Source organism: Fodinibius sp. SL11, from assembly GCF_052060035.1.
GTDB lineage: Bacteria > Bacteroidota > Rhodothermia > Balneolales > Balneolaceae > Fodinibius.
Genome location: NZ_JBPOEA010000012.1, coordinates 1 through 83,315 on the forward strand (window position 1 = coordinate 1; position 83,315 = coordinate 83,315).

Annotated in this window: 77 protein-coding genes, 1 tRNA gene and 1 other RNA gene; 33 read left to right on the forward strand and 46 right to left on the reverse strand. The window is 42.8% G+C overall.

Annotation, left to right across the window (positions count from 1 at the left end; genetic code table 11):
- On the forward strand, nt 1-359 hold a 359-nt coding region (gene cutA, locus ACQ76V_RS12245; RefSeq protein ID WP_441000791.1), incomplete at its 5' end, for a divalent-cation tolerance protein CutA.
- Nucleotides 360-372: 13 nt separating this feature from the next.
- On the opposite strand, the gene ACQ76V_RS12250 is transcribed toward cutA, so the two are convergent.
- Nucleotides 373-1,029, reverse strand: coding sequence for a phosphoadenylyl-sulfate reductase (locus tag ACQ76V_RS12250; RefSeq protein ID WP_441000792.1), 657 nt, complete (start codon nt 1,027-1,029; stop codon nt 373-375).
- A gap of 46 nt (nt 1,030-1,075) precedes the next feature.
- Between ACQ76V_RS12250 and ACQ76V_RS12255 the strand changes: the two genes are divergently transcribed.
- Nucleotides 1,076-1,831: an enoyl-CoA hydratase/isomerase family protein gene (locus ACQ76V_RS12255; RefSeq protein ID WP_441000793.1), complete on the forward strand. Its 756-nt coding sequence runs from the start codon at nt 1,076-1,078 to the stop codon at nt 1,829-1,831.
- A 13-nt stretch (nt 1,832-1,844) separates the two neighbouring features.
- Here ACQ76V_RS12255 and ACQ76V_RS12260 read toward each other — a convergent pair whose 3' ends face one another.
- Both ACQ76V_RS12260 and ACQ76V_RS12265 read right to left on the reverse strand, forming a co-directional pair.
- On the reverse strand, nt 1,845-3,104 hold the full coding sequence (locus tag ACQ76V_RS12260) for a S1C family serine protease (protein WP_441000794.1): 1,260 nt from the start codon (nt 3,102-3,104) through the stop codon (nt 1,845-1,847).
- 20 nt (nt 3,105-3,124) lie between these two features.
- The gene (locus ACQ76V_RS12265; RefSeq protein WP_441000795.1) at nt 3,125-4,108 is read right to left on the reverse strand and encodes a DHH family phosphoesterase; all 984 of its coding nucleotides are present in this window, start codon (nt 4,106-4,108) and stop codon (nt 3,125-3,127) included.
- 147 nt (nt 4,109-4,255) lie between these two features.
- Between ACQ76V_RS12265 and ACQ76V_RS12270 the strand changes: the two genes are divergently transcribed.
- Both ACQ76V_RS12270 and ACQ76V_RS12275 read left to right on the forward strand, forming a co-directional pair.
- Nucleotides 4,256-4,882, forward strand: coding sequence for a thiamine diphosphokinase (locus ACQ76V_RS12270; protein ID WP_441000796.1), 627 nt, complete (start codon nt 4,256-4,258; stop codon nt 4,880-4,882).
- Nucleotides 4,883-4,937: 55 nt separating this feature from the next.
- A complete protein-coding gene (locus ACQ76V_RS12275) occupies nt 4,938-6,386 on the forward strand; it encodes a sodium:solute symporter family protein (protein ID WP_441000797.1) in 1,449 nt (482 codons plus the stop codon).
- Nucleotides 6,387-6,425: 39 nt separating this feature from the next.
- Here the strand turns inward: ACQ76V_RS12275 and ACQ76V_RS12280 are convergent, their stop codons facing one another.
- From ACQ76V_RS12280 to ACQ76V_RS12295, 4 genes are read right to left on the reverse strand one after another with little or no spacing between them, the layout of a single operon-like run.
- Nucleotides 6,426-6,707, reverse strand: coding sequence for a hypothetical protein (locus ACQ76V_RS12280; protein ID WP_095605304.1), 282 nt, complete (start codon nt 6,705-6,707; stop codon nt 6,426-6,428).
- A gap of 19 nt (nt 6,708-6,726) precedes the next feature.
- Nucleotides 6,727-7,155 carry a tRNA (adenosine(37)-N6)-threonylcarbamoyltransferase complex ATPase subunit type 1 TsaE gene (tsaE, locus tag ACQ76V_RS12285; protein ID WP_441000798.1) on the reverse strand — a complete coding sequence of 143 codons (429 nt, stop codon included), beginning with the start codon at nt 7,153-7,155 and terminating at the stop codon, nt 6,727-6,729.
- Nucleotides 7,156-7,213: 58 nt separating this feature from the next.
- Nucleotides 7,214-8,767 carry a response regulator gene (locus ACQ76V_RS12290; protein WP_441000799.1) on the reverse strand — a complete coding sequence of 518 codons (1,554 nt, stop codon included), beginning with the start codon at nt 8,765-8,767 and terminating at the stop codon, nt 7,214-7,216.
- Between the two features lie 15 nt (nt 8,768-8,782).
- Entirely contained in the window at nt 8,783-9,337 is a 555-nt protein-coding gene (locus ACQ76V_RS12295; RefSeq protein WP_441000800.1) for a ComEA family DNA-binding protein, read from the reverse strand.
- 112 nt (nt 9,338-9,449) lie between these two features.
- Here ACQ76V_RS12295 and ACQ76V_RS12300 point away from each other — a divergent pair, with 112 nt between their 5' ends.
- On the forward strand, nt 9,450-10,247 hold the full coding sequence (locus ACQ76V_RS12300; RefSeq protein ID WP_441000801.1) for an alpha/beta fold hydrolase: 798 nt from the start codon (nt 9,450-9,452) through the stop codon (nt 10,245-10,247).
- 62 nt (nt 10,248-10,309) lie between these two features.
- On the opposite strand, the gene trhO is transcribed toward ACQ76V_RS12300, so the two are convergent.
- Complete coding sequence (gene trhO / locus ACQ76V_RS12305; protein ID WP_441000802.1) at nt 10,310-11,272, reverse strand: oxygen-dependent tRNA uridine(34) hydroxylase TrhO; 963 nt, start codon at nt 11,270-11,272, stop codon at nt 10,310-10,312.
- A gap of 103 nt (nt 11,273-11,375) precedes the next feature.
- On the opposite strand from trhO, the gene ACQ76V_RS12310 reads away from it, so the two are divergent.
- The gene (locus tag ACQ76V_RS12310; RefSeq protein ID WP_441000803.1) at nt 11,376-13,109 is read left to right on the forward strand and encodes a T9SS type A sorting domain-containing protein; all 1,734 of its coding nucleotides are present in this window, start codon (nt 11,376-11,378) and stop codon (nt 13,107-13,109) included.
- A gap of 55 nt (nt 13,110-13,164) precedes the next feature.
- On the opposite strand, the gene fahA is transcribed toward ACQ76V_RS12310, so the two are convergent.
- The 7 genes from fahA to ACQ76V_RS12345 form a co-directional block, all read right to left on the reverse strand.
- Entirely contained in the window at nt 13,165-14,460 is a 1,296-nt protein-coding gene (gene fahA / locus ACQ76V_RS12315) for a fumarylacetoacetase (RefSeq protein WP_441000804.1), read from the reverse strand.
- Nucleotides 14,461-14,536: 76 nt separating this feature from the next.
- Nucleotides 14,537-15,517 (reverse strand): hypothetical protein, encoded by a 981-nt coding sequence (locus ACQ76V_RS12320; RefSeq protein ID WP_441000805.1) that lies wholly within the window; start codon nt 15,515-15,517, stop codon nt 14,537-14,539.
- Between the two features lie 60 nt (nt 15,518-15,577).
- Complete coding sequence (gene hemW / locus ACQ76V_RS12325) at nt 15,578-16,702, reverse strand: radical SAM family heme chaperone HemW (protein ID WP_441000806.1); 1,125 nt, start codon at nt 16,700-16,702, stop codon at nt 15,578-15,580.
- A 59-nt stretch (nt 16,703-16,761) separates the two neighbouring features.
- Nucleotides 16,762-17,310: a gamma carbonic anhydrase family protein gene (locus ACQ76V_RS12330; protein WP_441000807.1), complete on the reverse strand. Its 549-nt coding sequence runs from the start codon at nt 17,308-17,310 to the stop codon at nt 16,762-16,764.
- Nucleotides 17,311-17,328: 18 nt separating this feature from the next.
- Nucleotides 17,329-17,913: a DsbA family protein gene (locus ACQ76V_RS12335; protein WP_441000808.1), complete on the reverse strand. Its 585-nt coding sequence runs from the start codon at nt 17,911-17,913 to the stop codon at nt 17,329-17,331.
- A gap of 75 nt (nt 17,914-17,988) precedes the next feature.
- Nucleotides 17,989-19,647: a M20/M25/M40 family metallo-hydrolase gene (locus ACQ76V_RS12340; RefSeq protein ID WP_441000809.1), complete on the reverse strand. Its 1,659-nt coding sequence runs from the start codon at nt 19,645-19,647 to the stop codon at nt 17,989-17,991.
- Between the two features lie 81 nt (nt 19,648-19,728).
- A complete protein-coding gene (locus tag ACQ76V_RS12345) occupies nt 19,729-21,405 on the reverse strand; it encodes a DUF2339 domain-containing protein (protein ID WP_441000810.1) in 1,677 nt (558 codons plus the stop codon).
- Nucleotides 21,406-21,500: 95 nt separating this feature from the next.
- On the opposite strand from ACQ76V_RS12345, the gene ACQ76V_RS12350 reads away from it, so the two are divergent.
- From ACQ76V_RS12350 to ACQ76V_RS12360, 3 genes are read left to right on the forward strand one after another with little or no spacing between them, the layout of a single operon-like run.
- Nucleotides 21,501-22,310, forward strand: a complete 810-nt coding sequence (locus ACQ76V_RS12350; protein ID WP_441000811.1) for an SDR family oxidoreductase — start codon at nt 21,501-21,503, stop codon at nt 22,308-22,310.
- A 15-nt stretch (nt 22,311-22,325) separates the two neighbouring features.
- Nucleotides 22,326-23,693, forward strand: a complete 1,368-nt coding sequence (locus ACQ76V_RS12355) for an aldehyde dehydrogenase (RefSeq protein ID WP_441000812.1) — start codon at nt 22,326-22,328, stop codon at nt 23,691-23,693.
- Nucleotides 23,684-24,685, forward strand: coding sequence for a YhdH/YhfP family quinone oxidoreductase (locus ACQ76V_RS12360; RefSeq protein ID WP_441000866.1), 1,002 nt, complete (start codon nt 23,684-23,686; stop codon nt 24,683-24,685). The genes ACQ76V_RS12355 and ACQ76V_RS12360 overlap by 10 nt, the downstream gene beginning before the upstream one ends.
- On the opposite strand, the gene ACQ76V_RS12365 is transcribed toward ACQ76V_RS12360, so the two are convergent.
- The 3 genes from ACQ76V_RS12365 to recJ all read right to left on the reverse strand — a co-directional run bounded on the left by ACQ76V_RS12365 (nt 24,682) and on the right by recJ (nt 27,186).
- Nucleotides 24,682-25,104, reverse strand: a complete 423-nt coding sequence (locus ACQ76V_RS12365; RefSeq protein WP_441000813.1) for a response regulator — start codon at nt 25,102-25,104, stop codon at nt 24,682-24,684. The two genes, ACQ76V_RS12360 and ACQ76V_RS12365, sit on opposite strands and share 4 nt — an antisense overlap.
- 224 nt (nt 25,105-25,328) lie before the next feature.
- Nucleotides 25,329-25,401 (reverse strand) — tRNA-Phe (locus tag ACQ76V_RS12370).
- A gap of 75 nt (nt 25,402-25,476) precedes the next feature.
- Nucleotides 25,477-27,186 (reverse strand): single-stranded-DNA-specific exonuclease RecJ, encoded by a 1,710-nt coding sequence (gene recJ, locus ACQ76V_RS12375; protein WP_441000814.1) that lies wholly within the window; start codon nt 27,184-27,186, stop codon nt 25,477-25,479.
- A 391-nt stretch (nt 27,187-27,577) separates the two neighbouring features.
- Between recJ and ACQ76V_RS12380 the strand changes: the two genes are divergently transcribed.
- From ACQ76V_RS12380 to ACQ76V_RS12395, 4 genes are all read left to right on the forward strand, one after another.
- Nucleotides 27,578-28,750, forward strand: a complete 1,173-nt coding sequence (locus ACQ76V_RS12380; protein ID WP_441000815.1) for a Glu/Leu/Phe/Val dehydrogenase dimerization domain-containing protein — start codon at nt 27,578-27,580, stop codon at nt 28,748-28,750.
- A gap of 94 nt (nt 28,751-28,844) precedes the next feature.
- Nucleotides 28,845-29,747, forward strand: coding sequence for an Hsp33 family molecular chaperone HslO (gene hslO / locus ACQ76V_RS12385; RefSeq protein ID WP_441000816.1), 903 nt, complete (start codon nt 28,845-28,847; stop codon nt 29,745-29,747).
- 87 nt (nt 29,748-29,834) lie between these two features.
- A complete protein-coding gene (locus tag ACQ76V_RS12390) occupies nt 29,835-31,100 on the forward strand; it encodes an NAD(P)/FAD-dependent oxidoreductase (protein ID WP_441000817.1) in 1,266 nt (421 codons plus the stop codon).
- Between the two features lie 50 nt (nt 31,101-31,150).
- Nucleotides 31,151-32,293 carry a DmpA family aminopeptidase gene (locus ACQ76V_RS12395; RefSeq protein WP_441000818.1) on the forward strand — a complete coding sequence of 381 codons (1,143 nt, stop codon included), beginning with the start codon at nt 31,151-31,153 and terminating at the stop codon, nt 32,291-32,293.
- Between the two features lie 63 nt (nt 32,294-32,356).
- Here ACQ76V_RS12395 and ACQ76V_RS12400 read toward each other — a convergent pair whose 3' ends face one another.
- From ACQ76V_RS12400 to ACQ76V_RS12435, 8 genes are all read right to left on the reverse strand, one after another.
- On the reverse strand, nt 32,357-32,815 hold the full coding sequence (locus ACQ76V_RS12400) for a HesB/IscA family protein (protein WP_441000819.1): 459 nt from the start codon (nt 32,813-32,815) through the stop codon (nt 32,357-32,359).
- Nucleotides 32,816-32,832: 17 nt separating this feature from the next.
- Nucleotides 32,833-33,516: an AlbA family DNA-binding domain-containing protein gene (locus ACQ76V_RS12405; protein ID WP_441000820.1), complete on the reverse strand. Its 684-nt coding sequence runs from the start codon at nt 33,514-33,516 to the stop codon at nt 32,833-32,835.
- Between the two features lie 86 nt (nt 33,517-33,602).
- Nucleotides 33,603-34,613: an NAD(P)H-dependent glycerol-3-phosphate dehydrogenase gene (locus tag ACQ76V_RS12410; RefSeq protein WP_441000821.1), complete on the reverse strand. Its 1,011-nt coding sequence runs from the start codon at nt 34,611-34,613 to the stop codon at nt 33,603-33,605.
- Nucleotides 34,614-34,618: 5 nt separating this feature from the next.
- Nucleotides 34,619-35,323: a glycerol-3-phosphate 1-O-acyltransferase PlsY gene (gene plsY / locus ACQ76V_RS12415; RefSeq protein WP_441000822.1), complete on the reverse strand. Its 705-nt coding sequence runs from the start codon at nt 35,321-35,323 to the stop codon at nt 34,619-34,621.
- A gap of 92 nt (nt 35,324-35,415) precedes the next feature.
- On the reverse strand, nt 35,416-36,294 hold the full coding sequence (lipA, locus tag ACQ76V_RS12420; RefSeq protein WP_441000823.1) for a lipoyl synthase: 879 nt from the start codon (nt 36,292-36,294) through the stop codon (nt 35,416-35,418).
- 18 nt (nt 36,295-36,312) lie between these two features.
- Nucleotides 36,313-37,077 carry a lipoyl(octanoyl) transferase LipB gene (gene lipB / locus ACQ76V_RS12425; RefSeq protein ID WP_441000824.1) on the reverse strand — a complete coding sequence of 255 codons (765 nt, stop codon included), beginning with the start codon at nt 37,075-37,077 and terminating at the stop codon, nt 36,313-36,315.
- 69 nt (nt 37,078-37,146) lie between these two features.
- A complete protein-coding gene (locus tag ACQ76V_RS12430) occupies nt 37,147-38,145 on the reverse strand; it encodes a sigma-54 interaction domain-containing protein (protein ID WP_441000825.1) in 999 nt (332 codons plus the stop codon).
- A 528-nt stretch (nt 38,146-38,673) separates the two neighbouring features.
- Nucleotides 38,674-39,309, reverse strand: coding sequence for a response regulator (locus tag ACQ76V_RS12435; protein ID WP_441000826.1), 636 nt, complete (start codon nt 39,307-39,309; stop codon nt 38,674-38,676).
- A gap of 332 nt (nt 39,310-39,641) precedes the next feature.
- Here ACQ76V_RS12435 and ACQ76V_RS12440 point away from each other — a divergent pair, with 332 nt between their 5' ends.
- The gene (locus ACQ76V_RS12440; protein ID WP_441000827.1) at nt 39,642-42,896 is read left to right on the forward strand and encodes a CheR family methyltransferase; all 3,255 of its coding nucleotides are present in this window, start codon (nt 39,642-39,644) and stop codon (nt 42,894-42,896) included.
- A 99-nt stretch (nt 42,897-42,995) separates the two neighbouring features.
- Here the strand turns inward: ACQ76V_RS12440 and lpdA are convergent, their stop codons facing one another.
- Together lpdA and ACQ76V_RS12450 are read right to left on the reverse strand one after the other, a co-directional pair.
- Nucleotides 42,996-44,402, reverse strand: coding sequence for a dihydrolipoyl dehydrogenase (gene lpdA, locus ACQ76V_RS12445; RefSeq protein WP_441000828.1), 1,407 nt, complete (start codon nt 44,400-44,402; stop codon nt 42,996-42,998).
- A 197-nt stretch (nt 44,403-44,599) separates the two neighbouring features.
- Nucleotides 44,600-45,079 (reverse strand): cupin domain-containing protein, encoded by a 480-nt coding sequence (locus ACQ76V_RS12450; protein ID WP_441000829.1) that lies wholly within the window; start codon nt 45,077-45,079, stop codon nt 44,600-44,602.
- A gap of 150 nt (nt 45,080-45,229) precedes the next feature.
- On the opposite strand from ACQ76V_RS12450, the gene ACQ76V_RS12455 reads away from it, so the two are divergent.
- Nucleotides 45,230-45,943, forward strand: coding sequence for a hypothetical protein (locus ACQ76V_RS12455; protein ID WP_441000830.1), 714 nt, complete (start codon nt 45,230-45,232; stop codon nt 45,941-45,943).
- 73 nt (nt 45,944-46,016) lie between these two features.
- Nucleotides 46,017-46,796 carry a zinc-dependent metalloprotease family protein gene (locus ACQ76V_RS12460; RefSeq protein WP_441000831.1) on the forward strand — a complete coding sequence of 260 codons (780 nt, stop codon included), beginning with the start codon at nt 46,017-46,019 and terminating at the stop codon, nt 46,794-46,796.
- Nucleotides 46,797-46,960: 164 nt separating this feature from the next.
- Here ACQ76V_RS12460 and ACQ76V_RS12465 read toward each other — a convergent pair whose 3' ends face one another.
- The 10 genes from ACQ76V_RS12465 to ACQ76V_RS12510 all read right to left on the reverse strand — a co-directional run bounded on the left by ACQ76V_RS12465 (nt 46,961) and on the right by ACQ76V_RS12510 (nt 57,702).
- Nucleotides 46,961-47,191 carry a putative signal transducing protein gene (locus tag ACQ76V_RS12465; protein WP_441000832.1) on the reverse strand — a complete coding sequence of 77 codons (231 nt, stop codon included), beginning with the start codon at nt 47,189-47,191 and terminating at the stop codon, nt 46,961-46,963.
- Between the two features lie 69 nt (nt 47,192-47,260).
- Entirely contained in the window at nt 47,261-47,764 is a 504-nt protein-coding gene (locus ACQ76V_RS12470) for a toxin-antitoxin system YwqK family antitoxin (protein WP_441000833.1), read from the reverse strand.
- Nucleotides 47,765-47,914: 150 nt separating this feature from the next.
- On the reverse strand, nt 47,915-49,531 hold the full coding sequence (locus tag ACQ76V_RS12475) for a peptide chain release factor 3 (RefSeq protein WP_441000834.1): 1,617 nt from the start codon (nt 49,529-49,531) through the stop codon (nt 47,915-47,917).
- A 176-nt stretch (nt 49,532-49,707) separates the two neighbouring features.
- A complete protein-coding gene (locus ACQ76V_RS12480) occupies nt 49,708-50,574 on the reverse strand; it encodes a DUF72 domain-containing protein (protein ID WP_441000835.1) in 867 nt (288 codons plus the stop codon).
- 74 nt (nt 50,575-50,648) lie between these two features.
- Entirely contained in the window at nt 50,649-51,311 is a 663-nt protein-coding gene (locus tag ACQ76V_RS12485; protein ID WP_441000836.1) for a sterol desaturase family protein, read from the reverse strand.
- Nucleotides 51,312-51,370: 59 nt separating this feature from the next.
- Nucleotides 51,371-53,824 carry an ABC transporter permease gene (locus tag ACQ76V_RS12490; RefSeq protein WP_441000837.1) on the reverse strand — a complete coding sequence of 818 codons (2,454 nt, stop codon included), beginning with the start codon at nt 53,822-53,824 and terminating at the stop codon, nt 51,371-51,373.
- A 123-nt stretch (nt 53,825-53,947) separates the two neighbouring features.
- A complete protein-coding gene (locus tag ACQ76V_RS12495) occupies nt 53,948-54,988 on the reverse strand; it encodes a serine hydrolase domain-containing protein (protein WP_441000838.1) in 1,041 nt (346 codons plus the stop codon).
- A gap of 110 nt (nt 54,989-55,098) precedes the next feature.
- Nucleotides 55,099-55,788, reverse strand: a complete 690-nt coding sequence (locus ACQ76V_RS12500; RefSeq protein WP_441000839.1) for an ABC transporter ATP-binding protein — start codon at nt 55,786-55,788, stop codon at nt 55,099-55,101.
- 49 nt (nt 55,789-55,837) lie between these two features.
- On the reverse strand, nt 55,838-57,127 hold the full coding sequence (locus tag ACQ76V_RS12505) for an efflux RND transporter periplasmic adaptor subunit (RefSeq protein WP_441000840.1): 1,290 nt from the start codon (nt 57,125-57,127) through the stop codon (nt 55,838-55,840).
- Between the two features lie 158 nt (nt 57,128-57,285).
- On the reverse strand, nt 57,286-57,702 hold the full coding sequence (locus tag ACQ76V_RS12510; RefSeq protein WP_441000841.1) for a hypothetical protein: 417 nt from the start codon (nt 57,700-57,702) through the stop codon (nt 57,286-57,288).
- A 183-nt stretch (nt 57,703-57,885) separates the two neighbouring features.
- Between ACQ76V_RS12510 and ACQ76V_RS12515 the strand changes: the two genes are divergently transcribed.
- Nucleotides 57,886-60,171, forward strand: coding sequence for a glycosyltransferase (locus tag ACQ76V_RS12515; protein WP_441000842.1), 2,286 nt, complete (start codon nt 57,886-57,888; stop codon nt 60,169-60,171).
- Nucleotides 60,172-60,343: 172 nt separating this feature from the next.
- Here ACQ76V_RS12515 and ACQ76V_RS12520 read toward each other — a convergent pair whose 3' ends face one another.
- Nucleotides 60,344-61,201 (reverse strand): SirB1 family protein, encoded by an 858-nt coding sequence (locus tag ACQ76V_RS12520; RefSeq protein ID WP_441000843.1) that lies wholly within the window; start codon nt 61,199-61,201, stop codon nt 60,344-60,346.
- Between the two features lie 201 nt (nt 61,202-61,402).
- On the opposite strand from ACQ76V_RS12520, the gene ACQ76V_RS12525 reads away from it, so the two are divergent.
- The 5 genes from ACQ76V_RS12525 (at nt 61,403) to ACQ76V_RS12545 (ending at nt 65,735) form a co-directional block, all read left to right on the forward strand.
- Nucleotides 61,403-62,626, forward strand: a complete 1,224-nt coding sequence (locus tag ACQ76V_RS12525; RefSeq protein WP_441000844.1) for an arginine deiminase — start codon at nt 61,403-61,405, stop codon at nt 62,624-62,626.
- Nucleotides 62,627-62,642: 16 nt separating this feature from the next.
- Nucleotides 62,643-63,872: a site-2 protease family protein gene (locus ACQ76V_RS12530; protein WP_441000845.1), complete on the forward strand. Its 1,230-nt coding sequence runs from the start codon at nt 62,643-62,645 to the stop codon at nt 63,870-63,872.
- Between the two features lie 50 nt (nt 63,873-63,922).
- Nucleotides 63,923-64,342 carry a hypothetical protein gene (locus tag ACQ76V_RS12535; RefSeq protein WP_441000846.1) on the forward strand — a complete coding sequence of 140 codons (420 nt, stop codon included), beginning with the start codon at nt 63,923-63,925 and terminating at the stop codon, nt 64,340-64,342.
- Nucleotides 64,343-64,476: 134 nt separating this feature from the next.
- Nucleotides 64,477-64,947 (forward strand): SsrA-binding protein SmpB, encoded by a 471-nt coding sequence (gene smpB / locus ACQ76V_RS12540; RefSeq protein ID WP_441000847.1) that lies wholly within the window; start codon nt 64,477-64,479, stop codon nt 64,945-64,947.
- Between the two features lie 11 nt (nt 64,948-64,958).
- Entirely contained in the window at nt 64,959-65,735 is a 777-nt protein-coding gene (locus ACQ76V_RS12545) for a zinc-dependent peptidase (RefSeq protein WP_441000848.1), read from the forward strand.
- Nucleotides 65,736-65,811: 76 nt separating this feature from the next.
- Here ACQ76V_RS12545 and ACQ76V_RS12550 read toward each other — a convergent pair whose 3' ends face one another.
- From ACQ76V_RS12550 to ACQ76V_RS12565, 4 genes are all read right to left on the reverse strand, one after another.
- The gene (locus tag ACQ76V_RS12550; protein ID WP_441000849.1) at nt 65,812-66,297 is read right to left on the reverse strand and encodes a c-type cytochrome; all 486 of its coding nucleotides are present in this window, start codon (nt 66,295-66,297) and stop codon (nt 65,812-65,814) included.
- Nucleotides 66,298-66,533: 236 nt separating this feature from the next.
- An RNA gene (gene rnpB, locus ACQ76V_RS12555) (RNase P RNA component class A) lies at nt 66,534-66,904 on the reverse strand.
- 101 nt (nt 66,905-67,005) lie between these two features.
- Nucleotides 67,006-67,740: a zinc ribbon domain-containing protein gene (locus ACQ76V_RS12560; RefSeq protein ID WP_441000850.1), complete on the reverse strand. Its 735-nt coding sequence runs from the start codon at nt 67,738-67,740 to the stop codon at nt 67,006-67,008.
- Nucleotides 67,741-67,757: 17 nt separating this feature from the next.
- Nucleotides 67,758-68,813, reverse strand: a complete 1,056-nt coding sequence (locus tag ACQ76V_RS12565; protein ID WP_441000851.1) for a Nif3-like dinuclear metal center hexameric protein — start codon at nt 68,811-68,813, stop codon at nt 67,758-67,760.
- A gap of 251 nt (nt 68,814-69,064) precedes the next feature.
- On the opposite strand from ACQ76V_RS12565, the gene ACQ76V_RS12570 reads away from it, so the two are divergent.
- From ACQ76V_RS12570 to ACQ76V_RS12605, 8 genes are all read left to right on the forward strand, one after another.
- Nucleotides 69,065-69,769, forward strand: coding sequence for a YggS family pyridoxal phosphate-dependent enzyme (locus ACQ76V_RS12570; protein ID WP_441000852.1), 705 nt, complete (start codon nt 69,065-69,067; stop codon nt 69,767-69,769).
- A gap of 79 nt (nt 69,770-69,848) precedes the next feature.
- Complete coding sequence (locus ACQ76V_RS12575) at nt 69,849-70,166, forward strand: hypothetical protein (protein ID WP_441000853.1); 318 nt, start codon at nt 69,849-69,851, stop codon at nt 70,164-70,166.
- Nucleotides 70,163-70,456 (forward strand): hypothetical protein, encoded by a 294-nt coding sequence (locus ACQ76V_RS12580; RefSeq protein WP_441000854.1) that lies wholly within the window; start codon nt 70,163-70,165, stop codon nt 70,454-70,456. The genes ACQ76V_RS12575 and ACQ76V_RS12580 overlap by 4 nt, the downstream gene beginning before the upstream one ends.
- Nucleotides 70,457-70,458: 2 nt before the next feature.
- The gene (locus ACQ76V_RS12585) at nt 70,459-70,830 is read left to right on the forward strand and encodes a hypothetical protein (protein ID WP_441000855.1); all 372 of its coding nucleotides are present in this window, start codon (nt 70,459-70,461) and stop codon (nt 70,828-70,830) included.
- Between the two features lie 46 nt (nt 70,831-70,876).
- Nucleotides 70,877-71,506: a DivIVA domain-containing protein gene (locus ACQ76V_RS12590; protein ID WP_441000856.1), complete on the forward strand. Its 630-nt coding sequence runs from the start codon at nt 70,877-70,879 to the stop codon at nt 71,504-71,506.
- Nucleotides 71,507-71,632: 126 nt separating this feature from the next.
- Nucleotides 71,633-72,469: a purine-nucleoside phosphorylase gene (locus ACQ76V_RS12595; RefSeq protein ID WP_441000857.1), complete on the forward strand. Its 837-nt coding sequence runs from the start codon at nt 71,633-71,635 to the stop codon at nt 72,467-72,469.
- Between the two features lie 15 nt (nt 72,470-72,484).
- A complete protein-coding gene (locus tag ACQ76V_RS12600) occupies nt 72,485-72,889 on the forward strand; it encodes an energy transducer TonB family protein (RefSeq protein ID WP_441000858.1) in 405 nt (134 codons plus the stop codon).
- Nucleotides 72,890-73,032: 143 nt separating this feature from the next.
- The gene (locus tag ACQ76V_RS12605; RefSeq protein WP_441000859.1) at nt 73,033-73,815 is read left to right on the forward strand and encodes a hypothetical protein; all 783 of its coding nucleotides are present in this window, start codon (nt 73,033-73,035) and stop codon (nt 73,813-73,815) included.
- A 77-nt stretch (nt 73,816-73,892) separates the two neighbouring features.
- Here ACQ76V_RS12605 and ACQ76V_RS12610 read toward each other — a convergent pair whose 3' ends face one another.
- Nucleotides 73,893-74,933, reverse strand: coding sequence for an isoaspartyl peptidase/L-asparaginase family protein (locus tag ACQ76V_RS12610; RefSeq protein ID WP_441000860.1), 1,041 nt, complete (start codon nt 74,931-74,933; stop codon nt 73,893-73,895).
- Nucleotides 74,934-75,064: 131 nt separating this feature from the next.
- Between ACQ76V_RS12610 and ACQ76V_RS12615 the strand changes: the two genes are divergently transcribed.
- The 3 genes from ACQ76V_RS12615 to dxs all read left to right on the forward strand — a co-directional run bounded on the left by ACQ76V_RS12615 (nt 75,065) and on the right by dxs (nt 79,735).
- A complete protein-coding gene (locus tag ACQ76V_RS12615; RefSeq protein WP_441000861.1) occupies nt 75,065-77,473 on the forward strand; it encodes a DNA internalization-related competence protein ComEC/Rec2 in 2,409 nt (802 codons plus the stop codon).
- A 117-nt stretch (nt 77,474-77,590) separates the two neighbouring features.
- Complete coding sequence (gene xseB, locus ACQ76V_RS12620; RefSeq protein WP_441000862.1) at nt 77,591-77,806, forward strand: exodeoxyribonuclease VII small subunit; 216 nt, start codon at nt 77,591-77,593, stop codon at nt 77,804-77,806.
- Between the two features lie 6 nt (nt 77,807-77,812).
- Nucleotides 77,813-79,735, forward strand: coding sequence for a 1-deoxy-D-xylulose-5-phosphate synthase (gene dxs, locus ACQ76V_RS12625; RefSeq protein WP_441000863.1), 1,923 nt, complete (start codon nt 77,813-77,815; stop codon nt 79,733-79,735).
- Nucleotides 79,736-79,770: 35 nt separating this feature from the next.
- Here dxs and aat read toward each other — a convergent pair whose 3' ends face one another.
- Together aat and ACQ76V_RS12635 are read right to left on the reverse strand one after the other, a co-directional pair.
- The gene (aat, locus tag ACQ76V_RS12630; protein WP_441000864.1) at nt 79,771-80,379 is read right to left on the reverse strand and encodes a leucyl/phenylalanyl-tRNA--protein transferase; all 609 of its coding nucleotides are present in this window, start codon (nt 80,377-80,379) and stop codon (nt 79,771-79,773) included.
- Nucleotides 80,380-80,642: 263 nt separating this feature from the next.
- On the reverse strand, nt 80,643-83,108 hold the full coding sequence (locus tag ACQ76V_RS12635) for a zinc-dependent metalloprotease (protein ID WP_441000865.1): 2,466 nt from the start codon (nt 83,106-83,108) through the stop codon (nt 80,643-80,645).
- Nucleotides 83,109-83,315: the final 207 nt, after the last annotated feature.

Genomic DNA, 83,315 nt, shown 5'->3' on the forward strand with positions numbered 1-83,315 from the left:
TGTTTTACAACCTGCGCTTGGTTTATATCACCACAAAAGACAAACAAGAAGCCAAAACAATTGGCAAAAAGCTGGTCAAAGAAAATCTGGCGGCTTGCGTCAATATTGTTGACGGAATGGAAACCATCTACCGTTGGGAGGGCGAAATTGTTGAGGATACCGAAGCGATCCTTATTGCAAAAACTCCTTACCACAATATGAAAGATCTTACCAATAGGGTAAAGGAGCTCCATAGCTACGACTGTCCCTACGTTATTTCACTGCAGCTAACCGAACAGGAAGGTAACAAAGAGTATCAAAAATGGCTGCTTAAGAATTCCCAGAAACAGGAGATTGACTATGAAGTGGAGGATGTTTAGTTCGTCAATTCTATTAATGATGCAGCCCACATTCGATTTTTGAGAACTCATCCCAGCGGCCTTCACGTCCTTGGCCTTTGGCAGTGCAGTGCGTACATCCCACCGAATCAAATCCTTTTTCTTTCAGAGGGTGCTGCGGCAGGCCATGGCCTTCGATATATTCCTCCACCAGTGATGAATTCCAATCGATAAGCGGATAAAACTTGATAAGCTCGTTATCATCATCCACGATAGATAGGCTTTTGCGATGGCGACTTTGAAAACCGATAAGTCCAGACATCCACACCTTGTATTTGCCTTTAATGCGATCCAGCGGTTCAACTTTGTTAATATCGCAACACTTGTCGGGATCATCTTCCCAGAGTTTCTCCTTTACTGTCTTAGCATGTTCCGAAGGATCGGGACGCAGATCTATTACGTTTAAATCCAACAAGCGTGTTAATCGCTCCTTGTAAGCAATAGTCTCCTCAAAATGGTAACCGGTATCAATAAAATAAATTGGACAACCCGGTTTTATTCTGCTGACCAAGTGCAGCAGCACAGCCGAAGTGGTACCGAATGACGATGTCACCAGTACATCTCGGAAAGAGTTAAACACCTGAGCCACTCGTGCATCAACAATTTTTGTCGAAAGTGAGCGATTTATCTTTTCTTTATTAACAAGATACATATAGATTTCCCTTTAATATCCAATTCAAACAAGCCATAATCTAATAGTGAGTACTGTAAAAATCGAACAGAAAAATCATATTTGCCAAGCTATTATTGATCACCCAAAATCACACAATGCTATAAACTTTGCGGTGATGGATAAGCTTGAGGCCCTACTTGATGAGCTCGAGCAGGATTCTGACATCCGCTGTTTTATTTTATCAGGATCTGGCCAAAAAACCTTTATTTCCGGTGGCGACCTGCGGGAGTTCCACACCATCAAAACAGCAGAAGAAGCAAAGCCGATGGCCAAACGCATGCTTTCGATCCTGACCCGCATTGAAAAACTGCCCTGCTGGACCATCGCTGCTATCAATGGTGCAGCCTATGGCGGCGGATGCGAGATGATGCTTGCTTTTGATTTTCGTATGGCGGCGCCCCGTGCCACATTCGGTTTTACACAAGGCAAATTTTACCTACCCCCCGGCTGGGGCGGCCTTACCCGTTTAGTAGAAAAAGTGGGCCGTTCTACTGCACTCCTTTGGCTGGGCGAAGCAAAAGTAGTAGACGCCGAAACCGCCCTACACCATGACCTGATTGATCACATAACAAAAACTAATGATTGGCAAAAAGAGGTTTGGAAACGGGCTCAAAACCTAACCAGAAATGACCGTCCGTTTATCAAAAATTTAAAACAAGGTGCGCTGCGCATCACCAAAGCACGCTGGGAAGCTATCAACGCCGAACTTGATTCATTCGCTCAATTCTGGGAAAGTGATCTGCATGAAGAACGTGTCCAAAAGTTCTTGGATCGGAAATAACATCAAATAAATGCTACTCTTTAACCTTTTTCCGCAAATACATCTTGGTTTCGTAGCGATCGCCCTTTCGAAATAATTCTACACGCATGGAATCCCCTTCCTGATATTCCCGAAAAAGGGCCTGCGCGTGCATCTTACTTTGAATACGCTCTTCCCCGATTTTTAAAATAATATCTCCCGGGATAATTCCCGCTTCAAAAGCCGGACCGTCTTTATTTACACTATTCACCAACAGCCCACGTGTGGCCGGTAAATTATACTTCAATACTAATTGGCGGGTCATTTCAACAGTATTAAAGCCGGGATCGTATGGTAACGTAACTTCTCCCTCTGTAGACAATTGCTTAAGAATTTTTTGTACGCGATTGCTGGGAATCGCAAAACCAAGTCCTACATTGCCGCCGCTGGTGCCTCCTGTAAATATGAAGGTATTAACGCCAATTACTTTACCTTCACTGTCAACCAGCGGACCTCCTGAGTTTCCGCGATTAATTGCAGCATCAGTTTGAATCATATCCATATAAACGCGGGGTTCCTGGGGATTGGGACGAAAATCGCGATTCACCGCACTTACCACTCCTACAGTTACTGATGGTTTGGCCGACTCAAACAATCCAAAAGGATTCCCTACCGCCAGCGACCACTCACCGACTAATACACTGTCAGAGTCCCCAAATTTTACAGAAGGGAAATTTCGCTGGGCATCAATTTTCAACAACGCTAAATCTGCAAGTTCATCTTCTCCCAATACCTTCGCCTCGTATTGCGAGCCATCCGGCATCGATACCACTACCCGCTTGGCGTGACGATTGGCAACATGCTGGTTGGTAACTACCAATCCATCCGAGTTAATAATAAATCCGGACCCCATGCTGCTAACCTCACGCTCGATGGGCACCGGAACAAATCGATTATAATATTCACTAAACTGTAAACGACGACCACCCTGCACCATTTCTGTCACCGTAATACTCACTACGGCCGGACTCACTTTTTCTACCGCTCGAGTAATTGCCGTCCGCCTACTGGTCGTAATCTGTGTATTGGGATCCTGGGTTTCTATTCTCGCTTGCTGCTGTTGACTCTTATCCGGAATTGTGACATCGGGATCAGAAGCAGACATAGAATCACCAATAATCGTAGAAATGCTTGCTCCCAATGCTTCGGTTACTTGAGCATTGCTACTCGATCGGGAATGATTTTTCTTTTCCAGACATCCTGCTACTAACACAGACAGAATTACCGCTATACTTAAAACGGACTGCTTGACCATTAAGAATGAACCTAAGTTTATTACGACTTATCTACGCTAACAAGCTGTTCGGCTCCAATCTCTACCAAATCTTCAATCGCTTTTTCGAGCGGTCCCGGATGCCATGCACCCGATGCCTTTTTATGGCCTCCGCCTCCAACTTTTCGTGCCCATTTATTAACGTCAACATCATTACTTTTTGAGCGAAGACTCATCTTAACACCATCGCCCAATGCTTTAAACAAGATCGCGGCTTTTATGCCGGCAACGCTAAGCGGATAGCCTACAAACCCTTCGCAATCATCATTGGTAGTATTGGTTTCTTCCAGCATTTCTTTGGTAACGTACATAATGGCTATCTGATTGTCCTCAAATAGCTCGATCGTACTCATTGCCTTGCTAAGCAAATGCAGCTGGTTTAAACTCTTGTTGGAAAATACCTTTTCGGCTACCTGATTGGGACGAAACTCCCCAAGCCGCAATAGTTCCGAGGCAACGTTCATGGTTTCCGGAGTAACGCTGTCGTATTGCAGCGATCCAGTATCCGTCAAAATGCCCGTATAAAGGGCTTTGGCCACTTTCTCATCCACCTGTGAGATATCATTTTGCAGAAAGAGATGAAAAATAAGCTCACAGGTTGAGGACGCTTCTTCAACCGAAATACTTAAGTCAAAACCATCATGCGGATCGGGATGGTGATCCACCATAAACGAAGGCTTCGGATAGTCTTGAATATAATCAGAATAGCTGCCGAAACGCTTTGGAGAATTGCCATCCAATACCAAGAACGCATCACATTTGTTCAGGGATTTCTCATCCGGTTTTTGGATAGGATAAAAATCAGCCAGCCATTGTAGATTTAAGGGTACCTCATCATCATTAAACCCAATAGCATTTATACCATTTCTTTCCAACCAGAGACAGGAAGCTACTTGGGCACCAATGCAATCACCGTCGGGACGGATATGCGAAAAAACACCCACGGTGTCAAATTCTTGCAGTTTTTGGATGAGTTCTTCAAACATAATGGCTGTTTATAGCGCGAAAAATAAGCTTAATAAAATGGTAGATAGCTTTGAAGAAAGCAATATTTTTTTATCGGTAAAATCTTCGTTCTTTTTACCGTATCATAACGTATAAATCAGCGTTAAAACCATACAAGGCCGTTTTCAATGAAATCAATTCTGATTCTCTGCAATGGCGATCCGCCATCGCAGCAATTATTTGACAAATATCGAGCGAAAACAGATTGCTTTATTGCCGCTGATGGCGGGGCGAATATTGCCATAGATATGGGTACGATACCCGACGTAATAATTGGTGACCTCGACAGCTACAACGGATCTAAAAAGGAGTCGTCAGAAATTATTTTTCGTCCCAGTCAAGAACTCAATGATCTGGAGAAAGCCCTTCAATATGCTAAAAAAAAGAAGGGCACCCATATTTATATTTTAGGGGCCACCGGTTACCGGCTTGATCAAACCCTCAAAAACTTGTCCGTCCTCAAGCAGTTCTCTACACAATTTCAGCAACTTCGCATGGCCGACAATTTTGGTGAGACGAGATTGCTCCCACGCTCCTTCTCGGAAGATTTCAGGATCGGTACACAGTTGTCCCTTTTCCCTCTTTCGGGCAAGGTTACCGGCATAACCACCCAAGGATTAAAATATCCGCTCGAAAATGAATTCCTCGAAAATGGCGTACGAGACGGATCCTCTAATGAAGTCGTTGGAAATCCTGTTCAAATTAATCATAAAAAAGGCGATCTCTTGATGTTTGTGAAGCATAATAACGATTGACCCCCGATTCATATTCAAATATCTTTCATCTATTTTAAAAACCAACTATTGAACGTTGACTGAATTACAATTTACACTGCTCGATTGGAGCCTAATTCTATCTTACTTTGCACTACTGGTTTATCTTACCTGGCAACGCGACTGGGAAGAAACCGATGAGGAGTCTTTTTTGCTTTCGGGACGAAAGATGAGCCTGGCTGCTTTTGTGGCTACCCTCGTCTCTACTTGGTATGGCGGAATTCTTGGTATTGGAGAATACAGTTACCAAAATGGAATTTCTACCTGGCTTATTCTGGGATTCCCCTTTTATGTTTTTTCAGCACTCTTTGCTTGGCTGCTTGCCGGAAAAATCCGTATGAATGAAGCCCTATCACTACCCGAAGCCGTTGGTAACTTTTATGGGGATACCGCCGGTCGCTTCTCTGCCATTCCTATTTTTATTCTCGTAAGTCCGGCCCCCTATATTCTCATGCTGGGGTTAATTTTTCAGTACCTGACGGGGGGCGCCGGTCACTTTCTCTGGTATGCCAGTGCCGTAGCCCTGTTCTCTGTTGCTTACGTTATGTTCGGCGGATTTAATGCCGTTGTCCACACCGATATGCTGCAAATCGTTCTCATGTTCGGCGGCTTTATTTTTCTAATTATTTTTGCAGGAATAGAATTCGGTGGTTTTGGGAAGCTCTGGACCTTCATTCCCTCAGATTTTAGAGATATTACGGGCGGTGAAGACATCCAATATCTGCTTGTTTGGTTTTTTATTGCGCTGTGGACTTTCGTTGATCCCAGCTTTCATCAACGCGCCGCAGCGGCAAAATCGCCTAACACAGCCAAAAAAGGAATATTTATTTCCATCTTGTTATGGTCTCTATTTGACTTCCTGACGATTTTCAGCGGCTTGTATGGCTTTGCCATTCTCGGCGACTCCTTAACTGAACCCATTATGGTTTATCCCTACCTGGCCAACGAAATTTTACCAATTGGGTTAAAAGGGCTGTTCTTTGTAGCACTACTGGCCACCATTATGTCTACCCTCGACAGCTACCTGTTTTTATCCGGACAAACGCTCGGCCGCGACCTGTTGGTAAAGATCTTCCCCAATACAAAAAATAATACCTTAACCCGCATAAGCACGCTGGCGGCCGCACTGCTGGGGATTTTGCTAATTATCATCTATCCCAGTGTTATTGACTTATGGTATGTTATTGGCTCCGTGATGATTCCCGGGCTCTTAATTCCCGTAATGGGAGTCTATCTGCAATTTTTTACACTCAGAAAAAAATGGGTGCTTCCCACTATGGTTGGCAGTATTGCCATATCACTACTTTGGCTTATCCTTGGTACCATTACCAGTGAAGGGATGTACGATTACACCTATTTAGGATTAGAACCATTTTATCCGGGACTGGCAGCAAGTATTGTTCTTTGGATATTCGGCAAGAAAAAAGCCGGAGGTATTCTTGAAGAAACGGATTTTGCTAAAGACGAGATGCTTGAAGAAAGCTAAATGGATCTGGGTTCACATCTGCAGAGCTCATCCCAACTGTTAGGTACTTTTTAAGATATGTCCCAAATTTAATTTGTGGATAGGAATTAAGTACTTCATGGCCATGGCATCCTTTTCGATGTTAAGCTCACCAGTGCGACGGAAGTCAACAATACAGTAATCATCAAACGAGCGTACCACTTCACCAATACCGTAATACTCGGGACACGGTCCGTAGTACACCAAATCTCCAAGCTGGATATTATTATCCGCTCGTCGATTATACGGATATATAACCGGCAGTCGATCTAAGCGATATGGAAGTCGTTTCTTGGTTGCCATGGTCGCACAATATACGGGATTACGAGTCTCTTTTTCTAATGACAAATTTTCGGGTATTCTTGTCAGGAGCTTCTATAAAAATCCAGATAGCCTCCGGTGGAATAAGTGACTCTATTCGCTCTGCCCATTCGATAACCGTAACTCCATCACCATAAAAATATTCTTCAGCTCCTATCTCGAGGGCCTCACGTGGTGATTCCATTCGATAACAATCAAAATGAAAAAGTGACTTATCACCATCATACTCATTAATAAGCGTAAAGGTAGGCGAACTAACTTCATTGCTTTCAATACCCAATCCTTCTGCCATCCCTTTAACGAAATGCGTTTTCCCCGCCCCAAGAGCGCCCTGCAAACAAACAATAGATCCGGCTTCCAAAGAGGAAACAAATTCTTTTCCCTTGGCAATGGTTTCGTCTGGAGAGGTCGTTGTAAATTGCTGTTCCATAAGAATAATTATTAATCAAAAGAGGTAAGAAGATACCAGCTCTTAGAGGAGAAATCTATCATAACATAGACTTGGGGCGCAATGTAGAAATCGGCAAAATCATCTCTTCCATACTGGCCCCGCCATGCAAAAAGGTGTCCCGGTAGCGATTCTGATAACGATGGTAGTTCGTGGGATATACAAAGTAGTAATCCTCTTTGGCAATGATATAATTGTTGGAATGTCCTGGTGTGGGCAATTTATATTCGGCGGGATCTTCAATAATCAGTGCTGCATCATCATTCGCCGATAAATTCCGGCCGTATTTATATCGCAGACTGGTGGACGTTTCTCGATCGCCGTACACTTTCGTATCACGCAGAGCCCGCACCGCACCGTGATCACTCGTAACTACAACTACCACTTCCTCATCGGCCAAAATTTTAAAAATTTCATACAAGGTAGAGTGCTGAAACCAAGTTTTGGTCAGAGACCTAAAAGCCGGCACATCGGGTGCTATCTCTTTTAGCACATCAGAATCAGATCGGGAGTGCACCAATGTATCCACAAAGTTATATACGAACGTACTTAGCGACACTTGCAGGTAATTGTGAATATTATCAGCAATCTCTCTCCCTTCATCCGTTCGCAACACCTTCTCATATTTTATCTTTTTATTAATGCCCTTTCGGCTTAACTGTTTTACCAACAACTCTTCTTCAAACTGATTCAACGAGCTTTCATCTTCGCCCTGGCTCCATAAATCAGGATAGATATCTTCTATTTCGAGCGGAAATAATCCGGAAAATATAGCATTCCGAGAGTAGGGAGTTGCCGTTGGCAAAATAGAGTAATAGAAATCAGTATCAATGGCATAATCTTCATTCAAAAGGCTCTGAAACACCAACCACTGATCGTACCGCATGCAATCGATGACCAAAAAAAGGGTACTCTGGCCATTTTTTACGTGTGGTAAAACATATTCGCGAACAACATCTGTAGAAAGAGCCGGACGTTGGGGCGTGGATTGACTGAGCCACGACCTGTAATTGCGAGCAATAAATCGGCCAAACATTTTATTGGCCTCCTGATATTGATCGGCCAACACCTGACGCAATGATTCATCGCCGGACTCTAAATCGATATCCCATTGCGTAAGTTGTTTATAAATTTCAATCCATTCCTCCCATCCGGTTTGTTCATGAATGCGACCGGATATTTCATTAAAATTACGAAGATACGATTGGGCAAATTTCTCATTGCGGATGCGATGCCGTTCCAGAATCCGCTTGACCGTCAACACAATCTGGTTGGGATTGACCGGCTTAATCAGATAATCCGAAATTTTACCGCCGATCGCATCTTCCATGATCGACTCCTCCTCACTCTTCGTAATCATCACCACCGGCAAGCCCGCCTGTATGGTTTTGATTCGATTTAGCGTAGCCAAGCCATCCATGCCCGGCATCTGCTCATCCAAAAAAACAATATCAAACGGTTGTTCGCGGATCAGCGTAATCGCATCTTCACCGTTGGTTACAGGAGTGACTTCAAAATCTTTATTCTCTAAAAAAATGATGTGCGGTTTCAGCTGATCGATCTCATCATCCGCCCATAAAATACGTGTAGCCATCAAGATTCAATTGCATTATTCTGAATCCTTAAGTTTGATAAATGGCATCAATTTGTCCAATCGTTTTTGAGCAATTCCCTTAATATTTTTTAACTCCTCAAACGACCTAAATTCCCCGTTTTCATTACGGTAATTGACGATCCGTTTCGCATAGGTTGGACCAATTCCCGGTAAAGTTTTTAGTACTTCCCTGTTGGCATTATTAACGTTTATCCGCTCTTTATCTATGTTTTGTTCGGTATTGTCAGCTTTATCCTTATAAGTATCGGCTTGTTGATTTGAAGTAGAATCTTCCGATACTGTATCGGTCTTCGCCTTGGCAATTTGTTTTTTTCGGGTTGGAAAATATTGCTCCATCAACTTTTCTTCCTCAGCCTTGATTATAGCTGTGCGTTCGGCAAACTGCTGCTCAAGTTCATGATAGTCTCCATCACCAAATGGAACCGACGGTGACAATGCCAAATTCATCCCACCCAGCAATACAAGAATAATCAGTAACCCCGATATTGCTTTACGTTCACCGGGTGCAATCTTTAATTTCTCCAACCAGAAAAATAGCTGTCTCTTCATAATCTCTCACTCAATTATTAGTTACGTACAAGTAAGACCTTTCGGCATGACAATCCTTACAAAAATTACTCTTGTGTGAAGCCCAAAATAATTCGATGTTTGGCTTCTATATATGGAATCAGCAAAGATATATCACTACGACAACCTCTCTATCTCGTACAATCGGGTAGGAATTCAGGATAATCACCCTTTGATTATCTTACACGGCTGGGGCAGCAGTAAACAGGTGATGATACCACTAGCTAAACAGCTTTCGGATATCCGCGATTGCTACGTCTTAGATCTGCCCGGGTTCGGCAATTCGTCGGTACCCAACAGGCCGTGGAATGTCGATGACTATTCTGATCTGATCCAACAATTCATAGAAGACCAGAATTTTGATTCTGTTGATCTGCTTGTCCACTCTTTTGGTGGACGCATAGCCCTCAAACTTTGTTCACGTCCCGATGCCAAGCAATGTATTGACAAAGTACTTATCACTGGTGGTTCAGGCATGAAGCCCAAACGTGGTTGGAAGTATTATTTAAAAAAATACATCGCTAAGCTCCTTAAGGCTCCTTTCTTAATATTACCGTCTTCCCTTCGTGAAAAAACACTCAGTTGGTTACGAGATACCTCCTTGTGGAAAGCACTGGGCTCCAGCGACTACAGTAAGCTCGAGGGGGTAATGCGAGAGACATTTGTGAAAACAGTTACCGAATATCTGGAACCTTGTCTGCCTAAAATCCCACATGAAGTGCTTTTATTGTGGGGAGAAAATGATGAGGCCGCGCCGTTATATCAGGCCAAGCGCATGGAAGAGGGCATAGAACATGCGGCGCTGGTGGTTATCGATCACGCAGGACATTATGCCTTTCTGGATCGTCCCTCTCATTTTGCATCCATTGCCAAGGCGTTTTTTAGGGGATGATATAAAATACCTACCCCCACAATGTTCCGAGCCTATCAGGGGTAAGTAATGCTGGAAAAAATTTACTTCTCCTCTTCTAACTGCCGCTCCTTGAAATCTTCGTCAAAGTAGTTGTACCATTTGCGAAAGGGACGAAAGGCATTTTCGGGATCGAAGGGTCGCTTATATTCGCTTTGGCGGCACTCCTCACTGCAACAGCCTTCCATCATGCGGGCTCCTTCTTCGGAGCATACAAATAACTTGTTGCATTCCATATTCGCACAATTGATATAGGTGTCGGCCGGCTTACCCGTAATTTCGCAGCGTGCAATCGGCTCCAGATTATCTTCATTCACCGGCACCACCAGACGATCATCAAACACAAAGCATTTGCCCTTGTAATGTTCGCCACCCTCTTCTTTGGCGTAGCGTAAAATTCCACCGTGCAGCTGATTTACGTCATCCCAACCTTTCTCTTTCATCAATACCGAAAACTTCTCACAGCGGATGCCGCCCGTGCAATACATCAGCACTTTTTTATCCTTGCTAATTTCTTCTTCTACCTGATCAAGCCATTCTGGAAAATCATAAAAGTTTTCTACACCAGGTGTTATGGCTCCCTCAAAATGACCGATTTTTGATTCATAATCATTGCGCACGTCGATTAGCACGTAATCATCTTCATTTTCGAGCACTTCTTTCCACTCATGTGGTTCCAGGTAATTTCCGCCGTCCTCAGGATCAACTTCATCTTTATGAATAGAAACCAGTTCGTCCCGAGTCTTACATTTCAGCTTTGGGAACGGCACATATTCGCTGGTATCCGTTTTGAAGTCAATGCCGTCGAACCCGGGGATGCTCGTCAAACCTTCTTTATATTTTGATACCTGTTCGGGCGTACCTCCAACAGTTCCATTGATGCCTTCTTCGTTAATATAGATTCGTCCTTTAATTCCGAGATCCTTACAAAACTGCTTATGCTCTTCACAGAATGTTTCGGGATCTTCGATGGAGGTGAACTTGTAATAGAGTATTACTTCGTACATAATGGATTTATTTGCCCTTCGTTTCTCATAATTTGCAGATGCCAAAAATAAGAGTATTTTTCCAAGAAATGAACCTCATTTGCTCTAAATTATTTTGCCGTTGATGAAGTACTTTTTTCAGCTCACAATTCTGAGCTTATTACTTATAATATTTTGCACAACCACCGTTCAATCACAGGATCGCCCCGGTGATAGTAAAATAGATCTACATCAAAAAATCGAACGTGCTTATCTGCAGGGAGATTTATCGCTCGATCAGAAAGTGCTTTATAAATTCTTCCCTACCGAGGCCAGGGGTAAACTGCCTGATGCAGAGGGCGTAAATTATGATATCCCTCTCAAATGTGGAACTCCGGCCACCTCCGACTTTCATCGTCATAAATCTGAACTATCTGTCTCCACCGTAAACCGTATTCAATCTGCACTTTCACCCCCCGGCATGCAGGCTTCGGAGACCTACCAATCCCCCTCGGGAAATTTCAGCATCCACTACGAGAGGTCCGGTTCTCATGCCGTACCTCCCGAAGATGCTAACAGTAACGGCATTCCTGATTATGTCGAAGAAGTTGCCGCCGCAGCCGACTCCACATATCGTCACCAAGTGCAGCGCCTCGGATACACTGATCCTATAGAACAGGGACAGACCTATGATATTCATATTTTAAATCTTGAAAATATTTATGGTCGCACCGTTGCTCCAGGAGATGGGACAACCTATATCGATGTAGAAAATGATTTTTCGGAAGGCTTTCCCTCTAATGATGATCCGGAAGGCGACCAAATTGGGGCCATAAAAGTGACCATAGCTCACGAATTTAAGCACGCGATCCAATACAAAGCCAATGAATGGGGAGGAGAAACAGGGCTTTGGCTGGAAATGGATGGTACCTTGATGGAAGAGATTACCTATGACAATGTTAATGACTACTACAATTACATAGTCTGGGAAAGCTCCATATTTAATAATCCGAGCGGTGGATTTTATCCCGGATCATACGAGCATATTACTTGGGCTCTTTTCTTTGAAGAGAAATTCGGTTCGCAGTTTTGGGTAGATGTGTGGGGAACCATTAAAAACAACCCCAATATTTCTATGGTGGATGCTATTACGCAACAGTTGGGTAGTCCAAACGCTTTCAACCAAAACTACATCAAATCACAGCTTTGGCACTATGCATCCGGGAATAATGGCAGTCAAGGATTTGGTTTTGAGGAAAGCGCATTTTATCCCACGCCGAGTATCAGCGACAACTTTTCGGGAGATATCTCTCAACCTGCTGATACCCTTAATAAACTTTCCGCAAAATACTTTGAAATTTCTCCTTCACCATTCCCCGGAAGCATAGCGTTCAATCTATCAGAACGCCTCGATCCAAAAGTTGGCATGGGTGTTCTGGCTTATTTTAAGGATGGTGGTGTAGAATCCCTTATTATATATAACGGCCAGCAAGAATCTATCTATTCTGAAACGGACTGGCAATGGGAGGAGATCGACAAACTGGGAATTGTGGCAGCTAATGGATCATATCAAAAATGGACAAAATATGCTTTGGCAATACAATCTACTGATCCACAAATGGTTAGGATAGAACAAAACTACCCCAATCCCTTTAATGAGCAAACTACCATCCGCTACAGCATTCCCGAGCAAAAAGAGGTGCAACTTGAGGTTTTTGATGTTCTCGGGCGTAAAATTGCTACTCTTATTGACAAATCACAACCAAAGGGGATTTACACCCCTAAATTTGACGGGAGTAACCTCGCATCAGGTATCTATTTTTACCGTCTCATTTTAGATGGCAACGTAACCACAAAAAAAATGACGCTGGTTAAATAAAAGAAGTGAAAAGTGAAACGGCAGACCTCTTCAACCTGCCGTCGCAAAATGTTATCTAAACGTCTAATTCTTTCGCAGGCAATATTTTACCGGTCACCCTGCCAAAACCAATCCGATAATCGTCGGTATCGGCATAGCCGGTCATTGTCACCTCATCGCCATCCTCAAGAAAAGTGCGAGTTTCGCCATTGGGAAACTCAATGGCATCCGTCCCCTTCCAACTTAATTCCAGCATGCTACCGTACGACGATTTTTCTTCGCCACTGATCGTTCCTGAAGCATACAAATCGCCGGGACGGACATTACATCCCGTAATCGTTTGATGCGCCAGCTGCTGAGCGATATTCCAATACAGGTTTTTGGCATTCGATGAAGATATTTTATGCGGCTGGTCCATTTTTTCGCCCTTTAAAAATACCTCCAGATTGATATTAAAGGTCCATTTCCCTTCAGACTGTAGATATGGAAGTGGCTCGGGATCTTGCTCGGGACCTTCCCTGCGAAACGGCTCAAGCGCGTCCAGCGTCACAATCCACGGCGAAACGGATGTTGCCCAGTTCTTTGCCAAAAAAGGACCCAACGGCTGATATTCCCATTTCTGTATATCTCGGGCACTCCAATCGTTTACCAACATCAATCCAAAAATATGATCTTCAGCATCTGATACTGAAATAGGACTGCCCAGCTCATTTCCAGGGCCGGTTAGGAATCCCATCTCCAGTTCGAAATCACAAAGCTTACATGCGCTAAAAATGGGCGTATCATCGCTGTCGGGTGGCAATATTTGTCCCTTGGGACGATGCAAATCCGTACCGCTTACCACCACCGAACTTGCGCGTCCGTGATAACCCACTGGCAGGTGTTTCCAGTTGGGTTTCAGCGCATTTTCGGGATCTCGAAACATGCTTCCCACGTTAATCGCGTGCTGCTCGGAGGAATAAAAATCGGTGTAATCCCCAATGTCTACCGGAAGCAGCATTTCGACCTCATCCATGGGAGTAAGTACTTGTTCCTGAAGCGGTTTATTATCGCGCAACGCTGGTTCATCGGCACTTAACAACGTACTGATATATGAACGTGCTTCGGCCCATGCCTTTCGACCAAGCTCCATAAAACTATTCAGCGTCCGCTCCCGAAATACCGGCTTGCCGTCAAGCTCCGGTCCGTCAAAAACACCGGCAGCGTCAAGTTCCGCCAGGTTTACCACATAATCCCCGATAGCGGTGCAGATAAATACTTCGCCATCGTCTTTAGATCGAGCTACGCCATAGGGCAAATTTTGAATGGGAAAGTGTGATTCTGAGTCTACCTCGATAAATGATTCTAAGTTAGGATCGTTTGTTGGATGCATTTCTTGATAATTTTGTGTTATAAATTTTGAATGATCAATTACTTCCCGATTAAATCATGATCCCTGATTGGGAAACTTATAAAAGTCCGAGCTTCTGCAGGTCTTCGCGTGGTTCATCGAAACTACAACTACCAAAAGAAATGAGGGCTACTTGGCGCAACTCTTTGATCTCCTTAGTTGATACCTCATAATCCTTCCAGCGAAAACCGGAACTTGTGAATGAAAACTGCTCCCTGTCTTCTTCATTGATTACCTCCTGCATTTGCTCATCCGTAAAATCATGAGCATAGCCCAGCATAGCACCACCGAAGACATTTAAAAATCCGTGCATTTTCGTTTTAAGCGTGTGGTTATAATGACGAATGGGGTGATGCAAACCAGCTGTACATTTTAGCGCTAAATTTTGCTCGCGGACGTTATTCAACGTAAATGCAACCTGCTCTATGGAAGGAAACATCGATGCTTCTACCCCACCGCATCGCAGCTTGTATCCAGCCTTGATACCATCATCAGATACAGAACCTTCATTATATTGATTTATAGATTCCAAAATTAATGAAATCTCTTTTTTCCAGTTTTTATCAAAAATTCCTTCAAAGAAAATATCATGCGGGAATTCAGCCACATTCTTAAAATGACGAGCCGTTTCCTCGAAAATATCAGCAAGAAGTTTATTATCACTTGCAAATACTGCTTCACGCGGGAGCTTAATTTCCAAAACATCCGTTTTAACGCGGTCACCGTGTTCACTGTGGAACTGATCCAAAGCCCCGATAATATCCTGCAAATGCTCCCGGTAGTCGGCAATCGTTTCTGTTCTTTTTCCCAATATCGAAAAAGCGAATGGATCTCCCTTCCTAAAAAGTGTTTCTCCATAGGGTGCTAAGTCTCGCAAACGTCCGGCCGGAATAATATATCGAGACAACATCCAGGCATCTTCTTCTTCCCTATAATTACTATACTTTTGGAGGGACGTATCAAGCGAGAGATCAGCTGGAGGAAACAATCCCGCATAATCAATAATCTCCCGCATAAATGCTTTAAAACTTGCTTTCATCGGTCTATTGTTCAGTTGGTAAATATTTTATTTCACATATCATAGACATAGATAAGCAATCTAATGCAAGGTTACTAAATCCAAAATAATTGCATCCGCAATTTTTATCCCCTTGTCAGTTAGCTTAACCCCTTCATCCGCAACCACTTTTTCCTCATCAACCATACGCTCGATATACTCAAGCTGACGGTCGTTAAACGTATAATTATATCTTTGCTTTAAATTCTCAAACCCAATTCCCTTTCGCGTTCGCAGCCCCATCATTAATCGTTCCTCCGCCAACTGGGTTAAGGAAAGCTCTTCTTTTTCGAGATGATCTTCATCCCGCAAATATTTCCGCAGGTCCTGCTCATTTTCCCACCGTTCAGCCTTATCATCCCACCAAAACGAATGCGCTCCGGGACCCAATCCCAAGTAATTTTCGTGCTCCCAGTAGTTGCTATTGTGGATCGCCTCTTTGCCAGGAATACTGTAATTACTTACCTCATAACGCTCTATACCCTGCCTACTAAACAGTTGGTTAATTATGTCAAAGTGTTCAGCCACCATGTCACCCTCAGGTGGAGCAATGCGTCCGAGCTCAACTTGCTTACCCAGACGAGTCCTCGGTTCAACGGTAAGCGAATAGGCCGATATATGAGGAGGATTAAACTCAAGAAGATTTTTAACATCTCGCTGCAACTGCTCTGTTGTTTGGCCGGGATTGCCATAAATAAGATCAACGGTAAACGACTTAAAATCGGATGCACTTAAAAGCTCCAAACACTGCATAGCTTCCTCGCTTGAATGGGCTCGATGCATAAACTCCAGCAACTCTGGCTCAAAACTTTGAACCCCCATGCTGGCCCTGCTTATACCCAGCGATTTCAGATCTGACAAAAATTGGGCTGAGACATCATCGGGATTCATCTCAAGTGTAATTTCCCTGGGATCGATGTCAAATACTTCATAAAGAGCCTGCATAATCTGCTCTAATTGTGCCGGCACCAACAGCGATGGCGTCCCACCCCCAAAATAGATTGTCTCTACCGTTTCTTCAGAAAATCTTGTATCGCCATAACTTTTTATATCCTCAATCAATCTTTTTACAAAATGCTCCCGCTCTGATGTGCGGGTAACAAAGTAAAAATTGCAGTACGAACATGCCTGCTTACAAAAGGGTATATGAAGGTAAATTCCGGACAAAATAATTAGGAATTATGTATTAGGATTATGAGTTCTATCCCTAATTATACTTTCGCATATCAAGTTTTAGCGTCGTAAAATGGATTGGTCTCATACGTGTCTTTCTGCATATAAGCCCGCGCATATTTTATATAATTGTCTGCATGTTCTTTGATGGAATGGATTTCCTCCTCGGTCAATTTGCGCTTCTTCTCAACAGGCGTTCCCATATACATATAACCTGATTCCAGTCGCTTGCCCGGCGGTACTAAACTTCCCGCAGCAACGATCACATCAGATTCAATGACAGCTTCATCCAGCACGGTTGCATGAATACCAATGAGTGCTCGATCGTGAATGGTGCAACCATGAATCATCGCATTGTGACCAATAGTTACCTCATCTCCAATTTCGGTGGGTCCCGTTCGATTCATTACATGGATGCAAACATTATCCTGCACATTCGAACGCTCACCAATCTTAATCCAGTTTACATCACCACGGATCGTCACATTAAACCAAATGCTGCTTTCATCCCCGACGGTTACATCACCAATAATATCAGCGCTGGGTGCTACAAAGGCAGAGTCGGGATAATTCGGCTTCTTATCGAGAAATTCGTAGATCATAACATTAGGCTTTACCTTTTACTCACCAATATACTGTTGCAGCAACTGATCAAACTGCTGGAAATTACGGGGTAACGGATCCACCTTGACACCATCAATAAAGAAGGTGGGTGTAGCATTCACTCCCGCATTGCGCCCTTCTTTTCGTTGCTCCATTACAACTTTCTGAGTTTCAGCAGAATTGAGATCGCTCTTAAACTGATCAACATCTAACTCCAGATCCCGTGCATAATTTACAAATATGGACGTAGGACTACCCGAATTGGACCACCGCTTCTGATTTTCAAACAGCAAGCTGTGCATCTCGTAAAACTTATCCTGATTTTTTGCTGCCTGGGCCGCACGCGCCGCCAATGCTGCGTATTGGTGCGAATTCAACGGGAAGAACTTCATTTTGAATTCAATCTGGTCTCCATATTTATCCTTCAGTTTTTCTACGATGGGATGGAAATAGGCACAAGCCGGACATTGATAATCGCTGTATTCTACAATCGTTAACGGCTCGTTATCGGTATTTGAAGACTGTGCTGCGGTTTGAGTAAAAGCCCCCATCCCAAAAATTAAACCAATAAAAAGAACACCGGTAATAATTACTTTTTTCATTTGTCTGGTTTTATACATTCGAAATTAGTTTCTGGTAAAAAAATATTAGTGTAAAAGTAACGCCAAGCTTAGACTTTAATTGGATGATGCCTTCTCAATCATATCCAAGCGGGTTTGTTTAAACTCATTGCCCTTTCGCCATGTCTGCATTTCTTCAGCGTTGGCAATGCGGTAAGCCGCATCAAAAAACAGTCGCACATCTGCTTTCATTCCTGAAAGGTCCCAATGCGTATTAATTTCATCATTCACGTTGTGATAGTTGGCATCCTGCAGGCTGTCTACCATTGATGAATAGCCTTCCGGCTTGTCAATAAATTCATTTCCACGGTTTGGAAAGATAGCCGGAATCCCCTTTTTAGCCAACGAAAAGTGATCCGAACGATAGAAATATCCGCGATCGGGATGCGGGTCAGGTTTCACAACTCTTCCCCGTTCTTGGGCTACCGTTTCAATCACATCGCTAACACTGTTTCGATCATAACCGATAAGCACTAAATCTTTCGTTTTTCCATATACATTCATCCCATCCAGGTTTAAATTTGCCGTAACCTTTCCGGGATGCACGGTAGGATTTTCGGCCCAGTACTGTGATCCAAGCAGTCCTACCTCTTCAGCTCCCACAAACAGGAACAGCATGCTCCGTTTAAGCTGCGGCTGCATTTTTTTGTACGCTCTGGCCATATTAAGTACGGCACTTACGCCGGCTGCATTGTCAAGAGCACCATTATTGATAGAGTCTCCCTCTACCGGATTTGTTACTCCAAGGTGATCATGATGAGCAGTAAAAACCACATATTCATCTTTCAGGCGATTGTTACTGCCTTCAATTACACCCAACACATTCTTGGCTTCCTGATCGCGATATTGCGCTTTTAAATCCAAACTCAGCGATAACCCCTTTAATGGTACCGGCTCAAAGTCCCGATCTTCAGCTGCCTCAAGCTGGTCTTCAAGATTCAGTCCGGCACTTTCAAATAGGTTACGGCTTGCTTCTTTTGTCAGCCATCCATTGAATTTCGTAGGGGAATTTTTCATCGCCTCATTATCACGAAGATAAAATCGCTCACGACTCCAGCTGTTCGCCACAACATCCCAACCGTATCCGGCTGAGGGCGTCGTATGCACAATCAACACGCCCGCAGCGCCCATTTCTCGAGCTTTCTCATATTTATAATCATATCTCCCGTAGTACAGACGGGTTTCACCGCCGAACTGCTCCGGATTATTGCTGGGGTCATTATTTTTTACTACCAAGACCTTCCCTTCTACGTCCGTCTCTTTGAAATCATCCCAGGTTTCCTCCGGTGCCTGAATCCCATATCCCACATAAATCAATTCAGCTTCATTAATCGATACTTCTTCTTTCAGATTTGAAGGCCAGGCCACGAAATCAGAATAATAATCAAACTGATGGACGGTATTCCCATTTTTTTGGATCTGCACGCGGGTATCCTGACCTGTCTTCTGCCCAACCAGTGGGACATTTTGAATAAACCTTCCCCCTTCAGCTCCTCCCTGCAAACCGTACTCTTTAAGCTGACTAACCAAATAGTCAACTGTTTTCAACTCCCCTATAGTACCGGTTGCTCTACCTTCAAACTCATTCGAGGATAGCTTCGTTATCGGCACCATCAAGCTTTTTTCTGTAATGGTCTCAGCCACCTGATCAACAGGAGAATTCATACATCCTACAAAAGCTGCTAATAGCAACGCTGTTATTAGTAATTTCTTCATTTTTAGCTATTTGTGTTGGTTATAACTATAAAATTCGTTGCTTGGAAAGTAATACTTTTTTTTATGATTGCTAAGCTGTAATCAACTGCTTTTCTCCAATAACTTTGACTGAATAAGATATCCTATGATCAGCAGTAGTGAACCAAATCCCATAAACAGAAGGATTCTCCAAATGGCCTGCAGCTGAGCTAAGTCAACTAAAAATAACTTAATTATTACCAAAAATATTGTGGCAAGACCAACCAACCTTGCCCGTTTTCCAAACCACATTAGTCCCAATACTATTAACCCAATAGCATAGACTCCCCAAACAAGGCTTATCCATGCCTGACTATTTTCCAATGGTATTAACTTCTGATATAACCAGTATAATAACATCAGGTGCGACAATCCCTGGTAAATATTCTTACTATCCTTTCTTTTTAAATATTGGGGGATCCATAACCCACCTGCTAAAATCAATACCAACTCAGGTAATATTGAAAATTCTATGATAAAAGAAGTAGCCTCCACATGCTCCAATTTATTGATAAGCCACCAAACAGTTATCCCAAATAATACATGAGATCCCACGCTTATCTTTTTGTCGTCCGTATGATGTGCTAAATAGCGAAGTGCCATTAATTCAATAACAAACACTGTAAAGAGCACCTCTCCTTCAAGAATTAGAAATAATCCTGCCGTCACGAGCACCAATCCCAAAGAAGCGTGTGTGGAAGCTAACCCCGTTAATTTTCGGTGCTTCAAAAAAGAATAAAATCCGCCTGCTGCTAAGGCCAAAACCAACGATGCCATCCCGGCCTGATCCATCGTCCATTCCCAGACACTTACGCTGAATAACACACCAATAACAGGCACTCCTAATACAAAAATGTGAATCGAACTACTGATGGTTTGTTCAGTATTTTCGGCTCCCGATTTGCTCCTGTCAAACACCTCCTTAAACACCGGAACCAACCAGCTTACCATTAACCAGATCATAATACCGCCAAACATCACCCAAGACTCAAAAGAGGTAAAGTCATTTCCACGTGCAATATTTGTAATTATTGCAGCAGCAAGCACCAACATTCCACCGACGCACACACTCCATAACAGCGATAACCATTCTTTCTTGATATAAAGTATAGATGTGGGGCCGAGAATAAGCACAAAATATAAGATGAGACCGACAATCTCCCCTTCACCCGAATAGAGCATAAAGGGGGTACCCAGTGCACCGAGTGTACCAATAACCGCCAATACTGCCTCTTCTTGTTGCAATGATAACCAAAACGATAATAAAGTTACGAAGATCATAAATCCCCACACAACCGTAGTGGGCACAAAAGAAAAAAGCTGAAAGGTGGCAAAACCTGTAATATAAAAGGCAGCGTTACCTCCGCCCATGACTATTTGCCTGAACGGACTTAAGGATTCATCCATCTTAAGACCGAACCCTAATAGCAAGAGCCCGGCGATAACTCCCACCGCACTGCGAACCTGTGGGATCAACCATCCTTGATCAATAGAATATTTAAACAGAAAAATAATTCCTATCAACAGTAGGGCAATACCAATATTATTTAACCATTGTTCCCCTAACTGTAATGTTTCCCAACTGCGATCAACATCTTGGCTTTTGTCTGGTACAACCTTTTCTCTTGTTGATGATACTTTCGCTTGAGCGGAGCGTGTTAACTCATCTTCAAGTTCATTAACCCTTCTTTCCAACCGTTCAATACGATTTTGCAACTTATCATAACTTTGGTCAGACATAAATGATAAAATTCAGTAGGTTAATACTTTAACAGATATACAAATATATCTCTGTTTGATAAAAACTATACATCAACCGATCATACAATTTGTCTATGAGTACTTTTAAAAACAAACACATTCTAATAACGGGAGGCGCCGGCGGCATTGGGCTGCTGATGGGTAAAGAAGCCCTTAAACAGGGTGCCGAGAAGCTGATTATTTGGGACATTAATGAAAATAAGATTGCTAAAGCTTTAAACTCACTTACGCATTATGGCGATCGGGTATTTTCATATAAGGTTGACATTTCCGATCCCAATCAAATCTATGAAACGGCTCAACAAGTACACTCCGAACACCAAAATATTGATATCCTAATTAATAACGCCGGCACAGTTGTAGGTGGAGATTTTAGCACTCACAGTCGCAGTGATATAGAACGACTGATCCAAATTAACCTTCTGGGCACCATGCATACTACCCGTGCTTTTTTAGACTCCATCATAGAGCAAGAAAATGGGCATATAGTTAATATTGCCTCTGCGGCCGGACGCATGGCGAATCCAAAAATGTCGGTATATGCCGGCAGTAAATGGGGCGTTATTGGCTGGTCGGAGTCATTACGATTAGAACTAAACTCTTTTTCAAACATCAAGGTCACTACGGTAGAACCAAGCTATATAAACACCGGGCTTTTTGAGGGTGTAAGCCCACCTACCCTTACCCCATTATTGGATGCCGAGGAAATATCCCAAAAGATTATTAAAGCCGTACAAAAAAATAAGATCCACCTACGAGAACCCTTTATGGTTAAGATTCTCCCTTTTTTAAAGGGTATACTCCCCACCAGGCTTTTTGACTTTGTAGCCGGCCGACTATTTCAGGTCTATCATTCGATGGATACCTTTACCGGAAGAACTTAAAATAAACTATTCTCAATGGAAGAACTTGTTCAACGACAGCATCGATTTTTCAATTCAGCAAAAACCGCGGACATCCCTTTTCGAAAACAACAGCTTACAAAGCTTAAGGGGATCTTAAAGAGTCACGAGGAAGAAGTTTTTGAGGCCCTGTACCAAGATTTTCAAAAACCGGTTTTTGAAACCTACACGACTGAACTCTTCATCTTATATCAAGAAATTGATCACTTGATAGCACATGTTGGTCGCTGGGCAAAGACCAAAAAAGTTAAAAACTCGCTCATTAATTTCCCCTCTAAAAACTATGTGAAACCTCAGCCCTATGGGGTTACACTCGTAATTTCTCCCTGGAACTACCCCCTCCAGTTAGCCCTCAATCCCGCCTTAGGTGCCATAGCAGCCGGAAATACGGTCATTATCAAGCCTTCTGAACATTCTCCCAATACCTCAAAGCTGCTTGTAGAATTAATCAATGATAACTTTGATCATGGCTTTTTTCATGTGGTAGAGGGAGATGCCCAAACAACACAAACACTGCTTTCTGAACCATTGGACTATATTTTCTTTACCGGCAGTACACATGTGGGCAAAATTATCATGAAATCTGCGGCTGAACAGTTGACGCCTCTCACTCTTGAACTGGGTGGCAAATCACCAGCCATTGTTGATCATTCCGCTGATTTGCCACTGGCAGCAAAACGAATAGCTTGGGGTAAATTTATCAATGCCGGACAAACGTGCGTAAGTCCTGACTTTGTATATGCCCACCGTTCTTTACACGAAAAGCTGTGCCAACTTATTAAGAATGAGATTCAAGCTTTTTATGGAGCCGATCCAAGCCAAAGTAGCGACTTTGCCCGAATTATCAACGATAAACATTTTAAGCGTCTTACCGATCTCATCGAACCTGACAAGGTTTTTTACGGTGGAGATACCGATGCCGATTCCCGATACATCGAACCCACCATTATGACCGATATTTCCTGGGATGATGCAGTAATGCAGGAAGAAATATTTGGCCCCATCCTACCCGTTTTATCCTTTAATAGCACCAACGAAGTTATTTCAGTACTTCAAACTAAACCAAAACCACTGGCCATTTATCTTTTCTCAACGAATCAACAAAATCAAGATATGGTGATGGAAAACCTACAATTTGGAGGGGGCTGTATCAACGATACAGTGGCCCATCTCGGGAATACCAATCTCCCGTTTGGCGGCATTGGCAATAGCGGTTTTGGCATGTATCATGGAAAAACAAGTTTTGATACCTTTTCCCATTCAAAGAGTATCATGAAGAAAAGTAACTGGCTGGATATTCCACTGCGTTATCCACCCTATGATGGAAAACTAAAGTGGTTAAAAAAGCTTACTAAATTTTTATGAACACTTTTAAAGCACTGGTCGTTGACGAACAACCTGATGGGTCTTTTGAGCGATCAATTAAACAGTGGCCTCTTGAAAAACTACCCGGCCACGAGGTATTAATTGAAGTCCGTTATTCTTCATTAAATTACAAAGATGCCCTTTCAGCAACCGGCACCAAGGGTGTTACTAAAACTTATCCTCACATCCCCGGTATCGATGCGGCCGGTGTAGTAGTCGAAAGCAACAATCCTCAATTTTCGTCCGGTGACAAAGTGATTGTAACAAGTTATGACCTGGGCCAAAATACCTTTGGGGGATTCGGCCAATATATTCGGGTCCCCGCAAACTGGATCGTGCCGTTGCCAGAAAAGTTATCACTGCGCGAAAGCATGATTATCGGTACGGCCGGATTTACAGCCGCTATTGGGATCCATCATCTTCAGCATAATTATATTAATCCCGAAAACGGTACCATTTTAATAACCGGAGCTACGGGAGGCGTAGGTATCATGGCCATTGCTATCTTATCGAAATTGGGATATAGCGTAACAGCCGCTACGGGAAAATTGGATCAAAAAGATTTTTTAACTAAAACCGGTGCTACTACGGTAATCCATCGAGATGAAGTAAAAGATGAATCGTCGCGGCCTCTTTTGTCCAGCAAATGGGCCGGGGCTATTGACACGGTTGGAGGTATCATGTTAGATACTACACTACGTCAAACCCAACATAATGGGACAGTAGCCTGTTGCGGTAATGTATTGGGGCATGAACTTCATACAAATGTTTATCCATTTATTTTACGCGGCGTTCATTTGGCAGGCATAGACAGTGGAAATTGCAACATGGCATTGCGGAAAAAACTATGGGAAAAATTGGCTGACGAATGGAAACCCAACAACATGGATCGGTTAGCCAGAGAAGTTTCTTTAGAAGAATTGGGTAATCAAATCAACCGGATTCTAAATGGTCAACAAGTTGGCAGAGTGCTTGTTAACCTAATTGATTAAGCAGATTTCAATACCTGATTATCATTTTCAGATTCTCCGTTATGCTCATTCATAGCATTGTAGAGCGGTTCCTTTAAGTCGCTTCCCGTAACAGGCTTTGTGAGGAAATCAGTAAAACCAGTTTTTTTAGCTCGTTCTACCGAATATCGATCACCGCTTCCAGATAGATAAATAACCGGAACATTCGACTTTTCACGAATGGTTTCCATCGTTTCGATACCGTCCATATCTCCCTTTAGAGAAATATCCATCACAATAATATCGGGACTAAGCTTTTCTTCCTTTTCAATGGCATCAATCCCTTTTGTGACCTTCCCAATCACTTCAAAACCCAACTGATTAATAAGTCGCTCTTCAACCATGGAGAGGAGCATATCATCTTCAACGATAAGTACCCTGCCCTTTTTACTCTTTTTCATAACAATCACACAGCCTACAGAACTTACAAAGCTCTAACGAACATTAATTTTCTTTAATTAAAAATAATTAATTTTTTTTAATCTTCCAAGGGGTATGGCCCCCTAATTGCTAGTAGGGCTTCCCGGAGCAGTAGTTCAGTTTATTAAAAAAGTAGTTTTATAATCAGATGGGATAAACAAAAAGCCCTGTATCCTCGAATAAATTCGGAATACAGGGCTTTGCGTGGGACCGGGCGGAATCGAACCGCCGACACCGCGATTTTCAGTCGCGTGCTCTACCTACTGAGCTACAGTCCCAACTCGAATAAGAGTTGCCAAATATAAAATCTTTTGAACTTTATACAAAGAGGATATCGGGATTTTCTGTTGCTTTTATTCAACCTCAACATCTCGTAAACGGATCTGCAAGGTGCGTCGGCCATTCCATTCATTTTCTTCGAGTGAGTACGCAATATTTAGTTGATTATCGTCGCCGTTTCGGATTACGGGAAGATACTCGTGCATATTGAAACCGATGACATCAAATGCTCCAGAACCATTTTGCTTGACCTTCATCTTAAGATGCCCTTTGCCCACAATCGTTGGTACGCCCACCACTTCTACATCTCGGCTGACAAAAATAGGCCGCAGATTGCCGGGACCGAATGGTTCGAATTGGCTCAACAGTTTCCAAAAGCGCATGTCCACATCACTGAGATCGAGCTCACAATCAATTTTCAACTCAGACTTAAAATCTTCATCAGACAGCCGTTCTGCGGCAATATCATTAATACGCTGCCGAAACTCGGCAAGATTTTCTTTGGCAATCGTCAATCCCGCAGCATATTCGTGCCCGCCAAACTGTTCGAGTAAATCCTCGCATTCCTTAAAGGCATCATAAATATTAAAGCCGTCAATACTTCGCGCCGAACCCTTAATTTTTCCATCTACCGTACTCAACATTACTGCGGGACGACCATAGGTATCTACCAATCGAGAAGCCACAATTCCGATTACGCCCAAATGCCAATCGGGATGATGCAGCACCATCGATGAAATTTTGTCCAGGTTATAGTTTTTATCAACCATAGCCTTGGCTTCCTCCATCGTCTCTGAGTCTTTATTGCGCCGTGCCACGTTAATGCTTTCCAGTTCGTGGGCTCTGGATTTTGCCTCCGCCGGCGTATCAGAAATAAGAAGTTGTACAGCCTTTGATGCATCTCCCATACGTCCGGCTGCATTAATACGCGGACCGATAGAGAACACGATGTTCGATGTTGATATTGATCCAACCCTCAAATTAATTAGGTCTAACAACGCCTTAACGCCTATCCGAGGTTCAGAATTAATACGCTTAAGTCCTTCGCGCATCAAGATTCTATTCTCATCCTCGATAGGAACAATATCCGAGGCAATGGAAATGGCCACCAAGTCTAATAGTTTAAAAGCTATGCGATCAGCCAACCCAAGTTTTTTTATCGTCCCCTGGATCAGCTTAAAACCAACGCCCGCTCCCGAAAGTCCTTTGAAGGGATAGCTACAGTCACTGCGCTTGGGATCGAGCACTGCCACTGCATCGGGAATAGTATCGCCCACATTGTGATGATCACAAATAATTACATCAATACCTTGCTCCTTGGCCTGCTCTGTCTCCTCAACTGCTGTAATCCCACAGTCCACCGATACGATCAGGTCGGCATTGGTATCAATAGCATATTGTATTCCTTCCTGATTAATTCCGTATCCCTCCTTAAACCGATGGGGAATATAAAAGTCTACATCAACCCCAAACTCTTTGAGAAAAATATATAAAATAGATGTAGAGGTTGTGCCGTCCACATCATAATCCCCGTAAATAAGGATGCGCTCTCCATTACGGATGGCTTCTGCCAATCGGGACGTTGCCCTGTCCATATCCTTCATTAAAAAAGGATCATGCAGCTGACTCAGGTCGGAACGGAAAAACGCTTCTGCTTTATCATAAGTATCAACACCCCGCAGTACAAGAAGGCGGGCTATTTTGGGGGGAACTCCCAGCTGATCCTGCAAATCGGATATAGCTTCTTCGTTCCCTGGCGTAGTAAAAACCCAGCGAAAAGACATAATTATCTGTTTTTTTCTTTTTTGTCATAAACGGCATACCGGCGGTCAAACCTGATAGCCATGCTACCCTGCCATAAAAGGAAGGGGCTTTGAAGTATTATTAATTAAAATACAATATCCGGAGTAAAATTCATCATAAAACTAAGCACATTACAACTTAATTTTAAGTGCCGGACATCTTAATTGAGTTCAAAATACTACCAAATTTGCGCCAATTTTTGTACATTCCCATACTTTGCTTAAACCGACTATTCAGATATTAATCTTTACCTAAAATCCACTGTGGCGATACGAAAAAACTTCTTAACAGACGAGCACTTTGTGCTATTGGAGTTTTAAAAAAACAACTGATTTTTTGAATGATAGTTTTAATGATTTAACCCACATACTCATGGAATCAACTACTTTAGAAAAAGATACAGCTACCGACCTAAGTGAGGATTTTCCACTGTTCGATAAGCTGCAAAACTATAAGCATGAACAGATTGTAGTCTGCTCGGAACCAACGATGGGACTTAAAGCCATCATTGCCGTTCACGACACGACTTTGGGTCCGGCGTTAGGCGGTGTACGAATGTGGCCCTATAATAATGAGCAGGAAGCTATTCGTGATGTCCTCCGTCTTTCTCGTGGGATGACCTATAAAGCAGCTATTTCCGGTCTTAATCTCGGTGGTGGTAAAGCTGTCATCATTGGCGACCCCCGCAAAGAAAAAAGCGAAGCTCTCTTTCGTGCTTTTGGTCGGTATGTTGACAGTCTCGGTGGGCGTTATATTACTGCTGAAGACGTGGGAACGGACGTTCAAGCAATGGAATGGATTCGTATGGAGACCAAATATGTAACCGGTTTACCAAAAGCCATTGGTGGTAGCGGCGACCCCTCTCCCGTGACGGCATACGGCGTGTACCAGGGCATGAAAGCATGTGCCAAAAAAGCGTACGGATCTGACTCGCTTGAAGGAAAACGCATTTCCATCCAGGGGGCTGGACACGTCAGCTCATACCTTGCCGAATTTCTGGAAAAAGAAGGGGCTGAATTATTTATCTGTGATATTTATGAGGATAAAGTAAATGCTCTTGCCGAAAAGGTGGGTGCCGAAGTAGTCGATCCCGACGAGATTTACGGACTGGATGTCGATATTTTTAGTCCTTGTGCCCTCGGCGGTATTATCAACGATGACACCATGGACCAGTTCAACTGCGATATTATTGCCGGTGCGGCAAATAACGTACTTGATGAGGAAGAAAAACACGGTCAAATGCTATTAGATAGCGGCATTATTTATGCACCGGATTATGTTATTAATGCCGGAGGCCTGATCAATGTTGCCAGTGAGCTGGAAGGCTATAATGAGGAACGAGCACACGGCCAAGCAGAAAAAATTTATGATACCATACTTGATATCCTGAATTATTCTGAAGAAAATGATACCCCAACCTTTACCGCCTCTAATATTCTTGCAGAACAGCGCATGAGCAACGTCGGTAAAATTCATAATATTTATACGTCTCAAAGTAACTTTACCGGCCATATCGGTGATCTTTACAAACATGCAAATCTGTAGAAGCAGTCCTTAAAACATTATATTTAAGGCGACCTAAATTTTTGGGTCGCCTTTTTTGTTGTTCCCTTGATAAAACAGATAAAATTAGACGGTTATGATTTCAAAAGAAGATTTTATACAGAAAGATCGCCTCATTAAAGGCATAGCAAAAGATAAAAACCTCAAAATTTCGGTTGTTAAAACAACCGATGTGGTTAAAGCCGCCCGTAAAAAACATGGCTTATCTTTGTTAAATACCATTTTACTCGGGCGCGCCCTTACGGGCACTATGCTAATGGCATCAGAGCTGAAAGGCGAAGAGCGTATTAAGTTACGTATTGAGGGGCAGGGCCCAGTTAAACTACTTGTTGCCGAAGCAAACCGCGTGGGCGAAGTTCGGGGTTATGTTCAAAATCCCCAAGCAGAAATTAATTACAACAATGATACCAACATTGGAGATGGATTAGGGGTAGGCGTTTTAACTGTTAGCAAAACTCTGTATAACGAAGCCGAACCCCGTAACAGTAGCATTGAGCTCATCAACGGGAATATCACAGATGACCTGGCTTACTACATGGTACAATCTGAACAAATACCCTCAGCCATTTTACTTGATGTAGGCATTGACGAAAATGGCAATGTCACAGAAGCGGGAGGTCTGATGATACAACGCTTGCCGGATGCCCCTGAGGGAGCTATTGATCAGCTACAGCAAAAAATGCTGCAATTCGATTCAATCAGCCAAATGCTTTCCAATGATCTCTATATTGATGATATCATGGAAAAAGCAATGGATCCCATCAACGTAAAAGAACTTGATCGCCAGCCGGTCGACTTTTTCTGTCGCTGTACCCGCAAACGCTTTAAAGATGCCCTGGCAATGCTCGGCTACGACGACCTGAAGGAGATTAGTGATGAGGGGCAAGAGCTTGTTTGTCATTTTTGCAATGAACACTATCATATTAGCAAAGAAGAGATTGAAGAATTACTGATGGAGACAAAAGCAAAAATGAATTAACAATGAGTTAAAAGCTGCGGGTTCTAAAGTTTCAGTTTTTTGCTCCCCAAGCTGTAAACTTCAACTTTTAATATTCAATCAGCACTTATGGGGCACAAACATGTTGTAATAGTCGGGGGTGGATTTGGGGGCATTTCTGCCGCAAAGCGGCTAAGAAAAGCTGACGTCGATATTACGATTATCGACAAGAATAACCACCACCTTTTCCAACCGCTACTTTACCAGGTTGCCACGGCCGCTCTTTCACCCGGTGATATTGCCGTTCCTATTCGAGCTATAATGGGACAACGCAAGGGATTAAAAGTGCTACTTGGCGAAGTTGTTAACATCAATAAGCAAGAGAACTACGTTGAACTTAAAAGTGGTAAAAAAATCAGTTTCGATTACTTAATACTAGCGCCAGGGGCTCAGTATAACTATTTCGGAAACGAAGATTGGAAACAGCATGCTCCCGGACTTAAATCGGTAGGCGATGCCCTGCAAGTTCGGGAACGCATCCTACTCTCCCTTGAAAAGGCCGAACAGCTGGAGGATCCCAAACTGCGGGAACCCTACCTCACTTTTGTGGTTATCGGTGGTGGTCCAACCGGCGTTGAGATGGCCGGGGCTATCGCTGAAATCGTTAAACGTAATATGATGCGTGACTATAACACCTTTAGCAAAAATGAAACGCGCATATTTCTGGTTGAGGCTACTTCTAAAATTCTTAATGGATATCCTGACTCTCTTTCCGAAAAAGCTCGTAAAACACTTGAAGAGATGGGGGTACGGGTATTATTAAACACCCCTGTTACTGATATCAATCATCAAAAAGTTTCGTTTTCGAAAGGCACCATTGAAACGCCAAATATCATCTGGGCAGCGGGTATTGCGGCATCACCGCTGCTGAAATCCCTCGAAACCAAACAGGATCGTACTGGAAAGGTATTCGTTAATGATGACCTCTCGATTCCTAACCATGAAAATATTTTCGTGATTGGGGATGCAGCACATAAAGTGGATAAGAATGGCAATCCGTTGCCGGCCTTAGCTCCTGTTGCTATCCAACAAGGGAAATTTCTGGGCAACTTGATACAGGATGAAGGTAACGGAAAAGAACGTGATAGCTTCACTTTTGTCGATAAAGGTACGATGGCTACTATAGGACGTGCCAAAGCAGTTGCTGATATTCGTGGTTTTAAATTCAGCGGTTTTTTCGCATGGATTATTTGGTCGGTAGTTCACATCTTCTTTTTAATTGGATTCCGGAACCGTTTCCGGGTTTTTATTGAGTGGATGTGGCATTACTTTACATTCAAGCGTGGTGTGCGACTTATTACCGATCGATTCAGCACAGAAGAGGATAAAACATAATCCACATCCATAAACTAAACTGAACTTGCTCTTTTTTTTAACACCCTGATATGTCAATCCGCAAACTTTTTCTCTACCTATTCATTATCACTTTTATTCCAGTTACCATACTGGCTCAGGACAAAAATATCCGCAATTATGGTATTGAAATCGGTGTATTGGATCCCGGTGAATATAATGCCATTACGGATGTAGCAGGTATTCAGGTGGGCCACCAAACAATAATCGAAAGTGATAATATTCGAACTGGAGTAACCGCTATTCTTCCTCACAGTGGCAACATCTTCCAGCAAAAAGTGCCCGCTGCCGTTTATGTTGGAAACGGCTTTGGCAAGCTGGCCGGCTCCACCCAGATTGAGGAGCTTGGAAACTTGGAAACACCTATCATCCTCACCAATACTCTTAGCGTGCCAACTGCCGCCGACGCACTTATTGATTATACCTTCGGCTTTTCAAAAAACGACAAAGTCCGTTCCGTAAACCCTGTCGTGGGTGAAACAAACGACGGATACCTGAACGATATCCGCGGTCGTCATGTAGATAAAAATCATATCCTAAAAGCAATAGATAGTGTACAAGCAGGTTCTGTTCCACAAGGAAATGTTGGAGCCGGAACCGGAACCATTGCTTTTGGATTTAAAGGTGGAATTGGCACTTCCTCCAGAAAACTGCCAGCAAATTTGGGCGGCTATACGCTGGGCGTTTTAGTGCAAAGTAATTTTGGGGGCGTATTGCAAATTGCCGGCGTTCCAGTGGGTAAAGAGCTCGACAAGTACTATTTAAGTGATGAACTAAATGAATCGGCGGATGGCTCTTGCATGATTGTGGTAGCGACCGACGCTCCGCTTAATTCTCGCAACCTTAAACGCTTGGCCAAACGAGCAATGCTGGGACTGGCAAAAACCGGCGGCATCGCTTCTAACGGAAGTGGCGATTATGTGATTGCCTTCTCTACAGCCAAATCTGTACGTATCCCCTATCGTTCTGATCACCCCCTTCAAAAACAAAATGTATTGCGAAATAATGTTATGTCTCCACTATTTATGGCCGTTAACGAAGCTACTGAGGAGGCAATTATCAACTCTCTTTTTCATGCCGAAACGATGACGGGAAGGAATGGGAATACGGTTGAAGCGCTAGCCATCGATTCAGTACTTCAGATTATGGAAAAATATGGGAGACTGAACAAATGAAAGGAATAGCCCTATTTAAGGCATTACCAACCTTTGGAAGTTTCGATGATGCCAAATACGAAACTATGTAGCAAATGAACTTCCGCAGCCGCAAGTCTCACTGGCATTAGGATTATCAAAGGTAAAGCCACGAGCATCAAGCCCATCCGGATAATCTACAGAAATACCTTTCAGATACATCATGTGCTTGGGATCAACTATGATCTTAATTCCCTGGCTGATAATAATCTCATCTTCTTCAGATTCAAAATCAAAGCCAAGCTTATAGCTTAATCCCGAACAACCGCCGCCCTCAACAGCAACACGCAAACAGAGGTCGTCATCAAGGTCTTCATCCTTTCGGATATGGCGAACCTGGTCGGCAGCCCGTTCAGTAAGTTGCACAGCCGGGCCGCTGAATTCCACATCAGCAGACTCCTGCATCTCTTCCAATGGAGACGTACCATTCTGTTCGGTACTCTCATCTTCATCAACAAGATCAGCGATGACACTATCCAGATTGTCTTCGGGTTCAGCAGGCATTACAGTAGTTCTTAAAATTAACGTTCATTTTCTTGTGTATACGTAAAATAATCAGTGTTATCCTTCCGGGTTAAATTCAGGATATCGGCCGCAACCAAATTTACCAAGATTGCAGACGCCTTTTTACGAGGTATATCTACAATCTGTGCAAATTTTTTAACGGTTATTTCACCATATTCATTCAAATAGCGAAATAATTTTTGTTCATCCGGTCCATATTCAAACGTAACTCCTTCATCCGAATTACGTTTCTTAATAATTTCAATAAGTTCTTTGCTCGCTACCTTGTTTTGATCTTTCTCGCGCATAAAAACGACCTGTTCATTGTCGTCTTTTACAAACACCGGCTTATTGATCACTTCGGGCACTTTTATCACCAGAAGATCGCGGTCGCCAAAGTGTACGATCTCAATTTTAATATCCACCGCAGGCTCACAGAGCTTTTTAGCTGCTTTATCAAGCAAAAACTCTTCTTCCTGATATCCCATCACGCCCACCAGTGACTTATCATCATCTACTCCAATAAGCAGTGTTCCTCCTTTGGTATTGGCAAAAGCAGCAATTTCGCGGGCAATTTTATAAGCTGATGGGATGGTGCGCTTAAATTCCAGATATAACCCTTCGCCGGTCTGAGCCAGATTCTTCACATCAAGGTAATCCATCTCAGAAAGTGAGGCCGTACTGTGATTTTGAGAATACATAGCCACTCAATCTTTTTTAGTACAAACGAAGATAATAACAAAATATTAAGCTTAAATGAACTTTTGTCCTGCTTACCCTCCCACTTTTAAATCACAATCTCTTCTTTTGGGTTCCGGGTCATCAAATCGTACAGCATATCTTTAGGATCTTCCTGCTCAAAAAGTACGCGATATACTGCCCCGGTAATCGGCATTTCAACACCTAACTTATTACTCCAGTCAAGTACAGAGCGTGTTGTTTTGACGCCTTCAGCCACCATATTCATATGAGACACAATATCATCCAGGCTTTTGCCCTGACCAATATTATAACCTACAAAACGGTTTCGACTGTGCTCACTGGTACAGGTTACAATCAAATCACCCATGCCTGCCAAACCTGAGAAGGTATCTTGCGATGCCCCCAACTGCATACCCAGACGTTTCATCTCGTGTAATCCTCGTGTCATCAACGCTGCTTTGGCATTGTCACCAAGTTCAGCTCCGTCAACAATTCCGGCAGCAATAGCCATGATATTTTTTACAGCTCCACCGATCTCAACGCCAATAATATCATAGTTGAGATACACCCGGAACATAGGGGTCAAAAAAGTTTCCTGAATAATCTGCGTCGTACGCTTAGAATTGGCACTGGCCACCACCGTTGTAGGCTTAAACTTGCTGACCTCCTCGGCATGACTCGGCCCCGACAATACCCCAATATGATCATCAACAATAGTACCTTCCAGCACTTCACTCAACACTTGAGACATCGTCATAAAGGTATCATTTTCGATCCCCTTGGCAACACTCACAACCATTTCATCACCGTTAAGATGTGATTTTATATTCGAAGCCACCTCACGCATAGCATGTGATGGTGTTGCAAATACCACCATCTCGGGTTCATCGAAACATTCTTCGGGATCGGTTGAACATACCACGGAATCCGGCAGAGTTACATCAGAGATATAGGAGGGGTTGCGATGTCTTTTATTAATGCCATAGGCCACTTCCTTCTCCCGTGCCCAGAGCTGTACCTTGTTACCGGCACGTGCTAAAACAATTGACAACGCCGTTCCAAAACTACCGGCGCCAATAATAGTTATTTTCTTCACAATGGTTAACTACCGGATTGCGATTTCTCTTCTTTGTTAAGCCATCCTACGGCCGGACTAAAAGAGCTAACTTTGTTTTCCGTACCGTCTATCAGGCGTTTAATATTTTCTTTATGCTTCACAATAATCGCCAACCCAATAATGCCGGCAAAAATGAGAATACTTCCATCAATATCCCAGCCATAAGCGTACCGAAGAGCCACAAGTACCAAGGGATATACAAATGCAGAAATCAATGACGCTAACGATACAAATCGACTTTTGAGCAACACAATCACGAAAACAACAGTTGCAATCCCTACTGATACCGGCTCGATACCGCAGAGCATGCCGGCAGCTGTAGCCATGCCCTTTCCACCATCAAAATTAGCATATAACGGAAACATGTGTCCCACTACCGCCGCAATACCGCAAGTAATACTCAAGAAAGAACCCAGGCTCCAGAACTCAAATAATGTAACCGGTCCCGCAGCAATATGATAGGCTAACTGGCTAATCCACAACGAACTGGCAAAGCCTTTAAAAAAATCGATAGCCAACACAGCAACACCCGGCCGCCATCCCAAAAGACGAAACGTATTAGTCGCCCCAGCATTTCCACTGCCGTAATTACGAATGTCAACCCCCTTAACAATTTTTCCAACCCATATCGATGAGGGAATGGATCCCACCAGATAACTCAATAATAAAACAACTCCAAGTGCAATCATATTTTTTGATTAAGTGAGAAATGCTAATCCGATTAAATATAAAAGATCAAAAGGAAATATCGAGGTCAATCCTCAAATGGTCCCCAGAAAACTTACACGTGCTTCTCGGCGTGATAGGAAGAACGGACCAGCGGGCCACTTTCAACATGCTCAATACCTAATTCTTCTCCAATCTCTTTATATTCCGCAAATTGGTCGGGGTGCACCCACTCCTCAACCGGCTGATGCATCTTTGTAGGCTGCATATATTGTCCAATGGTAAGCACATCTACCTCGTGATCCACGCAATCTTTCATCAGCTCAATAACCTGCTCACGCTTTTCACCAAAGCCCACCATTATACCCGTCTTGGTTCGCAGTCCCTGATCTTTACAGCGCTGTAATAATTCAAGCGAACGTTCATACTTAGCCTGTGGGCGAATAGTACGATAGAGATCGGGCACCGTTTCCAGGTTGTGACTCAATACATCAGGCGGAGTATCAATCACAATTTGCAGGGCTTCCCAAACACCTCGAAAATCGGGGATAAGAGACTCAATAGTTACCCCGTCAATCGCTTCGCGAAGCTGTTTATGACACTCGGCAAAAATTGGCGCGCCGCCGTCTTCTCGCTCATCCCGATTCACCGATGTTAACACAACATGTTTCAGATCCATCTCTTTGGCTGCTTCAGTAACACGCCGCGGCTCATCCCAATCCAACCCCTGTACCGGCCGACCCGTTTTAACCGCGCAAAATGAGCAGGATCGCGTACATACATCCCCCAGAATCATAAAGGTGGCCGTTCCGTTGCCCCAGCATTCTCCCATATTTGGGCAGCGAGCCTCAGAGCAAACGGTGTTAAGCGATTGGTCCCGCACGGTCTCCGAAACCTCTTTAAATTTTTCACCGGATGGTAGCTTTACACGTAGCCAATCCGGGCGACGCTGAGTGGTTTCGTTACGATCTACGACATTGAGTTCTTTAATCATGGAACTAAAATCAAAAAATTATTGCGATGCTGCTTTTTTATCCGATTTCTTAAGATACGAAAATTGATCGTCCAGTTCAGGGAGGGAATCTACCTTTTTTATGGATACATCAAACACATCCTCAAATTGCGATTTCAGATGTTCTTTTACCTGTGATTCATCAACTTGGTGCCCCAATAATGCTTCAAGGCTTGTCACTTCTTTATCTGTAATGCCACAAGGCACAATATGATCAAAATAACCGAGATCGGCGTTAACATTAAAGGCAAAACCATGCATCGTTACCCATCGGCTACAACGAATGCCCATAGCACATATTTTTTGGTCTCCCACCCACACGCCGGTTAATCCCTCGATGCGTCCGGCTTCAATACCATATTCGGCACAAGTTCGAATAATAACTTCTTCAAGATAGCGCAAATACTTGTGCATATCGGTAAAGTAGCGATCAAGATCTAAGATAGGATATCCCACTATTTGTCCCGGACCGTGGTAAGTGATGTCACCGCCGCGATCAATTTCTATAAATTCGGCATCAATACTTGAGAGTTCAGCCATTCCTTTCAGCAAATGCTCCTTATCTCCACTTTTACCCAGCGTATACACGTGGGGATGCTCTACAAAGAGAAGTACATCATTGCTTTCGTCACCCGGCTTGTAGAGTTTCTGCTTTTTTCGTCGGCTCAACTTTTCATCAACCAGGCGTTGCTGAATGGCTGTTTGCAAATCCCACACCGGACGGTAGGGAGCGTGACCCAAATCATAAAAACTCACCGTATTCATAACCCAATGAAAATACAAAAGGTGAAGCGAAATAACTACTGCATGAACCTCTTACGCCCTGATGCAGCATCAATTATTGGACTCCTCATTTTCATACTTGTCCAATTTGTTATGAAGTGTTTTCCGGGTAAATCCAAGTATTTTAGCGGCCTTGGTCTTATTATTATCAACAGCATTAAGAGTATGACCAATCACCCATTTCTCCACCGTTTCCAAACTGGTTCCAACAGGAAATTGCATCATCTCATTTGAATAATTGCTATGGTTGGAAGGCAAAGTCTCATTGCCACGGCAAATTCGGGGCGGAAGCAAATCTAACTCTATGTTATCATCCTCGCATAAAACCGTACAACGCTCTACAACATTCTTTAGCTCACGAACATTGCCCGGCCAGTCATGACCCATAAAGGCTTCCACACAATCTTCAGAAAATTCCATATCCCTAAAACCATACAAATCCTTATAGTATTCTTTATAGTAATTTATCAACAACGGAATATCCTCTTTTCGGTGCCGCAAGGGTGGAATAAATAATTCAATTACATTTATCCGATAGAACAGATCCTCTCTGAAACTGCCGGATTGTACCAAATCAATAAGCACCTTATTTGTTGCTGAAACCAACGAAATGTCTACTTGTATTTCTTCGCTTCCCCCTACTCTGCGAAATGATCCAAGTTCAACAACTCGCAGTAGTTTTACCTGCGCCGAATACGGCAACTCACTGATTTCATCCAAAAACAACGTCCCTCCATCAGCCAGCTCAAAACATCCTTTCTTCTGAGTATGGGCTCCGGTAAATGCCCCTTTTTCGTGCCCAAATAGTTCACTTTCAACAAGTTCAGGCGGTATCGCCCCACAGTTAACAGCTACCATGGGATTAGCTTGGCGGTCACTGAAATAATGATACAGATTAGCAATAACTTCTTTGCCTGTACCATTCTCTCCATTAATCAATAAAGCAGTGCATCCCCTTTGGGCTATCTGTTTAACCTTGCTGACCAAATCTTTCATGGAGTCATTTTGTGTCAACAATACGGGCTTTTGTACATTTTTTTTCTGTTTCATTGATTTCAGATCCTCATTAGAAAAACACTCAATTTTATAGTGATACTGCCTAACACTTTCTTAGCCAAGTTCTCTTTACCACAAGTTTTCAAACAACGAGAAAAAAAAGATGTGGGGCTGATACTCCCCACATCTCTATAGTTTTATATCCGGTTGCCCGAATATTAGCTCTCTCTCACAACTTCTTTGTTTCAAAAATTACTTTCTGTGAGCTAACTTATTGATACCATTGCAGAAACACGTTACAAGTTAATAGTATTTATTTGTCACAATTATTGGTACAAAGCTTTCAGTTGCAATCTGATACTGCTTCTTTCAAAAATGATATTTATACCGACTGTTCGCTTTTTATATAAAGGACTAACGCTTAAAAAATGTCAACAAGAACATTCTCGGCTAATTGGAGGAGAGCATAAAAAGAGTACACACTAAGAATGAAAAGCTTCAACAGCTTAAGCAGTTATTCTCAAAAAGCGGCATACAATATTTAAATACCTTACTACAGATATTGGGCGAACATAGTCTAATCTATTCAATTAAATTATTTTCCATAGCATAGCGGGTCATTTCTACGTTCGAGCTTATATTCATCTTCTCTTTTATTCGCCTTCGATAGGTATGTATAGTCTGCGGACTCAGCGAAAGCTCGTCAGCAATTTCATTTACATCATTGCCAGAAGCAATCATACATAATACTTCAAACTCTCGGTCCGACAGTTCTTCATGGAGGGCTCCCTCTTTACTAACATCCACTTGTGAGGCCAATTGCTCAGCCACTTCCGGCGTTATATATTTTCGGTTTTCTCTCGTAATCTTTCGTATGGCTTTTATTAATTCATCCGAAATGCTTGTTTTCGTCAAATAGCCATAAGCGCCGGCTTTTAAAGCCCGAATAGCAAACCGCTCTTCAGAATGAATACTCAAAACAAGAACCGGCAACTTGGGATACAAATCATTAAGATGTTTCATCAGTTCAAGACCGCTTTGACCTGGCATTGTTATATCCAACACCAAAATATCCGGCGTTTTTTCTTCCAGCATGGCTAAGAGCTCATCACCGTTCTCCGCCTCTCCTATAATCTCTAAATCCATTTTCCCATTTACTACTTTCTTTATCCCTTCTCGAATAAATGGATGGTCATCCGCAATAACTACTTTTATCATTTGGTTCACCATTACGTTTTAGGTTTTGCTATTATGAAAAAACAATTTGGTAACCGAAACTTTCATTTAAATAACCCTTTATTTGAAATATAGGCATTTACCATGAGTTAAATACTGTTATTACTTTTTAATTTAACCACTTGTAATTACCTCAAATGTTTTCCTTTTTTATAAATAACTTACTTTCATATAGAAATTCCTAAAGTTACTCAGTAGTTGATTTTTATATCCGTTACAGAGTGTAGAAGTACTTATTTTATAGTACCTTACAACTAAGATAATCAAATAGGCTTTTCATCTCGTGTGGTTATAACATTTATCCGGACAATTCAATGGACGAACATCCAAAAAGTAAACAACAAGATGACGAACTGCTGGTAGTAGGTCTTGGTGCATCAGCGGGTGGACTGGAAGCCCTCGAATCATTCTTCGATGCCATGCCCGAAAATCCCGGAATGGCTTTTGTTGTGATTGTTCACCTGTCGCCCGATCATAAAAGCAGCATGGCTGAGCTGTTGCAAGAGCATACATCCATGCCTGTGACACAGGTTTCCAAGAAAACACGAATGGGATCCAATCACATTTATATTATACCGCCCGGACAACTGCTTACCTTAGAAGATCGGGACCTGATATTATCTGAAGCTGATAAAAAAGAAAAAAAGCTTACGACGATAGACCTGTTTTTTCGATCTCTGGGCACAGCCCGCAACAGCTATTCGGCCTGTATCATCTTATCCGGTACTGGCAGTGACGGGAGCACTGGTCTAAAAACCATAAAAGAATATGGCGGTATTGTTTTGTGCCAAGATCCGGAACAGGCCAATTATGACGGAATGCCTCGGAGTGCCCTGCAAACAGGACTTGTAGACTTTGTTCTCTCTGCCAGAGAAATGCCTGCAAAGCTTATCGAATACAAAGACGGCCTTAAAAAGATAAAAATTTCGGATCTCGAAGAGCTGCCAAAAAATGAAGCCAAAGTGCTCAATAAAATTTTTGGCAAAATTAACACCAAAATGGGTCATGATTTTTCTCAGTATAAACGCTCATCCATTCTTCGACGGCTTGAACGTCGGATGCGTATTACACATACAAATACGCTTTCAGACTATCTGACTTATATAACGAATAATTCTCCTGAAATTAATGAGCTTTTCAAAGATTTACTTATCAGTGTAACCAATTTCTTCCGTGATCAGCAAGCATTTGCCGAGCTTGAAAAAACAGTTATTCCCAAACTTTTTGAAGATAAAAGTTCGGAGGACAGTATTCGCATTTGGGTTCCCGGTTGTGCTACGGGAGAAGAAGCCTACTCGTTGGCTATTCTCTTGCACGAATATGCTCAAACCGTTAATAAGCCGCCTGATATCCAAATTTTTGCCACTGATATTGACCGGGACGCTTTGGACATTGCACGCAAAGGGCAATATCCGGAATCTATTGCAACAGATATATCCACCAAGCGCCTCAGCCGATATTTTACCAAAGAAGGGATAAAATTCCAGGTGAAACAAAATATTAGAAACTTAATATTATTTGCCGCCCATGACCTGCTAAAAGACCCCCCCTTCTCAAAACTTGATCTTATCAGTTGTCGGAACGTGTTGATCTACCTGAATCGTGATCTGCAATCAAAGGTATTCAATCTTTTCCATTACGCTCTAAAACCGGGCCAATGGTTATTCCTGGGCCTTTCGGATTCAATTTTAGAAGCCACTGATCTATTTAATTCTGCAGACAATAAATACCAGATATACCAAAAAAATACGGTCTCAAAATCACGGCTTCGCCTACCCCGTTACCCCCTTTCCAAGGAAAGTTTTGCCTCTAAGCCATCACGCAGACAACAAATGTTCTCCAAAGAAAATACCAACATTGAAAACCTGCACCATCAACTGCTGTTCAAAGAATTCGAACCTGCCAGCGTTATCATCAATAAAAATAATGAAGTACTCCACTCAACTTCTGACATTGATCGTTTTCTAAAATACTCCGGTGGGGAGCCGAGCCAAAATATTTTGAATATGATTGTTCCTGAATTACGGAAAGTTCTCAGCCGTCTTTTATTTCAGGCTAAACAAGGGGAGGCTCCGCTCACATCAAAAAAAGTGCAGCTCAATATTGGAGATTCATCTACTTATTATAAAATCATTGTCCGAAAAATAGTGGACCCCAAGGTCCCGGAGGGGTTGCTGCATATTATATTCATGACAGAACCTAATACCCGGGAGAGCCATCCCAAAACATTGAAGGAAGTAAAAGATGTATCGGCAGAAGAATCCGATATTATTGCAGCATTGGAAAAAGAGCTGGAATACACCAAGGAGCAGCTCCATATCACAGTCGAGGAATACGAAACATCAAATGAAGAACTACAGGCTTCTAATGAAGAGCTCCAGTCGATGAATGAAGAACTACGATCGACGACCGAACAGCTTGAAACCAGTAAAGAGGAACTGCAATCAGTCAATGAAGAACTCAAAAGTGTAAATACCGAACTTGAGAATAAGATCGACAAGCTGAACGAGGCCAACAGCAATCTCAAAAACCTGATGGAATCCACTGATATTGCGACGCTGTTTATCGATGGTAATAACTGCTTGCAGTTTTTTACTTCCTCGGCAACCAACCTTTTTAATCTAATACCTTCTGATACAGGACGTCCTTTTAAACATGTGACCCATCAGCTCAATTATGACTCTATACAATCTGATATTAAACAGGTAAATAAAAACCTGGAAACCATAAAAAAGGTCGTAGCTGATAACAACGAGCACCAATACATAATGCGAGTGCGCCCTTACCGTACCATCAACAATAAAATTGATGGGGTGGTACTTACCTTTGTCGATGTTACCTCACTAAAAAAAGCAGAACAGGAACTAAAGGAAGAAATTGAACGAAGTGAAAATTTACAAAAGCAGATATTAAGCAACAGCTTGGCCGAACGCTGGGAGCTCGGCGAATATCTGCACGACAATCTGGGTCAGATTCTTGCAACGATAAAAATTATGATCTACGAACTTAAAAATGAACTTACCGGTTCCGGGGATAATAAAATATCCCCACGGCTCAATGATATCATCAGTGAAATAAAAAACCTTATCGATCTCGAAGTTGACAACATCCGAAACCTGAGTCACGATATTATACCTATTGATGTTGAGCAAGAGGGCGTATCACATGCATTCAACCTTCTTATGCGTCGATCACAAGAGGTTCATGAGATAAAATGTATTCTTGAAACCGATGGGGTATTGGATGAAATTACCAACCGGGAATTATCCACTAATTTGTACCATATCACCCAGGAAGCCATCAAAAATGCTTCCATCCATGGTGAAGCCAAACGAATCCGGGTGGATATCAAAAAGGAAGACGACCAACTCTATTTACAAATTAAAGATGACGGAAAAGGCTTTACCCCTGAGGAAACAAACAGCGAAGGCATGGGACTGCAAATAATGCATCACCGGGTAGAACTGCTGGACGGGACGTTGACAATAAAAAGGCTCCCCGATTCGGATAAGTTTTCAACTTCTGTAGAATGTACCTTCCCAATAAAAATGATTTCTGCAGATAATTGAATAACAAAACCCACAGGGTTTCACAGCAGCGGATAATTAAATTATCTAACTGCTTATTGAACAACCTGCGGGTTTGTGAAATCTATCTAACAGTAATACTTACGAACCGAGATGTACGCCTTCGCCATAAGCTTCTGCGGCTGCTTCCATCACTGCTTCTGACATCGTTGGATGTGGATGCACAGCGCTGATAATTTCGTGTCCGGTTGTTTCCAGATCACGAGCTACCACGGCTTCAGCAATCAGCTCTGTAACATGCGAGCCGATCATGTGGCACCCTAACCATTCGCCGTACTTCTCATCAAAGATGACTTTTACGAAGCCTTCTTCGTGGCCGAGACCTGTTGCCTTGCCACTGGCAGAGAAGGGAAACTTACCGACTTTAATATCATACCCTTCTTCTTTCGCCTGTTCTTCGGTATAACCAACCGAAGCAATCTGTGGCTCGCAGTAGGTACAGCCCGGAATGTTGTTGTAATTGATGGGTTGTGGATCTTCTCCGGCCAAGTTCTCAACACAATTAATCCCTTCATGCGAAGCCTTGTGCGCCAGCCATGGTCCCCCGGCCACATCACCAATAGCGTAAATGTCTTCTACTGATGTTTGATAGGTCTCCTTATCAACCTGTATAGCACCCTTTTCGTACTCAACGCCGATATCATCAAGGCCAATACCTTTCACATTTCCGGCTACACCAACAGCAGAAAGCACTACATCGGCTTCAATGACTTCTTCGTCATCGCCAGACTTAATGGTCACTTTTACCCCATCACCGTCTTTTTCAACCTTTTCAACGGTACTTCCGGTGCGGATATCCATGCCCTTTTTCTTATAAATCTTACCGAGCTCTTTGCCAATATCTTTGTCTTCAACCGGAACCAGCGAATCCTGCAACTCAACAATGGTAACATCAGTCCCGATCGTATTATAGAAATAGGCAAACTCAACACCGATAGCACCGGCTCCGATAATCACCATTTTATCGGGCTGCTCCTCGAGCTGCATGGCACGTTCCGAATCAATAATCATCTCACCGTCAATAGGCAGATTCGGCAGTTCACGCGGGCTGGCCCCCGTAGCAATGATATAATTATCAGCATTAATCTCTTCGATCACCTCATCACTGTCATCCAGCACATTTACCTGATCTTTGGATGCAAAAACACCCTTGCCTTCAAAAACTTCAATCTTGTTGGCCTTCATCAAAAACTGAACGCCCTTGCTCATCTTGTTCGCCACATTTCGGCTGCGATCAATCATACCCCCAAAATCGGCAGAAAAACCATCTACATTTACACCGTAATCGCCGGCATGTTCAATACTCTCGTATACTTCTGCCGAACGCAATAGTGCTTTGGTAGGGATACATCCGATATTTAAACATACACCGCCGAGGTGACGTTTTTCAATAATTGCTGTGTTAAAACCTAACTGTGAAGCACGAATCGCAGCCACATATCCACCGGGACCCGATCCAATTACGCAAACATCAAATTCTTTTGCCATGGGATTACTTGATTTATTTATTGAATAAAAATGGTTGAATGATTGATTTGAAACTTAAATCATTAAAATCAGCAATTTGAAAAATCAATCATTCGGCCATTTTCAAAAGCGCTCTAATTTAAGAATTATAGACGAGAGATATAAGGCTTTACTATACGTTTCTTTGGGATATTAGAAGCTTATCAAAAATTCGGTTTTCATACCGGTTTGGTTAGAATCTTATCCCTTATATTCGGATATTTTTCAGCTAATTTTTCTGGCTCGATCATCTCAAAATCCTCAAACTCAAACCCGGGACTTACTGTACATCCCACTAACGAATAATCACCTGTGCTATAGGCACGCTGCCAGCAATGTTGGGGAACAAGCTGTTGAAATTTAACATTATCAGCATAATCCTTACCTAACTTAAGCTTAATTAGCTTTCCATCCTGGTCTATCACTTCCAGAATTAACTGATCGCCGTCATAAAAATGCCAGACCTCATCTGAACTTACCCGGTGCCAATTGGATAGCTCCCCTTCGGTCAGCAAAAAATAAATGCCCGTACCGGCAGAACGTTCCTCCCCATTCGGCAACGTTACTTGTTGATCACTTTTATAACACTCTCTGTAATATCCGCCTTCTGGATGTGGTGATAAATCCAACTTATGGATCATTTGTTCAACATCATTCATGGTTATATGACGAAACTTTTTTGTTCGAACCCTATTTAATACAATGTTCACAAATTATTATAAAGCTAATCATAATTTATGACGCGCTACCGTTCAAAACTGCTACTGATAAGTATAGCAATTTTTGTCGCTTTTATTTTTCAATCGTGTTTGGATTCTACGGGACCTGAAACCCAAGAACCTGAACAGGGATATTCTCACGTGCAAAATCCGGGTACTTCTGCCAATGATTTTCTGGCTGATTCTAACTTTACACATCTGGTTGTTGAAGTGGATTACATGCCGGGCTACGAACCCAATGCGGAAGCCCTTGACAGCCTTAAAGCTTTTTTTGAGCAACGCCTGCACAAGAACTCAATTACAATCAAAGAACCAACTCAAATTGCTTCCAGAAATCAAGATTCTTACAGTGCAAACAACGTTCGGAATATTGAATCCGAAGAGCGTTCTACATTTTCGCAGGGAGATACGCTGGCCGCTTACTTTATGATTGTGGATGGCAGCTATAGTGAACAGAACCTGATGGGTATTGCCTATTTCAACACCTCCAATGCATTCTTTGGCCCCGCTTATGACGAAGCCAGCAGTGGTCCCGGTTCGATCTCTCGATACCGTGTAGAAGCCATTTCATTTCGCCATGAATTTGGCCATCTTTTCGGACTTGTCAATATCCCCAATTCGGGCACCGAAATGCAACAACCTCACCAAGATCCCGAAAATGGCAACCACTGTGACAACGACCAATGCCTGATGTACTACGCTACCCAAACAACCGATTTAATTGGCAATACTGTAGGGGATCAGGAAATAACCTCGCTTGATGAACATTGTATTGCCGACTTACAAGGTAATGGAGGCCAATAGTAATGAGTATTGAAAAATATCCTAATCAACTAATTTTAAGGCAACAGTAACCAAAATTTATAGTAACTCTGTTATGAAATTATTTAAAAAGTTATCACTCTTTGTCCTTTATATTTCACTGGCAGCTTTAATTAACAGCTGTTCTGATTCCAGCACCGGTCCCGATAACCAACCGCCACAACAAGAATTTGACAGCCAGGCCGCTCCCGGCGATTCTGCTGCATCTTACTTGCAAGCAAAACAATACACTAATTTACAAGTAGAGGTTGACTACATGCCGGGGCATGAACCCACGCAAGAAGGACTAAACAGCTTGCAATCCTTCTTGGAAGGGCGACTTAATAAGCAAAGTATTTCATTTAGTACTCCCACCGAAATTGACGCCGAAAGTCAAACCAGTTACAGCAGTAATGATATCAGGGCTATTGAAGAAGAATATCGAGATAATTATACCGAAGCCGGCGATAACACTTTGCACGTGTACTTTTTGGTTGTTGATGGAGAATATAGCCAGAACTCTAATGTGATAGGGATTGCTTACTGGAATACCTCTGTGGCATTCTTTGGGGAAACCATTCAAAACGTAAGTGGGACACCCCCGACAGCACCATCCCGCGAAAAAGTAGAGAGCACCGTCTTTCGACACGAATTCGGTCATAATATGGGACTTGTAGGCAATGGATCTCCTACGCAAACTGAACATAAAACTGATGGCAGCGCCCACTGTACCACTGATGGATGCCTGATGGAGCCTGCGATTGAAACAACAGACTTCTTTTCCAACTTCAGTGGCGAAGTACCGTCACTCGACGAAGCTTGTATTACTGATCTGCAAGCCAACGGCGGGAAATAATTTTGTGGATTTATCGTGAGTATGGAGTAGTGAGACTTTAATATCTCACTACTCCATATTATTACCGGCTATCTTTCTACCCTTACGGTCTGCTGTGTTCACAGATACTTCTCCATTTCATTTTCTCCCTTCACTCCTATCAATGTAACTGGAAATCATTTGAATCAACCATCATTGGAGTCGGTCTTAATAGAGGATAAAAATTCTTTAGCACGTTCGATATCCTCTTCCGCAACATGAATTTTAACACCTCCAGCGACTCCCATATAATTTAAACTTCCCATATTGGTGTCGCTTAAATGGGCATCAACACCTTCACTTTTCAGTTTATTCAACGCTAAATCAGCTTGATGAGCATGTGAATACGTTCTAAGCACTGCATATGATTTGTCCATAAGTTTTTATAATTACTTAGAATTTTTACTCCCAGAAGTTTAGACCAGCAAGAATAAATTTACTCAGTATTATTGACCGGCGCTATCAGTCAGCGTACCGTGTTCATAACTCTCTTCTTCTTTTAAGTTCCCGTCCTCATCCCAGGTTTTAGCAATACCGTGTAGATCACCGTTCTCATCATAGGGTACATCCGCCTTTAGCTGACCATTTCCGTACCATTCCCTTAACGTATTTCCATAGTGCTCAAACTTTTTCTGCCCACTCTTATACCATTGAGTATGCCTTTTCACTTTCCCCTTTCCTTCGTCGGCAACTACAATTTCAGTTTGTTTCTGCTTATTAGCATTATAATACGTCACCTTTTCCGGATATCCTTCAACGTATATTGCTTTTGCCCTCAAATTCAGATCTTCATTGTGGATAACCCGCTCTCCGCTATAAGGCGTATTGGTGCCGGGTTCCATATACTCCTGATGTAAAACTATGGGCCCCTGATCAGTAGCAGCCTGATCTTCCCCACAACCACCCACCATCAATAAAATGATCCCTAAACTCATCAATACGTTCTTCATATTTTTCTCCCTGATTGTTAAAATTATAAAAGAAGTCTATCAGGATTTGGGGATGATGTCAAATAGGAGGGAATAGTAGATTTCAACAATCTGTAGTGGGCACTAATACATACACTTTAGATTTCACCCACTCACATATCGATGGAGCAATTAGCCTTGCTTAAACTTGAAGAGATTTTCAGCGCCAACCTTCTCCTCAGCCTTACTGAGGGCATACCCACTGTCAAACAGCACAATAGGATTGCCTTCCATATCCTTAGTCACATGTGTTGAGTAACTGCTTTCAAGCTTGTCAATAACTTCCTGATCATCACCCAGCCAGCGCGCCGCGTGATAGGATACCGAATTCATGTGCAGCTCAGTATTGTACTCCGTTTCCATTCGGTGCTCCACTACATCAAACTGCAGGGCGCCGACCGTTCCCAATAGCAGCTCATTCCCAACGCCGTTGGGAACCTCAAAAACATGTACCACTCCCTCTTCTGCCAACTGCTTAAGTCCTTCGCGCAGTTGTTTTCTCTTAAAGGGATCCTTCGTGGAAACCTTCATAAAGTGCTCCGGCGTAAACAGCGGAATCACATCAAACTTAACCGGATCATCACTGTAAATAGTCGTCCCAATCCGGAATGATCCCGGATTAAACAAGGACACCACATCCCCGGGATAGGCTTCTTCCAATATATTCCGCTCATCCCCCATCAGGGTATGGGGCGTAGACATTTTTACCTTGTTCCCGGTATTACTTTCCGTAACCTGGAGTCCGCGCTCAAACTTACCGGAGGTAATACGAATAAAGGCCGCACAGTCGCGGTGATCGGGATTCATGTTGGCTTGCATTTTAAATACAAAACCGGAAAATCCACGATCAAGATCACGATCCTCTCCATTTTCGTCCTCATAGGGCTGCGGTGGGTTAGCCAATTCAGAGAAGTAATCCAAAAACACATCCAGCCCAAAGTTATTAAGCGCCGAACCAAAAAATACCGGCGTTGCCTTGCCGTTCGCAAAGGCCTCCTCATCCATCATTTCCATCATATCCTCAGTCAGCATTACTTCTTCACGAAACTTCTCCTTATCAAAATCAGAAAGATGTGCCTCCTCGATACCTTCTTCTAAGTCGTACAATTCAGTCTCAGCCTTCTTGGCACCGTGTTCTTCTTTTTTCTGCAGATGCAGTTTCTTGCCGATCAAATCATAAATGCCCTGAAAATCCCGTCCATAGCCCAGCGGCCAGGATGCGGGAATGGGCTCAATACCCAGCTGATTTTCAATATTACTGATAACTTCCAGCGGCTCTAAACCCGGACGATCACACTTATTTACAAACGTGATAATGGGAATTTCACGCATCTTACAGACCTCAAACAGCTTCTCGGTCTGTTCCTCTACTCCCTTGGCCACGTCGATCACCATCAGCGCTGTATCGGCGGCAACCAGTGTTCGCAGGGTATCCTCAGAAAAGTCTTTGTGGCCCGGCGTATCCAGCAGGTTAAACTTGATGTTATCTTTCTCAAATCGAAGTACTGATGACGTGACCGAAATACCACGCTCCTTTTCGATGGCCATCCAGTCGGATGCCGCATAGCGATTCGCTTTACGCTGACGGATAGACCCGGCTTCGTGAATGGCTCCACCATACAGAAGAAGTTTTTCGGTAAGCGTGGTTTTACCGGCATCAGGGTGCGAGATAATGGCAAAGGTTCGCCGACGCTTGGCCTCTTCAATAATTTCTTGCTGCGATTTTGTTTTAGTATCGGTCTTAGTCATGGAGCAGTATCTACATTGGGATATTCAAAAGCCTGTAAAGATAAGGAAATCAGGAGGATTTATCACCTTTTGTGTAACTCATAAATTTCTCAGCTGACCTATTAGCAGATATCAATATTTCCAACAGTTTAATTCATCAAACACCCATTAAGACTGTGTTCCGTTTCCACCTAAAACTAAAACAGGTTCATCTGTTTATTTTGGCGATCGACCGGCCAGGCAGGCATGCGATCAATCTCAACCAAATCGGATAAAAGCTGATGAAATCGCCGAGCATTTTTGGGCTGACTTACTTTATCTGGTGTATGTGGAAAGAAGTAAGGGTGGAGTCCTTCACGAATCCAGTCAGCTACTACTATGGCCCATTCTTTTAGGTAAGGTTCATTTGCTACCGGATCATTAGACCCCACAAAACGCACAAAAGGTCGTGCTGCTGTATTATCAAATCGCACGGGTACGTTTGGCTTTTTCTTTTTCGCCTCAAGCACTGTGGAATCATTTGAATTCATTCCATGCAGTTTACGCGTATCAAAAATGACGCGATCCATACTATAGCTTTTCAACAGTCGATTCAGCCGATGCTCTTCGCGGCCATGGTTAAAAAAATCTGGGTGACGGACTTCTACCGCATAATGATAGGAGCTGGGCAAAAGGCTAATCATCTTTTCCAAACGACCAAATTCATCCGGAGAAAAGTTTGGCGGCAACTGAATATGAAAAGGCCCCAAGCGGTCTGTAATGGGATCAAACGTTTCTATGAATCGACGGATATCATCTTCTACATCGTTGAGGCGCTTTTCGTGGGTAATCGAGCGATGAAATTTAAAACAAAACTTAAATCCGTCGGGGGTAGCTCGCTGCCATTTTTTGAGTGTTTCTTGCCCAGGAATGTTATAGAAAGTGGTATTTCCCTCTACGGCATTAAACACCGAAGAATATTGCTTCAGAAAGTCATCCGGTTTGGCATCATCGGTAAAAAAATTGCCGACCCATTCTTTTAGGCTCCAACCTGTACAGCCGAGATGATATTTTCGGATTCCCATATAATAACATTTAATGTAGCATTGATTCCACCTGCGTAGTTAACATCTCAAAACGAAACGCAGTTCATTAGAATTTACTTTTCCGGCGGCATGGTTCCAAAAATCCGATCCCAAAACGTTGTGGATACCCCGAAAGCTTTATCGGGATACTTGTAGTGATGTAATGCATGATGCCGATACTGCATTTTTAATATTTTGGGTACTTTTCGCTTGTGTACAGCAATATGTACGGAAGCATAGATGAGATATCCAATCATAAATCCCGGCATAAATACATATACCCACGGCCCTAAAATAAGTAAAAATCCAAGATAGAGCATTCCCACAATAATCAATCCCGGTACAGGCGGCATCATTAGCCGTTCTTTATCACGAGGATATTCGTGGTGGATACCGTGAATAGTATGAGCAATAGTGTATGCAATCTTCGATTCCGGAAAAAATTCATCAAGGTGATTGATATACCGGTGAAAAACATATTCAAAGAACGTCCAAAACAACAATGCTCCCAAAAACACGGCTATTGCTGTTAACAGAGAAGGATCAACTGCTTTTGAATAGGCTATATACAGCAATCCGACAACAAGAGCTATATAAATTGTTGCTGAAACAGGGGCCGGAGCTTTGGTCAACAGTTCCAACACCTTGTTATTAAATATTCTACCTTGCCCCTGGTTTTTTATCTCAGTGCTTTCCATAGCTTCCTCTCCCTTTTTTGCATATTTAAGATCTCTCAAATTATATTTTACATTTTTTGAGAGATAGATGCTACACCAAATCGAGATAGTAAGTAGAATTACTCTTGCTGTATACTTTCAACAGGATTTGCAAGGGCAGCTTTCACCGATTGATAGCTCACCGTCAGCAGACCAATAACGATTGTTGCCATACATACCGCCACGAATATTCCAACAAGATTCCATCCCAACTCTATCCGGTAAGGGAAATCGCGCAACCATCCTAAAGCCAAATAATAAATGATCGGCCATGCTATAATATTAGATATGACAATTAGCTTTAGATAATCTTTTGATAATAGCGCTACGATATTGGGAACGGTAGCACCCAATGTTTTTCGGATTCCAATTTCTTTGGTCCGCCGGGAGACCATATAAGAAGCAAGCCCAAAAAGTCCCAGACAGGCCACCAAAATACACAACAGCGTAAAAAAGGTTGAAATACTGCTCATTTGGGCCTCGGACTGGTATATCTCTTCTAACTTTTCATCTTGGAAAAAGTACGTAAATGGATCTATATGATTAACCTCTTTCCAGGTCGACCTGAGGGCTTCTATTCCTTCTTTAGTGCTTCCAGCTGACAGCTTCGCAATCGCAAATTCGATATTCCTAACAGTAGGGCGTTCGCCCATCACCAGGTTAATGACCAGCGGTGATATCTGTTTTTTGATGGAGGTATAATTAAAATTATCTACTACCCCGATCACTTGAAAGGGCTTGCGTTCATCTTCAGCTGTAGTAAAATAAAACTGTGTACCTATGGCATCACGCGGAGTTTCGGCATCTATTTGATTTAACATTTCCTTATTAATCATAATGGAATGCTCCGCATCGGCGGGGTGATCTCGAGAAAAACGGCGTCCCGCCAGTAATTTGATATCGTATGTATCAAGAAAATTATGCTTTACGTGCAGCGTCATATTTGTAGGCGGAGCATCAGGTTGATTAACAGGTGAATATTTTGAAAAATACTGGCTATCAGATCCTAAAATCTTACTTGTTCCGGTTACTCCCGTAATATGAGGACTATTTAGCGCTTTTTCTTTGAACTGATCAAACTCCCAGGCAATAAGAGTCTGTGTAATCGGCATTACTACCACCTGCTCTTGTTTGAATCCCATTTTTTTATTCTGCAGGTGTTGTAGCTGTAAATACACAATCACGGTACCAATTATTAAAACCACAGAAAGGGTAAACTGAAACACCACCAATCCTTTGCGCAGCAACTTTTCTCTGCTGCCACTTTGCGAACCCTTGGATCCGTGCATAATGGATGTGGGTTTAAATGCTGACAAATACAAGGCTGGATATAATCCCGCCAATAAAGCCACCGCTACAAATAAGATGAACAATCCACCTATTATTTCCCCCCTCATCAATACATCTATGCCCAACGAGATACCAAAAAAATCATTGAACCAAGAAAATGCGGGATAGGCCAAAAAAAGAGCTGTTACAAATCCTAATCCTGTCATCAGCATCGACTCTCCTACAAACTGTCCGAAAAGTTGCCCTCGTTGTGCCCCCAATACTTTTCGCATCCCAATCTCCCGGGCTCGTTCCGTGGAACGGGCAGTACTTAAATTCATAAAGTTGATTCCTGCAATTACCAAAATTAGCACTGCCACTGCGGTAAACAGGTACACATAAAAAATAGAGCCATTGGCTTCCATCTCCTGATCCAAATTGGAATATAGATGGATATCGGTCAGTGCCTGCAGACGCAGCGTAATGGTTTCTCCCTCTTCGCGGTTGGCATAATTTTTATCAACAAAGCTCGGAAATTGGGCCTCCAGTTCCTGCGGAGCTACCCCCTCTTTTAGCAGTATATACGTCCAACACGGATTCCAAAACCACCGCTCCATAAATGTACGTGACCCATACAGCTCCGGCAGACTGTTAAACGACACCAGCATATCAACCTGAAAGTGAGAGGTTTCGGGCAGCGCTTTCATGACGCCGGTAACCGTAAAATCTGCTACTCCTTTAAAGGTTAACTGTTTCCCGATTGGATTTTCATCCCCAAAAAAGCGGCGGGCCTGCTTTTCGGTAATTACAGCCGACATTGGATCATCGAGTGCCGTCTGGGGATTTCCTCGGACGAGGTCAGCAGAAAAAACATCAAAAAAAGTTGAATCAACCACATAGAAATGATTGACTCTATAGGAGTCCCCGGTTTCTGTATTTTGGATGGTCCGTACCTCTTCCTGCATATCAAAAAACCGAACGGTTGTTTCTATCTGGCCCGAGAAATCGTTCTGTAATGCTGGCCCTACGGGAAAGGGGGTGGTCGCCCCAGCTTCATTCTTGGAGGAGGTTTCTGTTGTTTGGGTTACACGATAGATGCGGTCCGATTTTTCGTGAAAGTGATCGTAACTAAGTTCATGCAATACATAAACCGCAATTAGCATACAACTGGCAATACCTATCGCCAATCCCAACACATTGATGATGGTAAACCCTTTACGCTTGCCCAAATTGCGAAGAGCAACCTTTAAATAATTTTTAACCATGATACCTGTATTTTATCGAACTCAATTGTCTCTCAAGAATTATTGCCAACGACAGAATAGAAGAGTTGCGAAACCCCTAAATGTTACAAAATTAACACCGCATTAAAACAATCTAATGACCTTTTATTTTGAAACTTCCAGGTAAGAAATAATATGCTCGCGAAGCAAGCTAAATACCGGTTCTTTATAACTGCGGGATTGGGTTGCATTTTCCAGTGCGCCGGTTAATACAACAATGGCGTCGAGATCCGGAATCATAAAAATATATTGGCCCCCAAATCCCCAGGCAAAATAAACCTTATAGTTGCCAACGGACTTATTCCACCACATATAACCATAATCATAGGGATTAAAGTTGCTTCGCGTGTACGTTTTAAAGGAGTCTGCCACCCATTTTTTGGATACTATTTGCTGACCTTTATACTGGCCGCCATTCAACATCATTTGACCAATTTTGATCATATCCTCTGGAGTAAGAGCCATGTTGTTGCCGCCCATATAATATCCCTGAGGATCACGATCCCAACCTCCAACTCTAATATTCATCGGCTTAAACAGATACTCTTCGGCAAAAGCCTTAGTACTCATTCCCGTAGCCCGGCTTATAATTACCGACAACAGATGCGAAGTCCCGGTACTATAGGCCATATCACCCCCCGGCTTTTTCTCCAGCGGTTGATCCAGAGCAAACGTGACCCAGTTGTCGCTCATCACCCACCGGCCGTAGTTATGAAAGCTGGTTGTTTCCAGACCGGATCGCATAGTTAACAGATCCTTGATGGTAATACTTTCTTTAACAGAATCGGGATGAGCATTAAAATAATCCTCAAAATAGGTTCTTATGGACTCATCTACGCTTTTTATATACCCCTTATCAACCGCTATACCCACCAACAAAGAAATGATGCTTTTGGATGCAGATTTGATGTTGGTCGATTCTCCCTTTTCCATCCCGTTAAAATAGTATTCGGCTAACTGCCGACCATTTTGCTGAATCAACAGACTGGTGACGGAATTAATGGTAGAAGCGTTACGCTGAATTTGCTGAATAGATAGAGAATCTGTACGCGATATAGATCGGGCTTCAACAAGACCAATACTTATTAGATAAACTAAAAGTACACTAATCCCTGTCGATTTAACGAAGCCCGATAATGTGCTCACGATCTCATTATTTTTTCAAGTTCTAATCCTTTGCATCAGTTTATTGAAGGAAAAATGAGATCATAAGGTTCCTGGTTGGAGCCGGTTATGGATAAATATTAGATGCTTTACTACACGTGAAATTCCTCTTCAACCTCCTCTTGTACTATTTGCCCATCAAAAAGATTGATTGTACGCCCTGCATAATTAGCATCGTGGGGAGAATGGGTCACCATTACAATAGTGGTACCCTGATCATTAAGCTCAGCCAATAGCTTCATCACTTCGTTACCGTGATCAGAATCGAGATTTCCGGTAGGCTCATCGGCAAGAATTAGCTTGGCATCGGCTACCACAGCGCGGGCAATGGCTACACGCTGCTGCTGCCCCCCTGAAAGTTGCTGCGGAAAGTGATTACGGCGGTGCATCATATTCATGCGATCAAGTGCAGCTTCCGCTTTTTCTTTGCGCTCCTCTTCGGGCATACCCAAATAAAGCAATGGAAGCTCTACATTTTCGAATACGGTCAGTTCATCAATCAAATTAAAGCCCTGGAATACAAATCCAATATTTCCTTTTCGCAACCGGGCTCGTTCTCGTTCCGATTTATCAGATACTTGATAATCTAAAAATTGATAGCGCCCTTCCGTGGGATTATCGAGTAAACCCAAGATATTTAGCAGCGTAGATTTACCGCATCCCGAAGGACCCATAACTGCACAAAATTCTCCTTCCGTTATTTCAAGATCGATTCCGTTAAGTGCAGTAGTTTTAACTTCATTAGTGGTATAAACTTTTCTTAAATTATTTATCTTGATCATAGTCTACCTATATTAAAAGGGTTAAAAAATATTACCTCTACAAGTATCGCTACTCCAAATTAAGAACCTTGCTATCGCCAAATGAGCTATAATTGGATGTGATCACACGGTCTCCCTCTTCCAGACCGGATAACACTTCAAAATAGTTGGGATTTTGTCTTCCCAGCCTAATATCCTGCCTTACTGCTTTCTCACCATCTTCCATAACTTTATATATCCAGTTCCCACCGGTTTCTTGATAAAAGCCTCCTCTATCCAATAATAAAGTCGATTCTGAACTGCCCAACATCAATTGAATACGAAGGGTCTGTCCGCGGGTAAGATCACCGGGTGCCTGACTCGTAAATTCCATATCCACCTTAAATTGACCGTTTTCCACGACGGGATACACCTTAGAAATTTGCAGTTGATGCGTTTGCCCATTGTAATCAAAAGTTCCTTTTAAGCCTTGCGTAATATTTGCAAGGTGATACTCATCGATCTGTACGCGCACTTTGTAATTATCCAGAATATCAACCTGGCCTATTCGCTCGCTGGATGAGATGGACTGACCGGGGTTAAGCTCAATGGTCGATAATTGCCCCGATATGGGAGCCGTTACTACCAGGCGATCCAAAATGTTTTGTACCGCTTCTAAACTTGTCCACATACGATCGAGTGACTGATCGATCTGGCGGAGCTGCTGTTTTGATTTAATCGAGTCCTGTTTAAATGACTCATAAATTAAATCGTACCGCTTTTTTTGATAGTCGTAATTCTCTTGGGTTTCCAAAAATTGCTGTTCAGCAATAAGATTTTGCTCGTATAACTTCTTCTCCCGCTCATAGTTTGACTTTGTTATTTCCAATTGATTTTTAGCCCGGGCCAATCGTTCTTGCAGACTCAGAGTATTTTGTTCGATATTAAGACGAGAATTCCGGGTTTGATTAATCTGATCATAAATAGCAGAGGTTTGTTGCAGTACGCTGAGCCGCAAATCTGAATTCGACAGGACAACAATGGTGTCTCCTTGCCCAACCATCGCTCCCGATTCTTTGTAAACCTCATCAACCACCCCTCCTTCCAGGGCATCCAGATATATTGTTTGGATGGGCTGTACGGTACCCGTGACCTGTATAAAATCTTGAAACGATTCTTGCTGGACGGTACTAATATTGATGGAGTGCTCATCCACATTAAAGGTAGATCGAGCATCCATAAACATAAAACTGTACACAATTACCAAAACAAGTAACAAGCTACCTACAAGCATCCCCACCCACTTTGTACTCCAGGCACTTTGCTCAATTTTCTTGTCCATTCCCTCACTGGAAATACGCGAATTACTATTTTGGGGCATTACAAAACTTTCCCTAAATGATTTTACCGGCTTTTTTTAATTCAGAATTGCATAAACATACCTTTCCTACAGATCTTCGAGTGATTCAAGAGTTTTTGAGAACCTATTTGTTACAAAAATGTGTCATAGGCATGCGATTAATTTGCTATAGCCAAATGCTAATTATCCAAGATGTCATCAATACGGTTCTTTAATCGTCTATCATACTTTTTACGTTGATGTTCGGGGACCGAAAAGTGATACTCGGGATTTGTTATTATCACCTTGGTCTTATTGTCTGCCAGACGTTCAACAACAACCTCTCCCTGATCTTGCTGAACCGACTGATTATTGATAGCTACTTGGGAATTAAAAACAATGGTGTATTTATTTCCGTCATCCGATTTTTGAGCAAAACTTATGTTAAGTGAACTGCTTCGAATTGCTTGTTCCACTGTTTCAACCATAGTATCAAAATCCTGATCGTAGGTTACAGAACGATCACCAGCCGTATTCCCCAAAGATCCACATCCTTGTAAAAAGGTTATCGTTACAATAGTTACTATAATCAACAATTCTTTTTTAATCGGGGTCATAGGATCAAACGTTAGGTTGTCTTTTTACTTTTAAAACTCAGTATAAAAAAATAAGTGCAATTAATGGAGCTCTTGAACTAACTTTAGTAATTGCAAAGGCTGTATATTGATGAATACTTTTCGCCTTTTACCGTTCACCTCGTATATTTCAGCGAATTAATATTCACTTTCGGGTTGCCAACTATGCCAAAAAAGCCGCTGCTTACGGTTTCTGTCGTCGTACAAAATCATAGGGATGTCATCGAGACCACGCTGACTTCACTTTATGAGATTTCAGGCATTCCCTTTGAACTTTTTATTGTTGATGACGGCTCTACCGACAACAGTAATGAAGTTATCCAATCTGTTCTGGATTACTACCAGCACGAGCAAACCTTCTATTTTACCCACGAAAAACCGGTAGGCGTCGGCAACTCGCTGAATGAGATATTATCTCAACGAAACGGGCGGCTATTTTGGGCTCCACAGACCATTACTGAAATTGATACTGAGCAACTGAGTCTTCGGCTGGAACAACTTACCGAATCAACCGAGAGTGTACTGGCTCTTCAAGACTATCAATTGCCCGCCACTTATAAAGAATGGACAGAGCTGATCCAACAAAAAAACTGGCCCCAAAATGGCTCGTTTATCTGGGATTTATCCGCCCTATCACCTGGCAACAGGTTTTTCAATCCCTATTTGAAGGAATTTCACGGGCTGGAGCTGGCTGCCCGCCTTGGTGATATATCATCCATAAAAAGTACCCAAAACTGGTTTACTCCAAGCAGCTTTTTAGAAGCAGTCGAACCCAACTTTAATCTGCGTCAAGAATTGCTGCTTACCCTGCTTCGGCGGGCTGAATATGGCGGGCAAATGCGAGAAACAATTCTTGAGACCATTCAACAGCTGCCCGCCAAATCAAAGAAATCGTTCGACAACGATCTGCTCAATGAGGCAATGCAGATGAAACAGGATGGGCGATTTAATTCTGCGCTCGAACTTATTGAGGAAGTGCTGGAAAATAATCCCAGTCACGGTGGGGCCCGCAATCTCAAAATTGAAATACTGGAAAAGAAACGTCGATATGTTGAGGCATCAGAACTGAAGCACCAGGTTTCCAAAGCTCAAAAACAGGAAGCGCAAAAGCAGCAACCCACGCCCAAAACACCGCAGGCGGCAGAACCTGGAGATGTTACAACAAGCTTGATCATCCCAACAACGACCTATGGCAAACCGGCCCTCGAACATTGCCTGCTTTCGGTTTCTGAGCATTGCGACACCTCTCAACTTGAACTCATTGTTGTTGATAATGCGAGCTTAGATAACACCCACGACTATCTTGATGAGTTACAGGAAAAGAATTTTTTGAACTGCCGGGTGATTACCAACAAAAAGAATGCGGGGTTTGCTGCTTCGGTCAACCAGGCGATGGAAAAAATAAATGGAGCGTATGCTTGTATCATCCACAACGATATAGAATTTATAAACGATGCGATTTCTCAGCTTCGAAATCTTATGGAAGCCCATCCCAATTATGCTGTGGTAGGCCCAACGACAAACAAAACACTCAATCCTGATCAATCGACCCGAAACATTCAAGAAGACGACCCTGATCTTATTCGCGCTGAATACCTCGACAGCTTTTGCATGATGATACGTGCTGACGCAGATTTGAAGATGGATGAAGCTTTCCAGCTGGCCTTTTTTGAAGATATTGACCTTTGTTTTCAGGCACGTTCAAATGATTATAAAGTTGGCATTGCACCACATATTGAGGTCAAACACCACTTTGGTACAACCACGTTTTCTCTTGATCTGGATACCGAAAGCGAGCAATATTGGAAAAACGTATCCTATTTTAATGAAAAATGGAATATTGATGTCTTTTCTGAGGATGAACTGAAATCGCTCAGTACTTTCGATCAGCTGCTGGCACTCGATGATCTGGTAAATCCGTTATTTCCAGAACCTAAAATTCAGCAGGAGTTCGAGCGACTTTTTACTGATGAGCTGAGAACGGAGATCCTGAATACCCAACACGACGAAGAAACACTCTGTAAACTTGTGCACCTGTTTATGGTGATGGAAGAGCGTGAAATTATGCGTCATCTCGAAGATAAGCTGAACAATGTCAACATTCCTGCATCACTTACCTATCAGCTGGTGCGCTTTTATTTTAATCGTAATATTTATTCGCGCTGTACGCATTACCTCAATCAGCTTAAGCCACAAAATGAATCGTTACGGGCCGATCTGTATCGCCTGGCCATCATGGTCGAAAACAAAGACCTCGACAAAGCTATACCCATGTTAAAAGAGCTGATGGGTCACGCTCCTGCAAATCCAATGCTTTATAAGCTGGCTGGTGATATCCACAAATTTAGCGGTAATAAAGAAGAGGCGATCTCATTTTACGATCTGGCAGAACAAATCGATCCTTTCCAGTTTACCAACGAAGAAAAAGACGCCTTCGGGTTTAAGCTCTAAAAAAGGGGCTTCTCCACGAAAAGATGCGAGGGGTAAAAAAAGAAAGACCCCACCGATCAAGGTAGGGCCTCCACTATTCATCAAGAGAGACGCCTAAAAAGGCGCCTTGTAAAATGACTAATAATGCACAGAGTTCAAAATGCAATTAGCGTTAAATATCGTAAAAGCTTTATCAACGAACCATAATCTCAACGGTATTCAATAGTTTTTTCAGGCTTTCCACCGAATCCAATTTATCTCGCTTTTCATAACTGTTGATAAGGTTTCGAATACATCGTGCAAGAATATCTTCTGCACTGCTATTTTTAAAATGTTCGCTTTTAGGCTCCACACCATTCTGCTTTAAAAAGTAATAACACTGGTCATAGCTGACTACCTTCCCATGATCAAAGGGATCAATCAAAATTTCTTCGTTCGCCGTTTTATACTTCATCATAAAATGGATCGGCATGTTGATTCCATAAAAAGGGAGATCCAGTCGACGCCCAATAAACAATACAATGAGTGCCAGCGAAATGGGCAGCCCTTCACGACGATCAATCACACGATTTAAGTATGAATTGTGCGGATTATAGTAGTCGCTTGTACTTCCGCTGAATTCCAGATCCTCAAACACAAAGTCGAGAACCTTGTGCATTTTCTGAGTCTCGCTCAGTGAATAGCGAACATCATCAGCGATCATCTCAGCGAACCGATCGAGCTTTTTCTTGTATTCTCTTTCGCGCAGTGTCGGGTTATCAAATCGTGATAAAATAAATACCGCATTTTCCAACTGCTCCATATTCGACAGGCCCCCATCGAGAACATCCATAAACGCCTCTTCTACACTGCCGAAAGTAATATGCTGAATAATCTCGTTGATGAGCTCCCGCGATTCGGCATCACTGGTCTCATTTTTCTGTTGATCGAGCAACGGCACAGCCGTTTCGCCAAGCTCAAAAAGGCGATTTCGAACCTGTGACTTCACAAATGGGTCGGGATCATCCAACAAGTAAACAAGGGATTCTATTTCTGATTTTTTAGCTGACATTATCTTTTTGCATAAATTATACTTGTCATCTTATTACTTTTCGAAACAGCTTTAGCCGTCAAATCGTGCGTTAAAATAGATAAAGAGTTTTCGAATTATCTACCTAAATCTCGATTTAAATATTGCCCATTCAAAACGTATATTTGGCCTTGTATAATATGCTTATCGGCCAATTTTTAATTTATTCAAGAAAAAATATCCATGAAGCTTTCCGTTACATCAGAAACCGGATTATTAAAAAGCGTTATTGTTCATACTCCCGGCAAAGAGGTTTCGCTGGTTAACCCGGAGCTTAAAGATGAGCTCCTTTTTGATGATATCATTTTTGAGAATGATGCCCGAAAAGAACATTTGGATATGCTTAAAGTTTTTAAAGCTGCCATGCCCTCTGATGGAGAAATCCACGAAATTACTGATCTGTTTGCAGAAGCTTTGGGAGCAGAAGATGCCCGTGGATATTTCATTGAACAGCTTATTCAACGGCTGCCCGAGCAAAACCTTAAAGCTATTGAGCAAGATCTGCATAAGCTTTCGGGTAATGACCTTCTCCGTTTTGTAATCGACGGGGCAACCCCCTCTATTCCGGAATTCAATATGCACCCCACGCCTAACCTCTTGTTTACAAGAGATCTGGCTGCCGTCGTAAACGAAAGTATTCTGTTGTCACGTCCGGCAAAAAAAGCTCGCGTGCGGGAAGCTATTTTAATGGAGACGTTGATCAAGTTTCATCCCCTGTTTGAGGAGGTCAAAGAAAAGACTATTAAAATTTCGGACCAAGAATCCATTGAGGGCGGCGATGTGCTTGTTGCATCAGATAAGTTGGTACTTATTGGTATGAGTGAGCGGACCTCATTCAGCGGATTGATGAACGCCACCGAAGGATTATTAGAGCAAGGTATTGAACATGTGCTCGCCGTTGACATTCCCAAGCAGCGCTCGTCTATGCATCTTGATACCATCTTCACCTTTGCCAGTCCAACCGAATGCGTGGCTTTTCCTCCGGCCATCACTGAACGCAGCAACAATGTAGTCGCATTACGATCGCAAAACGGTTCTATCATTTCGGAGTCCAAACCCTCATTGAAAAAAGCTCTTGAGGAACTGTTGGATCGCAACTTAACGTTTATCAAATGCGGAGGATCGGAGCGTACCAATCAATTTCGTGAACAATGGACCGACGGTGCTAACGTTTTTGCTTTGGCACCCGGCATTATTGTGGGGTACGAACGAAACACAAACACCTTTAACGAGTTGAAGGAACATGGTTATCAACTGATGAATCAATATGAATTCATTGAGGAATTTAGTGACACTCCATTTGATCCCACAGATAAAAAAATTGCCATCAGCTTTTTAGGTAACGAGCTCTGTCGCGGCCGTGGCGGCGCTCGATGCATGACCATGCCCATAGCAAGAAAATCATAATAACACAGCAGTACCTTTGGAAAACAGACCCATCACCGAGACAACAAGATTTCAAACGAACGATATTTCTTCCGAACCTACCATTTGGGAAACCATGCAGCGCACCCTTGATCCCAAAACGGTGTCCAAGCACCTCGGATTATTTTTGATTACCGTTTTTACGGTTTCGATGGTAGGAGCCGGTTTTGTTGGTTTTGAACCCTCTTTATTTCCGTTGGGACTTCCATCATTACCCGATTTCTATCGCGGATTGCTTTTTGCAGGTCTTCTATTGGGATTCCTGGGCGTTCATGAGTTCGGGCATTATTTTGCGGCGATATACCACCAGATAAAAGTAACGCTGCCTTACTTTATTCCCATTCCGCTCGGAATTGGCACTTTGGGAGCGGTCATCCGCATCAAACAAAAAATTAATGACACCTACAAGATGTTTGATGTCGGTGCAGCCGGTCCACTGGCCGGGTTTGTAGTTTCACTGGTAGTTCTCCTTTATGGATTTTCGACCCTGCCGGATGCCAGTTATATTCAAAATTTTGCCGGCCACGAATCTGTAAAAGAATATGTAGTACAGCATGGAACGTACCCCGACAGCCCGCAGCAAGAAACTAACGGAACGGTGCTCATCGTTGGTAACACCTTGCTGTATGGTTTTTTAGCCTCCTTTTTTGAAAACGTTCCCCCCATGTTCGAAATGTATCACTATCCGTTTTTATTTGCCGGATGGCTGGGACTCTTCTTTACGGCCCTCAACTTAACTCCCATTGGCCAGCTCGATGGCGGACATATTCTGTACTCGCTCATCGGATTTGAAAAACACAAAACCGTTGCACGCATCTTTTTTGCCGTGTTGATTACCTTGGGAGGGATCGAAGCCATACCCTTTATACATTTATCCCTCGGAGAATTTGCCTATCCCTATGGAATGCTAAGCTGGATTATATGGGGCGGTATATTGATGATGCTTCTTCGCAAGGCATTCCATAACGATTTCGGATGGATTTTACCGGTCTTTACGGCCTCGCTGTGCGTAACTGCCTTATATTTATTTTTTATTGTTGGTAACCTTACCACTTCAGGTTCCCTAATCTGGGTGTTCTGGTCATTTTTTATCGCCTTTTTTGTGGGTATCGAACATCCTCCGGCGCTGCGAGAGCGTGAGCTGGACCCCACCAGAAAATATTTAGGATGGCTCTGCATGGCCATTTTCGTACTCTGCATTAGTCCAAACCCACTGTATTTAATTTAAAATCCTTATCTTTACACGCTTTTAATCATAAAATCTAATTAATGTTATTAATGCGTTACTTTTTTCTCTCTTTTATTGCCCTACTCTTTATTTCATGCTCAAACAATACCCCTAAAAATGTTTCTGAACGGGTAAATCAGCTCATTTCCGAAGACAGCTATACACAAGCTTTAGATATTTTGGAAAATGCCGATCCCAAACAGACAGATGCTGACTTATCCACACTAAAGGAAAAAACATATCTCAATTATGGGTTGTACCTGGAGTATCGGGGGCCTGAAGAAAGCACCATGCGCGACCGAATGACCTCGGCGTTGGAGCAATACATAGAGGTGCTTAAAATTAATCCCAAAAACCAAAAAGCCCGGACAGAAATTGAGCAGATCATGGGAATCTACAGTACCATGCCTGAAAAATCACCGGGCAAAGACATAGTTGTAGAACTTAATCAATTAGGATTCAATTATTAGAAAACAGCAGATGTAAAAAGTAACAGGCGAATACAGTTCCTTTTGCTTATTTCATCTCCCTTTTTACACGACCCTGTTAAAGCTTATATTAAATATTGGTTCATTCTCAATAAAAGCATATCAATCAAGCTATAATGTCTAAAAACTCCAACCCATCTATAAAAAATCGTAAAGCACGACACGATTATCATATTGAGGAAACATACGAAGCCGGTATCGTTTTGCGGGGAAGTGAAGTAAAATCGCTTCGGGAAGGCAATGCCAGTTTAAGTGAATCATTTGCTTACTTAAAGGATGGAGAAGTATATCTGCGAGATATGTATATCAAGCCTTATAAAGAAGCTTCGTACACTAATCACGATGAGCGTCGTGAACGCAAGCTGCTTCTAAATAAAAGGGAGATTGCCGATCTTGATAAAGCCGTTTCGCAAAAAGGATATACCATTGTCCCCTTAAAATTATATTTCAAAAAGGGATATGCTAAAATCCTGCTTGGTATCGCGCGTGGTAAACAAAAGCATGACAAGCGTGAAGATATTAAAGAACGTGATACACGACGTGAACTGGAGCGCAAGTACAAAGGTACCTACAAGGTTAACATGTAACGGGCAATGTTATGTTTGGCCTTAAAAAGTGGCGCCGAAAGCGTCTGCTTAAGGAAGACCTCCCGGATGACCAACTTGCCACGCTCAAAAATAATGTTCCCTATTACCATCATTTACCCACCCATCTACAGGAAAAGCTGATTGGACTTACTCAAATCTTTCTTCACGAAAAACGCTTTGAAGGATGTGCAGGCCTTGAAATTACTGACGAAATTCGAATTAGCATCGCTGCCCAAGCTTCAATTCTTGTCTTGGGAATTAAAGATCTTTCCTATTTTTACGAAGATTTGCGCTCAGTACTCGTATATCCGGAGAAATATGTAGCCAAAATTAAACAGCGCAATAACGGTTTTTTTGTAGAGGAGGGATTCCAACAACGTCATGGTGAAGCATGGTCCCACGGATACGTCATATTAGCCTGGAGTGAGGTTCAAAAAGGTGCCTCCGACATTCACGATGGACAAAATTTGGTATTTCACGAATTTGCTCATCAATTGGATTACGAATACGGGGCTACCGATCAAGTAGGATCAGCAAATAAACACTCATCCTATTTAACTCTTGCCAAAGTTTTGGGACGTGAATACAAAAAATTTTTGACTACGTTAAAAGAGAATCAGCAAACTCTTATTGATGAATACGGTGCTACCAATCCGGCAGAATTTTTTGCTGTGGTTACCGAAATCTTCTTTGAAAATCCTAAAGAACTCAGGCAAAAATATCCAACATTGTATCAAGAGTTCACGGAATTTTATCAGCAAGATCCCGCCAGTTATTCAAACTCTTAGTATCGAATTCAATTCTAACTTTGTGTTACTATCTCGATTATTAACCCAATAATAATCCTCCCAAACCGAAATCTGGCTACTCTGTTTCTGATGATGTTAGAGGCATATTCTGTGGAAAGAGTGATAAATAAGGAGTCTGAGGCTCTTGACCAGGAGCTACAGCAAGTGGCATGCGTTCACCGTTGGGACCAAGCGATTTTATATATGCATAAATCGCTCGCATGTCATATTCACTCATTTTATTAATATTCATCCACGGCATGGGCGGTAAAGCTTTTCGGTTTCTTAAGGTTTCCACCCAAATTTCTTCATTCCACTCCTCAACAAGTAGCCTTAAGTTTGTCGGATACGTCGTCCCCCATGGCCCCTGCCAACCAACCGGCGATCCAGTCAGCCAATCCTCTTCTGCCACCTTGCCTTCCATCATCAGATATCCATTTGTATGACAGTCGTTACATCCTGTAATCGTTACCAAATATCTGCCCGCCTCAACGGGGTTATCCCATTGAACATGTGGCGCATCAATGATTTCTTCTTTTGCATCTCCCTTACAGCTCATCATCAAAACACAAAGCATTCCTATATATATCACAACCCTCTTCATATTTCCTCCCTTTTTTTACATACGGATTTACTATTCTATTTATTAATTTTTAATGTAAATATAATTTTGACACAAGGGAATAGTATTCTGAAATATTTATCGATATAACCTGTTGATTTTATTTATCTTTTCCACCCTTAACAAACTTTAAAAAGACAAAAGGCCGCCCTTTTCGGACGGCCTTTTGATGTAGTTTCCGGGGATGATCTGTAAGCCGAATTCTGTATCCCGACACTGTCGGGATGGCAATCATTTATCTGGTCTCCGGGTTGCCCCGAAGCTCGAGCACTCTACCCGGCTGTATAGCGACGAGCGACGCACAGCCTTCATGAGCTTGCACCCCGTGAGGTTTGCCCTGCCTCCGAATGTCACCACCGGAGCGGTGAGCTCTTACCTCACCTTTTCACCTTTCCCCCCGATTGCTCGGGGGTAGTTTATTTTCTGTGGCACTGGCTATCCCAAAAACTTCGAGATCTTCCCGTTAGGAAGCACGGTGCTCGTTAGTGTTCGGACTTTCCTCTCTTCTGGCACCTTGGCGCAGAAGGGCGATTGCCCGATCATCCCTTAATATCAATATATCAAAACCAAAATCTTCTTAAACAAAAAAGATGTACAACATCTTTAACATGCTGTACATCCTAAAACAGTCAACCAAGAAAAAACGTTCTACAGCGTAAGCTCCTCTTTGGCATTGTCGAAAAAGGACGGATGAACAACAATTCGTCCGCTATTTTCGTCAATAATAATTTTATTCTTTTTACGCACTTCCACCTGTGTTTGTGGCGGTAGCGCCATCCCAAGCGCTGCACCCCGTTCCATTGGAACCACGGCAAGTCCGTTCGAAAGACCGTTACGAAGACGTTTATAACTTTTTAGATAACGTTCATCAATATTCTCTTCAACCTCTTCACGCTTATCCAAAAGCATATCTTCTTCTTTCTGCGTGGTTTTCTTTACCTCTTCGAGGTTTTCCTTCTTCTCTTCGTGTAACTCTTTTACATCATCAAGCTTTTCTTGATGCTCTTCGATCTCAGGGTCTATTTCATCAAGCCGCTTTTCGATTTCTTCCAAACGAGACTGTGAATTTTCGATCACCTGTTTTTGAGATTCAATCTCTTTTGTCAGCGCATCGTATTCGCGATTGTTACGCACCGACATCTGCTGCTCTTCATATTTATCCATTTTATTTTGAGCATCTTCTATCTCGAGCTCGAGATTATCTCTTTCAACCTTCAGCTCTTTCTTCTCTTCTTCAAGACGACTGATTTTAGCTTCCAGTCGGTTGATGTCGGTCTCAATATCCAGAATCTCCTCTGGCAAATCGCCACGCAGCTGCTTAAGCTCGTCTATTCTGCTGTCGATATATTGAAGATTTGCTAATTGTTGTAGTACTTCTTCCATAGATTAGATTACGTCGTTTATTCCTGCGGATTTTGTTTAGCATCAGGCAAATACACCTGCATTGGATTGGTGATAACTTCGGTTTCAAGAACTTCCAGCTCTTCAAATGCCTCGGTAAGTTCTTGCTGAAGGGCCGCCACCACCGGCACTTCGCTTTCGTAATGGCCTACATCGACCAATAAAAAATTCTCGGTATCGGTAAAATAATCGTGATATTTAATATCGGCGGTCACAAATGCCTGGGCACCTTCGCTGATAGCATTACCAGTCAACGAAACGCCCGCGCCACCACATACAGCCACCTTTTTAATTCGATCAACAGATCCAGAAAAGCGAACAGCTTTAACCTCGAGCGCATCGGCTATAGTATCCAAAAATTGCTGTTGTGTAAGTCCCTTGTCACGATAAAAACCGACCACACCCATGCCTACATTTTTGGAAGGACTGGCAACATCCATTACCTGAAAGCTACCGTGATGCAAAAGTCCATTCTTTTCAAGCTCTTTCTCTAAATCAGCAACATGGTGCTCATCAATAATTGCCTCGTAGGTATACTGATGATCTTTTTTTCCTTCCACCTTGTAATAATGCGCTTCTTCGGCCGAATAATAATTCAACAGCTTTAGAACCGAGTCACTCTCCGAATGGCCGGTTGTCAACACAATCTTTCGGCTGATATTATAGCTGCTATCGAGGAATTTCAGATTTTCAAGACCCAGCTGTTTTGCCAATACAAATGAAACACCATCGAGAGCCGCATCGAGATTGGTATGGGCAGCAATCAATCCAATATCATTTTTAATGAGCTTGAAAATAATTTTACCCTGCTCATTCGTTGGGTTAATGCTGTCAATACTTTTAAATATCAGGGGATGATGGGCTACGATAAGATCGCAATCGTTCTGAATAGCTTCCTCAACTACTTCTAAGGTTACATCCAGACAGGTAAGTGTTTTTGAAACTGTTTGATGCGGATCGCCAACGAGCAGACCTACATTATCGTAGTCGAGTTTTGTGCTGGGCGGAGCCCATTGATTAAGGAAGGTGGATATATGCCGAACCTGAATATTCATTGGGGCTATCGGCCTCCGTGCTTTAAGGTTCCAATTCTACAGCACTTGAGGCGGTGTAAAAATATATCAGAGTCGAAATAAAAAATACTCAGTGTGTGAACTATCAATTTATCTTCGATTCTTTAATTCAGTCACATAAAATACCATTTTAATACCTTTCTTAAAAGCTTATTTTTAAAGTGATTCCTGATTGTTGATCAATACATATCAGTATTTAATTTAACTTAAACATCTCTGAAAACAGGACTTTTATGCCCAACGATATTTGTAACAATATTAAAGAGCTCCAAAACAGAATAGCACAAGCTTGCAAAAGCGCAGGACGCAATGCTGATGAAATTACCCTTGTTGCCGTCAGCAAGACAAAACCCATTGAGGATATTAAAACAGCTTACGGTTGCGGACAAATCCACTTTGGGGAAAACCGAGCGAAAGAATTGCAGGATAAAATGGATGATTATGAGAATGAGGAAATCCAGTGGCACATGGTTGGCAACCTGCAAACCAATAAAATAAAATACATGGTTGATCGGGTAAACTGGATCCACTCCATCGAAAAGAGCAAATACCTTCGCGAAATAGAGAAGCGAGCCTCCCGCATTGATCGCGTTATCAACACCCTGATACAAATTAACATCAGCGGTGAAGACCAGAAAAGTGGCTGTGATCCCGAAGACTTAAAGGAGATCCTTGAATATGCACAAGGACTTGACCACGTACGGGTACGCGGACTTATGGGAATGGCCACCTTTGTAGATCCCGAAGAGATTGAAAAAGTACGCCCAGAATTTAAGATGCTTAAAGAAATACGAGATGAGCATCGCAGCTATGAATCAGCAAATGTACAGCTTGATGAACTTTCTATGGGTATGACAAATGATTTGGAAGTTGCTATACAAGAAGGTTCTACCATGGTAAGGGTGGGCCGAGCCATCTTTGGCGAACGTAACTATTGAGCGAAAATATCGTTATAAAATCTTTCAATCTTACTAAGATTTAGTACATTACAAATGGTTAACTAAAACTTCGCTTATTATGGCAGCATGGATCTGGGTTCTTATACCGTTAGTGGCAATTATTGGGGGATTTATTATCGAATATCAAAAAAACAAGATGTCGATGATGAACCGCAGCCGACAAAATGAAGAAGAGGTTGAAGACCTTAGAAAATTGGTTAACTCTTTAAAAAGTCGGATCGAAAACCTTGAAGCTATCGCTGCCGGCGAACCCGATGATTTTTCTACCGGGGCAGGACGAGGGATGGAAGAAATTGAAATTGATGAATCGTCCACCGTGGAAGAAAATAAACAGGAGGTTTCTAATCTTGCAGATAAAAAACGAAACAAATCATGAGTGGACCTGAATTTATTGTAGCTATTGTTGCGATAGGGTGTTTTACAGGATTGATAAAGAAGTGGATGGATAATCGTTACAACAATCCCGAGATAACAAGTAAGAATAAACTTCAAGAACTTCGGGATTTATTTGAACAACACAAGAACGAAATGCAACAACGTGTTCAACATCTTGAGGCGATCGTTGCTGAGGATGAAGATGAAACAGAACCCGATTATCGTCAAATTGAAGCATCATCATCGGACAGCACTCTTAAGAATGATCTTCAACAAAAAGAGAGGGTATAGTTATGAGTTTTGAGGAAATGGTAGTAGCACTCGTAGGATCCATTGGTGCCTTTGCACTGGTTGGATTTCTGGCGGCAAAGACTTTTGGACTTATTAAGACCTGGATCAACCGTAATAAAAGCGGAGTTCCTGAAGAGGAATTTAATCGATTGGCTCGGGCGTTTATGGAGCATAAAAAAGATACCCAACGACGGATTCAAAACCTGGAGGCAATAATCTCTGACGATGAGGACCGTAAAACGTCAGACCATGAAGAAGCACCCACCCAAATTGAAGCGCCTAAAGAAAGTATTGAATTTGATGATGCTGATGAGGTTACGGAAGATTCAAAATCGAGCAACAATAATAATTTACGGAACATGCTGCGTGAATAGCATGTTAAAATTAACCACTTTATTTGACAGATAGGCCATATATATTATGAAATTAACAGCTCTGGAAATTAAACAGCAGGAATTTGAAAAGTCGCTGCGTGGCTACGACAGGGATGAAGTACAAGCATTTCTAAACCTGATGTCGAATGAGTGGGAACACTTAGTCGCAAAAAACCGTGAACTTGAAAAACGGATCGACGAACTGGAGGAAAAGCTCAAGCATTACGAACGTGTCGAGGAAGCACTTCACGAAACCCTCCAAACCGCAAAAGAGTCGGCGGAGCAAAAACTGACCGGCGCCCGCAAAGATGCCCGCAACAAAATTGAAAAGGCTGAAATGGAGGCAGAATCTATTGTTCGGGAAGCCACCCAGCAGCGACAACAGGTTCGACAAAGTATTATTCGTTTGCTTGACCGCCGCAAAGAAATCATTGGCGGTATCCGCTCCTACCTCGAGATGGCTCAAGAATCACTGGAGCAATTTTCTAAAGATGAAGCGGCCCTTTTTGATCTACCCGCTGATGACGATGAGATTTCAGAAAAACTAAGTAAACAGGCCAAACGCCGCAACAAAGCTCTCTTTGATGATGACAAAGAGAATCAACTTGATGATGAAGCTCAAAGCATCCCCCCCGGCAGTGAAAATATTGATGACTTGATTGATGAACTCGATTAAGTTTCCAGTACATCTGGATTTTGTTTAGGATTCAATAATCCTTTTCAACCAGATGTAATTTCCTATCCACTGAGGCTTTTTTTATCTTTTTTGAAATCGATTTGAACCCTTAATCTTACTGTATTTATGCAACGAGATACTGTTGAGGAGTTCCGAAAAAACCGGCAAGAAGCACTTTCCTTTCTCGAAAGCAAAACTGGCGTACTGCCGAATTATTTAATCATCCTTGGAACGGGACTTGGTCGGTTGGCCGATGACATCGATGTTGTTGACAGTATCTCCTATTCCGAGATCCCAAACTTTCCTGATTCAACCGTAGAAGGCCATGCCGGCAAACTTCTCTTTGGATCTCTGAGCGGTAAAAAGGTCGTGGCCATGCAGGGTCGCTTTCACTATTATGAAGGTTATTCCATGCAAGAGATCGCCTTTCCCCTTCGTGTACTTAATGCTATGGGCACCCAGACGCTCATTGTCAGTAATGCCTGCGGTGGAATGAATCCCAATTTTTCTCGCGGCGAAATCATGCTGATCAATGATCATATTAACATGCTGGGGGATAACCCCTTAATCGGTCCCAATGACGATGAGCTCGGTCCTCGATTCCCTGATATGAGTGATCCTTATACAAAGAGCCTGCGAAAAGTAGCCGAGGATGTAGCGTTGGAAAAGGGCATAAAAATGCACGAAGGTGTTTACTTAGCTCTTAGCGGACCCACGATGGAAACAAAAGCCGAATATCGATTTCTTCGAAATATCGGCGCTGATGTTGTTGGCATGAGTACCGTTCCCGAAGTAATTGCCGCTGTACATATGGGGATGGATGTCCTCGGTATTTCGGTAATTACTGACGAATGCTTCCCCGACGCCCTTGAACCTGTAGATATTGAAAAAGTATTAGAGGCTGCCGGCAAAGCAGAACCTGATATGACTGAGGTAATCACGGGTGTACTGCAAGAACTTTAATGATTTTTAGCTCCGATGAAATATCGTCAAAGCCATATTTTTCTTATAACTTTTTTACTTCTCCTTTTAGGCTGTGGCAGCACTGATAAGGCAAAACAAACGCCAGAAGTCAGCAAGGAAAATATCAAAGTGGTAACGGAAACATTCCCTGCTATTATTGGTGGAATGGAGGCTCTTTACCAACAATTAACCTACCCTTCAAATAGTACACAGCAAACTACTAACATTATTTTAAAAGCGAATATACTGGTTAACAGCCAGGGAAAAGTAAAGAGAATTTCATTTGATCAGGATCAATATCCTCAATATAAAGATGCTGCCCGTGATGCTATATACAATGTTAGGTTTGTTCCTGGCAAACGTAATGGCCAAGCTATTGATATGTTTGTTACTATTCCTATTCAATTCCACGTTCGATAAAACACCTCCCATCTTCATCCACCAAAATTGGCCAAAAAGCAAAAAAATATACCAATTTTAATTTGAAAAACGTTAATTTGTATGAGCTTCTTTAAACCGCTTAAGAAGCCGGAAACTAAACCACATCACCTAATTAAAACCATATGTTTACCGGTGATTTTAATGATGATATTTGGGATGAGTACCAATGGGAATTTCATCTGAATGAAATTGAACGGAAAAGTACCCGCCTGAGAAAGTTTATCATCCCCGAACACTCAGACAATATTCCGCGATGGCTTAAGCTTTTACAGGAAGCCTCGGATGAGTTTGATGCTGTAGATGCCTTCATTGAAGAAGAATTGCTCATTGATGAAGCCTATTTCCCCGGTGAAGACGACGAGGAGATTGACGATGATGATGAAGGGGAAGAAGAGTGGGAAGATTTCTTGTTTGACGATTTTGAGGATGACCTTTTCTTCGGGGATGAAGACGAATACGATGATTTCGATGCCGGAGAAGAATGGAAAGAACTCAGCGACGACTTTGCAATGTCGAATATGGGTTCTATCGATTCGCTTTTTATATACAACAGTTCTCGCACATTAGCGGCAGCTGTTTTGCAATGGGCTGAAACCATAAACCCCCAACATATCACTTCGGATTTTAATGAGTTCATTGGCGACACATTAAAAATAGGGGCAAAAATTGCCGGTGGGTATAGCTTTGGTTTTGACCATGAATTCCTGGGCGGTAATATTGCCTATACAAAAAAAGCTCTTTTCTGTGCTAATGATGCTCTTAATATCTTACAGGGCCACCTAAAAGGAAATTCCTACATCACCAAGAAAAAATATTACTACTTCCACGAGCAACTATTTACCCTCCGCAATGATATTGGCATTTATATCCAAGAACTACGCGAACAGTTTTACAATGGAATTTAAAAAGTATTGAAGCGTGAAAGTTTCTAAGCATGCACGTTAAGCTACTTTCCACACTTCAATACATAAACCCTACACCTCTAATCCCAAATGGCCACCTCTCGATTACCTTCTGAGTCGGAGCTTCCACGGAACATTCCATTCGTATTCATATCCGTATAGATATTGCCGTATTTATCTACCGCAATCATGCCAGCTTCACCGGGTTCCAAAACATCGTTCAACAAATAATCTCCGGCTTCCTGCAGCGAAGCATCATTATACTTCATGTAAGCACTTACTGTGTGCCCCGATACGGCGCGCATAATTTTTTCGCCCCAACCAGTCATAGAAACCGCTACCACATCACTGGCATAGGTACCACTTCCAATAATGGGCACATCACCAACGCGACCAAATTTCTTATTGGTCATACCGCCGGTTGACGTCCCGGCCACAATTTGTCCATCTTTATCCACGGCTACACAACCCACCGTTCCAAACTTTTCATTATCGGCATACAGTGTCATTTTATCTTCTTTGAGGATAAGACTCGACTGCTGACTATCCTCTTCCTTTTCGCGCTCCAGTACTCGTTGCAGAGCCTGGTAACGCGACTCAGTATAAAAGTACTCTTGGTCAACCCGCTCAACGCCTACCTTGTCGGCATACCGCTCAGCCCCTTCCGTAGCAAACATCACGTGTTCCGAGGTCTCCATCACCTTTCGAGCCAGCGTAATAGGATTCTTCACAGTCTTGACCCCAGTAACGGTACCGGCTTCCCGGGTATTCCCCACCATAAAAGCCGCATCTAATTCGTGTTCTCCATCGTGAGTAAAAACAGCGCCCTTACCGGCATTAAAGCGAGGATTATCCTCCAGATAATTAATCACACTTTCTACCGCATCCTCTGCCGAACCCCCATCAGCCAAAATATCTTCTCCAATGGTCAACGCTTCATCCAGATCATCAAAATAAGCCTGCTTCACCGAATCGGGACGATCTTCTGAAATCGCTCCCGCCCCACCGTGTAATGCCAGTGCCCATTCTTTTTGCTGTGTTTCCTGCTGTCCCTCAGATTGGGTACACCCAACCACAAGCAAAACCGCTAAAAGTCCAATAAGTTTTTTCCCTAATCCCATAAAATATCTCCATTAATTAACATTTCTCCGATTCAAAATTATAAGCACCGTCGCTCCCATTTCAAAGTCGGATGCCGCTTTGTAACAATATTTAATACGTAAGGTTTTGTTCTCTTGTCGGTCATACTAATGTGACCACCCAACAAACATATCATTTTCCTTTTGCCGCTTATCCTGCTCTCCGAATAGCAATACTATTTGCAGCAGGTATTATCCTGGACTATATGACCAATCCCCATCAATTCGTTTGGGGGCTTATATTTACGGTCAGTGCTACTGTTTATATAGCCGCAGAAATACGGTATCGAAAATCCCTGCATAACCGGATTTATAATATGGTTATCCTCTCCTATTTAGCAATTATTTTAAGCTTTGGCGGCCTCTGGCATTCCCTTTTTGATTACCGGGATTTACCTCAAGAAGCTCGGGTCATCAATACCTATACTTGGGAAGAACTTATATTTAGTGGGAGTATAGAGCAGATTAAACAAACAAGTACCGGCAAGCTACAAATTGATGTTGAGGTAGATAAAACTATTTTTCCCGAAAATTTACCATGGGCAAAAACCTACCGCGTCAGAAGTGTTTTAGACCCTAACAAACAACCTGTTCCTCCAAACCTGAAACTTGGCAACACCATAATATTTGAAGCTACCATTTATCCGTTGGAGGAAAAACGAAATCCTTCTCAATTTCACTATAAGCAATATCTTGCCTCGCAAAATATTCACAGCCAGGTGGGCATACGAAAAATTATTTCCATCACTCCTGACAATAATAGAGGGAGCTGGAGCTCTATCAGAAAACACGTACTCAATGCGATTGACAACAATTTTAGCCAACAAACTAAGTCACTGGCCAAAGCCCTGTTAATTGGATACAAAAATGAACTTGTACGTGAACAAAAAATCTCCTTTTCCAGGGCCGGCCTTTCCCATATTATGGCCGTTTCCGGTTTACATGTAGGATTTCTGCTACTGCCCTTCTGGTTCATCATTCCATTTTTTTGGACATTTAAATATGGAAAACAAATCGGCATGATCCTGCTTGTGGTCATACTATTTATTTATGCCGGACTAACCGACTTCTCTCCCTCTGTAACCAGAGCTTCATTAGTTGGCATTTTATTAGCCTATGGCAAACTGTTCCACAAGGTGCGTGATTCTAAGAACTTGACCGCCGTTGCCGCTGTAATCATTCTATTAATAAATCCCTCCGACCTGTTTTCCATCGGATTCCAATTGTCTTTTGGAGCTGTCTATATTATTCTACTTACCGCACCCGTCATTCAACGTTGGCTGCCTATCTGGATTCGATTCCGTTGGTACGGCAAGCCACTCATGATCATCATTATCTCATTTATCGTTCAGGTTGGTCTCTTTCCACTGCTCGCTTATTACTTTGGTGAGTTTTCCCTAATTGGACCGCTTGCAAATGCTTTTGTCATTCCCTTTTTAGGGATAGCTGTGCCTTATTCATTGTGCATACTTTTGGTAAGCTTCTTTGCCCCAATGCTTGCGCAAACTTTAAATTATCCGGTGGAAGTTTTCCTGCGGTGGTTACATCAATTTGTTGATTTCGCAGCTGGGCTACCCTGGGGCTGGGTTCAAGTCCACATTGATAGCCTGCTATTCTTTGGGGTATGGATTGCCATTATCTTTTTTATTGCCTCACTTCCAATCCCCAAACTGCGGTGGAAATTTTTAGCTATCCTTCTGCTGGCAAGTTGCTTACATCAAGGCCAAAAAGTATTTCATCAATTATCCGAGGCGACCCTTAACCTTACTTTTTTTGATGTTGGCCAAGGTGATGCGGCACTTGTAGAAACACCCAATGGCAAACATTTTTTGATTGATGTTGGGCGTTGGCAACCCGACTACAATAGCGCGAAATATATTATTATCCCCCACCTGAAGGAAGAGGGTATTGACAAATTAGATGCCATATTTTTATCGCATCCCCATGCAGATCATATCGGCGGCATTCTTGAAATCATGACCACCATACCGATAGATACCATCTACAACTCAGGTACAAATTATGATTCCAAGCTTTATGAGTCATACTATCAAGAAGCGGACGAACAAAAAATCCCGATCAAACCACTGAAGGCGGGAGATGAAATTGCACTTGATCCGGCCCTGCGAATGTTCGTCTATGGCCCACAGAAATCGATAGCTCAATCAAATGTTAACAACCGGTCTTTGATACTGGAATTGATTTACGGAGATACCGAATTCCTATTCATGGGCGATGCGGAAGAAGAGCAGGAAAAAAATATTTTAGCAGCTTACCCTGAACTACTTAATACAGACTTATTAAAAGTTGGGCATCATGGCAGTAAAACAAGTTCAAGCTCTTTTCTTTTGCAGGCTACCACTCCCAAAATAGGCATCGTTTCACTGGCTAAAAGCAACCGTTTTGGTCATCCCCATCGCCAGGCAAGCAAGCGCCTGAATAAAAATATTTCTTTACTGCATTTTACCAGTCTTGAAGGGGCCATACAATACACTTCTAATGGCAAACGGATCTACCGTTAATATCCTTCAAAAAACTATTTTTATTTGCCCAACCTGGAAAAAGAGTTGGAATCTGACACCTAAAACTTTTTATTTATATGGTTTAACAGTTAAAATATCTACGTACGCAAATTATTTATGTCCAAAAAGGAACGACCAAGCTTCGAAGAGGCTTTAAAAAGACTGGAAGAGGTTGTAAATCAACTTGAAGACGAGTCTATTTCTCTGGAGAAATCCATTGATCTCTACGAAGAAGGCATAAAGCTGTCAAATATTTGTACTGAAACGCTTGAAGAGGCTGAACTTCGTATCAAGAAAGTCGCAGATGAACACGCCGATAATAATAAGGAATAACAATATATGGAATTTGAAAAAGTAACGCCCGGCCCCCTGTTAGCAGAAATCGATTCTCCTGATGATCTTAAAAAACTAAATCCCGATCAGCTGGTGGATGTCTGTGATGAACTTCGGGATTTCATTATTGATATCGTTTCTATTCATGGCGGACATTTTGGGGCCAGCCTGGGAGTGGTAGAGATGACGGTGGCACTACACTATGTGTATGATACGCCCAAAGACTTATTACTGTGGGATGTAGGCCACCAAGCTTACGGACATAAAATTTTGACCGGGCGGCGTGACAACTTCCATACCAATCGAAAGTATGGCGGGCTTTCAGGCTTTCCTAAACGCAGTGAAAGCGAATATGATACGTTTGGAGTAGGACACTCCAGTACTTCTATTTCTGCCGGACTCGGCATGGCTGTTGCCCGCGACCTTAATCAAAGCGGTAAAAAGGTGGTTTCGGTTATTGGGGATGGCGCCATGACCGGTGGTCTTGCATACGAGGCCATGAATAATGCCGGCGTTATGAATTCTGATATTCTGGTTATCCTCAACGATAATAACATGTCCATTGACCCCAATGTGGGCGCAATGAAAGAATATCTGACTGAAATTACGACCAGCAAGACCTTCAACAAGCTTCGTGATGAAATTTATGATATGCTTGGTCATTTTAAATCGGCTGGCGAAAAAATGCGTACCGTCGCATCACGCTTGGAAAAAGCCATTTCCACCGCTATCACCCCTGGCGGATTATTTCAGGCATTAGGTTTTAAATATTACGGTCCTGTTGACGGACACAATGTGGACGCTATGCGTCGCCATCTCGAAGATCTTAAAGACATTCCGGGGCCAAAACTCTTGCATGCGGTTACCGTAAAAGGGAAAGGATTTGCCCCCGCCGAACGCGAGCAGACCAAATGGCACGCCCAGAGCAGTCCATTCGATAAAATTACCGGTAAACAAATCGATCCGGATACCACCCCTAAGCCACCCAAGTATCAACACGTTTTTGGTGAGGCCATTGTAGAACTTGCGGATGAAAACAAGGACATTGTAGGAATAACTCCGGCGATGCCCAGCGGATCAAGCCTATGGCCGCTGATGAACAAATATCCCGATCGCGCTTTTGATGTGGGTATTGCCGAGCAACATTCTATCACTTTTTCTGCAGGGTTAGCTGCTGAGGGCAAAAAAGCATTTGCAGCCATTTATTCTACCTTCCTGCAGCGAGCTTACGACCAGGTGATCCACGATGTGGCCATTCAAAAACTCCCGGTCGTTTTCTGTATTGATCGGGCCGGACTGGTGGGCGCCGATGGGCCTACGCATCACGGGCTATATGACATATCATATCTGCGTAACGTACCGAATATGATTGTATCTTCTCCGATGAATGAGGAGGAACTGCGCGATATGATGTACACCGCCTCAAAGTTTAATGATCATGCCTGGGCCATTCGTTATCCACGCGGCCGTGCTACCGGCATGGATTATCCCGAAGGATTCAAAGAGATGGAAATCGGAAAGGGGCAGAAGCTCCGCGACGGTGAAGAAATTGCAATCCTCAGCTTTGGCCCTTTTGGCAACTATGTGATGGAAACCGCTGATGATCTGTCAGAGGAAGGCATTAAGGTAGGACACTTTAATATGCGGTTCGCCAAGCCGCTTGACACCGATCTTATTGACGAAATCTGTCATACCTACGAACGTATCATCACTATTGAAGATGGTACCAAGTTAGGCGGATTTGGCAGCGCTGTTGCGGAGTACCTTGCCGACAAACCCCATCATATTCCAACAACCATTATGGGCGTTCCCGACCGTATCGTTGAACACGGCACCCAAGAAGAACTTCACCACGAAGTAGGTCTTGATCCGGAAGGCATCAAGAAAAAAATACGTGAAGTGCATGAAGCTGCTTCTTTAAAAGCATGATTTTAAACAACAACTTATTTTGAACCCTGAGAGTATCAAAAACTCTGAGGGTTTTTGGTTTTAACAACCCCAAATTCGGCCTCTTTTTTTAGTGCTGATTTCAATTTCTTCTCATATTCATCAGCCGAAATCTCAATACATCCAAATTGAGCCAGGTGCTCGGTCCAAAACTGCGTATCCCAAAGTTCAAAACCGCCTTGTTCCAACGCCTGATGCGTCCAATACAAGGCCACTTTAGATGCTTCCTTAGCCCATCCAAAAAGTGATTCCCCAAAAAAGGCCGCCCCCAAAGTCACGCCATACTGCCCACCGACAAGTTCCCATTCTTTGTTATAAACACTTACCGAATGGGCATGACCCAACTCATGCAACCGACAATACGATTCGATAATCTCATGTGATATCCATGTTGAATCGCGATCAGCACAGGCCTCCATCACCTGACGAAAGTTGTAATCAAATTTTATGTGATAGTGGTGGTTACGAACGATCCGCTTCACATTGGAGGAAACGCTAAAATTATCCAAGGGAATTATACCACGCCTGCTCGAAGTATACCATTTAGCCTCAGGGTCATCCCTTGAATCCGCCATTGGGAAAATTCCATTAGCATACGCATTCAATAATTCTTTTGGATTGATCATTTATATAAAACGAATCTCATTATCAAGGTCTTACAAGTTATACCTACAGATCCTGAACCAAGTTCAGGAGGACACTCAGTCAAGGAAGAAAAGTTGCGCAGCAAAGCTACGCAACCAGATAACAATTAAAGAAGTTTTCCTAATCTTGTTCCGTACTTCTGGTACGAAACGTAATTCACCTTTTTCAATCCCCGCCAATTATTTTTTGCTACTATATTTATGAAAACCCTAAGGGGTTACAATAGCCTGATAATTGATATCAATTATCGAAAACTACACTGCAAGAACGTAGAATTGTTACTTCCGATGGGTGAACCGGGTGGTGGGGTCAGCGGCTTGGTGGGCATAAACATTTCACCTTTATCCTTAAACTGCTGCAAAGTCCGATATCCGTATAACAAGGAAGCCACGCGCTGTTCCCTTTCCGCTCTGTTTTCGGCCTCATCACGCATCCACTCCCGCAAAGCTTCCAACTTAAAGTTAGTAACAGCACGTACTTGCGAAGAGGCTCCTTCATCCGCAGCTAACTTCATCATTTGATATAATACCACGTGATTAATGGTATTCTGTACGGCTCCCTTATATCCACCGGAAGGCTTCTTCTGCCAAGTATTCGCAATCACCTCATCCAGCATGTCACCCAATCCCAAATTGGAGGAATCACGAGCTTCCGATTCTACCAAACGAGCAGCACGTTCAGCGTTAAACAACAGTTCTGCGCTCATAGCAGCAGCTGTTTCGGCTGCTCCAAGCGGATCAAAAGTAGGGTCGGTGTGGCTATTAAATAGTTCGCGGGAGTCATAATAACCAATAGGGCGCGGGGGAATCAGATCTACGATATGTTCCGGCATAGCCAGTTGTTCAGCGGATAAGGTTTTCAGCATCGCATCCAAAGCAGCTCGTTGCTCTTTATCTGCAACCGGCGCGGGTCCTGCCTGATTATCACCCCGCAAATTGTAGCTGTAATCCTGTCCTCCAATAAGTTTTGCGGTACCGTCAATTTGATAACGATGATACAGGTAAATGGGCACCAGCACATCCTCTAACTCTGCCATGGGCGTACCTTGTGGGATATTCGAGGCTGAGAAGTTTTGTAGCGCAATGTCCCGTACATCCAAAATATGGTGCAGCTGATCGATCGCATCTTCACCATTATCCCAAAGGTGAGCTTTGGGATGCGCTCCACCGGTGGGTCGAGCATCGGCATCCGAAATAAAAAGCAGTCCATCATCAACGGCATCTTCAAGCACATTATTTAATGCAGCCTCCTTGCTTGGCAAGTTCGACACATCCTTATAGCCATACTCCACGGTCACCTTATCCCATTCGCCAATGCCGGTATCATAAGCCTCAGATAAATCGAGCGTGCTGTCTTGGGTGATATTCACTTTCGGGGCCGGATAATCCATCACCGACGCGCGGTCGTTGGTACTGGCGGCAAAGTTATGGGCCAGACCCAGCGTATGACCAACCTCATGGGCCGAAAGTTGACGGATTCTTGCCAGCGCCATCTCCAGCATGGGATTATCTTCACTAAAAGTTTCTCCCTCTTTATAGGGTGATAACAAACCCTCGGCAATCAGATAATCTTGTCTCACACGAAGCGATCCCAACAATACATGACCCTTGATAATTTCTCCCGTACGTGGATCTACAACTGAGGAACCGTACGACCACCCGCGCGTGGAGCGATGCACCCAGTTGATCATATTATAACGCACATCCATGGGATGAGCACTGTCCGGCAACATTTTTACCTGGAAAGCATTTTTGTACCCGGCCGCCTCAAAGGCCTGGTTCCACCAGCGGGCACCATCAAGCAAGGCTCCACGAATAGGCTCGGGCGTCCCGGGATCCAGATAATAAACGATAGGCTCAACGGGTTCGCTCATCTCAGCATCAGGATTTTTCTTCTTGAGACGATGCTTGGTTATGTAGCGTTTGGTGAGCGACTCGCTAACCGGCGTACTGTAATCCTGGTAACTGATCCCAAAATAGCCGGCCCGCGGATCAAATTTTCGCGGCTCAAAATTATCGTCTGGTAGTTCTACAAACGAATGATGCTGGCGAACTGTAATGGCATCCGAAGTAGGGGTAACCGAACGGACCTGTCCGCCGGGATTATTACCGGTAAATGTTAGTGTGACCTCAAATTCTGTATTCTTCGGGAAGTTCATCGTAGCCTCGCGATACAGCGCCGACCGACTTTTATCCACGCTAAAATTCCCTTCGTCACTGCGTTGCAATCGCTGGCTAACACCATGGGCGTCGCGAAGCAGAAAATCCGTAATATCGATGAGTACCGCATCTTCATTTTGCGCTACAATTTCAAATCCCCATAGCACTGATTGGGCAAATGCATCGCGCACCGACTCTTTTTCTTTGGGATTATCGGTAATTGCCCGATACGAATAGTTGGGCTGTACCATCAACACCTTGGGACCGCGACGCTCAAACTTGACGATACGATCATCACCCAGTTGATTGCGGTCGAGCCCAATATCATTTGAACCGATGCCTGCAGCTAGCGAATTAACATACAAAAATTCTGAATCGAACTGATCAACCTCCAGCCAGATTTTACCGCTGGCATCATCCCAAAAATAGGTGAAGTATCCTTTTTCTTTTTCGAGCCCCTGAGTCTTTTCACTGATTGAGGGGAGATTTTGAGCAAATCCCGTTCCATAGAAAAAAAGTAGTGACAAACTGAGTACGGCCAGTTTTTTCATAATGTATTATTATCTAAGATTGGATATAAGAAGGATTAATTAACCAACTTTCGAGGAGATATTAAAATTTTGAACATACTTTATGATAGATGGAATATCTCGACCAAGTAATGTAACTCAGCCCATCTATCATCTAAACTTTCCAGCCTGAATACTGAAATTTATTGATGCAAATGATTCGAGACTATTTATATTTGCCGATCCTAT

Coding starts and splice junctions, on each gene's coding strand:
- ACQ76V_RS12250 (WP_441000792.1), bottom strand. CDS start 1,029: ATGTATCTTGTTAATAAAGAAAAGATAAATCGCTCACTTTCGACAAAA.
- ACQ76V_RS12260 (WP_441000794.1), bottom strand. CDS start 3,104: ATGGTCAAGCAGTCCGTTTTAAGTATAGCGGTAATTCTGTCTGTGTTA.
- ACQ76V_RS12265 (WP_441000795.1), bottom strand. CDS start 4,108: ATGTTTGAAGAACTCATCCAAAAACTGCAAGAATTTGACACCGTGGGT.
- ACQ76V_RS12270 (WP_441000796.1), top strand. CDS start 4,256: ATGAAATCAATTCTGATTCTCTGCAATGGCGATCCGCCATCGCAGCAA.
- ACQ76V_RS12280 (WP_095605304.1), bottom strand. CDS start 6,707: ATGGCAACCAAGAAACGACTTCCATATCGCTTAGATCGACTGCCGGTT.
- tsaE (WP_441000798.1), bottom strand. CDS start 7,155: ATGGAACAGCAATTTACAACGACCTCTCCAGACGAAACCATTGCCAAG.
- ACQ76V_RS12290 (WP_441000799.1), bottom strand. CDS start 8,767: ATGGCTACACGTATTTTATGGGCGGATGATGAGATCGATCAGCTGAAA.
- ACQ76V_RS12295 (WP_441000800.1), bottom strand. CDS start 9,337: ATGAAGAGACAGCTATTTTTCTGGTTGGAGAAATTAAAGATTGCACCC.
- ACQ76V_RS12300 (WP_441000801.1), top strand. CDS start 9,450: ATGGAATCAGCAAAGATATATCACTACGACAACCTCTCTATCTCGTAC.
- trhO (WP_441000802.1), bottom strand. CDS start 11,272: ATGTACGAAGTAATACTCTATTACAAGTTCACCTCCATCGAAGATCCC.
- ACQ76V_RS12310 (WP_441000803.1), top strand. CDS start 11,376: ATGAAGTACTTTTTTCAGCTCACAATTCTGAGCTTATTACTTATAATA.
- fahA (WP_441000804.1), bottom strand. CDS start 14,460: ATGCATCCAACAAACGATCCTAACTTAGAATCATTTATCGAGGTAGAC.
- ACQ76V_RS12320 (WP_441000805.1), bottom strand. CDS start 15,517: ATGAAAGCAAGTTTTAAAGCATTTATGCGGGAGATTATTGATTATGCG.
- ACQ76V_RS12330 (WP_441000807.1), bottom strand. CDS start 17,310: ATGATCTACGAATTTCTCGATAAGAAGCCGAATTATCCCGACTCTGCC.
- ACQ76V_RS12335 (WP_441000808.1), bottom strand. CDS start 17,913: ATGAAAAAAGTAATTATTACCGGTGTTCTTTTTATTGGTTTAATTTTT.
- ACQ76V_RS12340 (WP_441000809.1), bottom strand. CDS start 19,647: ATGAAGAAATTACTAATAACAGCGTTGCTATTAGCAGCTTTTGTAGGA.
- ACQ76V_RS12345 (WP_441000810.1), bottom strand. CDS start 21,405: ATGTCTGACCAAAGTTATGATAAGTTGCAAAATCGTATTGAACGGTTG.
- ACQ76V_RS12350 (WP_441000811.1), top strand. CDS start 21,501: ATGAGTACTTTTAAAAACAAACACATTCTAATAACGGGAGGCGCCGGC.
- ACQ76V_RS12355 (WP_441000812.1), top strand. CDS start 22,326: ATGGAAGAACTTGTTCAACGACAGCATCGATTTTTCAATTCAGCAAAA.
- ACQ76V_RS12365 (WP_441000813.1), bottom strand. CDS start 25,104: ATGAAAAAGAGTAAAAAGGGCAGGGTACTTATCGTTGAAGATGATATG.
- recJ (WP_441000814.1), bottom strand. CDS start 27,186: ATGTCTTTTCGCTGGGTTTTTACTACGCCAGGGAACGAAGAAGCTATA.
- ACQ76V_RS12380 (WP_441000815.1), top strand. CDS start 27,578: ATGGAATCAACTACTTTAGAAAAAGATACAGCTACCGACCTAAGTGAG.
- hslO (WP_441000816.1), top strand. CDS start 28,845: ATGATTTCAAAAGAAGATTTTATACAGAAAGATCGCCTCATTAAAGGC.
- ACQ76V_RS12390 (WP_441000817.1), top strand. CDS start 29,835: ATGGGGCACAAACATGTTGTAATAGTCGGGGGTGGATTTGGGGGCATT.
- ACQ76V_RS12395 (WP_441000818.1), top strand. CDS start 31,151: ATGTCAATCCGCAAACTTTTTCTCTACCTATTCATTATCACTTTTATT.
- ACQ76V_RS12400 (WP_441000819.1), bottom strand. CDS start 32,815: ATGCCTGCTGAACCCGAAGACAATCTGGATAGTGTCATCGCTGATCTT.
- ACQ76V_RS12405 (WP_441000820.1), bottom strand. CDS start 33,516: ATGTATTCTCAAAATCACAGTACGGCCTCACTTTCTGAGATGGATTAC.
- plsY (WP_441000822.1), bottom strand. CDS start 35,323: ATGATTGCACTTGGAGTTGTTTTATTATTGAGTTATCTGGTGGGATCC.
- lipA (WP_441000823.1), bottom strand. CDS start 36,294: ATGATTAAAGAACTCAATGTCGTAGATCGTAACGAAACCACTCAGCGT.
- lipB (WP_441000824.1), bottom strand. CDS start 37,077: ATGAATACGGTGAGTTTTTATGATTTGGGTCACGCTCCCTACCGTCCG.
- ACQ76V_RS12430 (WP_441000825.1), bottom strand. CDS start 38,145: ATGAAACAGAAAAAAAATGTACAAAAGCCCGTATTGTTGACACAAAAT.
- ACQ76V_RS12435 (WP_441000826.1), bottom strand. CDS start 39,309: ATGATAAAAGTAGTTATTGCGGATGACCATCCATTTATTCGAGAAGGG.
- ACQ76V_RS12440 (WP_441000827.1), top strand. CDS start 39,642: ATGGACGAACATCCAAAAAGTAAACAACAAGATGACGAACTGCTGGTA.
- lpdA (WP_441000828.1), bottom strand. CDS start 44,402: ATGGCAAAAGAATTTGATGTTTGCGTAATTGGATCGGGTCCCGGTGGA.
- ACQ76V_RS12450 (WP_441000829.1), bottom strand. CDS start 45,079: ATGAATGATGTTGAACAAATGATCCATAAGTTGGATTTATCACCACAT.
- ACQ76V_RS12460 (WP_441000831.1), top strand. CDS start 46,017: ATGAAATTATTTAAAAAGTTATCACTCTTTGTCCTTTATATTTCACTG.
- ACQ76V_RS12465 (WP_441000832.1), bottom strand. CDS start 47,191: ATGGACAAATCATATGCAGTGCTTAGAACGTATTCACATGCTCATCAA.
- ACQ76V_RS12470 (WP_441000833.1), bottom strand. CDS start 47,764: ATGAAGAACGTATTGATGAGTTTAGGGATCATTTTATTGATGGTGGGT.
- ACQ76V_RS12475 (WP_441000834.1), bottom strand. CDS start 49,531: ATGACTAAGACCGATACTAAAACAAAATCGCAGCAAGAAATTATTGAA.
- ACQ76V_RS12480 (WP_441000835.1), bottom strand. CDS start 50,574: ATGGGAATCCGAAAATATCATCTCGGCTGTACAGGTTGGAGCCTAAAA.
- ACQ76V_RS12490 (WP_441000837.1), bottom strand. CDS start 53,824: ATGGTTAAAAATTATTTAAAGGTTGCTCTTCGCAATTTGGGCAAGCGT.
- ACQ76V_RS12500 (WP_441000839.1), bottom strand. CDS start 55,788: ATGATCAAGATAAATAATTTAAGAAAAGTTTATACCACTAATGAAGTT.
- ACQ76V_RS12505 (WP_441000840.1), bottom strand. CDS start 57,127: ATGCCCCAAAATAGTAATTCGCGTATTTCCAGTGAGGGAATGGACAAG.
- ACQ76V_RS12510 (WP_441000841.1), bottom strand. CDS start 57,702: ATGACCCCGATTAAAAAAGAATTGTTGATTATAGTAACTATTGTAACG.
- ACQ76V_RS12515 (WP_441000842.1), top strand. CDS start 57,886: ATGCCAAAAAAGCCGCTGCTTACGGTTTCTGTCGTCGTACAAAATCAT.
- ACQ76V_RS12520 (WP_441000843.1), bottom strand. CDS start 61,201: ATGTCAGCTAAAAAATCAGAAATAGAATCCCTTGTTTACTTGTTGGAT.
- ACQ76V_RS12525 (WP_441000844.1), top strand. CDS start 61,403: ATGAAGCTTTCCGTTACATCAGAAACCGGATTATTAAAAAGCGTTATT.
- ACQ76V_RS12535 (WP_441000846.1), top strand. CDS start 63,923: ATGCGTTACTTTTTTCTCTCTTTTATTGCCCTACTCTTTATTTCATGC.
- smpB (WP_441000847.1), top strand. CDS start 64,477: ATGTCTAAAAACTCCAACCCATCTATAAAAAATCGTAAAGCACGACAC.
- ACQ76V_RS12545 (WP_441000848.1), top strand. CDS start 64,959: ATGTTTGGCCTTAAAAAGTGGCGCCGAAAGCGTCTGCTTAAGGAAGAC.
- ACQ76V_RS12550 (WP_441000849.1), bottom strand. CDS start 66,297: ATGATGAGCTGTAAGGGAGATGCAAAAGAAGAAATCATTGATGCGCCA.
- ACQ76V_RS12560 (WP_441000850.1), bottom strand. CDS start 67,740: ATGGAAGAAGTACTACAACAATTAGCAAATCTTCAATATATCGACAGC.
- ACQ76V_RS12565 (WP_441000851.1), bottom strand. CDS start 68,813: ATGAATATTCAGGTTCGGCATATATCCACCTTCCTTAATCAATGGGCT.
- ACQ76V_RS12570 (WP_441000852.1), top strand. CDS start 69,065: ATGCCCAACGATATTTGTAACAATATTAAAGAGCTCCAAAACAGAATA.
- ACQ76V_RS12575 (WP_441000853.1), top strand. CDS start 69,849: ATGGCAGCATGGATCTGGGTTCTTATACCGTTAGTGGCAATTATTGGG.
- ACQ76V_RS12580 (WP_441000854.1), top strand. CDS start 70,163: ATGAGTGGACCTGAATTTATTGTAGCTATTGTTGCGATAGGGTGTTTT.
- ACQ76V_RS12585 (WP_441000855.1), top strand. CDS start 70,459: ATGAGTTTTGAGGAAATGGTAGTAGCACTCGTAGGATCCATTGGTGCC.
- ACQ76V_RS12590 (WP_441000856.1), top strand. CDS start 70,877: ATGAAATTAACAGCTCTGGAAATTAAACAGCAGGAATTTGAAAAGTCG.
- ACQ76V_RS12595 (WP_441000857.1), top strand. CDS start 71,633: ATGCAACGAGATACTGTTGAGGAGTTCCGAAAAAACCGGCAAGAAGCA.
- ACQ76V_RS12600 (WP_441000858.1), top strand. CDS start 72,485: ATGAAATATCGTCAAAGCCATATTTTTCTTATAACTTTTTTACTTCTC.
- ACQ76V_RS12605 (WP_441000859.1), top strand. CDS start 73,033: ATGTTTACCGGTGATTTTAATGATGATATTTGGGATGAGTACCAATGG.
- ACQ76V_RS12610 (WP_441000860.1), bottom strand. CDS start 74,933: ATGGGATTAGGGAAAAAACTTATTGGACTTTTAGCGGTTTTGCTTGTG.
- xseB (WP_441000862.1), top strand. CDS start 77,591: ATGTCCAAAAAGGAACGACCAAGCTTCGAAGAGGCTTTAAAAAGACTG.
- dxs (WP_441000863.1), top strand. CDS start 77,813: ATGGAATTTGAAAAAGTAACGCCCGGCCCCCTGTTAGCAGAAATCGAT.
- aat (WP_441000864.1), bottom strand. CDS start 80,379: ATGATCAATCCAAAAGAATTATTGAATGCGTATGCTAATGGAATTTTC.
- ACQ76V_RS12635 (WP_441000865.1), bottom strand. CDS start 83,108: ATGAAAAAACTGGCCGTACTCAGTTTGTCACTACTTTTTTTCTATGGA.